The 109,509-nt window shown below is 69.2% G+C and carries 123 protein-coding genes, 4 tRNA genes and 2 pseudogenes (1 of these 129 only partly in view); 27 read left to right on the top strand and 102 right to left on the bottom strand.

The genetic code is table 11. From position 1 onward, the window contains the following. Together ACZ6MZ_RS20680 and ACZ6MZ_RS20675 are read left to right on the top strand one after the other, a co-directional pair. A protein-coding gene (locus ACZ6MZ_RS20680; protein WP_469353443.1) for a multicopper oxidase family protein crosses the window boundary here: on the top strand, positions 1–408 show its final stretch. 1,107 nt of this gene lie to the left of the window's left edge; 408 of the gene's 1,515 nt are visible here — the last part of the coding sequence; its start codon lies off the left edge, out of view; its stop codon occupies positions 406–408. 22 nt (positions 409–430) lie between these two features. Continuing rightward, the gene (locus ACZ6MZ_RS20675; RefSeq protein WP_469353441.1) at positions 431–1,204 is read left to right on the top strand and encodes an SDR family NAD(P)-dependent oxidoreductase; all 774 of its coding nucleotides are present in this window, start codon (positions 431–433) and stop codon (positions 1,202–1,204) included. Between the two features lie 100 nt (positions 1,205–1,304). Here ACZ6MZ_RS20675 and groL read toward each other — a convergent pair whose 3' ends face one another. The 4 genes and pseudogenes from groL to ACZ6MZ_RS20655 form a co-directional block, all read right to left on the bottom strand. Further along, complete coding sequence (gene groL, locus ACZ6MZ_RS20670) at positions 1,305–2,927, bottom strand: chaperonin GroEL (RefSeq protein ID WP_469353439.1); 1,623 nt, start codon at positions 2,925–2,927, stop codon at positions 1,305–1,307. Between the two features lie 99 nt (positions 2,928–3,026). Next, the gene (gene groES, locus ACZ6MZ_RS20665) at positions 3,027–3,335 is read right to left on the bottom strand and encodes a co-chaperone GroES (RefSeq protein ID WP_384188802.1); all 309 of its coding nucleotides are present in this window, start codon (positions 3,333–3,335) and stop codon (positions 3,027–3,029) included. 375 nt (positions 3,336–3,710) lie between these two features. Further along, positions 3,711–3,845, bottom strand: a pseudogene (locus tag ACZ6MZ_RS20660) (polysaccharide deacetylase family protein); the annotation flags it as partial. Further along, positions 3,842–4,756, bottom strand: coding sequence for a polysaccharide deacetylase family protein (locus ACZ6MZ_RS20655; protein ID WP_389791230.1), 915 nt, complete (start codon positions 4,754–4,756; stop codon positions 3,842–3,844). The gene ACZ6MZ_RS20655 and the pseudogene ACZ6MZ_RS20660, both read right to left, overlap by 4 nt. Positions 4,757–4,884: 128 nt before the next feature. On the opposite strand from ACZ6MZ_RS20655, the gene ACZ6MZ_RS20650 reads away from it, so the two are divergent. Then, complete coding sequence (locus tag ACZ6MZ_RS20650; RefSeq protein ID WP_469353438.1) at positions 4,885–6,147, top strand: THUMP-like domain-containing protein; 1,263 nt, start codon at positions 4,885–4,887, stop codon at positions 6,145–6,147. A gap of 23 nt (positions 6,148–6,170) precedes the next feature. Here the strand turns inward: ACZ6MZ_RS20650 and ACZ6MZ_RS20645 are convergent, their stop codons facing one another. Both ACZ6MZ_RS20645 and ACZ6MZ_RS20640 read right to left on the bottom strand, forming a co-directional pair. Further along, entirely contained in the window at positions 6,171–6,536 is a 366-nt protein-coding gene (locus ACZ6MZ_RS20645) for a hypothetical protein (RefSeq protein WP_384188805.1), read from the bottom strand. Positions 6,537–6,606: 70 nt separating this feature from the next. Then, entirely contained in the window at positions 6,607–7,257 is a 651-nt protein-coding gene (locus tag ACZ6MZ_RS20640; RefSeq protein WP_469353436.1) for a hypothetical protein, read from the bottom strand. Positions 7,258–7,409: 152 nt separating this feature from the next. On the opposite strand from ACZ6MZ_RS20640, the gene ACZ6MZ_RS20635 reads away from it, so the two are divergent. Next, a complete protein-coding gene (locus ACZ6MZ_RS20635) occupies positions 7,410–7,916 on the top strand; it encodes a DinB family protein (RefSeq protein WP_384336289.1) in 507 nt (168 codons plus the stop codon). Between the two features lie 14 nt (positions 7,917–7,930). Here the strand turns inward: ACZ6MZ_RS20635 and ACZ6MZ_RS20630 are convergent, their stop codons facing one another. Together ACZ6MZ_RS20630 and ACZ6MZ_RS20625 are read right to left on the bottom strand one after the other, a co-directional pair. Further along, the gene (locus tag ACZ6MZ_RS20630; RefSeq protein WP_469353433.1) at positions 7,931–8,692 is read right to left on the bottom strand and encodes an SDR family NAD(P)-dependent oxidoreductase; all 762 of its coding nucleotides are present in this window, start codon (positions 8,690–8,692) and stop codon (positions 7,931–7,933) included. Positions 8,693–8,750: 58 nt separating this feature from the next. Then, on the bottom strand, positions 8,751–9,773 hold the full coding sequence (locus ACZ6MZ_RS20625) for an aldo/keto reductase (RefSeq protein WP_469353431.1): 1,023 nt from the start codon (positions 9,771–9,773) through the stop codon (positions 8,751–8,753). Between the two features lie 246 nt (positions 9,774–10,019). Here ACZ6MZ_RS20625 and ACZ6MZ_RS20620 point away from each other — a divergent pair, with 246 nt between their 5' ends. Together ACZ6MZ_RS20620 and ACZ6MZ_RS20615 are read left to right on the top strand one after the other, a co-directional pair. Beyond that, the gene (locus ACZ6MZ_RS20620) at positions 10,020–10,877 is read left to right on the top strand and encodes a helix-turn-helix transcriptional regulator (protein ID WP_469353429.1); all 858 of its coding nucleotides are present in this window, start codon (positions 10,020–10,022) and stop codon (positions 10,875–10,877) included. A gap of 45 nt (positions 10,878–10,922) precedes the next feature. Next, a complete protein-coding gene (locus tag ACZ6MZ_RS20615; protein ID WP_469353427.1) occupies positions 10,923–11,459 on the top strand; it encodes a potassium channel family protein in 537 nt (178 codons plus the stop codon). A 3-nt stretch (positions 11,460–11,462) separates the two neighbouring features. Here the strand turns inward: ACZ6MZ_RS20615 and ACZ6MZ_RS20610 are convergent, their stop codons facing one another. The 7 genes from ACZ6MZ_RS20610 to tsaB all read right to left on the bottom strand — a co-directional run bounded on the left by ACZ6MZ_RS20610 (position 11,463) and on the right by tsaB (position 18,098). Next, positions 11,463–13,802: a right-handed parallel beta-helix repeat-containing protein gene (locus tag ACZ6MZ_RS20610; protein ID WP_469353425.1), complete on the bottom strand. Its 2,340-nt coding sequence runs from the start codon at positions 13,800–13,802 to the stop codon at positions 11,463–11,465. Positions 13,803–13,874: 72 nt separating this feature from the next. Beyond that, positions 13,875–14,810: a hydroxymethylbilane synthase gene (hemC, locus tag ACZ6MZ_RS20605; RefSeq protein WP_469353424.1), complete on the bottom strand. Its 936-nt coding sequence runs from the start codon at positions 14,808–14,810 to the stop codon at positions 13,875–13,877. 163 nt (positions 14,811–14,973) lie between these two features. Continuing rightward, positions 14,974–15,330, bottom strand: a complete 357-nt coding sequence (locus tag ACZ6MZ_RS20600) for a YciI family protein (protein WP_389791200.1) — start codon at positions 15,328–15,330, stop codon at positions 14,974–14,976. 142 nt (positions 15,331–15,472) lie between these two features. Beyond that, positions 15,473–15,748, bottom strand: a complete 276-nt coding sequence (locus tag ACZ6MZ_RS20595; RefSeq protein ID WP_386879133.1) for a hypothetical protein — start codon at positions 15,746–15,748, stop codon at positions 15,473–15,475. Between the two features lie 7 nt (positions 15,749–15,755). After that, positions 15,756–16,910 carry a tRNA (adenosine(37)-N6)-threonylcarbamoyltransferase complex transferase subunit TsaD gene (gene tsaD / locus ACZ6MZ_RS20590; RefSeq protein ID WP_469353422.1) on the bottom strand — a complete coding sequence of 385 codons (1,155 nt, stop codon included), beginning with the start codon at positions 16,908–16,910 and terminating at the stop codon, positions 15,756–15,758. Beyond that, entirely contained in the window at positions 16,903–17,379 is a 477-nt protein-coding gene (rimI, locus tag ACZ6MZ_RS20585; RefSeq protein ID WP_384188907.1) for a ribosomal protein S18-alanine N-acetyltransferase, read from the bottom strand. The genes tsaD and rimI overlap by 8 nt, the downstream gene beginning before the upstream one ends. Positions 17,380–17,432: 53 nt before the next feature. Beyond that, positions 17,433–18,098, bottom strand: coding sequence for a tRNA (adenosine(37)-N6)-threonylcarbamoyltransferase complex dimerization subunit type 1 TsaB (gene tsaB / locus ACZ6MZ_RS20580; RefSeq protein ID WP_469353420.1), 666 nt, complete (start codon positions 18,096–18,098; stop codon positions 17,433–17,435). 127 nt (positions 18,099–18,225) lie between these two features. On the opposite strand from tsaB, the gene ACZ6MZ_RS20575 reads away from it, so the two are divergent. Beyond that, positions 18,226–18,759, top strand: a complete 534-nt coding sequence (locus tag ACZ6MZ_RS20575) for a hypothetical protein (protein ID WP_389791226.1) — start codon at positions 18,226–18,228, stop codon at positions 18,757–18,759. 29 nt (positions 18,760–18,788) lie between these two features. Here the strand turns inward: ACZ6MZ_RS20575 and ACZ6MZ_RS20570 are convergent, their stop codons facing one another. The 4 genes from ACZ6MZ_RS20570 to alr form a co-directional block, all read right to left on the bottom strand. Beyond that, positions 18,789–18,977, bottom strand: a complete 189-nt coding sequence (locus ACZ6MZ_RS20570; protein ID WP_384188827.1) for a hypothetical protein — start codon at positions 18,975–18,977, stop codon at positions 18,789–18,791. Positions 18,978–19,114: 137 nt separating this feature from the next. Then, on the bottom strand, positions 19,115–19,642 hold the full coding sequence (tsaE, locus tag ACZ6MZ_RS20565; protein ID WP_384336274.1) for a tRNA (adenosine(37)-N6)-threonylcarbamoyltransferase complex ATPase subunit type 1 TsaE: 528 nt from the start codon (positions 19,640–19,642) through the stop codon (positions 19,115–19,117). Then, entirely contained in the window at positions 19,614–20,924 is a 1,311-nt protein-coding gene (locus ACZ6MZ_RS20560) for an alpha/beta fold hydrolase (protein WP_469353418.1), read from the bottom strand. The genes tsaE and ACZ6MZ_RS20560 overlap by 29 nt, the downstream gene beginning before the upstream one ends. A 76-nt stretch (positions 20,925–21,000) precedes the next feature. Then, positions 21,001–22,227: an alanine racemase gene (gene alr / locus ACZ6MZ_RS20555; RefSeq protein ID WP_469353734.1), complete on the bottom strand. Its 1,227-nt coding sequence runs from the start codon at positions 22,225–22,227 to the stop codon at positions 21,001–21,003. 157 nt (positions 22,228–22,384) lie between these two features. On the opposite strand from alr, the gene ACZ6MZ_RS20550 reads away from it, so the two are divergent. Continuing rightward, entirely contained in the window at positions 22,385–22,588 is a 204-nt protein-coding gene (locus ACZ6MZ_RS20550) for a cold-shock protein (protein ID WP_384188833.1), read from the top strand. A gap of 109 nt (positions 22,589–22,697) precedes the next feature. Here ACZ6MZ_RS20550 and ACZ6MZ_RS20545 read toward each other — a convergent pair whose 3' ends face one another. From ACZ6MZ_RS20545 to glmS, 3 genes are read right to left on the bottom strand one after another with little or no spacing between them, the layout of a single operon-like run. Then, complete coding sequence (locus tag ACZ6MZ_RS20545; RefSeq protein WP_469353416.1) at positions 22,698–24,140, bottom strand: NAD(P)H-hydrate dehydratase; 1,443 nt, start codon at positions 24,138–24,140, stop codon at positions 22,698–22,700. Between the two features lie 19 nt (positions 24,141–24,159). Beyond that, the gene (locus ACZ6MZ_RS20540; protein ID WP_384188837.1) at positions 24,160–24,528 is read right to left on the bottom strand and encodes a holo-ACP synthase; all 369 of its coding nucleotides are present in this window, start codon (positions 24,526–24,528) and stop codon (positions 24,160–24,162) included. Between the two features lie 59 nt (positions 24,529–24,587). Further along, complete coding sequence (gene glmS / locus ACZ6MZ_RS20535) at positions 24,588–26,435, bottom strand: glutamine--fructose-6-phosphate transaminase (isomerizing) (RefSeq protein WP_384336268.1); 1,848 nt, start codon at positions 26,433–26,435, stop codon at positions 24,588–24,590. 149 nt (positions 26,436–26,584) lie between these two features. Here glmS and ACZ6MZ_RS20530 point away from each other — a divergent pair, with 149 nt between their 5' ends. From ACZ6MZ_RS20530 to ACZ6MZ_RS20520, 3 genes are read left to right on the top strand one after another with little or no spacing between them, the layout of a single operon-like run. Beyond that, on the top strand, positions 26,585–28,531 hold the full coding sequence (locus tag ACZ6MZ_RS20530) for a hypothetical protein (RefSeq protein WP_469353413.1): 1,947 nt from the start codon (positions 26,585–26,587) through the stop codon (positions 28,529–28,531). Further along, positions 28,528–29,523, top strand: a complete 996-nt coding sequence (coaA, locus tag ACZ6MZ_RS20525) for a type I pantothenate kinase (protein WP_469353411.1) — start codon at positions 28,528–28,530, stop codon at positions 29,521–29,523. Before ACZ6MZ_RS20530 ends, coaA begins: the two co-directional genes overlap by 4 nt. Before the next feature lie 51 nt (positions 29,524–29,574). Then, complete coding sequence (locus ACZ6MZ_RS20520; RefSeq protein ID WP_469353409.1) at positions 29,575–30,537, top strand: DUF389 domain-containing protein; 963 nt, start codon at positions 29,575–29,577, stop codon at positions 30,535–30,537. Positions 30,538–30,593: 56 nt separating this feature from the next. On the opposite strand, the gene glmM is transcribed toward ACZ6MZ_RS20520, so the two are convergent. The 4 genes from glmM to ACZ6MZ_RS20500 all read right to left on the bottom strand — a co-directional run bounded on the left by glmM (position 30,594) and on the right by ACZ6MZ_RS20500 (position 35,038). Then, a complete protein-coding gene (gene glmM / locus ACZ6MZ_RS20515) occupies positions 30,594–31,961 on the bottom strand; it encodes a phosphoglucosamine mutase (RefSeq protein ID WP_389676118.1) in 1,368 nt (455 codons plus the stop codon). 191 nt (positions 31,962–32,152) lie between these two features. After that, entirely contained in the window at positions 32,153–32,680 is a 528-nt protein-coding gene (gene rpsI, locus ACZ6MZ_RS20510; RefSeq protein WP_389791180.1) for a 30S ribosomal protein S9, read from the bottom strand. A 42-nt stretch (positions 32,681–32,722) separates the two neighbouring features. After that, entirely contained in the window at positions 32,723–33,166 is a 444-nt protein-coding gene (rplM, locus tag ACZ6MZ_RS20505; RefSeq protein WP_384188850.1) for a 50S ribosomal protein L13, read from the bottom strand. A gap of 252 nt (positions 33,167–33,418) precedes the next feature. Further along, positions 33,419–35,038, bottom strand: a complete 1,620-nt coding sequence (locus ACZ6MZ_RS20500) for an ABC-F family ATP-binding cassette domain-containing protein (RefSeq protein ID WP_389788538.1) — start codon at positions 35,036–35,038, stop codon at positions 33,419–33,421. Between the two features lie 94 nt (positions 35,039–35,132). Here ACZ6MZ_RS20500 and ACZ6MZ_RS20495 point away from each other — a divergent pair, with 94 nt between their 5' ends. After that, positions 35,133–36,089, top strand: coding sequence for a hypothetical protein (locus ACZ6MZ_RS20495; RefSeq protein ID WP_469353407.1), 957 nt, complete (start codon positions 35,133–35,135; stop codon positions 36,087–36,089). Between the two features lie 60 nt (positions 36,090–36,149). Here ACZ6MZ_RS20495 and truA read toward each other — a convergent pair whose 3' ends face one another. The 36 genes from truA to ACZ6MZ_RS20315 all read right to left on the bottom strand — a co-directional run bounded on the left by truA (position 36,150) and on the right by ACZ6MZ_RS20315 (position 55,483). Next, complete coding sequence (gene truA / locus ACZ6MZ_RS20490; protein WP_469353406.1) at positions 36,150–37,013, bottom strand: tRNA pseudouridine(38-40) synthase TruA; 864 nt, start codon at positions 37,011–37,013, stop codon at positions 36,150–36,152. Between the two features lie 73 nt (positions 37,014–37,086). Continuing rightward, positions 37,087–37,587, bottom strand: coding sequence for a 50S ribosomal protein L17 (rplQ, locus tag ACZ6MZ_RS20485; RefSeq protein ID WP_384188858.1), 501 nt, complete (start codon positions 37,585–37,587; stop codon positions 37,087–37,089). A 115-nt stretch (positions 37,588–37,702) separates the two neighbouring features. Next, a complete protein-coding gene (locus ACZ6MZ_RS20480; RefSeq protein WP_146481858.1) occupies positions 37,703–38,725 on the bottom strand; it encodes a DNA-directed RNA polymerase subunit alpha in 1,023 nt (340 codons plus the stop codon). 127 nt (positions 38,726–38,852) lie between these two features. Beyond that, positions 38,853–39,257, bottom strand: coding sequence for a 30S ribosomal protein S11 (rpsK, locus tag ACZ6MZ_RS20475; protein ID WP_003956432.1), 405 nt, complete (start codon positions 39,255–39,257; stop codon positions 38,853–38,855). Positions 39,258–39,323: 66 nt separating this feature from the next. Then, complete coding sequence (gene rpsM / locus ACZ6MZ_RS20470; RefSeq protein ID WP_366393636.1) at positions 39,324–39,704, bottom strand: 30S ribosomal protein S13; 381 nt, start codon at positions 39,702–39,704, stop codon at positions 39,324–39,326. Between the two features lie 193 nt (positions 39,705–39,897). Beyond that, positions 39,898–40,011, bottom strand: coding sequence for a 50S ribosomal protein L36 (gene rpmJ / locus ACZ6MZ_RS20465; RefSeq protein ID WP_003956441.1), 114 nt, complete (start codon positions 40,009–40,011; stop codon positions 39,898–39,900). A gap of 57 nt (positions 40,012–40,068) precedes the next feature. Further along, a complete protein-coding gene (gene infA, locus ACZ6MZ_RS20460) occupies positions 40,069–40,290 on the bottom strand; it encodes a translation initiation factor IF-1 (RefSeq protein ID WP_003956442.1) in 222 nt (73 codons plus the stop codon). A gap of 140 nt (positions 40,291–40,430) precedes the next feature. Beyond that, positions 40,431–41,267 (bottom strand): type I methionyl aminopeptidase, encoded by an 837-nt coding sequence (gene map / locus ACZ6MZ_RS20455; protein ID WP_469353402.1) that lies wholly within the window; start codon positions 41,265–41,267, stop codon positions 40,431–40,433. A 123-nt stretch (positions 41,268–41,390) separates the two neighbouring features. Then, complete coding sequence (locus ACZ6MZ_RS20450; RefSeq protein WP_384188862.1) at positions 41,391–42,056, bottom strand: adenylate kinase; 666 nt, start codon at positions 42,054–42,056, stop codon at positions 41,391–41,393. Beyond that, the gene (gene secY, locus ACZ6MZ_RS20445) at positions 42,056–43,375 is read right to left on the bottom strand and encodes a preprotein translocase subunit SecY (protein WP_384188864.1); all 1,320 of its coding nucleotides are present in this window, start codon (positions 43,373–43,375) and stop codon (positions 42,056–42,058) included. Before secY ends, ACZ6MZ_RS20450 begins: the two co-directional genes overlap by 1 nt. A gap of 254 nt (positions 43,376–43,629) precedes the next feature. Next, complete coding sequence (rplO, locus tag ACZ6MZ_RS20440; RefSeq protein WP_384188866.1) at positions 43,630–44,085, bottom strand: 50S ribosomal protein L15; 456 nt, start codon at positions 44,083–44,085, stop codon at positions 43,630–43,632. Between the two features lies 1 nt (position 44,086). Beyond that, positions 44,087–44,269 (bottom strand): 50S ribosomal protein L30, encoded by a 183-nt coding sequence (gene rpmD, locus ACZ6MZ_RS20435; protein ID WP_384188868.1) that lies wholly within the window; start codon positions 44,267–44,269, stop codon positions 44,087–44,089. Beyond that, positions 44,269–44,871 carry a 30S ribosomal protein S5 gene (gene rpsE, locus ACZ6MZ_RS20430; RefSeq protein WP_254372698.1) on the bottom strand — a complete coding sequence of 201 codons (603 nt, stop codon included), beginning with the start codon at positions 44,869–44,871 and terminating at the stop codon, positions 44,269–44,271. The genes rpmD and rpsE overlap by 1 nt, the downstream gene beginning before the upstream one ends. 46 nt (positions 44,872–44,917) lie before the next feature. Then, positions 44,918–45,301, bottom strand: coding sequence for a 50S ribosomal protein L18 (gene rplR / locus ACZ6MZ_RS20425; protein WP_384188870.1), 384 nt, complete (start codon positions 45,299–45,301; stop codon positions 44,918–44,920). A 3-nt stretch (positions 45,302–45,304) separates the two neighbouring features. Then, positions 45,305–45,844, bottom strand: a complete 540-nt coding sequence (gene rplF / locus ACZ6MZ_RS20420) for a 50S ribosomal protein L6 (RefSeq protein WP_384188872.1) — start codon at positions 45,842–45,844, stop codon at positions 45,305–45,307. Positions 45,845–45,865: 21 nt separating this feature from the next. Next, positions 45,866–46,264 (bottom strand): 30S ribosomal protein S8, encoded by a 399-nt coding sequence (gene rpsH / locus ACZ6MZ_RS20415; protein ID WP_384188874.1) that lies wholly within the window; start codon positions 46,262–46,264, stop codon positions 45,866–45,868. A gap of 236 nt (positions 46,265–46,500) precedes the next feature. Beyond that, positions 46,501–46,686, bottom strand: coding sequence for a type Z 30S ribosomal protein S14 (locus ACZ6MZ_RS20410; protein WP_003948630.1), 186 nt, complete (start codon positions 46,684–46,686; stop codon positions 46,501–46,503). A gap of 2 nt (positions 46,687–46,688) precedes the next feature. Further along, positions 46,689–47,249, bottom strand: a complete 561-nt coding sequence (gene rplE / locus ACZ6MZ_RS20405) for a 50S ribosomal protein L5 (protein ID WP_384188876.1) — start codon at positions 47,247–47,249, stop codon at positions 46,689–46,691. Continuing rightward, positions 47,249–47,572: a 50S ribosomal protein L24 gene (gene rplX, locus ACZ6MZ_RS20400; protein ID WP_030351442.1), complete on the bottom strand. Its 324-nt coding sequence runs from the start codon at positions 47,570–47,572 to the stop codon at positions 47,249–47,251. Before rplX ends, rplE begins: the two co-directional genes overlap by 1 nt. A gap of 2 nt (positions 47,573–47,574) precedes the next feature. Beyond that, positions 47,575–47,943 carry a 50S ribosomal protein L14 gene (rplN, locus tag ACZ6MZ_RS20395; RefSeq protein ID WP_384188878.1) on the bottom strand — a complete coding sequence of 123 codons (369 nt, stop codon included), beginning with the start codon at positions 47,941–47,943 and terminating at the stop codon, positions 47,575–47,577. 106 nt (positions 47,944–48,049) lie between these two features. Continuing rightward, a complete protein-coding gene (gene rpsQ, locus ACZ6MZ_RS20390; protein ID WP_383042246.1) occupies positions 48,050–48,334 on the bottom strand; it encodes a 30S ribosomal protein S17 in 285 nt (94 codons plus the stop codon). Continuing rightward, a complete protein-coding gene (gene rpmC / locus ACZ6MZ_RS20385) occupies positions 48,334–48,558 on the bottom strand; it encodes a 50S ribosomal protein L29 (protein ID WP_078075545.1) in 225 nt (74 codons plus the stop codon). Before rpmC ends, rpsQ begins: the two co-directional genes overlap by 1 nt. Next, on the bottom strand, positions 48,558–48,977 hold the full coding sequence (rplP, locus tag ACZ6MZ_RS20380; RefSeq protein ID WP_014047785.1) for a 50S ribosomal protein L16: 420 nt from the start codon (positions 48,975–48,977) through the stop codon (positions 48,558–48,560). Before rplP ends, rpmC begins: the two co-directional genes overlap by 1 nt. A 5-nt stretch (positions 48,978–48,982) precedes the next feature. Next, positions 48,983–49,834, bottom strand: coding sequence for a 30S ribosomal protein S3 (gene rpsC, locus ACZ6MZ_RS20375; RefSeq protein WP_319680015.1), 852 nt, complete (start codon positions 49,832–49,834; stop codon positions 48,983–48,985). Continuing rightward, a complete protein-coding gene (rplV, locus tag ACZ6MZ_RS20370) occupies positions 49,834–50,181 on the bottom strand; it encodes a 50S ribosomal protein L22 (protein ID WP_016645177.1) in 348 nt (115 codons plus the stop codon). The genes rpsC and rplV overlap by 1 nt, the downstream gene beginning before the upstream one ends. A 42-nt stretch (positions 50,182–50,223) precedes the next feature. Next, positions 50,224–50,505 (bottom strand): 30S ribosomal protein S19, encoded by a 282-nt coding sequence (gene rpsS, locus ACZ6MZ_RS20365; RefSeq protein WP_030351437.1) that lies wholly within the window; start codon positions 50,503–50,505, stop codon positions 50,224–50,226. A 12-nt stretch (positions 50,506–50,517) separates the two neighbouring features. Next, entirely contained in the window at positions 50,518–51,354 is an 837-nt protein-coding gene (gene rplB / locus ACZ6MZ_RS20360) for a 50S ribosomal protein L2 (RefSeq protein ID WP_384188880.1), read from the bottom strand. 50 nt (positions 51,355–51,404) lie between these two features. Further along, on the bottom strand, positions 51,405–51,722 hold the full coding sequence (gene rplW / locus ACZ6MZ_RS20355) for a 50S ribosomal protein L23 (RefSeq protein ID WP_384188882.1): 318 nt from the start codon (positions 51,720–51,722) through the stop codon (positions 51,405–51,407). Beyond that, positions 51,722–52,375, bottom strand: a complete 654-nt coding sequence (rplD, locus tag ACZ6MZ_RS20350) for a 50S ribosomal protein L4 (protein WP_384188883.1) — start codon at positions 52,373–52,375, stop codon at positions 51,722–51,724. The genes rplW and rplD overlap by 1 nt, the downstream gene beginning before the upstream one ends. An 8-nt stretch (positions 52,376–52,383) precedes the next feature. Continuing rightward, positions 52,384–53,028 (bottom strand): 50S ribosomal protein L3, encoded by a 645-nt coding sequence (gene rplC, locus ACZ6MZ_RS20345; protein WP_384188885.1) that lies wholly within the window; start codon positions 53,026–53,028, stop codon positions 52,384–52,386. Between the two features lie 14 nt (positions 53,029–53,042). Further along, a complete protein-coding gene (rpsJ, locus tag ACZ6MZ_RS20340) occupies positions 53,043–53,351 on the bottom strand; it encodes a 30S ribosomal protein S10 (RefSeq protein ID WP_003948644.1) in 309 nt (102 codons plus the stop codon). A 426-nt stretch (positions 53,352–53,777) separates the two neighbouring features. Further along, the gene (locus ACZ6MZ_RS20335) at positions 53,778–53,984 is read right to left on the bottom strand and encodes a DUF397 domain-containing protein (protein ID WP_469353394.1); all 207 of its coding nucleotides are present in this window, start codon (positions 53,982–53,984) and stop codon (positions 53,778–53,780) included. Continuing rightward, the gene (locus ACZ6MZ_RS20330) at positions 53,981–54,187 is read right to left on the bottom strand and encodes a DUF397 domain-containing protein (protein WP_469353393.1); all 207 of its coding nucleotides are present in this window, start codon (positions 54,185–54,187) and stop codon (positions 53,981–53,983) included. The genes ACZ6MZ_RS20335 and ACZ6MZ_RS20330 overlap by 4 nt, the downstream gene beginning before the upstream one ends. 4 nt (positions 54,188–54,191) lie before the next feature. Beyond that, positions 54,192–54,398 carry a DUF397 domain-containing protein gene (locus ACZ6MZ_RS20325; protein ID WP_469353391.1) on the bottom strand — a complete coding sequence of 69 codons (207 nt, stop codon included), beginning with the start codon at positions 54,396–54,398 and terminating at the stop codon, positions 54,192–54,194. 3 nt (positions 54,399–54,401) lie between these two features. Beyond that, positions 54,402–54,608: a DUF397 domain-containing protein gene (locus ACZ6MZ_RS20320; protein WP_469353389.1), complete on the bottom strand. Its 207-nt coding sequence runs from the start codon at positions 54,606–54,608 to the stop codon at positions 54,402–54,404. Beyond that, the gene (locus ACZ6MZ_RS20315) at positions 54,605–55,483 is read right to left on the bottom strand and encodes a helix-turn-helix domain-containing protein (protein WP_469353388.1); all 879 of its coding nucleotides are present in this window, start codon (positions 55,481–55,483) and stop codon (positions 54,605–54,607) included. Before ACZ6MZ_RS20315 ends, ACZ6MZ_RS20320 begins: the two co-directional genes overlap by 4 nt. Before the next feature lie 154 nt (positions 55,484–55,637). On the opposite strand from ACZ6MZ_RS20315, the gene ACZ6MZ_RS20310 reads away from it, so the two are divergent. Further along, a complete protein-coding gene (locus tag ACZ6MZ_RS20310; RefSeq protein ID WP_469353386.1) occupies positions 55,638–56,078 on the top strand; it encodes an ATP-binding protein in 441 nt (146 codons plus the stop codon). 108 nt (positions 56,079–56,186) lie between these two features. Here the strand turns inward: ACZ6MZ_RS20310 and ACZ6MZ_RS20305 are convergent, their stop codons facing one another. Beyond that, the gene (locus tag ACZ6MZ_RS20305; RefSeq protein ID WP_469353384.1) at positions 56,187–57,092 is read right to left on the bottom strand and encodes an AraC family transcriptional regulator; all 906 of its coding nucleotides are present in this window, start codon (positions 57,090–57,092) and stop codon (positions 56,187–56,189) included. A 144-nt stretch (positions 57,093–57,236) separates the two neighbouring features. Between ACZ6MZ_RS20305 and ACZ6MZ_RS20300 the strand changes: the two genes are divergently transcribed. The 3 genes from ACZ6MZ_RS20300 (at position 57,237) to ACZ6MZ_RS20290 (ending at position 59,438) form a co-directional block, all read left to right on the top strand. Next, positions 57,237–57,554, top strand: coding sequence for a putative quinol monooxygenase (locus ACZ6MZ_RS20300; protein ID WP_383914445.1), 318 nt, complete (start codon positions 57,237–57,239; stop codon positions 57,552–57,554). 98 nt (positions 57,555–57,652) lie between these two features. Next, on the top strand, positions 57,653–58,621 hold the full coding sequence (locus tag ACZ6MZ_RS20295; RefSeq protein WP_469353382.1) for an alpha/beta hydrolase: 969 nt from the start codon (positions 57,653–57,655) through the stop codon (positions 58,619–58,621). Positions 58,622–58,679: 58 nt separating this feature from the next. After that, positions 58,680–59,438 (top strand): SDR family NAD(P)-dependent oxidoreductase, encoded by a 759-nt coding sequence (locus tag ACZ6MZ_RS20290; protein WP_384336250.1) that lies wholly within the window; start codon positions 58,680–58,682, stop codon positions 59,436–59,438. 94 nt (positions 59,439–59,532) lie between these two features. On the opposite strand, the gene ACZ6MZ_RS20285 is transcribed toward ACZ6MZ_RS20290, so the two are convergent. The 17 genes from ACZ6MZ_RS20285 to ACZ6MZ_RS20205 all read right to left on the bottom strand — a co-directional run bounded on the left by ACZ6MZ_RS20285 (position 59,533) and on the right by ACZ6MZ_RS20205 (position 81,822). Next, positions 59,533–61,950, bottom strand: coding sequence for a GH92 family glycosyl hydrolase (locus ACZ6MZ_RS20285; RefSeq protein WP_469353381.1), 2,418 nt, complete (start codon positions 61,948–61,950; stop codon positions 59,533–59,535). A gap of 194 nt (positions 61,951–62,144) precedes the next feature. After that, positions 62,145–62,672 (bottom strand): hypothetical protein, encoded by a 528-nt coding sequence (locus tag ACZ6MZ_RS20280; protein ID WP_469353379.1) that lies wholly within the window; start codon positions 62,670–62,672, stop codon positions 62,145–62,147. A gap of 9 nt (positions 62,673–62,681) precedes the next feature. Next, complete coding sequence (locus ACZ6MZ_RS20275) at positions 62,682–63,398, bottom strand: hypothetical protein (RefSeq protein ID WP_469353377.1); 717 nt, start codon at positions 63,396–63,398, stop codon at positions 62,682–62,684. A gap of 275 nt (positions 63,399–63,673) precedes the next feature. Continuing rightward, entirely contained in the window at positions 63,674–64,867 is a 1,194-nt protein-coding gene (gene tuf / locus ACZ6MZ_RS20270; RefSeq protein WP_389788499.1) for an elongation factor Tu, read from the bottom strand. A gap of 151 nt (positions 64,868–65,018) precedes the next feature. Further along, positions 65,019–67,145: an elongation factor G gene (gene fusA / locus ACZ6MZ_RS20265; RefSeq protein WP_384190632.1), complete on the bottom strand. Its 2,127-nt coding sequence runs from the start codon at positions 67,143–67,145 to the stop codon at positions 65,019–65,021. Positions 67,146–67,183: 38 nt separating this feature from the next. Next, positions 67,184–67,654, bottom strand: coding sequence for a 30S ribosomal protein S7 (gene rpsG / locus ACZ6MZ_RS20260; RefSeq protein ID WP_030351427.1), 471 nt, complete (start codon positions 67,652–67,654; stop codon positions 67,184–67,186). 2 nt (positions 67,655–67,656) lie between these two features. After that, positions 67,657–68,028, bottom strand: coding sequence for a 30S ribosomal protein S12 (gene rpsL / locus ACZ6MZ_RS20255; RefSeq protein WP_003948652.1), 372 nt, complete (start codon positions 68,026–68,028; stop codon positions 67,657–67,659). A 348-nt stretch (positions 68,029–68,376) separates the two neighbouring features. Continuing rightward, positions 68,377–72,291 carry a DNA-directed RNA polymerase subunit beta' gene (locus ACZ6MZ_RS20250; protein ID WP_384190635.1) on the bottom strand — a complete coding sequence of 1,305 codons (3,915 nt, stop codon included), beginning with the start codon at positions 72,289–72,291 and terminating at the stop codon, positions 68,377–68,379. A 125-nt stretch (positions 72,292–72,416) separates the two neighbouring features. Continuing rightward, on the bottom strand, positions 72,417–75,899 hold the full coding sequence (rpoB, locus tag ACZ6MZ_RS20245; RefSeq protein WP_469353374.1) for a DNA-directed RNA polymerase subunit beta: 3,483 nt from the start codon (positions 75,897–75,899) through the stop codon (positions 72,417–72,419). Between the two features lie 588 nt (positions 75,900–76,487). After that, positions 76,488–76,874: a 50S ribosomal protein L7/L12 gene (rplL, locus tag ACZ6MZ_RS20240; RefSeq protein WP_384190641.1), complete on the bottom strand. Its 387-nt coding sequence runs from the start codon at positions 76,872–76,874 to the stop codon at positions 76,488–76,490. Positions 76,875–76,984: 110 nt separating this feature from the next. Next, positions 76,985–77,545, bottom strand: a complete 561-nt coding sequence (gene rplJ / locus ACZ6MZ_RS20235) for a 50S ribosomal protein L10 (RefSeq protein ID WP_384190643.1) — start codon at positions 77,543–77,545, stop codon at positions 76,985–76,987. A 304-nt stretch (positions 77,546–77,849) separates the two neighbouring features. Next, the gene (locus ACZ6MZ_RS20230; protein ID WP_469353372.1) at positions 77,850–78,794 is read right to left on the bottom strand and encodes an SCO4651 family lipoprotein; all 945 of its coding nucleotides are present in this window, start codon (positions 78,792–78,794) and stop codon (positions 77,850–77,852) included. 141 nt (positions 78,795–78,935) lie between these two features. Then, the gene (gene rplA, locus ACZ6MZ_RS20225) at positions 78,936–79,658 is read right to left on the bottom strand and encodes a 50S ribosomal protein L1 (RefSeq protein ID WP_384190649.1); all 723 of its coding nucleotides are present in this window, start codon (positions 79,656–79,658) and stop codon (positions 78,936–78,938) included. Between the two features lie 82 nt (positions 79,659–79,740). Then, a complete protein-coding gene (rplK, locus tag ACZ6MZ_RS20220) occupies positions 79,741–80,175 on the bottom strand; it encodes a 50S ribosomal protein L11 (RefSeq protein WP_329067335.1) in 435 nt (144 codons plus the stop codon). A 176-nt stretch (positions 80,176–80,351) separates the two neighbouring features. Then, complete coding sequence (gene nusG / locus ACZ6MZ_RS20215; RefSeq protein WP_469353370.1) at positions 80,352–81,284, bottom strand: transcription termination/antitermination protein NusG; 933 nt, start codon at positions 81,282–81,284, stop codon at positions 80,352–80,354. 72 nt (positions 81,285–81,356) lie between these two features. Beyond that, entirely contained in the window at positions 81,357–81,641 is a 285-nt protein-coding gene (gene secE, locus ACZ6MZ_RS20210; protein ID WP_384190655.1) for a preprotein translocase subunit SecE, read from the bottom strand. Between the two features lie 108 nt (positions 81,642–81,749). Continuing rightward, positions 81,750–81,822 (bottom strand) — tRNA-Trp (locus ACZ6MZ_RS20205). 237 nt (positions 81,823–82,059) lie between these two features. On the opposite strand from ACZ6MZ_RS20205, the gene ACZ6MZ_RS20200 reads away from it, so the two are divergent. Both ACZ6MZ_RS20200 and ACZ6MZ_RS20195 read left to right on the top strand, forming a co-directional pair. After that, complete coding sequence (locus tag ACZ6MZ_RS20200; RefSeq protein ID WP_469353368.1) at positions 82,060–83,286, top strand: pyridoxal phosphate-dependent aminotransferase; 1,227 nt, start codon at positions 82,060–82,062, stop codon at positions 83,284–83,286. Between the two features lie 105 nt (positions 83,287–83,391). After that, entirely contained in the window at positions 83,392–84,435 is a 1,044-nt protein-coding gene (locus ACZ6MZ_RS20195; RefSeq protein WP_389788487.1) for an adenosine deaminase, read from the top strand. A gap of 39 nt (positions 84,436–84,474) precedes the next feature. Here ACZ6MZ_RS20195 and ACZ6MZ_RS20190 read toward each other — a convergent pair whose 3' ends face one another. The 8 genes from ACZ6MZ_RS20190 to ACZ6MZ_RS20155 form a co-directional block, all read right to left on the bottom strand. Continuing rightward, positions 84,475–85,530 carry a UDP-N-acetylmuramate dehydrogenase gene (locus ACZ6MZ_RS20190; RefSeq protein ID WP_469353367.1) on the bottom strand — a complete coding sequence of 352 codons (1,056 nt, stop codon included), beginning with the start codon at positions 85,528–85,530 and terminating at the stop codon, positions 84,475–84,477. An 83-nt stretch (positions 85,531–85,613) separates the two neighbouring features. Further along, positions 85,614–87,056, bottom strand: coding sequence for a DHA2 family efflux MFS transporter permease subunit (locus ACZ6MZ_RS20185; protein WP_384190665.1), 1,443 nt, complete (start codon positions 87,054–87,056; stop codon positions 85,614–85,616). 145 nt (positions 87,057–87,201) lie between these two features. Beyond that, positions 87,202–87,762 carry a TetR/AcrR family transcriptional regulator gene (locus ACZ6MZ_RS20180; protein WP_384190668.1) on the bottom strand — a complete coding sequence of 187 codons (561 nt, stop codon included), beginning with the start codon at positions 87,760–87,762 and terminating at the stop codon, positions 87,202–87,204. Positions 87,763–87,908: 146 nt separating this feature from the next. Beyond that, a complete protein-coding gene (locus ACZ6MZ_RS20175) occupies positions 87,909–88,337 on the bottom strand; it encodes a MaoC family dehydratase (protein WP_384190671.1) in 429 nt (142 codons plus the stop codon). A 5-nt stretch (positions 88,338–88,342) separates the two neighbouring features. After that, entirely contained in the window at positions 88,343–88,795 is a 453-nt protein-coding gene (locus tag ACZ6MZ_RS20170; RefSeq protein ID WP_389788480.1) for an FAS1-like dehydratase domain-containing protein, read from the bottom strand. A gap of 85 nt (positions 88,796–88,880) precedes the next feature. After that, positions 88,881–89,045, bottom strand: a complete 165-nt coding sequence (gene rpmG / locus ACZ6MZ_RS20165; RefSeq protein ID WP_006604855.1) for a 50S ribosomal protein L33 — start codon at positions 89,043–89,045, stop codon at positions 88,881–88,883. 92 nt (positions 89,046–89,137) lie between these two features. Further along, positions 89,138–89,210 (bottom strand) — tRNA-Met (locus tag ACZ6MZ_RS20160). 47 nt (positions 89,211–89,257) lie between these two features. Then, a tRNA-Thr gene (locus ACZ6MZ_RS20155) sits at positions 89,258–89,330 on the bottom strand. 261 nt (positions 89,331–89,591) lie between these two features. Here ACZ6MZ_RS20155 and ACZ6MZ_RS20150 point away from each other — a divergent pair. Both ACZ6MZ_RS20150 and ACZ6MZ_RS20145 read left to right on the top strand, forming a co-directional pair. Then, positions 89,592–90,848, top strand: a complete 1,257-nt coding sequence (locus ACZ6MZ_RS20150) for an amidohydrolase family protein (RefSeq protein WP_469353732.1) — start codon at positions 89,592–89,594, stop codon at positions 90,846–90,848. A gap of 58 nt (positions 90,849–90,906) precedes the next feature. Next, positions 90,907–91,563 (top strand): SDR family oxidoreductase, encoded by a 657-nt coding sequence (locus ACZ6MZ_RS20145; RefSeq protein ID WP_469353365.1) that lies wholly within the window; start codon positions 90,907–90,909, stop codon positions 91,561–91,563. A gap of 156 nt (positions 91,564–91,719) precedes the next feature. Here ACZ6MZ_RS20145 and ACZ6MZ_RS20140 read toward each other — a convergent pair. Then, positions 91,720–91,801 (bottom strand) — tRNA-Tyr (locus tag ACZ6MZ_RS20140). Positions 91,802–92,020: 219 nt separating this feature from the next. On the opposite strand from ACZ6MZ_RS20140, the gene ACZ6MZ_RS20135 reads away from it, so the two are divergent. From ACZ6MZ_RS20135 to ACZ6MZ_RS20125, 3 genes are all read left to right on the top strand, one after another. Next, positions 92,021–92,509, top strand: a complete 489-nt coding sequence (locus ACZ6MZ_RS20135) for a YajQ family cyclic di-GMP-binding protein (protein WP_384190679.1) — start codon at positions 92,021–92,023, stop codon at positions 92,507–92,509. A gap of 154 nt (positions 92,510–92,663) precedes the next feature. Beyond that, positions 92,664–93,167, top strand: coding sequence for a methylated-DNA--[protein]-cysteine S-methyltransferase (locus ACZ6MZ_RS20130; protein ID WP_469353363.1), 504 nt, complete (start codon positions 92,664–92,666; stop codon positions 93,165–93,167). Further along, positions 93,164–93,841 carry an alpha-ketoglutarate-dependent dioxygenase AlkB family protein gene (locus tag ACZ6MZ_RS20125; protein ID WP_384337349.1) on the top strand — a complete coding sequence of 226 codons (678 nt, stop codon included), beginning with the start codon at positions 93,164–93,166 and terminating at the stop codon, positions 93,839–93,841. Before ACZ6MZ_RS20130 ends, ACZ6MZ_RS20125 begins: the two co-directional genes overlap by 4 nt. 32 nt (positions 93,842–93,873) lie before the next feature. Here ACZ6MZ_RS20125 and ACZ6MZ_RS20120 read toward each other — a convergent pair whose 3' ends face one another. The 13 genes from ACZ6MZ_RS20120 to ACZ6MZ_RS20060 all read right to left on the bottom strand — a co-directional run bounded on the left by ACZ6MZ_RS20120 (position 93,874) and on the right by ACZ6MZ_RS20060 (position 105,401). Further along, positions 93,874–94,143 carry a GlsB/YeaQ/YmgE family stress response membrane protein gene (locus tag ACZ6MZ_RS20120; protein WP_469353361.1) on the bottom strand — a complete coding sequence of 90 codons (270 nt, stop codon included), beginning with the start codon at positions 94,141–94,143 and terminating at the stop codon, positions 93,874–93,876. A gap of 209 nt (positions 94,144–94,352) precedes the next feature. After that, positions 94,353–94,745, bottom strand: a complete 393-nt coding sequence (locus ACZ6MZ_RS20115) for a YccF domain-containing protein (protein ID WP_384190691.1) — start codon at positions 94,743–94,745, stop codon at positions 94,353–94,355. Next, positions 94,742–95,605 carry a zinc metalloprotease HtpX gene (gene htpX, locus ACZ6MZ_RS20110; protein WP_384190693.1) on the bottom strand — a complete coding sequence of 288 codons (864 nt, stop codon included), beginning with the start codon at positions 95,603–95,605 and terminating at the stop codon, positions 94,742–94,744. The genes ACZ6MZ_RS20115 and htpX overlap by 4 nt, the downstream gene beginning before the upstream one ends. A 189-nt stretch (positions 95,606–95,794) precedes the next feature. Beyond that, positions 95,795–97,357 (bottom strand): NADH-quinone oxidoreductase subunit N, encoded by a 1,563-nt coding sequence (locus ACZ6MZ_RS20105; protein WP_469353360.1) that lies wholly within the window; start codon positions 97,355–97,357, stop codon positions 95,795–95,797. Then, a complete protein-coding gene (locus ACZ6MZ_RS20100) occupies positions 97,354–98,919 on the bottom strand; it encodes a complex I subunit 4 family protein (RefSeq protein WP_469353730.1) in 1,566 nt (521 codons plus the stop codon). The genes ACZ6MZ_RS20105 and ACZ6MZ_RS20100 overlap by 4 nt, the downstream gene beginning before the upstream one ends. A 27-nt stretch (positions 98,920–98,946) precedes the next feature. Beyond that, entirely contained in the window at positions 98,947–100,953 is a 2,007-nt protein-coding gene (locus tag ACZ6MZ_RS20095) for an NADH-quinone oxidoreductase subunit 5 family protein (RefSeq protein ID WP_386879115.1), read from the bottom strand. Continuing rightward, positions 100,950–101,330, bottom strand: a complete 381-nt coding sequence (nuoK, locus tag ACZ6MZ_RS20090) for an NADH-quinone oxidoreductase subunit NuoK (protein WP_384190701.1) — start codon at positions 101,328–101,330, stop codon at positions 100,950–100,952. Before nuoK ends, ACZ6MZ_RS20095 begins: the two co-directional genes overlap by 4 nt. Continuing rightward, a complete protein-coding gene (locus tag ACZ6MZ_RS20085; RefSeq protein WP_384190704.1) occupies positions 101,330–101,917 on the bottom strand; it encodes an NADH-quinone oxidoreductase subunit J family protein in 588 nt (195 codons plus the stop codon). Before ACZ6MZ_RS20085 ends, nuoK begins: the two co-directional genes overlap by 1 nt. Further along, positions 101,914–102,516, bottom strand: a complete 603-nt coding sequence (locus ACZ6MZ_RS20080) for a NuoI/complex I 23 kDa subunit family protein (protein ID WP_469353357.1) — start codon at positions 102,514–102,516, stop codon at positions 101,914–101,916. The genes ACZ6MZ_RS20085 and ACZ6MZ_RS20080 overlap by 4 nt, the downstream gene beginning before the upstream one ends. Then, a complete protein-coding gene (locus ACZ6MZ_RS20075; RefSeq protein ID WP_384337361.1) occupies positions 102,516–103,484 on the bottom strand; it encodes a complex I subunit 1/NuoH family protein in 969 nt (322 codons plus the stop codon). Before ACZ6MZ_RS20075 ends, ACZ6MZ_RS20080 begins: the two co-directional genes overlap by 1 nt. Further along, complete coding sequence (locus ACZ6MZ_RS20070; RefSeq protein ID WP_469353354.1) at positions 103,481–104,431, bottom strand: NADH-quinone oxidoreductase subunit C; 951 nt, start codon at positions 104,429–104,431, stop codon at positions 103,481–103,483. The genes ACZ6MZ_RS20075 and ACZ6MZ_RS20070 overlap by 4 nt, the downstream gene beginning before the upstream one ends. Beyond that, positions 104,428–105,018, bottom strand: a complete 591-nt coding sequence (locus tag ACZ6MZ_RS20065; RefSeq protein WP_469353353.1) for an NADH-quinone oxidoreductase subunit B — start codon at positions 105,016–105,018, stop codon at positions 104,428–104,430. The genes ACZ6MZ_RS20070 and ACZ6MZ_RS20065 overlap by 4 nt, the downstream gene beginning before the upstream one ends. After that, positions 105,009–105,401 carry an NADH-quinone oxidoreductase subunit A gene (locus tag ACZ6MZ_RS20060; RefSeq protein WP_384190717.1) on the bottom strand — a complete coding sequence of 131 codons (393 nt, stop codon included), beginning with the start codon at positions 105,399–105,401 and terminating at the stop codon, positions 105,009–105,011. The genes ACZ6MZ_RS20065 and ACZ6MZ_RS20060 overlap by 10 nt, the downstream gene beginning before the upstream one ends. 178 nt (positions 105,402–105,579) lie before the next feature. On the opposite strand from ACZ6MZ_RS20060, the gene ACZ6MZ_RS20055 reads away from it, so the two are divergent. The 4 genes and pseudogenes from ACZ6MZ_RS20055 to ACZ6MZ_RS20040 form a co-directional block, all read left to right on the top strand. Further along, positions 105,580–106,758: a sensor histidine kinase gene (locus tag ACZ6MZ_RS20055; RefSeq protein ID WP_389788460.1), complete on the top strand. Its 1,179-nt coding sequence runs from the start codon at positions 105,580–105,582 to the stop codon at positions 106,756–106,758. A 161-nt stretch (positions 106,759–106,919) separates the two neighbouring features. After that, positions 106,920–108,233, top strand: a complete 1,314-nt coding sequence (locus ACZ6MZ_RS20050; protein WP_469353727.1) for a sensor histidine kinase — start codon at positions 106,920–106,922, stop codon at positions 108,231–108,233. A gap of 141 nt (positions 108,234–108,374) precedes the next feature. Further along, positions 108,375–109,034, top strand: a complete 660-nt coding sequence (locus tag ACZ6MZ_RS20045) for a LuxR C-terminal-related transcriptional regulator (protein WP_384190724.1) — start codon at positions 108,375–108,377, stop codon at positions 109,032–109,034. Between the two features lie 263 nt (positions 109,035–109,297). Continuing rightward, positions 109,298–109,509 (top strand): annotated as a pseudogene (locus ACZ6MZ_RS20040) (2-oxoacid:acceptor oxidoreductase subunit alpha); the annotation flags it as partial.

Raw genomic sequence — 109,509 nt, 5'->3', positions numbered from 1 at the left:
CGGTTCTTCGACCTCAAGCTGTCCGGGATCAACGGCAGGAGGATGAGCATGGGACGGATCGACGAGACCATCACGCGCGGTACGACGGAGACCTGGACCGTACGGAACACCAACGGGATGCCGCACAACTTCCATGTCCACGGCGTGCAGTTCAGGGTGGTGTCGGTGAACGGACGGGAGCCGGAACCGGCGCTGCGCGGGGCCAAGGACACCGTCTTCATCCCGGACGGTACGACGGTGAAGCTGGCGATGCGTTTCGACGGACCGGCCGATCCGAACGCGCCGTTCATGTACCACTGCCATCTGCTCTATCACGAGGACCAGGGGATGATGGGTCAGTTCGTCGTGGTGGAGAAGGGGCAGAAGGCGGGCCGTCCGGCCGCGAGCCACGCACATCAGGGGCACTGACACAGGCGCTAACGTGCCGCGTATGACGACTGCTTTGATTACGGGCGCGACGGCGGGGATCGGCGCCGCCTTCGCGCGGCGGCTGGCGGCGGACGGGCACAATCTCGTGCTGGTGGCCCGCGACACCGAGCGTTTGCAGGACCAGGCCACCGAACTGCACGACCGGCATGGCATCGAGGCCGAGGTGCTGACCGCCGACCTCTCCACCGACAGCGGGATCGCGTCGGTGGAGAGGCGGCTCTCGGACCGCAAGCAGCCGGTCGATCTGCTGGTCAACAACGCGGGGTTCGGCAACAAGGGCCGTTTTCTCGAAGTCTCGATGGCCGATGAGCTGACCATGCTGAAGGTCCACTGCGAGGCGGTGCTGCGGCTGACCTCGGCGGCGGTCGTGGGCATGAAGGCGCGCGGGCGGGGCGCGGTCGTCAATGTGGCGTCGGTGGCCGCGTTCCTGCCGCGCGGGACGTACGGCGCCTCGAAGGCCTGGGCCGTGCAGTTCTCCCACGGCGTGGCCCGGGACCTGTCGGGGACCGGGGTACGGCTGATGGCGCTGTGCCCCGGTTTCGTACGGACCGAGTTCCACGACCGGGCAGGGATGGACACCGGCTCCATCCCCGGCTGGATGTGGCTGGACGCGGACAAGCTGGTGACGGCCGCGCTGGCGGATCTGGCGCGCGGGAAGACCGTGTCCGTACCGGATCCGCGCTACAAGGCGCTGATGGGTGCGGTGAAGCTGGCTCCGCGCGGGCTGCTCGGCGGCATCTCGTCGAAGGCCGGGCGCAAGTACGGCCCGCGGTAGCCGCGCCGGATCGCCGGCGCGCGACACGCCGAGGCCCGGTGCCCCCGCGGAGGGGGCACCGGGCCTCGGTGCGTTCAGCTGTGCGCGTCAGGCGTCGGCGTCAGTGGCTGTGCCCGTGGCCGTGACCCGCCTCGGGCTCATCGTCGACCGGCTTCTCGACGACCAGGGTCTCGGTCGTGAGCAGCAGCGACGCGATGGACGCGGCGTTCTCCAGCGCGGAGCGCGTGACCTTGACCGGGTCGATGACGCCGGCCTTCACCAGGTCGACGTACTCGCCGGTCGCGGCGTTGAAGCCGTGGCCCTTGTCCAGCTCCGCCACCTTGGAGGTGATGACGTAGCCCTCAAGACCGGCGTTCTCGGCGATCCAGCGCAGCGGCTCGACGACGGCGCGGCGGACGACCGCGACACCGGTGGCCTCGTCGCCCTCCTTGCCGAGGTTGCCCTCCAGCACCTTGGCGGCGTGCACCAGAGCGGAGCCACCACCGGAAACGATGCCCTCCTCGACCGCGGCGCGGGTCGCGGAGATGGCGTCCTCCAGACGGTGCTTCTTCTCCTTCAGCTCCACCTCGGTGGCGGCGCCGACCTTGATCACGCACACGCCACCGGCCAGCTTCGCGAGGCGCTCCTGGAGCTTCTCGCGGTCCCAGTCGGAGTCCGTGGACTCGATCTCGGCCTTGATCTGGTTGATGCGGCCGTGGACGTCGGCGGTGTTGCCCCCACCGTCGACGATGGTCGTGTCGTCCTTGGAGATGGTGACGCGGCGGGCGGAGCCCAGCACGTCGAGACCGGCCTGGTCGAGCTTGAGGCCGACCTCCTCGGCGATGACGGTGGCACCCGTGAGGGTGGCGATGTCGCCGAGCATGGCCTTGCGGCGGTCACCGAAGCCGGGGGCCTTCACCGCGACCGCGTTGAAGGTGCCGCGGATCTTGTTGACGACGAGGGTGGAGAGCGCCTCGCCCTCGACATCCTCGGCGATGATCAGCAGCGGCTTGGAGCCACCCGCCTGGATGACCTTCTCCAGCAGCGGCAGCAGGTCCTGGATGGAGGCGATCTTGCCCTGGTGGATCAGGATGTACGGGTCGTCGAGGACGGCCTCCATACGCTCCTGGTCGGTCACCATGTACGGGGACAGGTAGCCCTTGTCGAAGGCCATGCCCTCGGTGAAGTCCAGCTCCAGACCGAAGGTGTTGGACTCCTCGACGGTGATGACACCGTCCTTGCCGACCTTGTCCATCGCCTCGGCGATCAGCTCGCCGACCTGCTGGTCCTGCGCGGAGAGCGCGGCCACGGCGGCGATGTCGGACTTGTCCTCGATCGGGCGGGCGGTCTCGAGGAGCTCCTCGGAGACAGCCTTGACCGCGGCGTCGATGCCCTTCTTCAGGGCGGCCGGGGACGCGCCCGCGGCGACATTGCGCAGGCCCTCGCGGACCAGCGCCTGGGCCAGCACGGTGGCGGTGGTGGTGCCGTCACCCGCGATGTCGTTGGTCTTGGTCGCCACCTCCTTCACCAGCTGGGCGCCCAGGTTCTCGTACGGGTCCTCGATCTCGACCTCACGGGCGATCGTGACACCGTCGTTGGTGATGGTGGGGGCGCCGAACTTCTTGTCGATGACGACATTGCGGCCCTTGGGGCCGATCGTCACCTTCACCGTGTCGGCAAGCTTGTTGACGCCGCGCTCGAGGGCGCGACGGGCGTCCTCGTCGAACTTCAGGATCTTCGCCATGGGAGCTTCTCTAGTCCTCTCGAACGAACGGCGCCCCCGTCCGCCCGGCGATTGCAGGGTGGCCGAGGGCGCAGCTCAAAAGCACATACTGACGGTGAATTACTTCTCGATGATCGCGAGTACGTCGCGAGCCGAGAGGACGAGGAACTCCTCGCCGCTGTACTTCACCTCGGTGCCGCCGTACTTGCTGTACAGAACGACATCGCCGACGGAAACGTCGAGCGGAAGCCGCTCGCCGTTCTCGAAACGGCCCGGGCCCACAGCCAGGACGACGCCCTCCTGGGGCTTTTCCTTGGCGGTGTCCGGGATAACCAGGCCAGAGGCCGTGGTCTGCTCGGCGTCGAGCGGCTGGACCACAATGCGGTCCTCGAGCGGCTTGATGGCAACCTTGGTGCTGGCGGTCGTCACGATCCGACCTCCCCCTTCGGAGATCTCACGGGGTTAACTGTCTGAGTGGCGACCAGGTGGATCCGTCGTCGCGGGTGCCGGATCCGCCAGTCGCGCGTTTGGCACTCTCCAGTGGGGAGTGCCAGACCTGAGACTATGACCGCGATTAGCACTCGGTCAAGCGGAGTGCCAACGCGCGTCGGCGTGGCGTCCATCGGATCCCGGTCCCGCCGCCCTTCCCGGCAGGGGCGATTACGGCGCGTCGTCCATACGCGCCACCGTGGAATCGCGTTCCTGACGGTGACTCAGCAGCAGTTCCTGCCGGTCGCAGATCTCCCGAGGCTGTCCCCCGTTCGGCAGCCTGGCCCTGACCGTCCGGCCCAGCACCGAGGCGCGGGCCGGCTCGTGCGGGCCGACCTTCTGCGCCGCCTTGCGGCCCAGCCGTTCGATCGGGTCCACCGACTGCGCGCAGCCGGTGAGAAGCGCACCGGCTGCCAGCGCTCCGGCCAGCAGCCGGTGCGCGGTGCTCATACGTAGTCCTCCAGCTTGGCCACGGCGTAACCCCTGTCCGTGATCGTCTTCATCACGTTCCTGATCATGTCGGGCATGGTGCCCTTCCAGTCATTGGGCCCGCGGAAGTGCGTGAGGATGATGTCGCCGGGGTGCAGGTCCTCGTCCCACTCCCGCCACTCCATGTGGTCGGGGTACGCCTCGGACGCCCAGATCGGCGCGGCCTTCACGCCGCACTCCTTGGCGGCGCGCAGCGTGTCGCCGTTGTAGTTGCCGTACGGCGGACGGAAGAGCGTGGGCCGCTTCCCGTACCGCTGCTCGATCTTGTCCTGCTGGTCGCAGATCTCCCGCCTCTGCTCGTCGTACGACAGGCCGGGCATGTAGCGGTGGTTGATGGTGTGGTTGTTGAGGGTGACGCCGCGGTCCTGCATCTGCTTGAAGTAGTCGTAGTTGTCGGTGATGACGTAGTCGCTGAGGAAGGCGCTGTACGGGATCTTCAGCTCGGACATCATCCGCAGCAGCTCGGGGTCCTTCTCCGCGCCGTCGTCCATCGTCAGGAAGACGACCCGGTCCTTGACCGGGACGGTGGTGAAGATCGGCGGCAGATCCTCGCCACCCTCCACCTCGAAGCCCTGGCGGGTGACGATCGTCGGCTTGACGGCGGGCGGCGGAGGCGCGGCCAGGGGGGTGGTGGCGAGCCCCCACTTCTTGGCCGCGACGGCGCGCGCGGCCTGCGCGCGGCGGACGCTCTCGGCGTACGCGGGCGTGCCGGGCTTCAGCGCCTCGGCCTGCGCGCCCGGCTGACCGTGCTTCGCGGCGTCGCCCTTGGCGGGCGCGGGTCTGGCCGGCCCGGACTCCAGGCCACATCCGGAAGCGATTGCGGCGAACAGGAGCGCCGCCAGCACTGCCCGGCTCCGCCGGCCTCCCTTCATCATCCCCTCTGCCATCTTTTCTTCCTTTTGTCGTACTAGTCGTATTTAGTGGCATCCTGTCAGCGCAGCGCGCCCCCGCCCGGCCGACACCGCCGCCCCGGCGCGCACCGTCCCCCGGCTGGCCCACAATGGGCCGGGTGACCGACCGCGTTCCCTTCCCCCTCCTCGCACCGCTGCTCTCCGCCGAGGGCCAGGCCCTCCTCGCCGAGCTGCGCGACCACGACCCGGCGCGGGAGCTCACCCTCGCCACCCGGCTGCGCCGCGAGCACCCGGCCGAGCTGGTCTCGGCGGCCATGGCGCAGGCGCGACTGCGGCAGCGGGGGGTGGCGAAGTTCGGCGCGGACGACGCGTACCGCATGTACTTCACGCCGAACGGCGTCGAGCAGGCCACCCGTGGCAGCGTCGCCGCCCACCGGGCCGCCCGGTTCCGCGATCTGGCCGGCGACCTCGCCCCGGGCTCCGGCGCGGAGTCCGTCCGCGTCACCGACCTCTGCTGCGGCATCGGCGGCGACGCGATCGAGCTGGCCCGCGCGGGCTTCGCCGTGTCGGCCGTCGACCTCGACCCGCTGACCTGCGAGATCGCCCTGACGAATGTGCGGACGCTGGCCCCCGGCGGACCGCCTGTGACGGTGACCCGCGCGGACGTCCTGGAGTACGACCTCACCGGTGCCCAGGCCCTCTTCATCGACCCCGCGCGACGCGGCGGCCGGGGCAGAATCTTCGATCCGGAGGCGTACTCACCCCCGCTCTCCTGGGCCCTCGACGCGGTACGCCGGGCCGGCGCCGGCGCGGTCAAGATCGCGCCCGGCATTCCGCACGAACTGATCCCGGCCGACTTCGAGGCCGAGTGGATCTCGGACGGCGGCGACGTCAAGGAGGCGGTGCTCTGGCACCACGGCGCCGGGCCGCACAACGCCACCGGGCCGGGAGCCGTGGTCCCCGGCGCCCGCCGCGCCACCCTTCTCCCGTCCGCCACCACCCTCACCGGCCGTGGCCTGCCGAACCCGCACGTCCGTAAGACCGGCCGGTTCCTGTACGAGCCCGACGGCGCCGTCATCCGCGCGCATCTGGTCGCGGAGGTGGCCGAAGAGCTGGACGGCGGCCTGATCGACGAGACGATCGCGTACATCACGGCCGATGAGCTCCGTTTCACCCCGTACGCCACCGCCTACGAGATCACCGACGAACTCCCCTTCAACCTCAAGAAACTGAAGGCCCTGCTGCGCGCACGCGAAGTCGGCGTCCTGACAGTGAAGAAGCGTGGCTCCGCGGTGGAACCGGAGGAGCTGCGCCGGCGAATGAAACTCAAGGGACCGCACGCCTCAACGGTCTTCCTCACCCGCGTCGCGGGCGCCCCGACGATGCTGATCGGCCACCCGGCCACGGCGTAGCCGCACGGACCGCCGGACAGGGCCTACCCCAGGTCCGTCAGTTCGTCCGGGTAGATCTGCGACAGCGGCTGCGGGCCGACGTACTGCTGGCAGTTGCACTGGCGCAGTTCGTACCGCAGCGGCTTCTTGTCCTCGCCCCACTCCGTCGGGACCTCCACGTCCTCGTGGCACTTGCCCCGCCGGTCGTGCTTCGCCAGATGGTGCGTGCAGCCGCAGACCGGCACCGGCGGCTTGTGGGCCTCTTCCAGGGCCCGCCGCTCCCGCTCCACCAGCTTGAAGCGTTCAATTCTCCGCTCGTGCCGGGTCCGGAGCGCGGTACGGCCCGTATCGGCCATCCACCCGAAGCCGCCCACGAGGAAAAAGATGAAAATCCACCAGAGCCAGGTCATCCGCCGCCCCTTACCCTGAATGAGGCATGTGTTCCTTATTCAGCATAGGACGGACCCGGCGGAAACCGCCTCAGCGGTGCGCTCCCCCGCCCCTGCGGACCGGCACCGGGCTCAGCAGCCGGGCCGACCAGCGCTGATGCGCGACCGACCGGGCGATGCCCAGCAGGCCGGTCAGCAGGACCGTGGCCTCCAGGCCCAGCGCGTACACCGCGTCGCCCACGGTGACCGGCTCCGGCCCGTTCCCCGCCGCCGTCCAGCCGTGACCGACCGCCCACGCCCCCAGCAGACACAGCAGCACCGACGGCAGCAGCCAGGCGACACACCGCGCGGGCGCCCGCAGCCGCACATCCGTCGCGGGGTCCTGGCCGAGTGCCGCCCAGGCGTCCAGCCGCTGCCGTACGTCATGGCCTCCGCGCAGCCAGAAGCCGAGCCCGACCCCCGCCGGCACCAGGAACACCGCCGCGAGGACCAGCGCCGCCAGCCCGGTCGCCTGGGCCAGACCGCCCTCCTCGAAGCTCTGGATCGCCAGCCCCACGGCCGCCCAGCCGATCACGGCGACCGCCGCCAGCAGCCAGAGCAGCAGCAGCCTCCCGATCGCGAGACCACGCCCGGTCAGTACGGTCATGGCCGCGGCCCGGTCGGCCAGCAGCGCCTCGCGGTCGGGCCAGGAACGGATCTCCTCGGGTGGAGGGGGCGGCGGCAGCGGCGTGCGGCTGATCATTCGGCTGAGGGTAACGGTGCGGGCGGGCCCTGATATTCGGCAGGGTGGTACCGCCGTTCGGCGGTAACGTCACGCACCGATCCGTGCCATCGATCCGTGCCGATCGTCCCCGGCCGGCTCCGAACCACCCCGTCGAGCAGAAGGAATCCGCAGTGACCACCGAACGTATCGGCCCGCCGGCCGTCGCAGGCGAGCGCGAGATGCTGCGTGCCTTCCTCGACTACCACCGCGCGACCCTCGCCCTGAAGACCGACGGCCTCTCCGACGAGGACCTCCGCCGCCGGTCGATGCCCCCCTCGACGCTGTCCCTGCTGGGCCTGGTCCGGCACATGGCCGAGGTGGAGCGCGCCTGGTTCCGCCGGGTGATCAACGGCGAGGACATCCCGCTCGTCTGGTCCGACCAGGGCGACTTCCAGGTGGCGTACGACGCGCGTACGGCCACCCGCGCGGAGGCGTTCGCCGCCTGGCGGACCGAGGTGGAGCACGCGCGCCGGATCGAGCGGGAGGCGGCGTCGCTCGACGTGACCGCCTACGCGGCCAAGTGGGAGGAGGACGTGTCGCTGCGGATGGTGATGCTGCACCTGATCCACGAGTACGCCCGCCACAACGGCCACGCCGATTTCCTCCGGGAGGCGATCGACGGCACGGTCGGAGCCTGAATCACCGGACGGGCTCAGACCTGTTCCGTCGGGCGGATCAGCATCTCGTTGACCGCCATCCGGCGCGGCCGGGTCACGATGTAGTGGATCGCGTCCGCGATGTCCTCGGCCCGCAGGCTCTCCATCGAGTCGTACCAGGCCTCGATGTTCTCGCGGACGCCCTCCCGGATGTGCTGCGTCAGCTCGGTTGCCACCGCGCCGGGCTCCACCGCGCTCACCCGTACATGCTGACCGGCGAGCTCCTGGCGCAGCGCCTCGCTCACCGCCGTGACCCCGAACTTCGTCAGGTTGTAGACGGCGGAGCCGGCGTGGGCCACCCGTCCGGCCACCGAGCTGATGTTCACCAGGTCGGCGACCCCGCGCTGCCCGTCGGCGGCCGCAGCCACCAGGTGCGGCAGCGCGGCATGCGTCACCCGCAGCAGGGCCGACAGGTTGAGATCGACCATCCGCTGCCACTCCTCGACGGGGGTCTCCAGTGCCGGGCCGATCAGCATCACCCCCGCGTTGTTCACGAGGATGTCCAGCCGGCCCGACACCTCCACCACCCGGGCGACCAGCGCCTCCGCCTCTCCCTGCGCGGTGATGTCGACGGCGAAGGCGTGCGCGCTGCCGCCCGCGTCCTGGATACGGGCCACGAGACCGTCGAGCCGGTCCTCGCGACGGGCCACGACCGCGACCGACGCGCCCTCCGCGGCCAGCGACAGCGCCGCCGCCTCACCGATACCACTGCTCGCGCCGGTCACCAGCGCGACCGTTCCGTCCAACCGTCCGATCATGTTCTTCTCCACCTTCGCTCTGTGATCAACGCGGGTCGCCGTGGGGCAGGAGCCTCGGCTACACCCGGTCCTCGCGGGTCTCCGACACCCAGTCCGGGTCGTCATGGTCCGAGCGGCTCCCGACCACGCCCTCGGCCAGCTCGCTCAGCAGCCCGAGCTGCTCGGCGTCGGGAGTGATCTCCAGGGAGCGGATGTTCTCGTCGACGCGAGCCGCCCGCCGTGTCCCCGGGATCGGCACCACCGGCAGCCCCAGCCGCTCCCCCTGGACCCGCAGCCACGCCAGCGCCACCTGGGCCGGCGTGGCGTCCAGCTCGGCCGCGATGCCCTGGATGGCCCGTACGACGGCCTGATTGCGGTCGAAGGCGTCGCCGGAGAACCGCGGCAGCCCCGAACGCCAGTCGCCGCTGACAGCGGACCGGTCCGCGAGCGTGCCCGTGAGGAAGCCGCGGCCCAGCGGTGAGTACGGCACAAAGCCCACGCCCAGCTCGGCGGCCGCCGGCACCACCGCGCGCTCCACATCACGGCTCCACAGCGACCACTCGCTCTGCACGGCCGCGATCGGGTGCACGGCATACGCGCGCCGCAGCTCGTCGGCGGTCACCTCGGACAGCCCCAGATGCCTGACCTTGCCCTGCCGGACCAGCTCCGCCATGGCTCCGACCGTCTCCTCGACGGGAACGGACACATCGCGGCGGTGCAGGTAGTACAGGTCGATGGTGTCGATGCCGAGCCGCTTCAGGCTCGCGTCGGCCGCGGACCGTACGTAGCCGGCGTCACCGCGCGTCGTCATGGCGTCGGTGCCGGAATCGGACCCGCCGAGCACGATGCCGAACTTGCTCGCCACGGTCACCTCGTCCCTGCGCTCGGCCAGCAGCCGCCCGACGAGCCGCTCGTTCTCTCCGGCGCCGTACACGTCGGCCGTGTCGATGAGCGTCACCCCCTGGTCGACGGCGTGATGCAGGGTGGCCAGGGACTCCCGTTCCTCGGCGGGTCCGTAGACGTCGGACAGGCCCATCGCGCCATAACCGAGCGCGCTGACCACGAGTCCGTCGCCGAGGAGGGTGGTGGGGACGTGCGTCATGGGCGGTGTTCCTTAGAAGTCGAAGAAGGCCGGAGAGGATCCGGGGAGGGTCCGGGGAACCGGGAGCGCCGGACAGGCTCGTCCCCCGGCCGCCCTTCCACACAACCACCGCGCGGCCCCGCCCGCACCACCTCAGCCACTCCCTGCCCGGACCTGGATCCGGTGGTCCGGGGTCCGGCCTGCCCAGGTCCGGCAGACCTACCCTGAGCAGGCCGGACCCGCCGCCGCCCGGCTACAGTCGACGGCGTGGAGCACAACACCGAACTGCGGGAGTTCCTCCGCACCCGGCGTGCCAGGATCAGCCCCGAGCAGGCCGGCGTCCAGCCTCATCCGGGCCCGCGCAGGGTGCCCGGTCTGCGGCGTGAGGAAGTGGCGTATCTCGCCGGGGTCAGCGCGGACTACTACGCGCGCCTGGAGCAGGGACGTAACCTCAACATCTCGGACAGCGTCCTCGACGCCGTCGCGCGCGCCCTGCGCCTGAACGCGACCGAACGCGATCACCTCTTCGCCCTGGCCCGCCCGCCCCACGGCCGCTCGCGCCGCCGGTCACCGGCCGCGCAGCGGATCCGGCCAGGAGTGCTCCATCTGCTGGCGGGCCTCGACCATCTGCCGATGTTCATGATCGGCCACCGGATGGACATCCTCGCGTCCAACCGGCTGGCGCACGCCCTGCTCACCGACTTCGACGCGCTGCCCGCCCGCGAACGCAACTTCGCCCGCTACCTCTTCCTCGACCCCACCGCGCGCGAACGCTTCGTGGAGTGGGACGAGATGGCCGCGGACAGCGTCGCCAACCTGCGCCGCTACAGCAGCCGTTTCCCACACGATCCCCGACTGGCCGACCTGATCGGCGAGTTGTCCGTCCAGGACGCGGACTTCCGCCGCTGGTGGGCCGATTACGACGTGCGGTACGCAACTCATCGCGTCAAGCATGTCCGCCACCCCGCCGTCGGTGAGCTGGTCCTCGACTGCGAGACGCTGGTCTTCCCCGACGACCCCGACCAGATGATCAACCTCCTCACCGTGGAGCCGAACTCCCCCTCGGACCGGTCCCTGCGCCTGCTCGGCTCACTGACCTCGGCTCCGCTGGAGTTCGGGGCGTGAGGGTGTGTGTCGGACACGGCTGCCCGGCCGTCCGCGAGTAGTTTCGTGGCAGAACGACCGCTGCCGACCGAGGGTCCGCCCATGCCGCCGCTGTCCCTCGTGTACCTGCTGAGAAGGCTGCTGGGCAATGACCGCTGGCAGCGGCTGCACGTACGGGCCGCCGTGTGGGCCACCCTGGCCGTCGTGGTGGTCCTGCTGGCCGGCTCCTGGGCCATCGTGCCGTTCGAGGTGTCCGCGCCCCACGCGACCATCACCTCGTTCCCGCTGGCCCTGTGGTGGTCCGTCGAGACCGCCACCACCGTCGGATACGGGGACCTGTATCCCGTCACCGCACCGGGGCGTGTCATCGCCACGGTGGTGATGCTGGCCGGGATTTCCGTGTTCAGCATCGTCACCGCGTCCGTCGCCACCTGGTTCGTCGGCGGCGCGGCCCGCGACGCGCGCCGGCTCGCCCTGGCCTTCGAGCACGTCGAGCGGGAGGGGAAGGCCGGCGCCTCCGACGAGATGCGCGCCGTCCACGACCGGTTCGATCGGCTCGAACACCTGATCAAGAACCCCGGCGGGCCCCCGGCCCCGAAGTAGCGGCTACGTCGGCAGCGGCAGATCGGCGGCCATCAGCAGCATCAACTGCTCAAGGCCCGGCCGGTCCACCGTCGACAGGCGCTCCGCGTGCTGCTCCACCATCCGCTCGAAGAGCTTCCTGGCCTCGCGCGCGTTGCTCGACTCGCCGCCCTCGGCGGCCAGCCGGCCGAAATGCCCCCGGAGCAGCGGCGGGACGGCCTCATCGAGAACGTACTGGTTCGTGTCGGCGATGAGTTCGGTGATCTCCACCAGTTCTTCCACGCTGTACGGCGGGAACTCGATGGTCCGTGAGAAGCGCGACCGCAGTCCCGGGTTCGCGTCCAGGAAGTCGTTCATCTCCGCCGTATAGCCCGCGACGATCACCACCACGTCCTCGCGCCGGTTCTCCATCAGGGTGACGAGTTCGTCGATCGACTCCTGCCCGAAGTCGGCGTTGACGCCGAACTTCCTCGACAGCGCGTACGCCTCGTCGATGAACAGCACTCCGCCGGTGGCCTTGGTGAACGCGTCCCGGGTCTTCTGAGCCGTTGAGCCGAGGTACTGGCCGACCAGCTCGCTCCGGCTCACCTCGTGGACCGCTCCGTTCGTGAGGACGCCCAGCGCCGCGAGGATCTGCCCGTACAGCCGCGCCACCGTCGTCTTTCCGGTGCCGGGCGGCCCGGAGAAGACCAGATGCCGGCTGAGCGCCGGTGTCGGCAGCCCGGCGGCCTCGCGGTGCTGCGCGAGCTTGATCATGTTGATCTGGGTACGGACCTGCCGCTTCACCGGAGCCAGCCCGACGAGCCGGGTGAGTTCGGTCAGGGACTCGTGGTCCGCGGGCGGTGCGGTGGTACGGCCGCTCCGCCCGTCCCGCCCTCCTTCGCCGCCGGACGAGGCAGCGGCGGAGACGGCGGCGGCGCCCCGCGGTCCTCCTGGCCGACGCGTGGAGGAAGGCCCCGAGCCGATCGCCGAGTCGGTGACGTCCTCCTCACAGCTGTCCTCGATCCGCAGGTCACCCCGGGCGTTGCCGGACACCGTGGAACCGTTGAGGATGACGCGGGCCGAGCCCTTGCCCCAGACCCCGGTTCCGCCGCAGCCGCGCACGGTCAGCCGCGTCGCGTCGATACGGGCCTGGCCGTCGACCGTCACCCCGTGCGCGTCCCCGCCGGTCACCGAGCAGTCCGACAGCGTCGCCCGCGCCTTGCCGGCGAGAACGATGCCGCCGCGCCGGGCTCCGCTGATCGTCGCGCCGGTCAGCTCGACCGACATGTCCTTCTCCCTGGCCTCCACCCCGACTCCGCAGCGCTCGATCGTCAGGTCCTCGAAGTGCGCGTACGAGCGTTCCTCCAGCCGCACCGCGACATCGTTCCCCTTCAGGGTCACCCCGGTGAAGCGGCCGCGTCCCCCCGACATCCAGACGCCTTCCTCGCCGCCCTCCACCGTGAGTCCGTGCACGGTGGTCGCGCTGTCTCCGGCGACGTGGATCCCGTACCGCGCCGCGGAGTTGATCACGCAGTCCGTGATCTCGCTCGTGCCACGGGTGGTCATCAGCACGCCCGCGCTCCGGCACTCGCTGATGCGCACATCCTTCAGGGTGGCTTCGCCGTCGTCGAACACGCTGATGCCGTGCTCGGCGCGGTCGACGCTGGTCCGGTGGACGGCGCCGGTCGCGTGCCCCAGGAAGGCGATGCCCGACGTGGACACGTCGTGCACCGCGCAGTCGGCGACGGTCATCTCGGCGTCGTAGGCGACGGACAGGGCCGTATTGCCCGTGCCGCTGACGTCGCACCTCTCGATCAGCGCGGTGGATCCGTTGACCCGGACGCCGTGGACCGCCGGTTTGGTGATCGTGCAGTCCTTGACCGTCACCGCCCCGCCCTCCACCACCGCGATGGCGTTCCCGACGGAGTCATGGAAGCGGCAGTCCTCGATGGTGGCCTTCGCACCGGCGAGCAGGACCTCTCCGCCCCGGGCGACCGTGCCCCGCATGGCCAGCTCGGTCCCGCGGTCGCCGCGGACACAGACCCCGTCGGCTCCCTGCCCCAGCACCTCGCAGTCCCGCAGGGTCAACGTCCCCTTGGTGCACCACAGCGCCGTGGCCCCGTAGCTGACCAGGCGGATGCCCTCCAAGGTCACGGCGCCCGAACACTCCAGGGTGGTGCTCCCGGACGCGGTGATCGTCACCTCGGCGCCGGGGTCGACGGGAGCAAGCTCCACCGTGCCGCGGATCGAGAGCTTCTCGGTGTAGGTCCCGGCGTCGAGGAGGATGCGTACGCGTTCCCCGAGCGCCGTGCCCTCAAGGGCGGCGACAATCGTGGGAAAGGCCCCCGCCGCCGTGGGGGATACGCGGACGGTCTGTGCCACGGTGCACTCCGATCAGTCGATCCACCCGGACCCCGGCCTAGGTCGGACCCGCCCTACTAGGTCGGACACGGCCTAGTGAGCGATGCCGTCGATCAGTTCTCGCGCACCCTGGCGCAGCAGGGTGACGGCGACGGACGTGCCGAGGGTGGCCGGGTCGAGCGGACCCGCCCACTCGTGCGCGTTGAGGACCGTCTTGCCGTCGGGGGTGAACACGCAGGCCCGCAGCGACAGATCGCCGTTGCGCCCCGCCTTCGCGTGGCCGGCGATCGGGGAGTTGCAGTGTCCCTGGAGGACATGGAGGAACATGCGCTCCGCGGTGGCCTCGCGGAAGGTACCGGGGTCGCCCAGGGGGCTGACGGCGTCGATGGTGGCCGAGTCGTCCTCGCGGCACTGAAGGGCCAGGATGCCCGCGCCGATGGGCGGCATCATCACCTCGGGCGACAGGATCTCGGTGATCACGTCCGGGCGGCCGATGCGCTCCAGCCCGGCCACCGCCAGCAGCAGCGCGTCCGCTTCGCCCGCCGCCAGCTTCTCCAGCCGGCGGTTGGCGTTGCCCCGGAACGGGACGCACTCCAGATGCGGGTGGGAGGCGGCGAGCTGGGCGATACGGCGGACGGAGGAGGTGCCGATCCGGGCCCCGTCCGGAAGCTCGTCGAGGGTGAGCCCGCCCGGATGGATCAGGGCGTCGCGGATGTCGTCCCGCTCGAGGAACGCGGCGAACAGGGTGCCGGCCGGGAGCGGCCGGTCGGCGGGCACGTCCTTGACGCAGTGCACGGCGAGGTCCGCTTCCCCGGCGAGCAGGGCGGCATCGACTTCCTTGGTGAACGCCCCCTTGCCCTCCACCAGGGACAGGTCACCCATCCACTTGTCGCCCGTCGTCCTGACCGGCAGCACCTCGGTCGTCATGCCGGGGTGGAGCGCGGCCAGTTCGGTACGGACACGCTCGACCTGGGCCAGGGCCATGGGCGAGTCACGGGACACGATGCGGATCAGCTCAGGAGCGGACATGGCGCCCACGATAGACCGCGGGCCTCCGCCGCCGGCCGCCAGCCCCGGCGGCCATCTCAGGTGTGTGGCACGCGAGTTGGGGACGTCGGGCAGGTGTACGAATGGCGACAGCGGAAGGGGACGGCTCGCGCGCTCTCCTCGGTCCCCTCGGCGCACGCGCGGTCTACTGTTCGGCGATCTCCCGGAGCTCGACGGTCATGTTGAACTCCTCCTCGTGGAGCTCCACGAAGCGCCGGGTCCACTCGACGGCCTGCTCCTTGTCCGTGGTCCGGATCATCGCGTACCCGCCGACGACCTCCTTGGTCTCGGTGAAAGGACCGTCGGTGACGGTGAGCTTCCCGCCGCTCAGCTTGAACCGCACGCCACTGGAGGTCGGCGTCAGCCCGGAGGTGTCGAGCAGCACCCCGGCCTCGGTCATCTCCTCGATCAGCTTGCCCATGCGCTCCATCAGCTCGGGGCTGGGTCCGTCGTCGGGCGTGTTCTGCTCGTCGATCATGATCAGCGAAAGAAAGCGTGGCACGGTGGCTCCTCGGTGTGCCGACCCTGACGGATCGGGCTGGTGGGCCGGGCTGTCCGCCCGCCTCACCCTTACGTCGAACGGGAGCCACCCGAAGCGACACACGCCGGGATTTTTCTTTTCCCCGCACCGCCGTGCGAGCGGATCAGCCCTGCGTGGGCCGGGTTTCCGCGCCGAGGGACTCGAAGCGCCAGCGGTGGACCGGGCGCGTGATCGCGTCGGGGTCGGGGTCCGGGAGTTCGGGTACGTCGGCTTCGTACGGGCCGTCCCACCAGGTGATGACCAGGACGCGGTCCTGCGGGGCGCGCAGGAGTTCGCGGCGCAGGGGGGCGGGCGCCAGGGTCTGCGCGCGCGCCCATTCCAGCAGCTCCGCGCCCCGGCCGGGCACCGCCTTGGCCTCCCACATCAGCGCGACCGTCATGACTGCCTCATGAGTACAGGTTGTCCTTGCTCAGCTCGTGCAGATGGTCGTGATCGTGGCCGTGGCTGTGGTCGTGACCGTGACCGTGGCTGTGGTCGTCGCCGTCGTGGCCGTGGTCGCGGCCCGGCACATGCGGTTCCGTGACCGGCAGCGACGAGTCCGCCGACAGCTCCCAGTCCGAGGCCGGACGGTTGCGCGCCACCATTTCCGCGCCCAGCGCCGCGACCATCGCGCCGTTGTCCGTGCACAGTCCCGGGCGCGGCACGCGCAGCCGGATACCCGCCCGCTCACAGCGCTCCGCCGCGAGCGCGCGCAGCCGCGAGTTCGCCGCGACACCGCCGCCGATCATCAGATGATCGACGCCCTCGTCCTTGCAGGCGCGGACCGCCTTGCGCGTCAGGACGTCGACCACCGCCTCCTGGAAGGAGGCCGCCACATCCCGGACCGGCACCTCCTCGCCCGCGCTCCGCTTCGCCTCGATCCAGCGGGCCACGGACGTCTTCAGGCCGGAGAAGGAGAAGTCGTACGGCGCGTCGCGCGGGCCCGTCAGCCCCCGGGGGAACGTGATCGCGGACGCGTCGCCCTCCCGCGCCAGCCGGTCGATCACCGGGCCGCCGGGGAAGCCCAGCTGCAGGACCCGGGCGATCTTGTCGAACGCCTCGCCCGCCGCGTCGTCGATCGTCGCCCCCATGGGCCGTACGTCGGCCGTGATGTCGGGCGCCAGCAGGAGCGACGAGTGGCCGCCGCTCACCAGCAGCGCCATCGTCGGCTCGGGCAGCGGCCCGTGTTCCAGCTGGTCGACGCAGATGTGGGAGGCCAGGTGGTTCACGCCGTACAGCGGCTTGCCGAGCGCGTACGCGTACGCCTTCGCCGCCGAGACTCCCACCAGCAGCGCGCCGGCGAGTCCGGGCCCCGCCGTCACCGCGATCCCGTCGAGGTCGCGGGCGGAGACCCCCGCCTCCTTCAGCGCCCGCTCGATCGTCGGCACCATCGCCTCCAGGTGCGCGCGGGACGCGACCTCCGGCACCACACCGCCGAAGCGCGCGTGCTCGTCGACGCTCGACGCGATGGCATCGGCGAGCAGGGTCGTCCCGCGGACGACGCCCACGCCCGTCTCGTCGCAGGAGGTCTCGATACCGAGGACGAGGGGTTCGTCAGCCATGGGTTCCCGTTCCTTGTACGTGAAGTCCTTGCACGTGGAGGCGCATGACGAGCGCGTCGACGTTGCCCGGCTGGTAGTAGCCGCGGCGGAAGCCGATGGGCTCGAAGCCGAACCGCTCGTACAGCTTCTGCGCCCGGGTGTTGTCGACCCGCACCTCGAGCAGCACCTCCTCGCATTCGAAGGCGGTGGCGTGGTGGAGCAGATCGCCGAGGAGCCGGGAACCCAGGCCCGTCCCCCACTGGTCGCGGGCGGCGGCGATGGTCTGTACGTCACCGAGCCCGCCGGCGGCCGCGAGTCCGGCGTAGCCGACGATCCCGCCTCCCGCCGTCTCGGCGACCACATAGCGGCGGGTCGCCCGCGGACCGCGCGCATGGGCCAGCTCGGACCAGAACATCCCCGGTGACCAGGCGTCCTCGGGGAAGAGCTCGTGTTCGAGGGCGAGGACGGGCTCGATGTCCCACCAGCGCATCTCACGCAGCACCGTGGCGGCGGACGCCACATCGGTCGCTTCGGTCGTGTCGGTCACTTCGGGGTGACCACCTTGTAGTTCTTGGGCACCTGCGCGTCGGGGCGGCGCAGATAGAGGGGCAGCGGCGGCAGGAACTCCCCGCCGGTCCCGAGCCGCTCGACGGCCAGCGAGGCGAGCGCGGCGGCCGACTGGTACTGCGGGCCACGGGCGTCCGGGAAGGTGTCCGGGTAGAGCAGCGCGCCAGCGCCGACGGCGGGCAGGCCCGCGACCTGGTCGGCGATATCGGCCGGCCGGTCGACGGCCGGCTCGGTCAGGCGCGTACGGGCGTCCGCGTACCGCGCCCAGTAGACCTCCTTGCGGCGCGCGTCCGTGGCGACCACGAACGGCCCGTCGACCGGTCCCTCGGCCTCGGACGCGTACGCGAGCCCGTCCAGCGTACACAGGCCGCGCACCGGCACCCCGAGCGCGGAGCCGAAGGTCAGGGCCGTCACCAGCCCGACCCGCAGACCGGTGTACGGGCCTGGCCCCACCCCGACGACCACCTCCGTCACGGCGTCCAGTTTCACCCCGGCCCCGGCGAGAACGCGGTCGACGGCGGGAAGCAACAGCTCCCCGTGGCGGCGCGCGTCGACCTGACTCTCGGTGGCCAGGACGGAGGAACCGTCGTGGAGAGCGACGGTGACGGCGGGCGTGGCGGTATCAACGGCGAGCAGAAGCACGCAAACAGCGTACGGCTCCGACGCCCGGGGCACGGCGCCCCGTCCCGTCAGCCCGCTGCTGCTAACGTCACCACGGAGTCATACGTACGAGAGGTGGATCAAGGTGTCCAGGAGCAGCTCGGGAATCGTGGCCGGGCTCACCGCGGCGGCCATCGCCGCGGTCGGCTTCCTCGCTTACCAGGCGTCGGCGAACGTCCCCGCCAACCTCTCGAAGCCGAAGACACCGAGCGCCTCTCCCGCCGGCTCGGCCGGCGCCCCGGCGCAGAAGCGGCGGAACCCGCTGACCCTCCCGGCGGAGTCGGGCAAGGGGCTGCGGGTCGTCTACGGGCTGGGCGACCGGCGGGTGTGGCTGGTGAACGAGAAGGACCAGGCGACCCGGACCTTCCCGGTCATGCCGAGCAAGATCAGCCCGCCGCCCGGTTCGTACGTGGTGACCTCGCGGTCCGGTGCGGTCACGGGCTCGGACGGGGTACGGATCGAGCACGTCGTGCGGTTCACGTCCGTCAACGACGTGGTGATCGGATTCAGCTCGGCGGTGGACGGCTCGCTGTCCAGCCCCGACCCGACCCTGAAGACGGGCGGGGTCAGGATGAAGCGGGCGGACGGCAACGCGATGTGGTCGTTCGCCACGGTCAGCACGAAGATCGTCGTCGTTCCGTAGCCGGGTCTTCTCCCCTACGGCCCTTCGCCTCAGGCGGCGTGCTGCCGCTCCGCGGCGGCGGCCGCCGCTGCCGCTTGTGCGACCGCTACCGCCGAGGGCTCCCGGGGCGGTGTGGAGACCGCCGCGGCCGCCACACAGGACGCCAGCAGATCCCTCATGGACATGGACGACGGGGACGGTGACTGCTGCGGACGCGCTTCGCGCTCTGGCGTCGACATGGATGCCTCCTGGGGCTCCGGGGGCAGGCGTGGTTAGGTAGACCTAACCGCGTCTCGATACCATGTGACCACGCCCGGCACGGCAGGCGCAACATTTTGCCGACGTCTTGTCGGAAAGCACGGAACGACCCGCCCGGTCAGCGCGTCAGCGGCCCCAGATCCGCGTCCGCCCAGCGGCTGCCGAGCCCGGTCAGGGTGACGGTGCGCCGGTCGTCCTCGCCCGCGTCGATGTCCACGGCGCCCACGACCCGGTGGATCACCACATGCAGCCGGTCGTCCGACAGCTCCTCGACCTTGCCGTCGCCCCACTCCACGACCACGACGGAGTCCGGCAGCGAGACATCGAGGTCGAGGTCCTCCATCTCGTCCAGTCCCCCGCCGAGCCGGTACGCGTCGACATGGACCAGCGCGGGACCGCTGACCAGGGAGGGATGTACGCGGGCGATCACGAAGGTGGGGGACGTGACGGCGCCACGGACCCCGAGTCCTTCGCCGAGGCCCCGGGTCAGGGTGGTCTTGCCCGCGCCGAGTTCACCGGCGAGCATCACCAGGTCGCCGGGGCGGAGCAGCTCCGCGAGCCTGCGGCCCAGCTCCCGCATCCGCTCGGGAGAGTCGATCGTGATCGTGACACCGGCGTCAGCCGCCGGGCTGTGCGCTGCTTCCATACCGGCCAACGTTAGCGTCGGCCGGCACCGCGCCGACCCGTGCCAGCAGGTCGGCGAGCCGGTCCGTGACGGCCTCCGGGTGCTCCAGCATCACCAGATGCCCGGCGTCGGGTACGAGCACCAGCTCCGCGTCCGGCAGCAGATCCGCGATGGCCTCGCTGTGCGAGCTGGGTGTCACCAGATCGCTCTCCCCGGCCAGCACGAGCGCCGGGATCTCCAGGAAGACCGAGAGCGCCTGCGCCTTGTCGTGGTCGGTGAAGGCCGGGTAGAACTCCGCGACGACATCGATCGGGGTGCCCTCGATGAGCCGCTCGGCGAACCGTACGACCGCGGGGTCCACGTCCTTCGAGCTGAACGAGTACCGCTTGATCAGTCCCGCGAAGAGATCGGCGGTGGCCCGCCGGCCGCGCTCGACCAGGTCGGCCTGCGAGCCGAGCGCCTTGAGGACGCCGGGGAGCACACGGCGTACGGCGTTCACGCCCGCGACCGGCAGCCCGTAGTTGACCTCGCCGAGCTTTCCGCACGACGTGCCGACGAAGACGACACCGGCGACCCGTTCCCGTATCAGCTCGGGGAACTGGTCGGCGAGGGCCATCATCGTCATCCCGCCCATGGAGTGGCCGACGAGCACGAGCGCTCCCTCGGGCGCCGCCGCGTCGATGACGGCCTTGAGGTCGCGGCCGAGCTGGTCGATGGTGACCGGGACGGCGCCCTCGCCGTGCTGCGCGACGCCACGGGCGGAGCGGCCGTGGCTGCGCTGGTCCCAGTGGACGGTACGGACGAGTCCGCGCAGGGCGGCGCGCTGGAAGTGCCAGGAGTCCTGGTTGAGGCAGTAGCCGTGGCTGAAGACGACGGTGACGGGCGCGGGGGTCTTGCGGCCGAAGAGGCGCCGGCGGCGGGGCGCGGACGCCGCCTTGGGCCCGCTCCCGCTCCCGTTTCCGGCCCCGGTCCCGGCCGTGGTCCCGGTCTCCGGGTCGAGGTCGTCGATCTCGTAGTACAGCTCGGTGCCGTCGTCGGCGAGGGCCTTGCCCGGGGTGCCGCGCAGTCCGCCGTACGGCCCTGACGAGTCGAGCGCGAGCCGTGCCTTCCTGCGCATGCCGCGGCCGACGGTCATCCTCTCGATCGCGACGCCGGCGGCCGCACCGGCGGCGATCACGCCTATCGCGGCGCCGGCGACCCCGGCCCGGCGCCAGGTGCCGTTGGCGGCCGCCGTGGCGGTGGCCGTGGCCACCCTGACGGCCGCTGTGGACGCCACGTCCCCCGCCGCGCTTTTCTCGCTCACCCTGCGCTCCTCGTCGTCCTGGCTTGCCTCTTCCCCGTGGTGCTGGGCTTCACCCGGGAGAGGGCACTCGGGCTCTTCATTCGGGCCGCTCGATCGGCTCGATCGGCCCGGTCGGCCCGGTCTGCCCGGTCTGCCCGGTCTGCCCGGTCTGCTGGTGGAGTTCGTTCAGATGGACGCGCGGGACGCGGGAGCCGATGCGGGTGACGATCTCGTACGCGATGGTGTCCGCGGCCTCGGCCCAGTCCTCGACGCTCGGCTCGCCCTGGTCGCCGGGGCCGAAGAGGAGGGCGGGGCTGCCCGGTTCCGGGGTGTCGCCGCCGAGGTCGACGACGAACTGGTCCATGGCCACCCGCCCGGCCACCCGCCGCCTGACCCCGCCGACCAGGACGGGCCCACGGCCCGAGGCATGGCGGGGGATGCCGTCGGCGTACCCGAGGGGGATGAGGCCGAGGGTGGTCTCCCTGGGCGTGAGGTAGTGATGCCCGTAGCTGACGCCATGGCCTTCCGGTACCCGCTTGACGAGGGCGACGGAGGCGGAGAGCGTCATCACGGGCCGCAGGCCGAAGTCCTGAGGGGTGCCCAGCTCCGGGCTGGGCGAGATGCCGTACATGGCGATCCCGGTCCGTACGAGATCGAAGTGCGACTCGGGGACGGTGAGGGTCGCCGGCGAGTTGGCGATGTGCCGGACCTCGGGCTCGATGCCCTCCTTCTCGGCGTACGCGATCATCTCGTGGAACACGTCGAGCTGGGCGGCGACGGAGGGATGACCGGGTTCGTCGGCGCACGCGAAGTGCGACCAGAGGCCGGTGACCTGGACCTCGCCGGCGGCCTGCGCGGCGAGGGCGGCGGCGACGAGTCCTGGCCAGTCCGCGGGCTGACAGCCGTTGCGGCCGAGGCCGGTGTCGGCCTTGAGCTGGATCCGGGCCGGGCGGCCCGCCTCGCGCGCGGCGGCGGTCACCTCGCGCAGCGCCCACATCGCGCTGACGGACATGTCGAGGCCGGCCTCGATGCCCTCCCGCCAGGGGTCGCCGGGCGTCCAGAGCCAGCACAGCACCCGGCTGTGGATGCCCGCGGCCCGCAGGGCGAGCGCCTCGTGCGGGGTGGCGGTTCCCAGCCAGGTGGCCCCGGCGTCGAGGGCGGCGCGGGCGACGGGCACCATGCCGTGGCCGTACGCGTCGGACTTCACGACAGCCATCAGCGCGGTGCCGGGCCCCACGCGCGCACGCAGCGCACGCACATTGCCCCGCAGGGCGGCGAGATCGACTTCGGCGCGCGCCCGGAGGCCGGCCGAGGTCTGCGTCATTTCGGTCATCGCGCCCAGTCTCTCAGAGCCGCCCCCGGGGGCCGACGACGCGGCAGGGGTCTATCTGGACGTTCGCCCGGGTTAGTGGGGTTTGGGGTGATACCTGTATCGGGTATCTCTGGCGGCGTTGACAGATGCTGCTCGGAGGAGACCGACGATGGCACAAGGCACAGTGAAGTGGTTCAACGGTGAGAAGGGCTTCGGGTTCATCCAGCAGGATGGCGGCGCCCCGGACGTGTTCGTCCATTTCTCCGAGATCATCGGCAATGGATACCGGAGCCTGGACGAGAATCAGCGGGTCGAGTTCGAGGTCGCGCAAGGCCCCAAGGGTCCGACGGCCGCGCAGGTACGAGCCCTCTGACCGATCGCACCACCAGCGACACCCGGAGAGTCAGGACCCTCCGGGTGTCCGCGTGCGCGCTCATCCGACGACCGGGGGGAGCGTTCCCGCCCCCTCCGTGGCCGCCGGCTCACCCCGCCACGTTCGCCCACGCCTCCGGCAGCTTCTCCGCCACGTCGTGCGCCGCCACCGGCGCTCCCCCTGACGCCAGACGTGCCGCCAGGCCGTGGAGATAGGCCGCCACCGAGGCGGCGTCGCGGGCCGCCAGGCCCGAGGCCAGCAGCGAGCCCGACAGGCCCGAGAGGATGTCGCCGCTGCCCGCCGTCGCCAGCCAGGGCGTGCCGGTGGGGTTCACCCGGACCGGGACACCCGGGTCCGGGTCGGCGACCAGCGTCGTCGAGCCCTTCAGCAGCACCGTCGCGCCGTACCGCGCCGCCAGTTCCCGTACGGCCGTCAGCCGGCCCGACTCGACCTCCTCGCGAGGGACGCCCAGCAGCGCCGCCGCCTCTCCCGCGTGCGGGGTGAGCAGGGTCGGGGCCGTACGGCTGCGTACCGTCGCCGCGTCCAGCAGCCGCAGGCCGTCGGCGTCCACCAGCACCGGGACGTCCGAGGCCAGCACGTCCGCCACGGCGGACTCCGCCTCCGACCCGTCGCCGAGGCCCGGCCCCGCCGCCCAGGCCTGGACGCGGCCCGCCTTCGACGGCGGGCCTTCGTGTACCAGCGTCTCCGGGAAGCGCGCGATCACCGCCTCGCTGCCCGGCCCGGTGTACCGGACCGCCCCGGCGCCGCCCCGCAGCGCGCCCGCCACCGCGAGCACCGCCGCGCCCGGATAGCGCGCGGATCCGGCGACGATGCCGACCACGCCCCGCCGGTACTTGTCGCTCTCGCCCGTGGGCACCGGCAGCAGCCGCGCCACATCCGCGTGCTGGAGCGCCTCCAGCTCGGGCACGGACGGCAGATGCGGTGCGAGTCCGATGTCCACGAGCCGTACCGCCCCCGCGTACTCCCGCGCCGGATCGATCAGCAGGCCCGGCTTGTACGTACCGAACGTCACCGTCACGTCCGCGCGTACCGCCTCTCCCGCCACCTCGCCGCTGCCCGCCTCCACCCCGCTCGGCAGGTCGACGGCGACGATCACCGCCCCGGAGCCGTGCGCGGCCCGTGCCACCGGCACGGCGTCCGGGCGCAGTCCGCCGTGTCCGCCGATGCCGGTGATGCCGTCCAGCACCAGATCGGCGGCGGCCAGCGCCGCGAACGGATCATCGGCGACCCGCCCGCCCGCGCCGAGCAGCGCCGCCAGCCCGGCCGGATGGGCGCGGCCGGGGGCGAGCAGCACCGCCGTCACCCCGGCGCCCCTGCGGGCCAGCCGGGCCCCGGCGTACAGGGCGTCGCCTCCGTTGTCCCCGCTGCCGGCGAGCAGGACGACCCGCGCCCCGTACACCCGGCGCAGCAGGCCGGCGCAGACCGTGGCGAGACCGGCGGCGGCGCGCTGCATGAGCGCGCCCTCCGGCAGCCGTGCCATCAGTTCCCGCTCGGCGTTCCTTGCCGTCTCCACGCTGTACGCAGTACGCATGCGGTCAGCCCTCCTCCGTTCAACCCTCGGCGATCACTACGGCGGACGCCACCCCCGCGTCGTGGCTGAGCGAGACATGCCAGCTCCGTACGCCCAGCTCGGCCGCGCGCGCCGCCACCGTCCCGCGTACCCGCAGCCGCGGCTGCCCGCTCTCCTCCACGTACACCTCGGCATCGGTCCAGTGCAGCCCGCCGGGTGCGCCCAGCGCCTTGGCCACGGCCTCCTTGGCGGCGAACCGCGCCGCCAGCGAGGCGACCCCGCGCCGCTCCCCGCTCGGCAGCAGCAATTCCTTCTCCGCGAAGAGCCGTTGGGCCAGCTGCGGCGTACGTCGCAACGACTCCGCGAACCGGGCGATCTCCGCCACGTCGATCCCCACCCCGATAATCACCCGGCAGCCACCCTCACCCCAGCCTCACTCCCGCCCTCATGTCGGCCCCGCTCCGTATCTCACTCCACCGTCACGGACTTCGCCAAGTTCCTCGGCTGGTCCACCTCGTTGCCCCGCGCCGTCGCCAGCTCGCACGCGAACACCTGCAACGGCACCGTCGCGACCAGCGGCTGGAGCAGCGTAGGCGTCGCCGGGATACGGATCAGATGGTCCGCGTACGGCACCACCGCCTCGTCCCCCTCCTCCGCGATCACGATCGTCCGCGCGCCCCTGGCCCTGATCTCCTGGATGTTCGACACGATCTTGTCGTGCAGCACCGAGCGGCCACGCGGCGACGGTACGACCACCACCACCGGCAGATCCTCCTCGATCAGCGCGATGGGACCGTGCTTCAGCTCGCCCGCCGCGAACCCCTCGGCGTGCATGTACGCCAGCTCCTTGAGCTTGAGCGCACCCTCCAGGGCCACCGGATAGCCCACATGGCGGCCCAGGAACAGCACCGTCTTCTTGTCCGCGAGCGAGCGCGCCAGCTCCCGTACCGGCTTCATCGTCTCCAGGACGCGGTCCACCGCGCCGGAGATCCGCGACAGGTCCCGGATGACGGCCCGGATCTCGTCACCCCACTTGGTGCCGCGCAGCTGCCCCAGATACAGCGCGACCAGATAGCACGCCACCAACTGGGTCAGGAACGCCTTGGTGGACGCTACGGCGACCTCGGGACCGGCGTGCGTGTACAGGACCGCGTCCGACTCGCGCGGGATCGTCGAACCGTTCGTATTGCAGATGGCCAGCACCTTCGCGCCCTGCTCACGGGCGTGCCGCAGCGCCATCAGCGTGTCCATGGTCTCGCCGGACTGCGAGATCGCGATCACCAGCGTGCGCGGGTCCAGGATCGGGTCGCGGTAGCGGAACTCACTCGCGAGCTCCACCTCGCACGGCATCCGGGTCCAGTGCTCGATGGCGTACTTCGCGATGAGCCCGGCGTGGAAGGCCGTCCCGCACGCCACGATCACGACCTTGTCCGCCTCCCGCAGCACCGACGCCGGGATGCGCACCTCGTCGAGCCTCAGCGATCCCTCGGCGTCGATCCGCCCGAGCAGCGTGTCCGCGACCGCCTTCGGCTGCTCGGCGATCTCCTTGAGCATGAAGTAGTCGTAGCCGCCCTTCTCGGCGGCCGAGGCGTCCCAGTCCACGTGGTACGAGTGGACCTCGGCCGGCGCGCCGTCGAAGTCGGTGACGGTCACCCCGTCCCTGCGCAGCTCGACCACCTGGTCCTGGCCCAGTTCGATCGCGGAGCGCGTATGCGCGATGAACGCGGCGACGTCCGAGGCGAGGAAGGACTCGCCCTGGCCGACGCCGACCACGAGCGGGGAGTTGCGGCGCGCGCCGACGACCACGTCCGGCTCGTCCGCGTGCACGGCGACGAGCGTGAAGGCGCCGTCGAGGCGCCGGCACACCTGCCGCATCGACTCGGCGAGATCGCCGCACGACGAGAAGGTCTCGGCGAGCAGATGCGCCACCACCTCGGTGTCGGTCTCCGACTCCAGGTCATGGCCGCGCTCTGCCAGCTCGGCCCGCAGCGCCGCGAAGTTCTCGATGATCCCGTTGTGTACGACGGCCACGCGCCCGGCGTTGTCCAGATGCGGGTGGGCGTTGACGTCGGTCGGGCCGCCGTGGGTGGCCCACCGGGTATGCCCGATCGCGGTGACGCCGCTCGGCAACGGCCGTTCCACCAGCGCCTTCTCCAGGTTGACGAGCTTGCCCGCCTTCTTCGCCGAGGCCAGTCCGCCGTCCGCGAGCACCGCGACTCCGGCGGAGTCGTAACCCCGGTACTCGAGCCGCTTGAGGCCCGCGATGACCACATCAAGCGCCGACTGTCCGCCGACGTAACCCACGATTCCGCACATGTCGGCAGCCTACGGTGCACTGCCCCGCGCCCCCCGTAACTCATCCTGTGGCAGGGTTTCGCCGTCGGAATCCCCGTCGGGATCACCGTCGAAATCGTCATCGAAATCCTCTGGTGGCGGCCACCACCGACCGCATTCAATGGGGCTTCGTGACACTCCGCACGCTGCTCACCCTGCCCCGCATGCTCCGCCACGGCGCGGCCGTCGGCGCGGACCTGCCGCCCGACGCGGCCGTGGTCCTCGATCCGGCCGCCCCCGAGCTGCGCGCCGCCCTCACCGCGGCCTCCGCCGGCGATCACGGACCGGCCAGGGAGCTGCTCGCCGCCACCCGTCTGGGCGCCGAGTGGGAGCGCCGCGGCAGCTGGGTGCCCCGCCTCGCCGAGAGCGCGCTGCACAACCCCGGCTGGCTGGACGGCTGGCTGGCCCAGGACCCCGACAACCCCGACGCCGTACTGGTCAAGGCCGATCTCCGCGTCAAGCAGGCGTGGGAGATACGGACCGGCGCCCGGGCCAAGGATGTGCCGAAGGATCAGTTCCAGGCGTTCTTCGCGCTGCTGGACGACGCGGCGCCGGTGATCGGGGCCGCGGCCGAGCTGAATCCGGCCGATCCGGTGCCGTGGCAGGTGGCGCTGACGCACGCGCGGGGCAGCCAGGCGCCGCGCGAGGTCTTCGACGCGTACTGGACGGAGGCCACGCTCCGCGCCCCGCACCACTACGGCTGCCATCTGGCGGCGATGCAGTACCTGTGCGACAAGTGGTACGGCTCGCACGAGGAGATGTTCGACTTCGCGGAACGCGCCGCGCAGGGGGCGCTGCCGGGGTCGAAGCTGCACGCCCTGCCGCTGCTCGCGGCCGTCGAGTACGACGTGGTGGCCGACCGCGCCGGGCGGGGCACGACGGACGGGCCGATCGGACGGGCCCGTATCGACACGGCGATCGAACGGGCGCTGACCCTGTCCGCCGGCTCTCCGCCGGGCGATCCGGAGGCGGCGGGCGTACGCAACCACCTCGCCCTGATGCTGATCCTCGCGGGCCGGCACGACGAGGCGCTGGAGCAGTTCCGGGCGGTGGGCGTGCAGGCGACCGAGCTTCCGTGGGCGTATTTCGGTGACGCGCGGCAGGAGTTCCTGGACTTCCGTACCGGCGTACGGATGCATGTGGCGTCGCGGATCCCGTTCTTCTCGACACCGAAGACCCCGGACGTACCGGCCCAGGTCCCGTACCGCCACCACGCCCCGCGCTCCCTGGCCCTGGTCGGCGCACCGCCCCACAAGGTCGCGGAGGCGGCGCTGCTGTGCGGCGTGCGGCTGCGGATCGCCCCGGCGCCCGGCAGCACGTCGTACGTCGAGCTGGCCGCCGACGCCTCCCCCGGCAAACGCGCGACGCTCCTCGGCGAGGAACGCCTCACCGCCGCGGCCGACAGCTTCACCACCGGCGAGCGCTGGCCCGCGCTCGTCCTGCGCAGAACCGCGGACCGGCACGGCTTCACCCTGCTGCACAAGGGCAGGACGGTCGCCGACCACGAGTGGGATCCGGCGGCGCCGGTCCCCGACCTCGCGACGGCCGCCGCCACGGCCCGTACGCTCGCCACGGTCTACTCCATCGCCGACCCGCGCCCGCTCACCCGGCTGCTCCGCGGCTCGGACGACCCCGCCCGCCGGCAGAGCGCGCTGGTGGCGGCCCTCGGCCTGCCCCCGCTCCCACCGGACTTCGGCGAACAGGACGAGGTCCTCACCGCGCTGCCGGGCGCCCAGGTCCTCGTCCGGCGCGGGGTGCTGGCCGGCATCAGGGACACCCTCTCCACAGAACCGGGCCATCCCCCTCCCCCGCCACAGCCGGTCTTCCCCCGCCCCCGCCGCTGGTGGCTCCCGCGCGTCCTGGGCCTGCTGGTCTTCCTCCCCGCCACGGCCTACGCCTGGTGGTCCCCCGACATCGGGCTGCTCCGCTCCGCCCTGACCACGATCGCCACGCTCTGGCTGGCGTCCCAACTCACCAGGGCCTGGCGGCAGCGGGACCGGCCGGCCGCCGCAGGGCTCGGCCACGTGACCCAGCACACCATCCACAACCGCCCCGTAGCCCCGACAATGGCTGCGTGATCAGTTTGCCCATACGAAACCCCCAGCGCCGGGGCGAGCACGGGCCGACCCCGTACGTCGACCTCACCCGCGCCGAGTGGAGCGCGCTGCGGGACAAGACTCCGCTGCCGCTGACCGCCGAGGAGGTCGAACAGCTGCGCGGGCTCGGCGATGTCATCGACCTCGACGAGGTACGGGACGTCTATCTGCCGCTCTCCCGGCTGCTCAATCTCTATGTCCAGGCCACGGCCGGGCTGCGGGGCGCGCTGAACACCTTCCTCGGCGACGCGGGCAACGGGCACGGCGCCCAGCGCGGCACGCCCTTCGTCATAGGGGTCGCGGGCAGTGTGGCCGTCGGGAAGTCCACCGTCGCGCGGCTGTTGCAGGCGCTGCTGGCGCGCTGGCCCGAGCATCCCCGGGTCGAACTCGTCACCACCGACGGCTTCCTGCTCCCGATGAAGGAGCTGGAGTCGCGCGGCCTGATGTCGCGCAAGGGCTTCCCGGAGTCGTACGACCGGCGGGCCCTGACCCGGTTCGTCGCCGACATCAAGGCCGGCAAGGACGAGGTCACCGCGCCCGTCTACTCACATCTGATCTACGACATCGTGCCCGGCGAACTGCTCACCGTACGGCGGCCGGACATCCTCATCGTCGAAGGGCTCAACGTCCTCCAGCCCGCGCTGCCGGGCAAGGACGGCAGGACGCGGGTCGGGCTCGCCGACTACTTCGACTTCAGTGTGTACGTGGACGCCCGCGCCGAGGACATCGAGACCTGGTATCTCAACCGGTTCCGCAGGCTGCGCGAGACGGCCTTCCAGAACCCCTTCTCGTACTTCAGGAAGTACACCCAGGTCTCCGAGGAAGAGGCCCTGGACTACGCCCGTACGATGTGGCGGACCATCAACAAGCCCAATCTGCTGGAAAATGTGGCCCCGACGCGGGGCCGCGCCACCCTGGTCCTGCGCAAGGGCCCGGACCACAAGGTCCAGCGGCTGTCTCTGCGCAAACTCTGAATCCCCGCATCTCCGAATCCCGCACACTTCGCACTTCGAGGAGCCGTCGGCGTGCTGCATCTGCGTCTGCTCGTACCCGCCGACCGCACCGACGAGGTCCTGCGGGCGGTGGAGCGGACCGTCGGCACCGCGCATCTCGCCGTCGTGCCCGGCGCCTCGCGCGATCCGCGGGGCGATCTGGTCATGTGCGACGTGGCGCGCGAGGCGGGCGACGAGCTGATCGCCGAGCTGCGCGCCCTCGGGATCGACGAGTCCGGGTCGATCGCCGTGGAGAACATCGATCTGTCGCTGTCCCAGCGGGCCGACAAGGCGGAGGAAGAGGCTCCGGGCGAGGGCGCCGACGCCGTGCTGTGGGAGCAGCTGGCGGAGGCGACCCACGAGGAGTCCACGCTCTCCTTCACCTATCTGGCGTTCCTCACCCTCGCGACGATGATCGCGGCCTGCGGTGTGGTGATGGACAACGCGATCCTGATCGTGGGCGCGATGGCCGTGGGACCGGAGTTCGGCCCGCTGGCCGGGGTCTGTACGGCGGTGGTGCGGCGCGCCCCGCTGCTGGTGTGGCGCTCGCTGGTCGCGCTGATCGCCGGGTTCGCCCTGGCGATAGCGCTGACGACCGGCTTCAGCCTGCTGATGGACGCCTTCGGGCTCTTCACGGAGTCGATGCTGGAGGCCGACCGGCCGAACACCGCGTTCATCTGGAACCCGGACATGTTCTCGGTCGTGGTCGCGGGGCTCGCGGGCGTGGCCGGGATGCTCTCGCTGACCTCGGCGAAGTCGGGCCTGCTGGTGGGGGTCGCCATCTCGGTGACGACGGTCCCGGCGGCCGCCAACGCGGCGGTCGCGCTCGGCTACGGCGAGTTCGCCCAGGTCTGGGGCTCCACCAGCCAGCTGCTGCTGAACCTCGCGGGCATCGTGGTCGCCGGGACGCTCACCCTGCTCGTACAGAAGGCGCTCTGGGCGACCCAGCAGGGCCGTATACGCCGCGACGGCACCCCGGCGTCCAAGAGGTTTTAGGTCCTGTCCGGCCGGGGCGCTCCCGCTCGCGGTTCAGCTCAGCGCTCCCGCGCGGGTCAGCCCAGCGCCGACTTGACGGCGTCCGCCAGCCGGCTCGCCACCGACCTCGCCTGGTCGATGTCCGCCGCCTCGACCATGACCCGTACCAGCGGCTCCGTACCCGACGGGCGCAGCAGGACCCGGCCCGTGGAGCCCAGTTCGCGTTCGGACTCGGCGACCGCCGCGGCCAGTTCCGCAGACGTCTTCACCCGCGACTTGTCGACGTCGGGCACATTGATCAGCACCTGGGGCAGCCGCTCCATGACGGCCGCGAGGTCGGCCAGCGTACGGCCGGTCGCGGCGACCCGGGCCGCCAGCATCAGGCCGGTCAGCGTGCCGTCGCCGGTCGTCGCGTGGTCGAGGACGATGACATGGCCCGACTGCTCACCGCCGAGGGCGTAGCCGTGCTCCTTCATCGACTCCAGTACGTACCGGTCGCCGACCGCGGTCTCGACGAGGTGAATGCCCTCGCGCTCCATCGCGATCTTGAAGCCGAGGTTGGACATGACCGTCCCGACCACCGCGTCGCCGCGCAGCGTGCCCGCCTCGCGCATCGCCAGGGCCAGCACGGCGAGGATCTGGTCGCCGTCGACCTCCTCGCCCGCCGCGTCCACGGCCAGACAGCGGTCCGCGTCGCCGTCGTGGGCGATGCCGAAGTGCGCGCCGTGCTCGACGACCGCGGCCTTCAGCTGGCCCAGATGCGTGGAGCCGCATCCGTCGTTGATATTCAACCCGTCCGGCTCAGCGCCGATCGTGATGACCTCGGCGCCGGCCCGGGCGAAGGCCTCGGGCGAGACCCGGGCGGCAGCGCCGTGCGCCTCGTCCAGGACGACCGTGAGCCCGTCGAGCCGGTTCGGCAGCACACCGATCAGATGTGCCACATATTGATCGAAACCTTCGTCGTACGAGCGGACCCGGCCGACGCCCGCCCCGGTCGGCCTGGTCCAGGGGGCCCCGGTGCGGTGCACCGTGTTCTCCAGGTACGCGGCCTCGATCCGGTCCTCCAGCTCGTCGGCGAGCTTGTGCCCGCCCCGGGCGAAGAACTTGATGCCGTTGTCGGGCATGGCGTTGTGGCTCGCGGACAGCATCACGCCGAGGTCGGCGCCCAGCACCCCGGTGAGATACGCCACCGCGGGGGTGGGCAGCACACCGACGCGCAGGACGTCCACGCCCGCGCTCGCGAGACCCGCCACCACGGCGGCCTCCAGGAATTCGCCGGAGGCCCGGGGATCACGCCCGACCACCGCCGTGGGCCGATGCCCCTCGAACGTCCCCACCTCGGCGAGCACATGCGCCGCCGCGACCGACAGACCGAGCGCCAGCTCTGCCGTCAGATCAGCGTTGGCGACACCGCGCACACCGTCCGTGCCGAAGAGTCGTCCCACAGCTCTCCCTCCGAAAACGCCCAGAGCTGAACCGCTCCGAACGAAAATGCTCCGAAAATGCAAACTCTTGAGCGCCTGATGCTGTTATACGCCCGAGTCGACCGATAAACGAACGCCCCGGCAGCACGGAGTGCCGCCGGGGCGTTCGGGTGCCGTAGAGGCGTTGAGAGCCTGTACCGGCCAGCGAGCGACTAGCGCTTGCTGTACTGCGGGGCCTTACGGGCCTTCTTGAGACCGGCCTTCTTGCGCTCGACCGCGCGGTCGTCGCGGCTCAGGAAGCCGGCCTTCTTCAGCGGGGCGCGGTTGTTGTCCACGTCCGCCTCGTTCAGCGAGCGGGCCACGCCGAGGCGCAGCGCGCCGGCCTGGCCGGAGACGCCGCCACCCGAGATACGGGCGACGACGTCGTAGCGGTTGTCGAGCTCGAGCACCTTGAAGGGCTCGTTGACAGCCTGCTGGTGCACCTTGTTGGGGAAGTACTCCTCAAGGGTGCGACCGTTGATCTTCCACTTGCCGGTGCCCGGGACGATCCGGACGCGGGCGATGGCGTTCTTGCGGCGGCCCAGGCCGGCGGCCGGCTGGGGGTCGCCGAAGCGGGACGCCAGGGACTCGGAGGTGTACTCACCCTCGACGGGGGTCTCCGACTCGAAGGTCGTCACCTCGGCGAAGGTCTCTTCGACCTCGGCGCCTTCGACGGGGTTCTCAACAGTGGACTCGGCCACGATGCTCCTCAGATTTCTTTTCGTCTTAGGGGGTGGCCGGAACTACTGCGCGACCTGGGTGATCTCGAACGGGACCGGCTGCTGAGCAGCGTGCGGGTGCTGGTCGCCCGCGTAGATCTTCAGCTTCGAGAGCATCTGACGACCCAGGGTGTTCTTCGGGATCATTCCCTTGATGGCCTTTTCCACAGCCTTCTCGGGGTTCTTGGCCAGCAGCTCGTCGTAGCGGACGGAACGCAGACCACCCGGGTAACCCGAGTGGCGGTACGCCATCTTCTGGGTCCGCTTGTTGCCGGACAGGTGCACCTTCTCCGCGTTGATGATGATGACGAAGTCACCAGTGTCGACGTGGGGTGCATAGATCGGCTTGTGCTTACCCCGGAGAAGGGATGCGGCAGTGGTCGCCAGACGGCCCAGGACGATGTCCTGCGCGTCGATGATGTGCCACTGGCGCGTCACATCGCCGGGCTTGGGGCTGTACGTACGCACGGTCGTATGCCTTCGCTTCTTCAGTGAATGGGTCCTGACAAGGCCACCTGGACGATCACGACAGCCCTGGCTGGCATACGGGGACGCAACCCGCTGCCTGCCGCTGGTCATCGGCCCGGCGGACCGGCGTAAGGGCCCATCACGTGAGAATGAACAAGCCAATACGCATAACGAACCAGCAGAATACCCGGGCTCCCCCACCTGGGTCAAAATGACAGGGACCAGGTCCTGTCCGGGACGGGGACCAGGTCCCTAGCGGGCGCGCACCACGCGTCGCTCGTCCCAGACCGGCTCCGGCGTCTCCCGTACGACTCCGTCGGAGCCGAACACAAGATACCGGTCGAAGGTGCGGGCGAACCAGCGGTCGTGGGTGACCGCGAGCACCGTGCCCTCGTACACCTCCAGCCCCTCCTGAAGGGCCTCCGCGGACTCCAGGTCGAGGTTGTCCGTCGGCTCGTCCAGCAGCAGCGCCGTCGTGCCCCGCAGCTCCAGCAGCAGGATCTGGAAGCGCGCCTGCTGCCCGCCCGAGAGCTTCTCGAAGGGCTGGTCGCCCTGGCGCTCCATCTCGTACCGGCGCAGCACGCTCATCGCGCCGCCCCGGTCCTTGGCGTGCTCCGTCCACAGGATGTCGACGAGCGTCCGTCCCAGCAGCTCGGGGTGGGCGTGTGTCTGCGCGAAGTGCCCGGGGACGACCCGCGCGCCCAGCTTCCACTCCCCGCCGTGCCGGACGTCCTCCCCGGCCAGCAGCCGCAGGAAGTGGGACTTCCCGGAGCCGTTCGACCCGAGGACGGCCACGCGCTCGCCGTAGTAGATCTCCAGCGAGAACGGCTTCATCAGGCCGGTCAGCTCCAGGTCCTTGCAGGTCACGGCCCGCACCCCGGTGCGCCCGCCACGCAGCCGCATGGTGATCTCCTGCTCGCGCGGCGGCTCCGGCGGCGGCCCCGCCTCCTCGAACTTCTTGAAGCGCGTCTGCATCGCCCGGTAGCGCGAGGCCATGTCGGGGCTGATCGCCGCCTGCTGCCGCAGCCGCAGCACCAGCGCCTTCAGCCGGGCGTGCTCCTCGTCCCAGCGCCGCTTCAGCTCCTCGAAGCGCGCGAAGCGCTCCTTGCGCGCCGCGTGGTACGTATCGAACCCGGCGCCGTGCACCCATACGTCCGAGCCGGCCGGACCGGGCTCGACGCTCACGATCTTCTCCGCCGCCGTGGCCAGCAGCTCCCGGTCGTGGGAGACGAAGAGGACCGTCTTACGGGTCTCCTTCAGCCGCTCCTCCAGCCAGCGCTTGCCGGGCACGTCCAGATAGTTGTCCGGCTCGTCGAGCAGCAGCACCTCGTCGGGCCCGCGCAGCAGCGCCTCCAGCACCAGCCGCTTCTGCTCGCCGCCGCTGAGCGTGCGCAGCTCGCGCCACTGCGCCTTCTCGTACGGGACACCCAGCGCCGCCGTCGTGCACATGTCCCAGACCGTCTCGGCCTCGTACCCGCGCGCCTCCGCCCAGTCGCTCAGCGCCTGCGCGTACCGCATCTGCGCGGCCTCGTCGTCGACGGTCATGATCCCCTGCTCGGCCTCGTCGACGGCGGCCGCCGCCTGCCGGATCCGTGGCTGTGCGACGGAGACCAGCAGGTCACGGACCGTACGCTCGTCGCGCACCGATCCCACGAACTGCGACATCACGCCGAGCCCGCCGCTGACCCTCACCGTGCCGCCGTGCGGCTGCAGCTCCCCCGCGATCAGCCGCAGCAGTGTCGTCTTGCCCGCGCCGTTGCCCCCGACCAGGGCGACGACGGCGCCTTCTCCCACCCGGAACGAGGCGTCGCCGAGCAGCACCCGTCCGTCGGGGAGGTAGTACTCCAGGTGCGCTGCCTCTAGATGTCCCATGTCCGGCATTGTCGGTGCAGGCGTCGCCAACGCCCAAACGTTTTCTCCCGCACCCCGGTACAGGCCCGTCCACCCCCGCCGTAAACTGCGCGGCATGAGCTTTGGGCAAGGGGGACCACCCTGGGGCGGCTCCGGTTCACCGGGGCAGGATCCGTACGGATCGCAGCACGGACCGCAGGACCCGTACGGATCCCAGAACCCGCACGGATCACCGGACCCGTACGGATCGCAGACACCCGACTGGGCGGCACTGGCGGACGCTTCCGCCTCACGCACCCGCCGCAAGCGCTGGACGCTGATCGGCGGCGGTGTGCTCGCGACCGTCACGGTCGCCGCGATCGTGGCGACCGCCGTCGTCTTCATGGACGGCGGCGGCGACGACCGCGCCTCGGACAAGAACGCGACGGAACCGGCCGCCCCCACCGAGCTGCCGAGCGAGTCCGCCGAGCCCGAGCCGTCCTTCTCCTCGGTCGCGCCGCTGCCGCCGCCGAACCCCAAGGACTTCGTCTCCAGCGCCGACAAGGACAAGGCGCCGCTGAGCGCCGACACCCTCTTCCCCGGCCGGAAGCTCACGATGGGCAGCCGCGTCTACCAGAAGGGCGCCACGAGCAACACCACCAACTGCGCCGCGGCGACGCAGGGCACGCTCGGCTCCGTCCTCGCCTCCAACAGCTGCGACCGGGTCATCCGCGCCACGTACAGCAAGGACGGCGTCGCCGTCACCATCGGTGTCGCGGTCTTCGAGAAGGAGGCGCAGGCGCTGAAGGCCAAGAACGAGGTGGACCAGCGCACGGGCGGGCTGGCCTCGCTCTCCGGGGCCGGCGTCGGGACGTTCTGCCGGGCCCCCTCGGTCTGCCGCAAGACCACCAACTCGTACGGCAGGTACGTCTACTTCACGGTCGGCGGCTTCACCGACGGCACGAACGTCACGAAGGCGAGCAAGGACGTCTTCACCACCGGTGACGACATAGCGGAGTTCACCTTCCGTCAGATCCACCAGCGCGGCAAGACCCAGGCCTCGGCCGCGGCGACGGCCCCGGTCGAGCAGTAGGGCCGGCCGCGGCCGGCCCCACCGACACCGCCGTCCTTCGAACCGACGGCGCCCCCGGCCTCAGCAGCAGCCGGCCCCGCCGCCCAGCGTCCGCTTGTTGCGGGCCTCACGATTGCGCGCGCCCAGCAACGCGTCGGCCGGGTAGCCGACTTCCTCCAGCGTCAGCCCGTGCGGCCGTACGACATGCACCGCCGAGTCACGCACCCCCGCGGCCAGCACCTTCGCCGGCCACTCCACGGGCCGGTGCCCGTCCCCCACGAACAGCAGCGCGCCCACCAGCGAGCGCACCATGTTGTGGCAGAAGGCGTCCGCCCGCACGGTCGCGGTGATCACTCCGTGCGCGTCCCGCTGCCACTCCAGCTTCTGGAGCGTACGGATCGTCGTCGCGCCCTCGCGCCGCTTGCAGTACGCCGCGAAGTCGTGCTCGCCCAGCAGCCCGGCCGACGCCGCGTTCATCGCCGCCACGTCCAACGGCCAGTCGTGCCACAGCACATGACCACGCAGCAACGGATCCACGCCGCCGGGGTGGTCCACCACCCGGTACGCGTAACGCCGCCAGCTCGCCGAGAACCGCGCGTTGAAGCCCGTGGGGGCCTCCGCCACCCGCCAGACCCGTACGTCGTGCCCCAGCCGCCCCGCGAGCCGCCGCAGCAGCCGCTCCTGGTGCTCGGCCCACACCTCGTCGGGCAGGTCCACATGCGCGACCTGCCCCCGCGCGTGCACCCCGGCGTCCGTGCGCCCGGCGACCGTCAGGTCGTACGTCCGCGAGGACCGTGTCACCGTACGCAGCGCGTCCTCGATCTCCCCCTGGACGGTGCGCCGGGTCTTCTGCTTCGCCCAGCCGGAGAAGTCCCTGCCGTCGTACGAGAGATCCAGCCGCACCCGTACGTGTCCGGGCGCGGGGCCCTCGATGTCCTCGCTCACCTGTCGATCCTCTCAAAGCGGAACGGGCCCGCCCCCGTGAGGGAGCGGGCCCGTCCATCAGCCGTCAGAACGCTCAGGCGTCCTTGGACTCGGCCTCGGCGGCCGGCTTGGCGTCCTCGACGGTCTCGGCCGGAGCCTCGTCCTTCTTGAGGGCGTCTTCCTTGACCGCGCGCTTCGTCGCCGCCTCGGCCTCACCGGTGGCTTCCTGCGCCACGGTCAGGGCCTCGACCAGCTCGATGACCGCCATCGGGGCGTTGTCGCCACGACGGTTGCCGATCTTGGTGATGCGCGTGTAACCACCGGGGCGGTTCTCGTACCGCGGGGCGATCTCGGTGAAGAGCGTGTGGATGACGCTCTTGTCCGTGATCGACTGCAGCACCTGGCGACGGTTGTGGATGTCGCCCTTCTTCGCCTTGGTGATGAAGCGCTCCGCGATCGGGCGCAGGCGGCGGGCCTTGGCCTCGGTCGTGGTGATGCGGCCGTGCTCGAAGAGCGACTTCGCGAGGTTCGCGAGAAGCAGCTTCTCGTGCGCAGCGCTGCCGCCCAGACGGGCGCCCTTGGCGGGCTTCGGCATGGTGTTACTCCTTCATATCTGCACCGGCCGTGTCAGGTACCGATGTCAGTTCCCGCGAGGCGGCCGCCCCGCGGAAGAGAAATCAAGCCGGTCCGGACGGTGCCGGACGCGGAGCTCAGTACTGCTCGGTCTCCACGAAACCGGCGTCCGCGTCGTCGTCCGCGCCGAAGGCGTCCGCCGCGGCGGTCGGGTCGAATCCGGGCGGGCTGTCCTTGAGCGCCAGGCCCATGCCGGCCAGCTTCGCCTTGACCTCGTCGATCGACTTCGCACCGAAGTTACGGATGTCGAGCAGGTCGGCCTCGGAACGCGCCACGAGCTCACCCACGGAGTGGATGCCCTCGCGCTTGAGGCAGTTGTACGACCTAACGGTGAGCTCCAGCTCCTCGATCGGCAGGGCGAGATCGGCGGCGAGCGCGGCGTCCGTCGGGGACGGACCCATGTCGATGCCCTCGGCGTCGATGTTGAGCTCGCGCGCCAGACCGAACAGCTCGACCAGCGTCTTACCGGCGGACGCCATGGCGTCGCGCGGCCGCATGGCCTGCTTGGTCTCGACATCGACGATCAGCTTGTCGAAGTCGGTGCGCTGCTCGACACGGGTCGCCTCGACCTTGTACGTGACCTTGAGCACCGGGGAGTAGATGGAGTCGACCGGAATACGGCCGATCTCCTGGCCCACCTGCTTGTTCTGCACGGCGGAGACATAGCCGCGACCGCGCTCGACGGTCAGCTCCATCTCCAGCTTGCCCTTGCCGTTCAGCGTCGCCAGCACGAGGTCCGGGTTGTGGACCTCGACACCGGCCGGCGGGGCGATGTCAGCAGCGGTGACCAGGCCGGGGCCCTGCTTGCGCAGGTACATCACGACCGGCTCGTCGTGCTCCGAGGAGACGACCAGCTGCTTGATGTTGAGGATGAGGTCGGTGACGTCCTCCTTGACGCCCGGCACGGTGGTGAACTCGTGCAGGACACCGTCGACCCGGATGCTGGTGACAGCCGCACCGGGGATCGAGGAGAGGAGCGTACGACGCAGAGAGTTACCGAGCGTGTAGCCGAAGCCCGGCTCCAGCGGCTCGATGACGAACCGCGAGCGGTATTCGTCGACGACCTCTTCGGTCAGCGAAGGACGCTGAGCGATAAGCATGAGAAATGCCTCCAGTCTTGGCACCCACTATTTGATGCCAACGAAACAAGGGTACGGGCGGTACGGCACCGAAGCGCCGTACCGCCCGTGTCAATCCAGCCCTGCTGCCCCGGCGACGGGGACAGGGTCAGACGCGGCGGCGCTTCGGAGGGCGGCAGCCGTTGTGCGGGGTGGGGGTGACGTCCTGGATCGAACCCACCTCGAGGCCGGTGGCCTGGAGGGAGCGGATCGCGGTCTCACGGCCGGAGCCGGGGCCCTTGACGAAGACGTCGACCTTGCGCATGCCGTGCTCCTGCGCGCGACGGGCAGCCGACTCGGCGGCCATCTGCGCGGCGAAGGGAGTGGACTTACGCGAGCCCTTGAAGCCGACATGGCCGGCGGAGGCCCAGGAGATCACGTTGCCCGAGGGGTCCGTGATCGAGACGATCGTGTTGTTGAACGTGCTCTTGATGTGGGCGTGCCCATGAGCGACGTTCTTCTTTTCCTTGCGGCGCACCTTCTTGGCTGCGCCCTGACGGCCCTTAGGAGGCATGTCTTTACTCCTGCGTGGAGGTGGTCGGTCCTACAGCGAAGACCGCTGGTGAGCGTCCGCTGAGGACTACTTCTTGCCCGGCTTCTTCTTGCCGGCGATGGCGCGACGCGGACCCTTGCGGGTACGAGCGTTCGTGCTGGTGCGCTGACCGTGCACCGGCAGGCCGCGGCGGTGACGCAGACCCTGGTAGCAGCCGATCTCGACCTTGCGGCGGATGTCGGCGGCGATCTCGCGACGAAGGTCACCCTCGGTCTTGAGGTTGGCGTCGACGTACTCGCGGATCTTGACGAGGTCTTCCTCGGCCAGATCGCGGACGCGGACGTTCGCGTCGACGCCGACGGCGGCGAGCGTCTCCTTGGACCGGGTGCGCCCGATGCCGAAGACATAGGTGAGGGCGACCTCGACGCGCTTTTCGCGCGGGAGGTCAACGCCTGCGAGGCGTGCCATTCATGGCTCCTGTTGATGTCGGAGGTCTTCCACAGTGTCTGTCCCGGACATGACCGTCCCCGCACCTGGGCAGGGACGAGTCCGGGTCTCCGGCCTCCGCCGGAGGTGTCGACACCCGCAGGGGGGTCGGACACTGCGTATTAACGAGTTGCTCGCGTCGCGCGAAGTACTGCGAGAGGCAGGCGGTCGTGCGTCAGCCCTGGCGCTGCTTGTGGCGCAGGTTGTCGCAGATGACCATGACCCGACCGTGACGGCGGATCACCTTGCACTTGTCGCAGATCTTCTTGACGCTCGGCTTGACCTTCATGGGATTGAGGTTCTCCGGGTCAGTGCCGGCACCCCGACTAAGGGGTGTCAGCAAGATCTACTTGTATCGGTAGACGATCCGGCCACGCGTCAGGTCGTACGGAGACAGCTCCACCACGACCCGGTCATCGGGAAGGATTCGGATGTAGTGCATCCGCATCTTGCCGCTGATGTGCGCGAGGACCTTGTGACCGTTCTGGAGTTCCACCTTGAACATGGCGTTCGGGAGGGACTCGATCACGGTGCCCTCAATTTCGATGGCACCTTGCTTCTTGGCCACGCTTCGCCCTTCGAATCGGCTACCTTGATCGACTCCAACAGCCGCATGCGGACACACGGGTACACCAGAGCCGACGCGTCAGTCTACGGCAGCACATCTGAAAAGACGAATCCGTGGAGTTTGCCCACCGGCGGAGATTTTTAAGCCAGCGGGTCGGGCGCCGCCGTCACGCCGAGCTCCGCCAGCTTGGCCTTGCCGCCGTCCGGGGCCGTCAGAACCAGCGGGCCTTCCTCCGTGAGAGCCACCGAGTGCTCCCAGTGCGAGGACCAGGTGCCATCGGTCGTGATGACCGTCCACTGGTCCTCCAGCACCTCCGTGCGGGGGGTACCGAGCGACACCATGGGCTCGATCGCCAGGCAGAAGCCGGGGATCAGCTTCGGGCCCTTGCCGCGCTTGCGGGAGACGTAGTTCAGCAGGTGCGGGTCCATGTGCATCTCCGTACCGATGCCGTGACCGCCGTACTCCTCGATGATCCCGTACTTGCCGCCGCCCGGACGGGGCTGGCGGCGGATGTACGTCTCGATCGCCCGGGACACGTCGACCAGCCGGCCGCCGTTGCGCATCGCCGCGATACCGGCCCACATCGACTCCTCGGTCACCCGGGAGAGCTCGACCAGCTCCGGGGCGTGACCGGTGCCGACGAACGCCGTGAAGGCCGCGTCGCCGTGCCAGCCGTCGATGATCGCGCCGGCGTCGATGGAGATGATGTCGCCGTCCTTGAGGACGGTCTTCTCGTCGGGGATGCCATGCACCACGACATCGTTCACCGAGGTGCAGATCGTGGCGGGGAACCCGCCGTACCCGAGGAAGTTCGGCTTCGCGCCGTGGTCGGCGAGCACCTTGCGGGCCACCTGGTCCAGATCCTTCGTGGTGGCGCCGGGCACCGCGGCCTCGCTCGTGGCCGCGTGCACGGCGGCGACGACCAGTCCCGCCTCGCGCATCTTCGCGATCTGCTCGGGAGTCTTGATCTCCACCATGACTGCGCCTTCCGCCTGACTCTCAATGACTCTTGGTGACGTTGTTACGACTGGTTGTGCCCCGTTCAACAGTACGGCCGTGGTGTCCGAGGGACGCCACGGCCGTACTGGTCACACCTTGCTTCAGGACTGCGCGGCCCGGTCCCGCTGAAGCGCCTCCATCGCACGCTTGGTCACATCGGTGACCGTACCGAGCGCCGAGATCGTGACCACGAGGCCCTGGGCCCGGTAGTGGTCGATGATCGGCTCGGTCTGCGTGTGGTAGACCTCCAGCCGGGTCCGCACCGTCTCCTCGGAGTCGTCGTCCCGCTGGTACAGCTCGCCGCCGCACTCGTCGCAGACACCCTCGCGCTCCGGCGGGCTGTACGTCTCGTGGAAGACGTGCGCGCTGTCGTTGCGGCAGATACGCCGGCCGGCGATCCGCTTCACGACCTCTTCGTCCGGGACCTCCAGGTCCAGGACCGCGTCCAGCGTCACACCATCCGCCGCCAGCGCCTCGTCCAGCGCCACCGCCTGCGACACATTGCGCGGGAAGCCGTCCAGCAGGAAACCCTTCTGGGCGTCCGGCTGGGCCATGCGGTCCAGCGCCATCGCGATGGTTACCTCGTCGGGCACAAGGTTCCCGGCGTCCATGTATGCCTTCGCCTGTTTGCCGAGGGCGGTGCCCTGGCTGATGTTGGCGCGGAACAGGTCACCCGTGGAGATGTGCGGGATCGACAGGTTTTTGGCGAGGTACGCAGCCTGCGTTCCCTTGCCGGCACCGGGCGGTCCGACGAGGACGATTCGCATCAGCGGAGGAACCCTTCGTAATTACGCTGCTGAAGCTGGCTCTCGATCTGCTTCACGGTTTCCAGACCCACACCCACGATGATCAGGATGCTTGTCCCGCCGAACGGGAAGTTCTGGTTCGCACCGCCGAAGCCTGCCAACGCCATCGTCGGGACAAGAGCGATCAGCCCCAGGTACAGCGAGCCCGGCCAAGTGATCCTGTTGAGCACGTAGCTCAGATACTCGGCAGTAGGTCGACCTGCCCGGATACCCGGGATGAAGCCACCATACTTCTTCATGTTGTCGGCGACTTCTTCGGGGTTGAACGAGATCGCCACGTAGAAGAAGGCGAAGAACACGATCAGCAGGAAGTACGTCGCGATGTAGTACGGGTGGTCACCCTTGACGAAGTGTGCCTCGATCCATGTCTTCCAGCCCGAGCTCGAGTTGGAGAACTGCGCCACCAGCGCCGGGATGTAGAGGAGCGACGACGCGAAGATGACGGGGATCACACCCGCCTGGTTCACCTTCAACGGGATGTACGTCGACGTACCCCCGTAGGACCTGCGGCCGATCATGCGCTTCGCGTACTGCACGGGGATCCGGCGCTGCGCCTGTTCGACGAAGACGACCAGGCCCACCATCACGAAGCCGATCAGAATGACCGTGCCGAACTCGATCCAGCCCTTGGCGAGCGTGCCGCTCTGCTTGATGGCCCACAGCGCACCGGGGAACCCGGCGGCGATCGAGATGAACATCAGAATGGACATGCCGTTGCCGATGCCGCGGTCGGTGATGAGCTCACCGAGCCACATGACCGCCGCGGTACCCGCGGTCATGGTGATCACCATCGTGACGGTGACGAAGATCGACCGGTCGGGAACGATCTCTGTGGCTACTGGGCAGCCACTGAACAGCGCGCCGCTGCGCGCGGTCGCGACCAGGCCGGTGCCCTGCAGCACGGCGAGGGCGACCGTCAGATAACGGGTGTACTGAGTGATCTTCGACTGGCCGGACTGACCCTCCTTCTTGAGGGCCTCCAGCCTGGGAATGACCACGGTCAGCAGCTGCAGAATGATGCTCGCGGTGATGTACGGCATGATGCCGAGCGCGAAGATCGTGATCTGCAGCAGCGCCCCGCCGCTGAACATGTTCACCAGACCGAACAGGCTGTTGTTGCCCTTCTGGGCCGCGTCAACACAAGTCTGGACATTCTCGTAACTGACACCCGGTACGGGGATATGTGCCCCGAGCCGGTACAGCACGATAATGGCGAGTGTGAAGAGCAGCTTCTTGCGCAGGTCGGGCGTCTTGAACGCCCGGGCGAACGCGGTGAGCACGGTGCCTCCTGCGACCCCCGCGCTACTGCGTCAGAGGTGACGGTATTGAGGATCGACGGATAAGGGACAAGCGAAACCGCGCGGGGAACCCCTGCGGACACACCGCGCGGCGGGGGTCCGGGGGCGAGCCCCCGGCTTCAATACACCAACAATGCACGCCACCTTACCGGCGACAGTGCCCACCGTGGAACGACCAACCGGGGATGCCCCTTTTGAGAGGCATCCCCGGTCGGTGTTCAGGCCATCGAGTTGTCTCAGACGAGCTCGGTGACGGTGCCGCCGGCGGCGGCAATCTTCTCCTTGGCGGAGCCGGAGACGGCGTCAACCGAAACCTGCAGCGCCACGGAGATCTCGCCCTGGCCCAGGACCTTGACGAGGCTGTTCTTGCGGACCGCACCCTTGGCGACCAGATCGGCCACCGTGACCTCGCCGCCCTCGGGGTAGAGAGCGTCGAGCTTGTCCAGGTTCACGACCTGGTACTCGGTGCGGAACGGGTTCTTGAAGCCCTTGAGCTTCGGGAGACGCATGTGGAGGGGCATCTGCCCACCCTCGAAGCGCTCCGGAACCTGGTAACGGGCCTTGGTGCCCTTGGTACCACGACCTGCGGTCTTACCCTTGGACGCCTCACCACGACCCACACGGGTCTTGGCGGTCTTGGCGCCCGGGGCAGGACGGAGGTTGTGGACCTTCAGCGGCTTCTGCTCCGCCATGTCAGTCGACCTCCTCAACCGTCACGAGGTGGCGGACGGTCTGCACCATGCCGCGGAACTCGGGACGGTCATCCTTGACCACCACGTCGTGCAGGCGCTTCAGCCCGAGCGAACGCAGGGTCTCGCGGTGGTTCTGCTTGCTGCCGATGTACGACTTCGTCTGCGTGATCTTGAGGCGAGCCATTACGCACCCGCTCCCGCACGCGCACGCAGCAGAGCCGCGGGGGCGACGTCCTCGAGGGGCAGACCGCGGCGGGCCGCGATCTCCTCGGGACGCTGCAGGCCCTTGAGGGCCGCCACGGTCGCGTGCACGATGTTGATCGCGTTGTCCGAGCCGAGCGACTTCGACAGGATGTCGTGGACGCCCGCGCACTCGAGCACGGCACGCACCGGGCCACCGGCGATAACGCCGGTACCGGGGGAAGCCGGCTTGAGCAGGACGACGCCCGCGGCCTTCTCGCCCTGGATCGGGTGCGGGATGGTGCCCTGGATGCGGGGAACCTTGAAGAAGTTCTTCTTCGCTTCCTCAACACCCTTGGCGATGGCGGCCGGCACCTCCTTGGCCTTGCCGTAACCGACACCTACGGTGCCGTCACCGTCGCCCACCACGACCAGCGCGGTGAAGCTGAAGCGACGACCACCCTTCACAACCTTGGCAACGCGGTTGATCGCGACAACGCGCTCAACGTAAGCGGTCTTCTCGGCGGCAGGGCCACCGTCGCGACCCTTCCGGTCCCGCCGCTCGCCGCCACCGGCACCGCTTCCGCGGCGCTGGGGTCCAGCCATTGGATTTACCTCTCTCTGTTACGTCCGTTAGTCCCGGAACCGGGGCTTAGAACTTCAGCCCGGCTTCGCGGGCGGCGTCAGCCAGAGCGGCAATGCGCCCGGCGTACCTGTTGCCACCACGGTCGAACACGACGGCCTCGACACCGGCGGCCTTGGCACGCTCGGCGACCAGGGCGCCGACCTGCGTGGCCTGGGCGCTCTTGTCGCCCTCGCCACCGCGGATCGAGGTGTCCAGGGTCGACGCCGACGCGAGCGTGTGGCCCGCGATGTCGTCGATGACCTGCGCGACGATGTTGCGGTTGGAGCGCGTCACGACCAGACGAGGACGCTCCGGCGTACCGGAGACGTGCTTACGGACGCGGATGTGGCGACGCTTGATGGCGGCGCGCTTGTACGCGTCACCCTTGGCGATCTTTACACCGTATGCCATGGCTTACTTACCCGCCTTTCCGACCTTGCGGCGGATAACCTCGCCGGCGTACTTGACGCCCTTGGCCTTGTACGGGTCGGGCTTCCGCAGCTTGCGGATCTTCGCGGCGACCTCGCCGACCTTCTGCTTGTCGATGCCCTCGACGGAGAACTTCGTGGGCGTCTCGACCTTGAAGGTGATGCCTTCGGGGGCCTCGATCAGGATGGGGTGGCTGTAGCCCAGGGCGAACTCCAGATTGGAGCCCTTCGCCTGGACGCGGTAACCGACACCGCTGATCTCGAGCGCCTTGATGTATCCCTGGGTCACGCCGGTGATCATGTTCGCCACCAGCGTGCGGGACAGGCCGTGCAGGGCCTTGTTCTGACGCTCGTCGTTGGGGCGCAGCACCTGAAGGATGCCGTCCTCGCCCTTGGTGACCTCGATCGGCGCGGCAACGGTGTGCGAGAGGGTGCCCTTGGGGCCCTTCACCGCGACCGTACGGCCATCGATGGTGACGTCCACACCGGCGGGAACCTGGATGGGGAGCTTGCCGATTCGCGACATGAGCTTTTCCTCCGTTCCCGACTACCAGACGTAGGCGAGGACTTCCCCACCTACGCCCTTCTTGCCTGCCTGCTGGCCGGTCAGGAGACCGTAGGACGTGGAGATGATCGCCACGCCCAGGCCGCCGAGGACCTTCGGCAGGTTGGTGGACTTCGCGTACACGCGCAGACCCGGCTTGGAGATGCGCTTGATGCCGGCGATCGAACGCTCGCGGTTCGGGCCGAACTTCAGCTCCAGGACGAGGTTCTTGCCGACTTCGGCGTCCTCGACCTTCCAGCCGGTGATGAAGCCCTCCTGCTGGAGGATCTCCGCGATGTGCGACTTGATCTTGCTGTGCGGCATCACGACGTCGTCGTGGTATGCCGAGTTCGCGTTACGCAGACGCGTGAGCATGTCTGCGATGGGATCAGTCATGGTCATGAATTGGCCTTCGGCCTCTCTCGCCGGGGTTTCCTGTATGCGCCATCCCTCTCCCCGATCAGAGCCGGGACGGGTGCGGTGCGGGGACCTACGGCGTAGTAAGCGTCGTTGAGCGGGCTTTGCCCGCGGACGTAATGGACGGCAGGCGCCCAACCCCACAAGCCTACGGCATGTGGGGGAGGGCTCCCGCCAACCAGTTGCTTACCGAGAGCTTCGGGTAATTCCCAGAAAGGGAATTACCAGGAGCTCTTGGTCACGCCCGGCAGCTCGCCACGGTGGGCCATCTCACGAAGGCACACGCGGCACAGGCCGAACTTGCGGTAGACGGAGTGGGGACGGCCGCAGCGCTGGCAGCGGGTGTAACCGCGCACACCGAACTTCGGCTTGCGGGCGGCCTTAGCGATCAGAGCCTTCTTCGCCACGGTCAGTTCTCCTTGAACGGGAAGCCGAGGTGACGAAGGAGGGCACGACCCTCGTCGTCGTTGGTCGCCGTGGTGACCACGGTGATGTCCATGCCCCGGACCCGGTCGATCTTGTCCTGGTCGATCTCGTGGAACATGACCTGCTCCGTGAGACCGAAGGTGTAGTTGCCACGGCCGTCGAACTGCTTCGGGGACAGGCCGCGGAAGTCACGGATACGCGGCAGCGCGAGCGACAGCGTACGGTCCAGGAACTCCCACATGCGGTCACCGCGGAGGGTGACGTGGCAGCCGATCGGCTGACCCTCGCGCAGCTTGAACTGCGCGATGGACTTCCGGGCCTTGGTGACGGACGGCTTCTGCCCGGTGATCGTGGTGAGGTCGCGGATGGCGCCCTCGATCAGCTTGGAGTCGCGGGCGGCGTCGCCCACACCCATGTTGACCACGATCTTGACGAGGCCGGGGATCTGCATGACGTTCTCGAAGGAGAACTCCTCACGCAGCTTGCCGGCGATCTCCTCGCGGTAGCGCAGCTTCAGACGCGGCGCGTTGGTGGTGGCAGTCATCAGATGTCCTCACCGGTCCGCTTGGCAACGCGGATCTTGTTGCCCTCGTCGTCAAAGCGGTAGCCAACGCGGGTGACGACCTTCTTGCCGTCCTTCTCCACCACCAGCTGAACGTTGCTGATGTGGATCGGGGCCTCGGTGGTCACGATGCCACCGGTCTGCGAACCACGAGCCGTCTGACCGGCCTTGGTGTGCTTCTTGACCCGGTTGACACCCTCGACGAGAACACGGTCCTGCGTGGGGTAGGCCACAATGACCTTGCCCTGCTTGCCCTTGTCCTTACCGGTGATGACCTGAACCAGGTCGCCCTTCTTGATCTTCATGCTTACAGCACCTCCGGCGCGAGCGAGATGATCTTCATGAACTTCTTCTCGCGCAGCTCACGGCCCACCGGGCCGAAGATACGGGTGCCGCGAGGGTCGCCGTCGTTCTTCAGAATGACGGCGGCGTTCTCGTCGAAGCGGATGTACGAGCCGTCCTGGCGGCGGCGCTCCTTGACGGTGCGAACGATGACCGCCTTGATGACGTCACCCTTCTTCACGTTGCCACCGGGGATCGCGTCCTTGACGGTGGCGACGATGACGTCACCGATACCCGCGTAGCGGCGACCCGAACCACCGAGAACACGGATGCAAAGGATCTCCTTTGCACCAGTGTTGTCGGCGATACGAAGTCGCGACTCCTGCTGGATCACGTCTATCTCCTGATCGTCTGCCGGTTCCCGGTGGGGCTCCGCGAGTCACTCACGGAGCCCCACCGAGCCTGGCGGAACTATTCCGAGGGAATCCCCTCGGAGGGATTTACTTGGCCTTCTCGAGGATCTCGACGATGCGCCACCGCTTCGTGGCGGACAGCGGCCGGGTCTCCATCAGGAGGACGCGGTCGCCGATGCCGGCGGCGTTCTGCTCGTCGTGCGCCTTGAGCTTGTTCGTACGGCGGATGACCTTGCCGTACAGCGCGTGCTTCACACGGTCCTCGACAGCGACGACGACGGTCTTGTCCATCTTGTCGCTGACGACCAGGCCCTCACGGGTCTTGCGGAATCCGCGGTCGGTGTTCGTCTCGGTCACGTTGCTCTCAGTCATCAGGCGCTCTCCACCGTCTCGATGCCCAGCTCGCGCTCACGCATCAGGGTGTAGATCCGCGCGATGTCCTTGCGGACGAGCTTCAGCCGCCCGTGGTTCTCGAGCTGACCGGTCGCCGCCTGGAAGCGGAGATTGAACAGCTCTTCCTTGGCCTCGCGAAGCTTGGCGACAAGCTCCTCGCCGCCCAGCTCGCGCAGTTCGGACGCCTTGGTAACGGCCGCCATCACGACTCACCTGCCTCGCGCCGAACGATCCGGCACTTCATCGGAAGCTTGTGAGCAGCGCGGGTAAGCGCCTCACGCGCAATCTTCTCGTTCGGGTAGGACAGCTCGAACATCACCCGACCGGGCTTGACGTTCGCGATCCACCACTCGGGGGAACCCTTACCGGAACCCATGCGGGTCTCGGCAGGCTTCTTGGTGAGCGGACGGTCCGGGTAAATGTTGATCCAGACCTTGCCGCCACGCTTGATGTGACGGGTCATCGCGATACGAGCGGCCTCGATCTGGCGGTTCGTCACGTACGCGGGCGTCAGCGCCTGGATACCGTATTCGCCGAACGCAACCTGCGTGCCACCCTTGGACATTCCGCTGCGCTTCGGGTGGTGCTGCTTGCGGTGCTTGACCCTACGGGGGATCAGCATTTCGGTCAGGCCTCCGTTCCGCCGGTAGAAGAGGACGTCGCCTCAGCGGCCGGAGCAGCGGCGGCGGCGTCGGCCTTGGGGGCCTCGGCAGCCGGGCTCTGCTGCGGCTTGCGGCCACGGCCGCCACGCTCGCCACCGCGGCCACCACGGCCGGCGGGACGGTCGTTGCCACCACCACGGGCCGGACGGTTGCCGGCACGGGCCGCGGCGTTCTCGGCACGCACCTCGGCGATGTTCTTGACGTCGCCCTTGTAGATCCAGACCTTCACGCCGATACGGCCGAAGGTCGTCTTGGCCTCGAAGAAGCCGTAGTCGACGTTCGCACGGAGCGTGTGCAGGGGCACGCGGCCCTCGCGGTAGAACTCCGAGCGGGACATCTCGGCGCCGCCGAGACGGCCACCGCACTGGATCTTGATGCCCTTGGCGCCGGCCTTCATCGTCGACTGCATGCTCTTACGCATGGCGCGACGGAAGGAGACGCGGGAGGACAGCTGCTCGGCGACGGCCTGGGCCACCAGCTGAGCGTCCACCTCGGGGTTCTTGACCTCGAGGATGTTCAGCTGGACCTGCTTGCCGGTCAGCTTCTCCAGCTCGCCGCGGATACGGTCCGCCTCGGCGCCGCGGCGGCCGATGACGATGCCCGGACGTGCGGTGTGGATGTCCACGCGGACGCGGTCACGGGTGCGCTCGATCTCAACCTTCGAGATGCCGGCCCGCTCCATGCCCTTCGTCATCATGCGACGAATGGCAACGTCTTCCTTGACGTAGTCCTTGTACAGCTTGTCGGCGTACCAACGGGACTTGAAGTCCGTGGTGATACCGAGCCGGAACCCATGCGGGTTAACCTTCTGGCCCATTACCGGGTTCCTTCCTTGCTGCTGACGACCACGGTGATGTGGCTGGTCCGCTTACGGATCCGGTAGGCACGTCCCTGGGCACGCGGCCGGAACCGCTTCAGGGTCGGACCCTCGTCCACATACGCCTCGCTGATGACCAGCGAAGAGGCGTCGGAGTGGTCGTAGTTGTGCGCGGCGTTGGCAATGGCGCTGTCAAGCACCTTGCCTACCGGCACGCTCGCGGCCTGCGGGGCGAAGCGCAGGACCGCCTGAGCCTCCGTGGCATCCATGCCACGGATGAGGTCCACCACTCGGCGGGCCTTCATGGGCGTGACGCGGATGTACCGCGCCTGGGCCCTGGCTTCCATGGTTGTCCCTTCGGTGTGAGTCATAGTCAGTTCCACCCCGCGTTAGCGGCGCTTCGACTTCCGGTCGTCCTTGACGTGGCCGCGGAAGGTGCGAGTCGGCGAGAACTCGCCGAGCTTGTGGCCGACCATGGACTCGGTGACGAACACCGGGACATGGATCTTGCCGTTGTGCACCGCGATCGTGTGGCCCAGCATGGCCGGGACGATCATCGAGCGACGGGACCAGGTCTTGATGACGTTCTTGGTGCCTGCTTCGTTCTGGACGTCCACCTTCTTGATCAGGTGGTCGTCGACGAAGGGCCCCTTCTTGAGACTGCGCGGCATCTAAACCCGCTCCTAGCGCTTCTTGTTCGTCTTGCGGCGGCGGACGATGTACTTGCTGCTTGCCTTCTTCGGCGAGCGAGTACGACCCTCCTTCTGACCCCACGGGCTGACCGGGTGGCGACCACCGGAGGTCTTGCCCTCACCACCACCGTGCGGGTGGTCGACCGGGTTCATCGCGACACCGCGGACGGTCGGGCGAACGCCCTTCCAGCGCATACGGCCGGCCTTGCCCCAGTTGATGTTCGACTGCTCGGCGTTGCCGACCTCGCCGATGGTGGCGCGGCAGCGGACGTCGACCAGACGGATCTCACCGGACGGCATACGAAGGTGGGCCATGGAGCCCTCCTTCGCCAGCAGCTGCACGGAGGCACCCGCGGAGCGGGCGAACTTCGCGCCGCCGCCGGGCCGCAGCTCGATGGCGTGGATGGTCGTACCGACCGGGATGTTGCGCAGCGCCAGGTTGTTGCCGGGCTTGATGTCGGCGGCCGGACCGTTCTCGACATGAGCGCCCTGCGACAGGCCACGCGGCGCGATGATGTAGCGCTTCTCACCGTCTGCGTAGTGCAGAAGCGCGATGCGGGCGGTGCGGTTGGGGTCGTACTCGATGTGCGCGACCTTGGCCGGCACGCCGTCCTTGTCGTGACGACGGAAGTCGATCACGCGGTAGGCGCGCTTGTGGCCACCACCCTGGTGGCGAACGGTCACACGACCGGCGTTGTTACGGCCGCCCTTGCTGTGCAGCGGGCGGACCAGCGACTTCTCCGGCGTGGACCGCGTGATCTCGACAAAGTCGGCGACGCTGGAGCCACGACGGCCCGGGGTCGTCGGCTTGTACTTGCGGATACCCATTGTCTCTCAGTCCTCGGAAGAATTCCGGATCCTGGACGACTCGACCTCCGTCAGGAGGCCGGGCCGCCGAAGATGTCGATACGGTCGCCCTCAGCGAGGGTCACGATGGCGCGCTTGGTGTTCGCGCGCTTACCGAAACCGGTGCGGGTGCGCTTGCGCTTGCCCTGACGGTTGATCGTGTTCACCCCGGCGACCTTGACCGAGAAGACCGCTTCCACGGCCTGCTTGATCTGGGTCTTGTTGGCCGTGGGCGCCACGATGAACGTGTACTTGTTCTCGTCGAGCAGCGCGTAGCTCTTCTCGGAGACCACGGGCTTGACAAGAATGTCGCGCGGGTCCGTGAAGGTCTTGCTGGTGATCTCGGCCATCAGGCTTCGCTCCCCTCGTCGTCAGCGGCCTTGGAAGGGCCAGACACGAAGGACTCGAAGGCGGCCTTGGTGAAGACCACGTCGTCGGAGACGAGCACGTCATACGTGTTCAGCTGGCCCGGCGCCAGGATGTGCACCTGGGGCAGGTTGCGGGCGGACAGCCACGCGGCCTCGTCGGCCCTCTCGACGACCAGGAGCACGTTCTTGCGCTCGCTGATCTTGCCGATCAGGGTCTTCGCGGCCTTGGTGGACACCGCGTCCTCGACCAGGCCGGAAACGACGTGGATACGAGAGTGACGGGCCCGGTCGGTGAGGGCACCGCGCAGGGCGGCGGCCTTCATCTTCTTGGGGGTCCGCTGCGAGTAGTCACGCGGCTGCGGGCCGTGGACGACGCCACCGCCGGCGAACTGCGGCGCACGGGTCGAACCCTGACGGGCGCGGCCGGTGCCCTTCTGGCGGTACGGCTTCTTGCCACCACCACGGACTTCGCCGCGGGTCTTGGTCTTGTGCGTGCCCTGTCGGGCAGCGGCCAGCTGGGCGACAACGACCTGGTGGATCAGCGGGATGCTGACCTTGGCGTCGAAGATCTCCGCGGGGAGTTCGACGGTCCCGGCCTTGTCGCCTGCCGGCGAAAGGATGTCAACGGTGCTCATCAGTTACCTCAGGCCCCCTTGGCCGCGGTACGGACCAGGACGAGGCCGCCGTTCGGACCAGGAACCGCGCCCTTGATCAGGAGCAGGCCCTTCTCCGCGTCAACGGCATAAACGGTCAGGTTCTGGGTGGTGACCCGCTCGTTGCCCATGCGACCGGCCATCCGCATGCCCTTGAACACACGACCCGGGGTGGCGCAGCCACCGATGGAGCCAGGCGAGCGGTGCTTGCGCTGGGTGCCGTGACCGGCGCCGAGGCCCTTGAAGTTGTGACGCTTCATGACACCGGCGAAGCCCTTGCCCTTGCTCTTGCCCGTGACGTCAACCTTGACGCCGGACTCGAACACCTCGGCAGTGACCTCCTGGCCGAGCGTGTACTCGCTCGCGTCGGAGGTGCGGAGCTCCACCAGGTGGCGGCGCGGGGTCACGTCGGCCTTGGCGAAGTGGCCCTTGAGGGGCTTGTTCACCTTGCGAGGGTCGATCTCGCCGAAGGCGATCTGGACCGACTCGTAGCCGTCGGAGTCATTCGTACGGACCTGGGTCACAACACAGGGCCCGGCCTTGACGACGGTCACCGGGACGACACGGTTGTTCTCGTCCCAGACCTGGGTCATGCCGAGCTTCTCGCCCAGGACACCCTTGATCTGCTTTGCCATCTCTTCCGCGCCTCTCAGAGCTTGATCTCGATGTCAACGCCGGCCGGAAGGTCCAGGCGCATCAACGAGTCAACGGTCTTGGGCGTCGGGTCGAGGATGTCGATCAGGCGCTTGTGCGTGCGCATCTCGAAGTGCTCGCGCGAGTCCTTGTACTTGTGCGGCGACTTGATGACGCAGTACACGTTCTTCTCAGTGGGCAGCGGCACCGGGCCCGCGACCGACGCACCAGTACGCGTCACCGTCTCGACGATCTTCTTCGCCGAGGAGTCGATGACTTCGTGGTCGTAGGCCTTGAGCCGGATGCGGATCTTCTGTCCCGCCATGGCTGCTTCGTAGTCCTGTCTCTCGTAACGCTCTGGAACCCGGTAGGTTCGCGTCCTGCTCCGACCCACGCGGTCGGGCGTGTCGCATCCCTTTCACGAAAATCTCCCGAAGGATTTTCCCTGCCAAGGGGTACGGCCCAAGTCCGCGAGCCGGGGGCAGAACACCACCCGGGTGCCTGGTAGGGGCCCCGCTGACACTTCCCGGAAGATTCCCGTACGTCCGTCCCAGCGCTGCCCCGAAAGGCAGTTGGGACGACGAGTACTGTGGGACTCGCTTCCGGTCCTCCCGGCGGGAGGCGCGCAGCATCGGCACTCAACCGAGCAACCTGAACAGTGTGCCATAGGCCCCACGGCCCTGGCCAATCGGGCCGGAAAGAGTACCCCACGGCACGCTGCCCAAATCCTGCGGCGGTTCGGCCCCGAAATTCAGCGCTCCGACGCGTACGCCACGAACCCGGCCCACGCGCTTGGCGCGAAGCCGAGGTGGGAACGGCGGACGTCCTGGGAGTCCCGGACGAGAACGATTCCCGGGGTGGCAGCGACCTCGACGCAGTCGTTGTTGTCGCTGCCGCTGTAGCTGCTCTTGAACCACGCCGGTTCGGAACCGTTCCCGGTAGAAGCCTGGCGGGTCATATCTCCCCCAGCACTCTCACGAAGCCCGCCCACGCGCCAGGCGTGAAGCCGAGATGCGGACGGTGCACGTTCTTGGAATCGCGTACGAGGACCGCGCCAGGAGCGAACGCGACCTCGACACAGTTCGCGCCTTCATTGCTGCTGTGGCTGCTCTTGCTCCACTCCAGCGCTGCGGCGTCCCCGGCAGAGAGCTTGCGAGTCATCTGTTCAGCCCCTCGACGCGTACGCAACGAATCCGGCCCAGACGCCCGGCGCGAAGCCGAGGTGGGGACGGCGGATGTCCTTCGAGTCCCGGACGAGAACGACTCCAGGGCCGGCCGCGACCTCGACACAGTCGTTGTTGTTGCTGCCGCTGTAGCTGCTCTTGAACCACTTCAGTGCGGCAGCTTCTCTGGAAGAGAGCTTGCGAGCCATCTGTCAGCCCCTCGACGCGTGCAGCACAAACTCGGCCCACGCGCCCGGCGCGAAGCCGAGGTGCGGGCGGCGGGTGTCCTTGGAGTCCCGGACGAGAACGGCTCCGGTGGTGGTCGCGACCTCGACGCAGGCCGCGCCTTCGTTACTGCTGTAGCTGCTCTTGGTCCACTCCAGCGCGGCAGCGTCCCCGGCAGAGGGCTGGCGGGTCATGTCTCTCCCAGTACTTTCTCGATGAAGGCCAACGACTTACTTGGGGTAAGGGCTTGCGCCCGGATGATCCCATACTGCATCTCCAACGACTGCACCTCCGTCAACTCAGAGACCAGCCGCCTGTAGCTCTGGGCTTCGAGGTATCCGATCGTCCCTCCGCTCCGAAGCTTGAGCAGCTGGATCTCGCCCCCCATGCCCGCGTGATCATCAAGATCCGTCGGCATGACCTGGATCTCGACATTCCTCAACTGGCCAATTTCGAGAAGCCGTTCGAGCTGTCGTCGCTGAACCATTCTGCCGCCCAACGGCCGCCGCAGCGTCACTTCTTCCTGGACAAAACTGAAGACCGGGACGGTCGTGGACGGGTCCAAGATCGCCTGACGCGCCATGCGTGCGGCAACGTTGCGCTCCACGACCTCATCGGCGAAGAGCGGACGCCGCATGCGGAAGAGGGCGCGGGCGTACTCCTCCGTCTGGAGCAGACCGAAGATGTTGTGGTTGGCGTAGGTTCCCAGCTCAACGGCGTCGCCCTCCAGCTTGGCCAGGTGCCGCACCTTCCGCGGGTACCGCGCTTCCGCCACGTCGCGCTTCATCGCGGCGATCTTGCCGCCCGCTCCCAGGACCTCGTCCGCCCGGTCAAGGAACTCCGGCCTCGGGATGCGCTTGCCGGCCTCGACCTTGTAGACCTGGTTCTCGCCGTAGCCGATCTTCATCCCGAATTCGGCCTGGCCGAGACCCGCCGACTCCCGCCAGAGCTTGATCTGACGGCCGACCGCCGCGATCACCGCTCCGGAGTCGTCTTCCAGATCGGGTTCCCAGTCGGGTTCGTCCGCCCCGTCCACCGGGTAGTCCGTACCGCCGCCGTCCGCGCTCACCGCGTACACCTCCGACATGTTCGTCGCTCACCGCGCCCGCTCACGGAAGGTGATGGTGGACAGCCCGGACAGAACCGGGCCGCAGCAGGACAGTCACTGTCCGTACGGGCGTCGTCCCTATTCAGCCTACGCACGTCCGGCCACGCTGTGTGACGTGAACCCCAAAATCACCGACCAGCGCCCGCCGGCCCGAGCGGCGCTCCCCGCCCGTCGGTTCCGCGTCCAGTTGTCCTCCACCCGCAGAGGCGCCCGGCTCGCCCGGCTCCTCGCCGTGGAGCAGCTGCGCTCGTGGGAGATGCCGTTCGAGACGGCCGCGCACGTGATCGCGGAGCTGGCGTCGAACGCCGCGCTGCACGGACGCACGCCGGGCCGGGACTTCCGCCTCGTACTGACCTTCCCGGCGCCCGGCACGCTCCGTATCGAGGTGACGGACACCCAGGCAGACCGCCTTCCCGCCACCCGCCGAGCGGCGCCCGCCGACGGGGAGTCGGGCCGTGGCCTGATCCTCGTGGCAGCGCTGGCCGACCGCTGGGGCGTCACGACCGGACCGGCCCCCTGCAAGACGGTCTGGGCCGAGCTGGACCTCACGCCCTGACCCCAGCCCACCGGGGCCGGGAAACCCTGGCCCCGGTGGGCTGCGTGCCGGGGCTGCGAGTTCCCAGGCGGGCCGGATGCCTGCCCCGCCGCGTCTGTTGTCCACGGCTCAGGCAAGGGCGCCTGCGGGGGTGCGCGCGGTGTGGCGGAGGCGGGCGGCGTCCTGGCTGGGGGGTGCGCCGAACTGGCGGCGGTATTCCCGGCTGAACTGTGACGGGTTGTCATAGCCGACGCGGCGGCCGACTCCGGTGACATCGCCCGGGTGGGTGGCGAGCAGCAGCCGGGCCTCCTGCAGCCGGATCTGCTTCTGGAACTGGATCGGGCTCATCGCGGTCACCGCCTGGAAGTTGCGGTAGAAGGCGGAGACGCTCATGCCGGACAGCCGCGCCACGTCCTCGACCCGGAACGGCTGCGCGTAGTGCTCGCGAATCCAGCCCGCGGCCCGGGAGACGTGGCTGAGGCTGCTGTCGGCCAGGCCGAGCTGGCGAACCGTCGCGCCCTGCTCCCCGGCGATCAGGCGCCACAGGATCTCGCGCTTGACCAGCGGGGCCAGTACGGCCCGGTCGCGGGGCTCGTCAAGCAGGCGCAGCAGCCGGACCACCGCGTCCAGCAGCGCGGTCGAAGCGTCGCTGACGGCGATCCCCGACGGCGCGCCTCCGCCGACGCGGGGAGTGTCTCCAGGCCCGGCTTGTAGCAGCAGCTCGGCGACCGCGGACGGTTCCAGCAGGAGACCGAACCCCAGCGCCGGCTGATCGGGTTCGGCCTGGGTGAACTGTCCGGTGACGGGCAGGTCGACCGACGCGACCAAGTACTGCCCGGCGCGGTATTCGTACACCCGGTCGCCCAGGGCAAGGCGTTTGGCGCCCTGGGCGATGACCGCGAGCACGGTGCCGGACATCGAGGGCGCCGGCGGATCCGACCGGTCGACCTTCGAGATGAGGACGCCGTCGATCGCGGTGGTCCAGTCGGGCCGGGCATGCCGGGCCAGCAGGGTGCGGAGCTCTTCGAGGTGCATGCGTCCATTGCAGCACCATTCGACGCCTCAGCTCCTGTGACCGCGAGGATCGTGCAAGTGCGAGCGAGCATTGTTCTAACGTTTCCGCAGGTCACGGCGGTTGAATGGAATCACTCCACTCCATCACCACCGAAGAAGGCATCCATGATCGCCAACTATGGCTTCAACGCCACCCTGACCGCGAAGCCCGGAATGGGCGACCAGCTGGTCGACCTGCTGCTGACCGGGCTGAACGAGGGCAGCCCGGGCGCGAGCGCACACTGCGTCGTCTATCTCGTCTCCCGTTCCGCGTCCGACCCCGACGTCGTCCACGTCACCGAGGGCTGGACCAGCGAGGAGGACCACCACCGGATCTTCGCCGGCGAGCCCGCCCAGGCCATCGTGGCGCAGATCGGCGGACTCCTGGCCAAGGAGTCCGCGTACACCGACTACGTGCCGGTCCGCGGCAAGGCCACCTTCTGACCCGCCGATCGGCCCACGCCCCTGCCGCTGCCCCGGCCCCTGCCGAGCGGCCCCCTCCTTGCCCAACCGTCCGGCATCACCCCACGAAAGGCAGCACCATGACCACGCCACGACCCGACCTGGACCCCGAGCTGCGCGAACTGCTCGCAGACATGCCCCTCATGTCCCAGCTCAGCCCGGAAGTACTCGCGCAACTGCGCCAGCTCCCGTCGACACCCGTCGAGTCACTCCTCGCACACCGGCAGGTCGACCGGCGGGAGGTCACCGTGCCCGCCAAGGACGGTGCGCCGATCCCGCTGTCGGTCTTCAGCCCCGCGAACACCGATCGCACCACCGCCGCACCCTGCGTCTACTGGATGCACGGCGGCGGGATGGTCATGGGCGACCGCTTCTCGCAGATCGACATCCCGCTGGAGTGGCTCGACGAGTTCGGTGCGGTCGTGGTCTCCGTGGACTACCGGCTCGCTCCGGAGGCCACCGGCACCCTCCTGGTCGACGACTGTTACCAAGGACTGCTCTGGGTCGCCGACCACGCCGCCGAACTGGGCATCGATCCCGCCAGGATCGTCGTGGCGGGCGCCAGCGCGGGCGGCGGCCTCGCCGCCGGCGTCACCCTGCTGGCCCGCGACCTCGGCACGCCGGCGATTGCCGCGCAGATGCTGATCTGCCCCATGCTCGACCACCGCAACACCAGCACCTCCAGCCGCCAGTACTCCGGCGGACCCGGCGTCTGGACCCGCGAGATGAACGAGTTCGGATGGCGCTGTGTCCTCGGTGACCTCGCCGACAACGAGGTACCCGCGTACGTCTCACCCGCGCTGGCCGACGACCTCTCGGGCCTGCCGACCACCTACATCGACACCAGCTCCGCCGAAGTCTTCCGCGACGAGGACGCCGACTACGCCACCCGCGTCTGGGCGGCCGGCGGCCAGGCCGAACTACATGTCTGGGCGGGCGGCTTCCACGGGTTCGACGCGCTGTACCCGCAGGCGGCCATATCGGCCACGGCCCGCCGGACCCGCGCCGACTGGCTCGCCCGGGTCATGCCCCCGAACTCCGCCACATAGCGCCGCCGGCGCACTCACTCACCCACTGGCACGCACGACCGCACCCAGGAGGAACACCATGAAGGTCGCCATCGTCACGGGCGCCAGCTCCGGCATCGGACAGAGCGCCGCCATCGAGATCGCCAAGCGCGGAACCGGCGTCATCCTGACCTACGGCAAGAACACACAAGGAGGGCTGGCGACGGCCGCCGCCATCGAGAAGGAGGGCGGCACCGCCGTCGCACTGCCCCTGGACGTCGGCGAGACCGGCACCTTCGCGGCCTTCCGCGACACGGTGGCAGACGTCCTGCGCGACACCTGGCAGCGCGACACCTTCGACCACCTGGTCAACAACGCCGGCTTCGCGCGGACATCGCTGATCGAGGACACGACCGAGGAGACGTTCGACAGCCTGATGCGGGTCCTGCTCAAGGGACCGTACTTCCTGACGCAGAGGCTGCTGCCCCTGATGGCGGACGGCGGGGCCATCGTCAACACGAGCAGCAACTCGGCCGCGATGGCCGGCCTGGAGCCCGGCTACTCGGCCTATGCGTCGATGAAGGGCGGCCTGGATGTGCTGACCCGGTACATGGCCAAGGAATTCAGCACGCGGGGCATCCGGGTCAACGCGGTCTCACCGGGTTCGACCCGCACCCGGATCGCCGACGACGCCTTCACCCGGTTCCCCGAGGTCGTCCCGGCCCTCGCCGCGAGGACGGCGCTCGGCCGGGTCGGCGAACCCGACGACATCGGCGCGATGATCGCCACACTGGTCTCCGACGAAAGCCGCTGGGTCACCGCTCAGAACATCGAGGTATCGGGCGGATACAACCTCTAGGCGTCCTGCCCCCCGTACCTGGCCGCTTCGGTAGCACGATGGCCCCGCCGAGGAACTCGACGGGGCCTCAGCGGCACGATGAACGTCGGTCGTGCTAGTGCGGCAAGCCGGCAGGGGCCGTCGCCCAGCCGGAGTCCGGGCGGTCGCCCAGCTTGAAGGAGAGGGAGCCGCCCGTGTGCAGGAATGAGCTGTCGAGCCATGAGGCGTCGCGCCGTGCGCCGTTGACCTGGACCGCGTTCACGTACAGGTTCGCGTCGGAGGCGGCCGGCGCCGTGATCGTGATCGCGCGCCGCGTCCCCGCCGGGGCGATCACCGCGCGCGGGAACAGCGGACCGGTCAGCAGCAGGTCGGCGCGGCCGGGAGCCTGCGGATAGATGCCCAGCGCGGCGAAGACGTACCACGCCGACATGGTGCCGAGGTCGTCGTTGCCAGGAAGCCCCGCCGGCCCGGTCCCGTACACCGTGTCGACCAGCTCACGGACGGTCTCCTGCGTCTTCCAGGGCTGGCCGAGCGCGTTGTACAGCCACGGGGCGTGGATGCCCGGCTCGTTGGTGGGGTCGTAGCGCAGCGGATCGCCGCCGCGGATCGACCATGAGCCGTCGGGCTTGTGGAAGAAGGCGTCCAGCCGCGCCGCCGCCGTCGCGCGGCCGCCCATCGCCGTGGCCAGCCCCTGCACATCCTGCGGCACCATCCAGGTGTACGTCGCCGCGCTGCCCTGGGCGAAGCCGCGGTCGGAGGCGGGGTCGAAGGGGGTGACCCAGGAGCCGTCCAGGTTCCTGGCCTGGATGTAGCCCGCCCCGGCGGTGGCCTGCGGATTGAACACATTCCGCCAGTAGCCGCCCCGCGCGCTCAGCTCCTCGTACTCCCGGTCACGGCCGAGCAGCTTGGCCCACCGCGCGAGGGCGGCGTCGGCGACGGAGTCCTCCAGGGTCTCGGCGGCGCCGCCCCAGCAGTGGCAGGCGTCCTGCGCGGCGTACCGCGAGTCGAGGTACTGGGCCAGGTTGGGGCGCTGGCCCTCGCACTGGCCCGGGCAGCCCGCGTCGGAGAGCCCGGCCGGGTGCGGGACGGTGGCCTGGCGGTAGAGGGAGTCGAACGCGCCCTTGACGTCGAAGTTCCGTACCCCCATGGCGTAGAAGGTCGCCAGCGTGGCGGCCGTGGGATCGCCCGTCATCACATGGGTCGCGCCGCTGATGTGCACCCATCGGTCCCAGACCCCGCCGTTCTGCTGGGCGAAGTTGAACAGCGACTGGGCGAAGTCACCCGCGACGCGTGGTTCCAGCAGGGCGAGCAGTTGCACCTGGGCCCGGTACTGGTCCCAGCCGGAGAAGTTGCTGTACTGCGCCCCCTGCCCGCGCCCGACGCGCTGGAGCCGCCCGTCCATACCGAGGTAGCGGCCGTCGGTATCGCTGATCAGGTTGGGCTGCTGGAGCGAGTGGTAGAGGGCGGTGTAGAACGTGGTGCGCTGTGCCTCGCTGCCGCCGCTGATCCCGACGTCGCGCAGCTGCTCGTCCCAGGCCGCCCGGCCGGCCGACGCGACCTCCGCCACGCTCGCCCGGGGCGCTATCTCCTCACGGAGGTTGGCCTCGGCCCCCGCGAGGGAGACGTACGAGATGCCGACCCGCATCCGGACATCGTTGTCACGCTTCGTATCGAAGGTCACATATCCGCCGGAGCCGCGGCCGGCCCGGTCCGCTCCGGTGGCGTACCCCTCGCCTCCGTCGGCCGTGGTGGAGCCGGCGGAGAGGCGGTCGTTCTGCCAGGTGCCGACGCCGGAGAAGGCGCGGTCGAACGCGGCGGTGAAGTAGAGGCGGTAGTAGCTCTTACGGTTGTTCTCGCCGCCGTTGGCGCGGCGCCCGCAGAACGCGCCGGTCTCCACCCAGCCGGTCACCTCGCGCTTCGCCTCGTCGATCTCGACGTGCGCGTTCTCGCTGCCGTTGAGGGAGTTGGAGACCCGGAAGAGGAGGCTGGCCGGCTTGTCCTCGGGGAAGGTGAAGTCGGCGACGCCGGCGCGCTCGGTGACCGCGAGGTCGGTGGCCGCGCCCGAGTCGAGGCCCAGGCGGTAACGGCCGGGCTCGGCCTTCTCGTTGTCGTGCGAGAAGTTCGCGGCGTACTTCTCGTCCTTGGTGTCGGCGGAGGGGGACGAGTCGACCTCCCCCACGAACGGCATGATCGGCACATCACCCGCGGCCCCGGGGTGGCAGCCCGCGCCGTTGACGTGCGTGAGGCTGAACCCGCGGAGGCGGGTCGTGTCGTACGAGTAGCCGTTGGCCGCCGCGGTGTTGGTCTGGTCTCCGGCGGTGCTGGTCGGCGACCAGGCGATCATGCCGAACGGCAGATTGGCGCCGGGGTAGGTGTTGCCGCCGTTGGTGGAGCCGATGAGCGGATCCACGTACTGAACGGGATGGCGCACCTCGGCGGCGGCCGGCGCCGCGCCTGCCGCCGCGCCTGCTGCCGGGGCGCCGACGAGCGAGGCGACCAGCCCGGCCATGGCGACCGCGACTCCCCCGCCCATCAGCGCCGATCGGCTCCCGAGTCTCGCCCTCTTCCGGACCGCTTCCATCGCGAACCACGCCCTCTCCTGTGCCGATGCGCTCGTTGAGATCGCTGCGACCCTAGGAGTGTTCGCCCCTTCCCTGCCACGCACCGAGGAGCACAGTCGGTGAAGGTTGCGTGAACCGGCCCGCGTCAGCGCCCCGTTCCGCACCGTCAGAGCACGCCGCGCAGGTCCACCACCGGTGTTTCCTGGTCCGGCCCGGGTGTCAGGTACTGGTGCTGGCGGCCTTCGGCGAAGAGGTCGCGCAGATACATGCCGGGGAAGTCCAGGAGCTCGTCCCGGTCGGCCAGTGCGATGCGTACCCGGTAGGCGGTGTCGTCGGCGCGGACCAGTACGTCGCACCAGTGCGGGACCGGTGCCTCGACGCCGGTCAGGGTGACGTGTTCGCCGGCCAGCGGGTCGATCCAGGTGGCCAGGTCCTCCAGCAGCCAGGCCATGAGCATCCAGGAGGGTGCCTCGGTGGCGGGCTGCCAGTCGTACACGCGCCGGCCCTCGCGTCCCGGTACGAGCGGCTCGCCCTGCGCGTAGAGAGGCGGGCCGGGGGTGGTGTCGGTACCGGTGTCGATGAAGGCGATCTGGCGGGAGAGGACCGTGATCACGGACACGCGGTAGCCGTCCGCGCCGAGCTCGAAGGCGGCTTCGGACGCGCGGGTGAGGAACTCACTGTCGGGACTGGCCACGAGCCTCCTTCAGGAGAGCTTGCTGTACGCGCCGACGTAGCGGGAGGTCCCGGCGACCGCGGCGGGCTTCGCGCTGACGGCTGCCTTCACATCCGCGGCACGGACGGAATGCGCGAAGGGCCGGTAGGCGCCTACGTACCTCTCGGGGCCCGCGGCCGCGACGGAACGGCTGTTGGCCTTGGACAGAGCCGTGGTGACCCAGTTCGGGCACCGGGTGATACCCACGCAGTACTGGGTGATCACACCCTTGTCGTGGTTGTCGCGGAGCTTCTTCTCGTTGACCGTCAGGAGGACCTTGTACTGCTTGACGAGCTTGCAAACGCCCCTGCTGCACGTGTACTTACCCGCGTAACCCGTCTCGCGGTACGACTGGCCACCGATGTGCTCGCGCGTGGGCGACTTCGCGATGAACTCGACAGCCGAGTACTTCGTGATGTTGTGCTTGTTCTTGACCTTGGTCCAGCCGAAGCCCTTGTCGGTGGACGCGTGGTAGTAACCGAGCCGCAGCGAAGCCTGTCCGGGGCCCCGGTAGTCCAGATGCTTGAGGATCTTGTACGCCGGATCTGCCACCGGCCGGGCCTCGCCACTGGACGAGACGGTGGTGGTCGAGGCGGTGGTGGACGAGGCGGTGGACCAGGCAGTAGTCGAGGCGGTGGCCGGGCCCCCGAGGGCTCCCAGCGTGGCCGTGGCCGCGAACGCGGCTCCGGCGATCAGCATGCGGTTCATTCGAGCTGTCCCCTTCGTGAACCATGCGCACCGGTCGAGCGCGCCGGAACACTACGTTACGCATCGAGCACTCTCCGTATCAATCGACTTTCGCTCGCGGTGTGTTGGGACTTCAGTTCGGCCATGAACCCACACGAACCCCCGCGAACCCCTGAGAACGCACGACAGGGGCCCCGCACCACCGTCCTTGCGGACGTGGTGCGGGGCCCCTGCTGGATGCTCCGAGGAGCTACCAGGTCAGATCAGAATCTGATCAGATCAGATCAGATCAGCAATTACTTGTTGATCTTGGTGACCTGGCCGGCGCCGACGGTCCGGCCACCCTCACGGATGGCGAACTTGAGGCCCTCCTCCATGGCGATGGGCTGGATCAGCTCGACCGTCATGACGGTGTTGTCGCCCGGCATGACCATCTCGGTGCCCTCGGGGAGGGTCACCACGCCGGTCACGTCCGTGGTACGGAAGTAGAACTGCGGGCGGTAGTTGTTGAAGAACGGGGTGTGACGGCCACCCTCGTCCTTCGACAGGATGTACGACTGGGCCTCGAAGCTGGTGTGCGGCGTGACCGAACCCGGCTTGATGATGACCTGGCCGCGCTCGACGTCCTCGCGCTTGATGCCACGGAGGAGCAGACCGACGTTCTCGCCCGCCTGGCCCTCGTCGAGCAGCTTGCGGAACATCTCGATGCCGGTGACCGTGGTGGTGGTCTTCTCGGTCTTGATACCGACGATGTCGACGGTCTCGTTGACCTTGAGGATGCCACGCTCGATACGACCGGTGACGACGGTGCCACGACCGGTGATCGTGAAGACGTCCTCGATCGGCATCAGGAACGGCTTGTCGACATCACGCTCGGGCTGCGGGATCGACTCGTCGACGGCCTTCATCAGGTCGAGAACGGTCTTGCCCCACTCGGCGTCGCCCTCGAGCGCCTTGAGCGCCGAGACCTTGACGACCGGCAGGTCGTCGCCCGGGAACTCGTACTCGGAGAGCAGCTCACGAACCTCGAGCTCGACGAGCTCAAGGATCTCCTCGTCGTCCACCATGTCGGCCTTGTTCAGGGCGACAACGATGTACGGCACGCCGACCTGGCGGGCCAGGAGCACGTGCTCCTTGGTCTGCGGCATCGGGCCGTCGGTGGCCGCGACCACGAGGATGGCGCCGTCCATCTGCGCCGCACCCGTGATCATGTTCTTGATGTAGTCCGCGTGACCGGGGCAGTCGACGTGCGCGTAGTGACGCGACGCCGTCTGGTACTCGACGTGCGCGATGGAGATGGTGATACCGCGCTGGCGCTCCTCAGGAGCCTTGTCGATCTGGTCGAAGGCCGAGGCCTCGTTCAGGTCCGGGTACGCGTCATGCAGCACCTTGGTAATGGCGGCCGTGAGGGTCGTCTTACCGTGGTCGATGTGACCGATGGTGCCGATGTTGACGTGCGGCTTAGTCCGCTCGAACTTCGCCTTCGCCACTGGGGTCCTCCTGGAGTGGTTCTGTACGCCTTACTCATCGGCGCCAGGTGATCTTTGCTGGGATGCCGGGGCCCGGGGCATTCCCGCCGCGATACGGCGGGAATGCCCCAGGGCTTGCCGGTGACAAGCCTAAAGCGTGGACTCGGAAGAGTTACTCGCCCTTGGCCTTCGCGATGATCTCCTCGGCGACGTTCCGGGGAACCTCGGCGTAGGAGTCGAACTGCATCGAGTAGCTTGCGCGACCCGAGGTCTTGCTTCGGAGGTCCCCGACGTAGCCGAACATCTCCGAAAGCGGCACCAGGCCCTTGACGACCCGGGCGCCGGCCCGCTCCTCCATGGCCTGAATCTGGCCACGGCGGGAGTTGATGTCACCGATGACGTCGCCCATGTAGTCCTCGGGCGTGGTGACCTCAACGGCCATCATCGGCTCGAGGAGCACGGGAGACGCCCTGCGGGCGCCTTCCTTGAACGCCTGCGAACCGGCGATCTTGAACGCGAGCTCGGAGGAGTCGACCTCGTGGTACCCGCCGTCGAGAAGCGTGATGCGCACGCCGGTCATCTCGTAACCGGCCAGGATGCCGAACTGCATGGCTTCCTGCGCACCGGCGTCGACCGAAGGGATGTACTCCTTCGGGATACGGCCACCGGTGACCTTGTTCACGAACTCGTACGAGGCGTCGCCGCCCTCGATGGGCTCGATCATGATCTGCACCTTGGCGAACTGCCCGGTGCCACCGGTCTGCTTCTTGTGGACGTAGTCCACCCGCTCGACGGTCTTACGAATCGTCTCACGGTAAGCGACCTGCGGCTTGCCGACGTTCGCCTCGACGCGGAACTCACGCCTCATGCGGTCGACCAGCACCTCGAGGTGAAGCTCGCCCATACCGCCGATGACGGTCTGGCCGGTCTCCTCGTTGGTGTGCACCTGGAAGGAGGGGTCCTCCTCCGCGAGACGCTGGATGGCAACACCCAGCTTCTCCTGGTCACCCTTGGACTTGGGCTCGATCGCGACCTCGATGACCGGCGCCGGGAAGTCCATGGACTCCAGGATCACCGGGTTCTTCTCGTCGCACAGCGTCTCACCGGTGGTGGTCTGCTTCAGGCCCATCACGGCGACGATGTCGCCGGCGCCCACCGCCTCGATCTCCTCACGCTTGTTCGCGTGCATACGGTAGATCTTGCCGATGCGCTCCTTGCGGCCCTTCACGGAGTTCAGCACCGCGGTGCCGGACTCCAGACGGCCGGAGTACACCCGGACGAAGGTGAGCTTGCCGAGGTGCGGGTCGCTCATGATCTTGAACGCCAGCGCCGACAGCGGCTCGTCGAAGGACGGCTTGCGCGTGATGACCTTCTCCGGGTCCTTCACGTCGTGGCCGTTGATGCCCTCGACGTCCAGGGGAGACGGCAGGTAACGCACGACCGCGTCGAGCAGGGGCTGTACGCCCTTGTTCTTGAACGCGGTACCGCAGAACACCGGGGTGACGGTGACGCCGTCGGACTTGCCCGACGCGATGGTGATACGGCGGATCGCCGCGTACAGCTGCTCCACGGTGGGCTCGACGCCCTCCAGGTACAGCTCCATCAGCTCGTCATCGTTCTCGGAGACGACCTCGAGCAGCTTGCCGCGCCACTCCTCGGCCGCCTCGACGTGCGTGGCCGGGATGTCGACAACGTCGTACATCTCGCCCTTGGCCGCCTCGGCGGACCAGACAAAGGCCTTCATCGTCACGAGGTCGACGACGCCCTTGAAGTCCATCTCGGCACCGATCGGAAGCTGCATGACGATCGGAACCGCACCGAGGCGGTCCGAGATCATGTCGACGCAGCGGTGGAACTCCGCGCCGGTCCGGTCGAGCTTGTTGACGAAGCAGATGCGGGGCACGCCGTAACGGTCGGCCTGCCGCCATACGGTCTCGGACTGCGGCTCCACACCGGCGACACCGTCGAACACGGTGACGGCACCGTCGAGGACGCGGAGCGAACGCTCCACCTCGACCGTGAAGTCCACGTGACCCGGGGTGTCGATGATGTTGATGGTGTGGTCGACGTCCTCGAGCGGCCAGTGACAGGTCGTCGCGGCGGACGTGATCGTGATGCCGCGCTCCTGCTCCTGCTCCATCCAGTCCATCGTGGCTGCGCCGTCGTGGACCTCACCGATCTTGTAGCTCACACCGGTGTAGAACAGGATGCGCTCGGTGGTCGTCGTCTTGCCCGCGTCGATGTGGGCCATGATCCCGATGTTGCGGACCTTGGCCAGGTCAAGCGAAGTGGTGGCCATAAGGCTCAATCTTCTCTCGGTCTCGATGTGGGTAGCGACTACCAGCGGTAGTGCGCGAAGGCCTTGTTGGACTCGGCCATCTTGTGCGTGTCCTCACGCTTCTTGACCGAGGCGCCGAGACCGTTGGAGGCGTCGAGCAGCTCGTTCATGAGGCGTTCGGTCATCGTCTTCTCGCGACGGGCGCGGGAGTAACCCACGACCCAGCGCAGGGCGAGGGTGGCGGCGCGACCGGGCTTGACCTCGATCGGCACCTGGTAGGTGGCGCCACCGACACGGCGGGACTTGACCTCAAGCGTGGGCTTGACGTTCTCAAGCGCGCGCTTCAGCGTGATGACCGGGTCGTTGCCGGTCTTCTCGCGGAGGCCTTCCATGGCGCCGTACACGATCCGCTCGGCGGTGGAACGCTTGCCGTTGAGCAGAAGCTTGTTGATCAGCGAGGTGACAAGAGGAGAACCGTAGACCGGGTCGATGATGACCGGGCGCTTCGGGGCGGGGCCCTTACGAGGCATTCTTACTTCTCCTTCTTGGCGCCGTAGCGGCTGCGGGCCTGCTTGCGGTTCTTGACACCCTGGGTGTCAAGGGAGCCGCGGATGATCTTGTAACGAACACCCGGCAGGTCCTTCACACGGCCACCACGCACGAGCACGATCGAGTGCTCCTGCAGGTTGTGTCCCTCACCCGGAATGTAGGCCGTGACCTCGATGCCGGAGGTCAGACGCACACGCGCGACCTTACGGAGCGCCGAGTTCGGCTTCTTCGGGGTGGTCGTGAAGACGCGCGTGCAGACGCCGCGGCGCTGAGGAGAACCCTCGAGCGCGGGCGTCTTGTTCTTCTCGACCTTGTCCTGCCGGCCCTTCCGGACCAGCTGCTGGATCGTAGGCACTACTTCTCCGGTTTCTGTGTGCCGTTAGTGAAACTAACCTGGAACACCTCCGACCCACGCGGTCGGGTGTGTCGAATGCTGCATGACCCCGCCGGAAGCGAAGAAGGCGCAGATCACGGTGGCCCGTACTCAAGCTCGCGTGCGGTTGCAGACACGCACAGGAGCCCAGGCACACCCCAGGCACAAGGTCTGAGCGTACCTACCTCATCGACTCCGGTCAAAACAAATGCCTCGGCCCCAACACGCCGGGCGTCCGCGATCATGTCCGCGAAGCGCCCAGGCGCCGTCTGGAAGCCCCGAAGGGCGGCCACCGCACTGGATGGCCGCCCTTCGGTCCGCTCACGCCTCTTACTGGTTGTACGGACCGTAGTCGTAGTCCTCCAGCGGGACGGCCTGGCCGGAGCCGGTGCCGAACGGCGAGTAGTCGATGTCGTCGTAGCCGACGGCCGAGTACATCGCGGCCTTGGCTTCCTCGGTCGGCTCGACCCGGATGTTGCGGTAGCGGGACAGGCCCGTACCGGCCGGGATGAGCTTACCGATGATGACGTTCTCCTTGAGGCCGATCAGGGAGTCCGACTTGGCGTTGATCGCCGCGTCGGTGAGGACCCTGGTCGTCTCCTGGAAGGACGCCGCCGACAGCCACGACTCGGTGGCCAGCGAGGCCTTGGTGATACCCATCAGCTGCGGACGGCCGGAGGCCGGGTGGCCGCCTTCCGTGACCACACGACGGTTCTCGGTCTCGAACTTCGAGCGCTCCACGAGCTCGCCCGGCAGCAGCTCCGCGTCGCCGGACTCGATGATCGTCACACGGCGCAGCATCTGCCGGATGATGATCTCGATGTGCTTGTCGTGGATCGACACACCCTGCGAGTTGTAGACCTTCTGGACTTCGCCGACCAGGTGGACCTGGACCGCGCGCTGACCGAGGATCCGCAGCACGTCGTGCGGGTTGGTGGCACCCACGGTGAGCTTCTGGCCCACCTCGACGCGGTCGCCCTCGCCCACGAGCAGACGGGCACGCTTGGAGATCGGGAACGGCGTCTCCTCGCTGCCGTCGTCCGGGGTGACGACGAGCTTCTTGGTCTTCTCCGTCTCCTCGATACGGACGCGGCCGGCCGCCTCCGAGATCGGGGCGACACCCTTGGGCGTACGAGCCTCGAAGAGCTCGACGACACGGGGCAGACCCTGGGTGATGTCGTCACCGGCCACACCACCGGTGTGGAAGGTACGCATCGTCAGCTGGGTACCGGGCTCACCGATGGACTGGGCGGCGATGATGCCGACCGCCTCACCGATGTCGACCAGCTTGCCGGTGGCCAGCGAGCGGCCGTAGCAGAAGGCACAGGTGCCGACCGCGGACTCGCAGGTCAGGACCGAGCGGGTCTTGACCTCCTCGACCCCGGCAGCCACGACGGCGTCGATCAGGACATCGCCCAGGTCGACATTTGCCGGCGCGATGACCTTGCCGTCGACGACGACGTCCTCGGCGAGCATCCGCGCGTACACGGACGTCTCGACGTCCTCCGCCTTGCGCAGCACACCGTCGGCGCCGCGCTCGGCGATCCGCAGCTTCAGACCGCGGTCGGTGCCACAGTCCTCCTCGCGGATGATCACGTCCTGCGAGACGTCCACCAGACGACGGGTCAGGTAACCCGAGTCGGCGGTACGCAGGGCGGTGTCGGCCAGACCCTTACGGGCACCGTGCGTGGAGATGAAGTACTCCAGCACGGACAGGCCTTCACGGAAGGACGCCTTGATGGGACGCGGAATCGTCTCGTTCTTGGCGTTGGACACCAGACCACGCATACCGGCGATCTGACGCATCTGCATCATGTTTCCGCGGGCACCCGAGTTGACCATCATGGAGACGGGGTTGGTCTTCGGGAAGTTCGCGTTCATCGCCTCGGCGACCTCGTTGGTCGCCTTGGTCCAGATCGCGATGAGCTCCTGCGTGCGCTCTTCCTTGGTGATCAGACCGCGCTCGTACTGCTTCTGGACCTTCTCGTCCTGCGCCTCGTAACCCTGGACGATCGCCTTCTTCGCGTCGGGCACGACGATGTCGGAGATGGCCACGGTGACACCGGAGCGGGTCGCCCAGAAGAAGCCGGCCGCCTTCAGGTTGTCGAGCGTCGCCGCCACGATGACCTTGGGGTAGCGCTCGGCCAGATCGTTGACGATCTCGGAGAGCTGCTTCTTGCCCACCGAGTAGTCGACGAACGGGTAGTCCTCGGGCAGCAGCTCGTTGAAGAGCGCGCGGCCCAGCGTCGTACGCAGCCGGAACGGGTCGCCCTGCTGCCACTCGACGGCGGTGCCGTCCGTGTCGGACTCGTCGCGGGCCGGCGGGGTCCAGCCGCGCGGCGGGATGGTGCCCACCGGGAAGCGGATGTCGACCTTCGCCTGCAGCGAGAGCTCGCGGTTGTCGAACGCCATGGTCGCCTCGGCGGTGGAGCCGAAGAACCGGCCCTCGCCGATGACCTTGCGCTCTTCCTCGTCCGTGGTGAGGAAGAAGAGACCGAGCACCATGTCCTGGGTCGGCATGGTGACCGGACGGCCGTCGGCCGGCTTGAGGATGTTGTTCGAGGACAGCATCAGGATGCGTGCCTCGGCCTGCGCCTCCGCGGAGAGCGGCAGGTGGACGGCCATCTGGTCACCGTCGAAGTCCGCGTTGAACGCGGTGCAGACGAGCGGGTGGATCTGGATGGCCTTGCCCTCGACCAGCTGCGGCTCGAAGGCCTGGATGCCGAGGCGGTGCAGGGTCGGCGCACGGTTCAGCAGCACCGGGTGCTCGGCGATGACCTCTTCGAGCACGTCGTACACGACCGTGCGGCCGCGCTCGACCATGCGCTTCGCCGACTTGATGTTCTGCGCGTGGTTCAGGTCCACCAGGCGCTTCATCACGAACGGCTTGAAGAGCTCCAGCGCCATGGCCTTCGGCAGACCGCACTGGTGCAGCTTGAGCTGCGGGCCGACGACGATCACGGAACGGGCCGAGTAGTCGACTCGCTTGCCGAGCAGGTTCTGACGGAAACGGCCCTGCTTGCCCTTGAGCATGTCGCTCAGGGACTTCAGCGGGCGGTTACCGGGACCGGTCACCGGGCGACCGCGGCGGCCGTTGTCGAACAGCGCGTCGACGGCCTCCTGCAGCATCCGCTTCTCGTTGTTCACGATGATCTCGGGGGCACCGAGGTCAAGGAGACGCTTGAGGCGGTTGTTGCGGTTGATCACACGGCGGTACAGGTCGTTCAGGTCGGAGGTCGCGAAGCGGCCACCGTCCAGCTGCACCATCGGACGCAGGTCCGGCGGGATCACCGGTACGCAGTCCAGCACCATGCCCTTGGGGCTGTTGCTGGTCTGCAGGAACGCGGAGACGACCTTGAGGCGCTTGAGCGCACGGGTCTTCTTCTGGCCCTTGCCGGTACGGATGATCTCGCGGAGGCGCTCGGCCTCCTCGTTCAGGTCGAAGGACTCCAGGCGCTTCTGCAGCGCCGCGGCACCCATCGAACCGTCGAAGTACGTGCCGAAGCGGTCACGCAGCTCGCGGTAGAGCAGCTCGTCGCCCTCCAGGTCCTGGACCTTGAGGTTCTTGAAGCGGTTCCACACCTCGTCGAGACGGTCGATCTCGCGCTGCGCACGGTCGCGCAGCTGCTTCATCTCGCGCTCGGCGCCTTCGCGCACCTTGCGGCGCACGTCGGCCTTGGCGCCCTCGGCCTCCAGCTCGGCCAGGTCGGTCTCGAGCTTCTTGGCGCGGGCTTCGAGGTCGGAGTCGCGACGGTTCTCGACCTGCTGACGCTCGACGGAGACATGCGCCTCCAGCGAGGGCAGGTCGCGCGTACGGCGCTCCTCGTCCACGAACGTGATCATGTACGCGGCGAAGTAGATGACCTTCTCAAGGTCCTTCGGCGCGAGGTCGAGCAGGTATCCGAGGCGCGAAGGGACGCCCTTGAAGTACCAGATGTGAGTGACGGGAGCGGCGAGCTCGATGTGGCCCATCCGCTCACGGCGCACCTTGGCGCGCGTGACTTCCACGCCACAGCGCTCACAGATGATGCCCTTGAAGCGGACACGCTTGTACTTGCCGCAGTAGCACTCCCAGTCCCGGGTCGGACCGAAGATCTTCTCGCAGAAGAGTCCGTCCTTTTCGGGCTTGAGCGTGCGGTAGTTGATGGTCTCCGGCTTCTTCACTTCGCCGTGCGACCAGGTCCGGATGTCGTCCGCGGTGGCAAGGCCGATCCGCAGCTCGTCGAAGAAGTTGACGTCGAGCACTTGTCGTCAATCCCTCTTTCGGGGGTTCGAGCCCCTCGCGTCAGCGAGAAAATGGGGCACTTCAGCAATGGTCTGAACGGGTCCGGGGAGAGCCGGCCGGATACGGGATCCGGCCGGCGAACCCGTCAGACCTCTTCGACGCTGCTCGGCTCTCGCCGGGACAGGTCGATTCCGAGCTCCTCCGCCGCGCGGAAGACATCCTCGTCCGTGTCGCGCATCTCGATGGACATGCCGTCCGAGGACAGCACCTCCACGTTGAGGCAGAGCGACTGCATTTCCTTGATGAGCACCTTGAAGGACTCGGGAATGCCGGGCTCGGGGATGTTCTCGCCCTTGACGATGGCCTCGTAGACCTTCACGCGGCCGGTCACGTCGTCGGACTTGATCGTCAGCAGCTCCTGGAGGGCGTACGCGGCGCCATAAGCCTCCAGCGCCCACACCTCCATCTCACCGAAGCGCTGACCGCCGAACTGGGCCTTACCACCCAGCGGCTGCTGGGTGATCATCGAGTACGGGCCGGTCGAGCGGGCGTGCAGCTTGTCGTCGACCAGGTGGTGGAGCTTGAGGATGTACATGTACCCGACCGAGATCGGGTCCGGGAACGGCTCACCGGAGCGGCCGTCGAACATGTGGGCCTTGCCGGACGGGAGGACCATCCGGTTGCCGTCGCGGTTCGGGATCGTCGACTCGAAGAGACCGGAGATCTCGTCCTCGCGGGCGCCGTCGAAGACCGGGGTGGCGACGTTGGTGCCGGGGGCGACCTCATCGGCGCCGATGGACTTCAGCCGCTCCATCCACTCCTCGCTGCCCTCGACCTTCCAGCCCTGGCTGGCGAGCCAGCCGAGGTGGATCTCGAGGACCTGTCCCGGGTTCATTCGGGACGGGACACCCAGCGGGTTGAGGATGATGTCGACCGGGGTGCCGTCCTCCAGGAACGGCATGTCCTCGATCGGCAGGATCTTCGAGATGACGCCCTTGTTGCCGTGCCGGCCGGCGAGCTTGTCACCGTCGGTGATCTTGCGCTTCTGCGCGACGTACACGCGAACCAGCTGGTTCACGCCCGGCGGCAGCTCGTCGCCCTCCTCGCGGTCGAAGACACGCACACCGATGACCTTGCCGGTCTCGCCGTGCGGCACCTTCAGCGAGGTGTCACGGACCTCACGGGCCTTCTCACCGAAGATCGCGCGGAGCAGCCGCTCCTCCGGGGTCAGCTCGGTCTCACCCTTGGGCGTGACCTTGCCGACCAGGATGTCTCCGGCGACGACCTCGGCACCGATACGGATGATGCCGCGCTCGTCGAGGTCCGCGAGGACCTCCTCGGAGACGTTCGGGATGTCCCGGGTGATCTCCTCGGGGCCGAGCTTGGTGTCACGGGCGTCGACCTCGTGCTCCTCGATGTGGATCGAGGAGAGGACGTCGTCCTGCACCAGCCGCTGGCTGAGGATGATCGCGTCTTCGTAGTTGTGGCCCTCCCACGGCATGAACGCCACGAGGAGGTTCTTGCCGAGCGCCATCTCGCCCTGCTGGGTGGCCGGACCGTCGGCGAGAACCTGGTTCTCGACGACCCGGTCGCCCTCGTCCACGACAACCTTCTGGTTGACCGAGGTGCCCTGGTTCGAGCGGGAGAACTTGGCGATGCGGTACGTGGTGTACGTGCCGTCGTCGTTGGCGACGGTGATGTAGTCCGCGGATACCTCCTGGACCACACCTTCCTTCTCCGCCTTGATGACGTCACCGGCGTCGACCGCGCAGCGGTACTCCATGCCGGTGCCGACCAGCGGCGCCTCGGACGTGATCAGAGGCACGGCCTGACGCATCATGTTCGCGCCCATGAGGGCACGGTTGGCGTCGTCGTGCTCCAGGAACGGGATCATGGCGGTCGCGACCGACACCATCTGGCGCGGCGAGACATCCATGTAGTCGACGTCCGTGCCGGGCACGTAGTCGACCTCTCCGCCACGGCGGCGGACCAGGACGCGGGGCTCGGTGAAGCGCAGCTCGTCGGAGAGCGTCGCGTTCGCCTGAGCGATGACGAACCTGTCCTCCTCGTCGGCGGTCAGGTAGTCGACCTCGTCGGTGACCTGGCCGTCGGTGACCTTGCGGTACGGAGTCTCGACGAACCCGAACGCGTTGACCCGGCCGTACGAGGCGAGCGAGCCGATCAGACCGATGTTCGGGCCTTCGGGGGTCTCGATCGGGCACATGCGGCCGTAGTGCGACGGGTGCACGTCACGGACTTCGAAGCCGGCCCGCTCACGGGACAGACCACCCGGACCAAGCGCCGACAGACGGCGCTTGTGGGTCAGACCCGACAGCGGGTTGTTCTGGTCCATGAACTGGGACAGCTGGCTGGTGCCGAAGAACTCCTTGATGGAGGCGACGACCGGCCGGATGTTGATCAGGGTCTGCGGCGTGATCGCCTCGACGTCCTGGGTCGTCATGCGCTCACGCACGACGCGCTCCATCCTCGCCAGACCCGTACGGACCTGGTTCTGGATGAGCTCGCCGACGTTACGCAGACGACGGTTGCCGAAGTGGTCGATGTCGTCGGTCTCGACGACGATCTGGGTGCCGCTCTCGCCGACCGTCTCGGTCTCACCGGCGTGCAGCTTGACCAGGTACTTGATGGTCGCGATGACATCGTCGGTGGTGAGCACGCCGGCGTCCAGCGGCTCGTCCGCGCCGAGCTTCTTGTTCACCTTGTAGCGGCCGACCTTGGCGAGGTCGTAGCGCTTCGGGTTGAAGTAGAGGTTCTCGAGCAGCGTCTGAGCGGCCTCGCGCGTCGGGGGCTCGCCCGGACGCAGCTTGCGGTAGATGTCGAGCAGCGCGTCGTCCTGGCCCTGGGTGTGGTCCTTCTCCAGGGTGGCGCGCATGGACTCGTACTCGCCGAACTCCTCCAGGATCTGCTCGGTCGTCCAGCCGAGAGCCTTGAGAAGGACGGTCACGGACTGCTTGCGCTTGCGGTCGATGCGGACACCGACCATGTCGCGCTTGTCGATCTCCATCTCCAGCCAGGCACCCCGGGAGGGGATGATCTTGGCGGAGAAGATGTCCTTGTCGGACGTCTTGTCGATGGAGGAGTCGAAGTAGACACCCGGCGAGCGGACCAGCTGGGACACCACGACACGCTCGGTGCCGTTGATGACGAAGGTGCCCTTGTTGGTCATGAGCGGGAAATCGCCCATGAAGACCGTCTGGGACTTGATCTCGCCGGTCTCGTTGTTGGTGAACTCGGCGGTGACGAAGAGCGGGGCGGCGAACGTGAAGTCGCGCTCCTTGCACTCGTCGATCGAGTTCTTGGAGGGCTCGAAGCGGTGGTCGCGGAAGGTCAGCGACATCGACCCGGAGAAGTCCTCGATCGGCGAGATCTCCTCGAAGATCTCTTCCAGACCGGACTTCCTGGGGACGTCCTGCCCGTTCTCGAGAGCCGCCTCGACACGAGCCTTCCAAGCGGCGTTGCCGAGCAGCCAGTCAAAGCTCTCGGTCTGCAGCGCCAGGAGGTTCGGAACCTCGAGGGGCTCCTTGATCTTTGCAAAGGAGATGCGCAGCGGGGCGGTGCTGGCGCCGTTGTTCGTATTCGCGGTCGAGGCGTTGCGCGAGGCGGCCAAGAGGGGGTCCTTCCGAGGGCTCGGACTCACTACGCGCGTACCGGTCCCAAGCGGGGCACGGAGAGGGAAAGCCCACTTCAGGGCCGTTCAATCACCGATGCTCATGCGAGGGGGTGCCCCTGGTGACGGGCAGGGAGCAGCTAACAGGCAGCGCAAAGGGTCAGTGTAGCCACTTGGCACACTGATGTCCAGAGCCGGTTTTCCGACACCCTCGTTGTTCTCAACACCTTTGTCTCAACTGCGGCAAGCCTCGCGCCAGTAGGCGCACATCGATACTGCCCTCTTCGCCGTCGATCCATGCCTCGGATACGGATCGATTGTGACGACGCGTCCTGAGAATTGCGCGCTCCGTGCGGTTCGTCAAGGCCCCCAGCCCTCGGGGGCGTCTTACGGATCGTCACTGGGCGTACGGAAGGCACGGCGATGATCACGATACTCGCCGGGAGCCGAAGATCAAGGCACCCCCCACGGGAGCGCGGAAGGGCGACCACCCGACTGGGTGATCGCCCTTCGTGTCAACGCTGCGCCTCGCGGCGCCGAGACTGCCTCCGTACGCCTAGCGGCGCGCGGTGGCGGACTCGCGCAAGGTCACTTGACCTCGACGGAGGCGCCGGCGCCCTTGAGGGACTCGGCGGCCTTCTCGGCCTGCTCCTTGGCGACCTTCTCGAGAACGGGCTTCGGGGCGCCGTCCACGAGGTCCTTGGCCTCCTTGAGGCCCAGGGAGGTCAGCTCACGCACGACCTTGATGACCTGGATCTTCTTCTCGCCGGCACCCGTGAGGATGACGTCGAACTCGTCCTGCTCCTCGACGGCCTCGGCGACGGCACCGGCGCCACCACCGGCGACAGCGGCGGCAACGGGGGCCGCGGCGGTGACGTCGAACTTCTCCTCGAAGGCCTTCACGAACTCGGAGAGCTCGATGAGGGTCATCTCTTCGAACTGCGCGAGCAGGTCGTCCTGGCTGAGCTTCGCCATGATGGCGGTCCTTCCACTAATTCGGCTGGTGCCGTATGTACAGAGTTCCGCGGGCGTGCGCCTAACGGCATTACTGCGTAGACCGGCCCGCTTCGACCGAGCGAGCGTGATTACTCGGAGTCGGCCTCGACGGGAGCCGGCGTACCGGCACCGTCCTGCTCTTCCTTCTTGGCACGAAGCGCTTCCGCGGTGCGGACGAACTTCGACGGAAGCGCCTGGAAGAGCGCGGCAGCCTGAGACTGCTTGCCCTTCATGGCACCGGCCAGCTTGGAGAGCAGAACCTCGCGGGACTCGAGGTCCGCAAGCTTCTTGATCTCATCGGCGCTCAGCGCCTTACCGTCAAGGACACCGCCCTTGATGATGAGATTGGGGTTGTCCTTGGCGAAGTCACGAAGACCCTTCGCCGACACCACCGGGTCACCGGTGACGAAGGCAACCGCTGTCGGACCCGCGAACAGGTCGTCCAGCGTGTTGATCCCGGCCTCGTTGGCCGCAATCTTGGTCAGCGTGTTCTTCACCACGGCGTACTGGGCGTTCTCACCGAGAGAACGGCGCAGCTCCTTGAGCTGCGCCACGGTGAGACCCCGGTACTCGGTCAGCACGGCGGCGTTCGAGCTGCGGAACTTGTCCGTCAGCTCGGCTACCGCGGCAGCCTTGTCGGGCCTTGCCATGAGCGTCGGCCTCCTTCCGGGTGATGAGGACCGCTCAGAAGGGGCTGGGCAAAACGAAACGCCCCGGCGCAGGCGCACGGGGCGTAGCTCGACCGAATGGAATCCGGGAGCTGTCCACAGTCACCTGCGCAGGTCGTCCGCAGCTAGCGGATCCTTCGGCCACCGCACCCTCTTACGAGCACACGGCAACGACCAGCGGTCTTTGGCTTCTGGGGAAGACTACGTCAACCGGTCTCCGGCAGGCAAATCCGGCGCCGGAGACCGGCGGGGCCGGAGCGGTGGGGCGAGAGCGGCGGGGCGGAGATCAGCTCCCGCTGCCGGAGCTTCCGGAACCCGCACCCAGCTCGCTCAGCATCTTGAAGAGATCGATCGTTTCATCGGCCGGCGGGGCCTTGACCTGGGACTTCGCTCCGTAGTCGGAGTAGTTCGCGGTGATCTTGATCGCGCCCTCGGCGGTGTCCATGGCGACGTCCATCTTCACCGGGTAGTCGTCCTCGTTGACCCAGACCTCGGTCTCGTAGGCCTTCATGCCCGACTTCTTCATCGTGTCGAGGAGGTCCTTGCGCTCCTTGTCGCTGAGGACGTCGAGCGAGGCGTTGGACTTCATCATCTCGTCGACCGTGAGCGTGCCCTTGTAGTGCTCGGCCTGGACGCCGTCGACCTTCTCGGTGCCGAGGTGCTTCAGGTTCGGCGAGTCGAGCAGCAGGGCGAGCTGCTGGGCCGGGTCCTGGTTCATGTTCTCCAGGCCGCCGGTCAGCGCTTTGCTCGCCGCCTTCTCTCCGGAGGCCTCGGCCGCGGCGGCGAGGTCGAGCTTCATCCAGCGCTTGCCGTCCATTTCCTTGACGGCGGTCGGGCTGCCGCCCATGTCCATGTACATGGCGTTGTCGAGCCACACCATGCGGATCTTGTCCGGTGCGCCCGGCTCGTCGCCCATCGCCGATCCGGTCACGGTCATGTCCATCACCGTGGGATCCCAGCCCATGACGCCGGACATCTCCATGTCGCCGCCGGCGCCCGCCGAGACCGGCATCGACATCGTCATCCGGACCTTGGCGGACTTCGCCGCCGCCGTCTTCTTGTAGGCCGCGGTGATGACCTCCGTGGCCCCGGGCCGGGACGCCGTCTTCGCCGGAGCCCCGCCCTCGGCCCCGTCCTTCGTGCCACCGTCGCTCTGACAGCCCGCGACACCGGCTATGACGGCCACAGCGGTCAGCGCGACGCCCCCGCGCCTCCAAACGGACATGCTCATTCCCACCCCTTGATCGTGAATCAACTCCCCCGCACCGTAACGCACGGCTCTGACAGTCCCCACGGAAAAAGCCAGTCCCCGCACCTCCGGAGAGGTGCGGGGACCGGCTTTCGTACGCGTGACCCGCGACTGCCGTCAGTGTCAGACGGCGGCCGGGTCCTCCTCGACGAGGAGGTTGCGGGTGCGGTTGGCGTCCAGCGGGATGCCGGGGCCCATCGTCGTGGCCAGGGTCGCCTTCTTGATGTAGCGGCCCTTGGCGGCGGACGGCTTCAGACGGAGGATCTCCTCCAGCGCCGCGGCGTAGTTCTCGACCAGCTTCGTCTCATCGAAGGAGATCTTGCCGATGATGAAGTGCAGGTTCGAGTGCTTGTCGACGCGGAACTCGATCTTGCCGCCCTTGATGTCGTTGACAGCCTTGGTGACATCAGGGGTGACCGTGCCGGTCTTCGGGTTCGGCATCAGACCACGCGGGCCGAGGACGCGGCCGAGGCGGCCGACCTTGCCCATGAGGTCCGGGGTGGCGACGACGGCGTCGAAGTCCAGACGGCCCTTCGAAACCTCGTCGATGAGCTCGTCGGCGCCGACGATGTCGGCGCCCGCGGCACGCGCGGCCTCGGCGCGGTCACCGGTCGCGAAGACCAGGACCCGGGCGGTCTTGCCGGTGCCGTGCGGAAGGTTCACGGTGCCACGGACCATCTGATCGGCCTTGCGCGGGTCGACGCCCAGACGCATGGCCACCTCGACGGTGCCGTCGAACTTGGTGCTGGTGGTGTCCTTGGCGAGACGGACGGCCTCGAGCGGGGCGTAGCTGCGCTCCCGGCTGATCTTGGCGTCCGCGTTGCGGAGAGCCTTACTGCGCTTCACTTCTTCTCCTGGTGTTTCTCAGGTGTGGAGTTCGTGGTCCGGGCCGCGCATGGCCCTGCCACTGGGACTGCTCGAGCTGGGATCAGCCCTCGACCGTGACGCCCATGGAACGGGCGGTACCGGCGATGATCTTCTCGGCGGCGTCGAGGTCGTTGGCGTTCAGGTCGGGCATCTTGGTCGTGGCGATCTCACGCACCTGGTCGCGCGTCAGCTTCGCGACCTTCTTGACGTGCGGCTCGCCGGAGCCCTTGTCCACACCAGCGGCCTTGAGGATCAGCTTGGCGGCGGGCGGAGTCTTGGTGATGAAGGTGAAGGAGCGGTCCTCGTAGACCGTGATCTCCACCGGCACGACCATGCCACGCTGCGACTCGGTCGCGGCGTTGTAGGCCTTGCAGAACTCCATGATGTTGACGCCGTGCTGACCGAGCGCGGGGCCGACCGGCGGAGCCGGGTTGGCCGCGCCGGCCTTGATCTGGAGCTTGATAAGCCCCGTGATCTTCTTCTTCTTGGGAGGCATGTGCTCTCTCCGGGTCCTAGTGAGAGTTTTCAGCCCGCCGTCCGGTCATCCGGATGGAGGCATACCGCACAACGATAACGGGTATAGCCGTACGGCCAAAAACCGACAGGTCAGACAGCTGTGGGAGCCTGTCTGACCTGGTCGGAAGCTGCTGTTCCAGAAGGGCGCTGACGCGCTCAGTTCTTCTGGATCTGGTCGAAGCTCAGCTCGACCGGGGTCTCGCGGCCGAAGATCTCGACCAGGCCCTTGACCTTCTTCGAGTCGGCGTTGATCTCGTTGATGGTCGCCTGGAGCGTGGCGAACGGGCCGTCCGTGACGGTGACCGAGTCGCCGACCTCGAAGTCCAGCACCTGGACCTCGACCTTGCGGGACGGCATCGGCTTGCCCTCGGCCTCCGCGGCCTCGCGGGCGGCCTTCTCCTCGGCCTCCGGAGCGAGCATCTTGACGATCTCGTCCAGGGTCAGCGGGTACGGGTCGTAGGCGTTGCCCACGAAGCCGGTGACGCCAGGAGTGTTGCGGACGACGCCCCAGGACTCGTTCGTCAGATCCATGCGCACCAGGACGTAACCCGGGAGCTTGTTCTGGCGGACGTTCTTACGCTCGCCGTTCTTGATCTGGACGATCTCTTCCTCGGGGACTTCGGCCTGATAGATGAAGTCCTCGACGTTCAGCGAGACGGCGCGCTGCTCCAGGTTCGCCTTCACGCGCTTCTCGTAGCCCGCGTAGGTGTGGATCACGTACCACTCGCCGGGCAGACCGCGCAGCTCGTCACGGAGGGCGGCGACCGGGTCGGCCGGAACATCGGCCACCACGGCGGCCTCGTCCTCGGAGTCCTCGGCTTCGTCCGCGGAGTCCTCTGCGGACTCTGCCGAGTCGTCGTCGGAGTCCTCGGAACCCTCAGCGTCGTCGTCCGTGTCCTCGTCAGCCTCGTCCGTCTCGGACTCTTCGTCCTCGACGTGGACGGCGGCCTCTTCGGCCGGCTCGCCCGCGGCGACATCAGCGGCTTCGGCCTGGTCTGGCTCGACAGCGTCCGCCGCCTCGACGATGTCGGTTTCGTCCGCTACGGACTCCACCGACTCGCTGGCGTCGTTCAGTTTCGGGTCAGACACGGTGGCTGCTTCTTCCTGGCTCAATGGGTGGAACACGCGAAAGGGGCGCCGCGCCGGGCGCCCTTCGCGGGATCAGCCGAAGACGTACTTGATTGCTTGCTGGAAGCCATAGTCAATCACGGTCACCAGACCGATCATGATGACGACGAAGACAATCACCACTGTGGTGTACGTGGTCAGCTGATTGCGAGTCGGCCAGACGACCTTGCGCAGCTCGGCGACGATCTGACGGTAGAAGAGCGCGAGACGGCCCAGGGGGCCCTTCTTGCCACGCTTGCCGCCCTTGCGGGGCCTCTTCGACTCGGCGGACTCGTCGTCGGCATCAGGCTTGTCGATGGAGCCCACGGCGTCCGTCACGCTCTCTCACCTGATTCCCGGTCGTGGCCGTGCCGCGCCCGGGGGAGCCGCACGGCGATGCATTGAATGTACGTACATGCGCACACACCCTGGCGAAGGTGTGTGTAGCAGGGCCGGAGGGACTTGAACCCCCAACCGCTGGTTTTGGAGACCAGTGCTCTACCAATTGAGCTACGACCCTTTGCGTTTTCCCCAACCTACCGCATCCGACCGGGTGCACGGAGTGCGCGGTACGGACCTGGCTGCTGAGGGCCAACGACGAGTGAGTGTACGTGGTCGCGGCCCCTGCGTCGAACAGCTTGCTCCCCTCCGCCCTCCTCTTCTCGTGTTCGTCTCGTGTCCGCGGAGCGAATCCTCGTGTGTCCGCAGAGCGAAACCTGTGTGCCGGGGAGGTTTCGGGTCTGGGACCATGGGCCTCATGAGCGCTGCAATCCCTCCCACCGAGCGCCGGGTCTCCGCCCGCATCGGCGCGATCTCCGAGTCCGCGACCCTCGCTGTGGATGCCAAGGCCAAGGCCCTGAAGGCCGCCGGGCGTCCGGTGATCGGCTTCGGCGCCGGCGAGCCCGACTTCCCGACGCCCGACTACATCGTCGAAGCCGCTGTCGAGGCCTGCCGCAACCCGAAGTACCACCGCTACACGCCGGCCGGCGGACTCCCCGAGCTGAAGGCCGCCATCGTCACGAAGACGCTGCGTGACTCCGGTTACGAGATCGAGCCCTCGCAGGTCCTGGTGACCAACGGTGGCAAGCAGGCGATCTACGAGTCGTTCGCGGCCATCCTCGACCCGGGCGACGAGGTCATCGTCCCGGCTCCCTACTGGACCACGTACCCCGAGTCGATCCGGCTGGCCGGCGGTGTCCCGGTGGAGGTGGTGGCCGACGAGACCACCGGCTACCGGGTCTCCGTCGAGCAGTTGGAGGCGGCCCGCACCGACCGTACGAAGGTCGTGCTCTTCGTCTCGCCGTCCAACCCGACGGGCGCCGTCTACAGCGCGGCCGACACCGAGGCCATCGGCCGCTGGGCCGTCGAGCACGGGCTGTGGGTGATGACGGACGAGATCTACGAGCACCTCGTCTACGGCGACGCCACGTTCACCTCGCTGCCGGCCGTCGTACCGGACCTGCGCGACAAGTGCATCGTCGTCAACGGTGTGGCCAAGACCTATGCGATGACCGGCTGGCGGGTGGGCTGGGTCATCGGCCCCAAGGATGTCGTGAAGGCCGCGACCAACCTCCAGTCGCACGCCACGTCCAATGTCTCCAATGTCGCCCAGGCCGCCGCCATCGCCGCGGTCTCCGGTGACCTGACGGCCGTCGCCGAGATGCGGTCCGCGTTCGACCGCCGCCGCCAGACCATCGTGCGGATGCTGAACGAGATCGAGGGCGTCGTGTGCCCGGAGCCGGAGGGTGCCTTCTACGTGTACCCCTCGGTGAAGAGCCTGCTGGGCAAGGAGATCCGCGGCAAGCGCCCGCAGTCCTCCGTGGAACTGGCCGCGCTGATCCTGGAAGAGTCCGAGGTCGCGGTCGTCCCCGGCGAGGCCTTCGGCACGCCCGGCTATCTGCGGCTGTCGTACGCGCTCGGCGACGAGGACCTGGCCGAGGGCATCGCCCGGATCCAGAAGCTGCTCGCGGAGGCCCGGGACTGACGTTCGGCTCTCAGCGTGAAAACGGGCTCCCGGCCACCGCCGGGGGCCCGTTTCTTCGTTCGGGCAAGATCTCGATCGGGGAAGGGGCTGCCGGGCGGGCGCCTCATGCGGCAGGATCTTCAGATGGAGAGCACCACCCGCCCCCGCGACCTCAGCCTGCTGCCCAAGGCTCATCTGCATCTGCATTTCACCGGCTCGATGCGGCCCACCACCCTGCTCGAACTCGCCGACAAGTACGGCGTTCATCTGCCCGACGCGCTGACCAGCGGCGAACCGCCCAAGCTGCGCGCCACCGATGAGCGCGGCTGGTTCCGCTTCCAGCGGCTGTACGACATCGCCCGGTCCTGTCTGCGCTCGCCGGACGACATCCAGCGGCTGGTGCGCGAGGCCGCCGAGGAGGATGTACGGGACGGCTCGGGCTGGCTGGAGATCCAGGTCGACCCCACGTCGTACGCCCCCACGCTCGGCGGGCTGATCCCCGCCCTGGAGATCATCCTGGACGCCGTGGACGCGGCCTCCAGGGAGACCGGTCTCGGGATGCGCGTGGTGGTCGCGGCGAACCGTATGAAACATCCGCTGGAGGCCAGGACGCTGGCGAGGCTCGCCGTGCGGTACGCGGACCGGGGCGTCGTCGGCTTCGGGCTCTCCAACGACGAGCGCCGCGGCATGGCCAGGGACTTCGACCGGGCGTTCGCGATTGCCAGGGACGGCGGGCTGCTGGCGGCTCCGCACGGCGGGGAGCTGACCGGGCCCGCGTCCGTACGGGACTGTCTGGACGATCTGCGCGCCGCCAGGATCGGGCACGGCGTCCGGGCGGCGGAGGACCCACGGCTGCTGCGCAAGCTCGCGGAGCGCGGGGTGACCTGCGAGGTCTGCCCGGCCTCGAATGTCGCGCTGGGCGTCTACGAGAAGCCGGAGGACGTACCGCTGCGGACGCTGTTCGACGCGGGGGTTCCGATGGCACTGGGCGCGGACGACCCGCTGCTGTTCGGCTCACGGCTGGCCGCGCAGTACGAACTGGCCCGCGAGCAGGGCTTCGACGACTCCGAACTGGCCGAGCTGGCCCGCCAGTCGGTACGGGCCTCGGCGGCGGACGCGCCCGTGCGGGACAAGCTGCTGGCGGGGATCGACGCCTGGCTCGCGGACTGAACGCCTCGCGCGGTCCGGCGGATATTCGCCGGACAGGACCTAAAGGCTGACGCCGACCGTCACGGGCTCGTTGACGAGGGTGATCCCGAAGGCATCGCGTACCCCCGCGACCACGTCGCGCGCCAGTGCGAGCAGATCCTCGGTGGTCGCCGCGCCCCGGTTGGTGAGCGCGAGGGTGTGCTTGGTGGAGATACGGGCCGGGCCCGTGCCGTATCCCTTGGTGAAGCCCGCCCTGTCGATCAGCCAGGCCGCGGAGGTCTTCGTGTGCCCCTCCCCCGCCGGGAAGGCGGGCGGTGCCACGTCGTCGCCGAGGCGGGCCCGCGCGCGCGTGAGGAAATCCGCGTACTGCTGTTCGGTCAGGATCGGGTTGGTGAAGAAGGAGCCGGCGGACCAGGTGTCGTGGTCCTCGGGGTCCAGCACCATGCCCTTGCCCGCCCGCAGCTTGAGAACGGTGTCCCGGGCGGTTTCCGCCGGGACACGGTCACCCGGCTCGACGCCGAGGACCCGTGCCGTCTCGGCGTACTTGAGGGGGGCGGAGAGCCCGCCCGCGTCCTCCAGCTCGAAGCGGACGCGCAGCACGACCCAGCGCTCGGGGTGCTGCTTGAAGCGGCTGTGCCGGTACGAGAAGGCGCAGTCGGCGTTGGCGAGGGTCACGGTCTCATGGGTGGAGCGGTCGTAGGCGACGACCTCCGTGATGGTGCTGGACACCTCCTGGCCGTACGCGCCGACGTTCTGGATCGGGGTGGCGCCGGCCGAGCCGGGGATACCGGCGAGGCATTCGACGCCCGCGAGTCCCGCCTCGACGGTGCGGGCGACGGCGTCGGTCCAGATCTCGCCCGCGGCCAGTTCCAGCGCGGTGCCGTCGAGCGCGAAGCCCTGGGTCGCGATGCGCAGCGCGGTGCCGGCGAAGCCGCGGTCACCGATGACCAGATTGCTGCCGCCGCCGATGATCAGGAGCGGAGTGCCGGCGGCGTCCGCCTCGCGTACGGCGGCGATCACCTCCTCGTCGGTGGTGGCCGTGACGAGGCGGGTCGCCGGGCCGCCGAGGCGGAAGGTGGTCAGGGGGGCGAGGGGGGCGTCGTGGAGTTCCTGCACGGGGACAAGAGTACGGTCCGCGGCGCCGCCGCTCGGACGGGGCCACGGACCGTACGGGACCGCGTGCGTGGACGGGACGACGGTCAGACCGCGACGCTCTCGCGCGTGTCCGCCTTCTCCGCCGCGCCCGTGACCACGGAGGTCCCACCGGCGCGGCGGCCGGGGATGAGCAGGCCCGTCAGCGCGGCGAGGGCCACCCCGCCCGCACCGATCCAGAGGGCGGGGACGGTGCCGTCCACGAAGGCGTCGGGGCTCGCGTAACCGCCCTGCGCGGAGAAGACGGCGCTGAGGATCGCGACGCCGAGCGCTCCGCCCACCTCGCGCAGGGCGTTGTTGGCCCCGGAGGCGATGCCCTGTTCCTCGGGGCGGACGCTGGACATGACCAGGCTGGCGGCGGGGGCGAAGTACAGCCCCATGCCGATGCCGCTGACGATCAGGCCGGGCAGCTGGGCCGCGTACGACACCCCCGGCTCGACGACCAGCGCGAACAGCCCGAGACCCACGGCCTGGAGGGCCAGTCCCGTCACCACGACGGGGCGGCCGCCGATGCGGTCGGCGAGGAGACCGGCGATCGGTGAGACGAGCAGTGGCATCGCGGTCCACGGGAGCATCCGCAGGCCGGCCTCGGTGGGCGAGTAGCCGACGACGCCCTGGAGGAACTGGCTGAGCAGGAAGATCGAGCCGAACATGCCGAGGAACATCAGCAGGCTCGCGGCATTGATCCCGGCGAAGGCGCGGTTCTTGAAGAGCCGCATGGGCAGCATCGCGTCAGGGCGGCGCAGTCCGTGGCGTACGAAGGCGATGAGCAGCGCGCTTCCCGCGAACAGGCCGAGCAGGATCGGGGCGCTGGTCCAGCCGTCGGCGTTGGCGTTGACCAGGGCGTAGACGATGCCGAAGAGGCCGCCGCTGATGAGGACGGTGCCGGGGATGTCGAGGCGGGCGTCGGGCGCGTGGGACTCCCGCAGCCGGAGCCGGGCGAGCGGCAGGAGGGCGATGCCTATGGGGACGTTCAGCCAGAAGATCCACTGCCAGGAGAGGTGTTCGGTGAGGCTTCCGCCGACGAGGGGGCCGCTGGCGACGGCGAGGCCGGTGATGGCGCCGAAGATCCCGAGGGCCGCGCCGCGCCGTTCGGCGGGGACCGCCGCGGTGAGCAGGGTGAGTGCGAGCGGCATCATGATCGCCGCGCCGACCCCCTGGACGGCGCGTGCGGCGATCAGGGCGTCGATGCCGGGTGAGAGGGCCGCTGCCGCCGAGGCGCCGGTGAAGACCGTGAGTCCGGCGACGAAGAGCCTGCGGCGGCCGAACCGGTCACCGAGGGTCGCGCCGAACATGAGGAGGACTGCGAAGGTGAGCGTGTACGCGTTCACCGTCCATTCCAGATCCTCCAGCGCGCCGCCCAGGTCCTCGCGGATGGACGGCAGGGCGGTGGTGACGACGAGGTTGTCCAGCGCTGCCATGAAGCTGGCGGCACCGGTGATGACGAGGGCCCAGGCGGCGCGGGAGCCGCGGGCTGCTGGCTGGTTCATCGCTCTCCTCTCTGCCGGCGGCGCGCATGGGCCACCGATCAGTTGGTTGTTGATCTAGTTAGTTATTGATAACTAACTTTCTTGGACAGAAAACGCGGCCAGAAAACCCGGCCAGAAAACGGCGCCGGTCCTCCCGACGCCCCATTCACCGGCCGGGCGGCAGCGCCGAGTCGTAGAAGCCGCCCCAGACGCGGTGGCTGGGCGGAAAGCCCAGCGAGACAAAGGTGTTGATCAGCGTCCCGTACGCCAGGAACGACGTGGTCTCCTCCACGTCCGCACCGAGCGCCAGATGGACCGTCTCCCAGAGCACCACCCAGCCGGCCCGTACCGAATCACCGAAGGCGTGGTCACCCGCGGCCTCGGCGGAGGCCACCGCGACATTCATCTGCATCTGCATCAGCAGCTTTTCCGGATCATCGGCGATGATCCGCTGATACGCGGCGGCCATGGCATGCAGCGCCTCTTCGCCCTCCAGACCTTCCGAGGCCTTCTCGAAGACCTGTGCGGTGTCCGCCAGACAGCGCTCCGCGGCGGCGAGGAAGATGGCCTCCTTGTTCGGGAAGAGCCGGAAGAGATACGGCTGCGAGACACCCACGCGGCGAGCAATCGCCTCGGTGGACGTGCCGTTGTAGCCGCTGCGGGCGAACTCGGTGACCGCAGCGCGGATGACGCTCTCGCGTCGCTCTTCCGCACTCATTCTGACCATGCGATGAGGTTATTGACCACTCACTAACTATGTCAAGCGGCTGGCGGGCCCAGTACGAAAATGTGCGGGCCCAGTACGGAAACGTAAGGGGCGCCCGCAATGGCGGACGCCCCTTACGCACAGCTCTACGGCCCTGACGTCTTTACTCAGGCCAGGCGGACGACGGCGCGGGACATGCCCAGCACCTTCTGCCCGGCGCTCATGGCCGTGAGATCCACCCGGACCCGGTCGTCGTCCAGCTTGGCGGCGACCTTGGCGCTGACCTCGACCAGCGCGCCCTGGTCGTCGTTGGGCACCACGACGGGCCTGGTGAAACGGACGCCGTACTCCACGACGGCCGCCGGGTCGCCCACCCAGTCGGTCACCACACGGATCGCCTCGGCCATGGTGAACATGCCGTGCGCGATGACGTCCGGCAGCCCGACCTCCTTGGCGAACTTCTCGTTCCAGTGGATCGGATTGAAGTCACCCGAGGCGCCCGCGTACCGCACCAGCGTCGCGCGCGTGATGGGGAAGCTCTGCGCCGGCAGCTCCGTACCGACCTCGACCTCGTCGTAACCGATCTTCGCGGTCATCGGTCTCACGCCTCCTCGGCGGCGCGGGCCACCAGCTTGGTGAACGCGGTCACGACATGCTCGCCGGCCTCGTCACGCACTTCACCGCGGACGTCGATGATGTCGTTCCCGGCCAGCGACTTGATCGCCTCGATGGTCGAGGTGACGGTCAGCCGGTCCCCCGCGCGTACCGGACGGGAGTACGTGAACTTCTGGTCGCCGTGCACCACCCGGCTGTAGTCCAGACCCAGCTGCGGATCGGCGATGACCTCACTCGCGGCCTTGAAGGTGATCGCGAACACGAAGGTCGGCGGGGCGATCAGATCGACGTGCCCGAGCGCCTTGGCGGCCTCCGGGTCGGTGTACGCCGGATTGGTGTCGCCCACCGCCTCGGCGAACTCACGGATCTTCTCCCTGCCGACCTCGTACGGATCGGTGGGCGGATAGCTCCGCCCCACGAAGGACTGATCGAGCGCCATGGACCCGCTCCCTCCAGATGGATGTGACCACTACAAACGACGTGAGGCCGCCCCCAGAGGGGACGGCCTCACATACGAGCCTGATTCAGCGCGTTTCGCGGTGCGCGGTGTGCGAGTTGCAGCGCGGGCAGTGCTTCTTCATCTCAAGACGGTCCGGGTCATTACGCCGGTTCTTCTTGGTGATGTAGTTCCGCTCCTTGCACTCCACGCAGGCCAGCGTGATCTTCGGGCGGACGTCGGTGGCAGCCACGTGAGTGCTCCTTGGACGGACAACGGATGAACATATGAACGCATAAAAGAGTAGCCGATCGAAGGACCGACCCCACAATCGGCTACCGTGTGTAGCGGTGACCGGACTTGAACCGGTGACACAGCGATTATGAGCCGCTTGCTCTACCGACTGAGCTACACCGCTTCGATGTTGGATCTCCTCGCCCGGAGGCGAGGGTCACCCAACATCTGAGCCCCAATACGGAATCGAACCGTAGACCTTCTCCTTACCATGGAGACGCTCTACCGACTGAGCTATTGGGGCGAGCGATGAAGACATTACACGGTCTCTCGCCGATCGCCCAAATCCGTTTCCTGGCAGCTCACCCCACCCGTCCCACAGACCACTCGCGGGCCACTCGCGGGCCACTCGCCGGCCGCTCGCACGCCGTGGACGGCCACGGCGGTACGACTATTGAGCTCCTCCTCGAAGCTCGGCTGATGCGCCTCTAGGCTCGACTCACGCTGCGTGATCTTGCACACCGGAGCCCCGGAGTCCGACCAGGAAGCCCTCACCAGGAGCGCGATGCCCGACAGCCAGCCGCAGCCGTCCAACGGCGCCACGGCCGACACCACCGCGCTCGTCCTCTGCGGCGCCCGTCTCACCGACGGCCGCATCGTGGACGTACGGCTCGGCGCGGGCCGGATCGAAGCCGTGGGTACGGCGGGCAGCCTCACCGCGCACGGCGCGCGCCTGGACCTCGCCGGCTATCTGCTGCTCCCCGCCCCGGCCGAACCGCACGCCCACAGCGACACCGCGCTCACCGCACCCGCCTCCGACCGGCCCGTCTCCTACGCGCCCGAGGAGGTGCAGCGCCGGGCCACCGAGGCCGCCCTGCTGCAGCTCGGGCACGGCGCGACCGCGCTGCGCTCCCACGTACGGATCGGCGACGCGCAGGAACTCGGCCGGATGGAGGCGGTGCTCCAGGCCCGCCGCTCGCTGCGCGGCCTCGCCGAGCTGACCGCCGTCGCCGTACCGCGGCTGCTGACGGGCGTCGCGGGCGCCGACGGAATGGCGGCGCTGCGCGACGCGGTGCGGATGGGCGCGGGGGTGGCGGGCGGCTGCCCCGACCTCGATCCGGACCCCGCCGGATACGTGGAAGCGGTGCTGGAGGTCGCCGCCGAGCACGACTGCCCGGTCGATCTGCACACGGACGGCGACGACCCGGCGCGGCTCGCCCGACTCGCGGCGATGGTGGGCGGCATGCGGCCAGGCGTGACACTCGGGCCGTGCTCGGGGCTGGCCCGGCTGCCGGCCGGTGTGGCGGCACGGGTCGCGGACCAGCTGGCGGCGGCCGGTGTGACCGTCGTCTGCCTGCCACAGGGCGGCTGCGGGGGCGTGGAGCGCGGCGGCGCGGAGCGGAGCGTCGCCCCCGTACGGCTGCTGCGGGCGGCCGGCGTGCGGGTCGCGGCGGGCGGCGGTGCGCTGCGGGACATGTCGAATCCGGTGGGGCGCGGCGATCCGCTGGAGTCCGCGTATCTGCTGGCGTCGCAGGGCGGGATGCGGGCGGCGGACGCGTACGGCACGGTGAGCACGGCGGCGCGGGCGGCGATGGGGCTGCCGGAGGTACGGGTGGAGGCGGGCTTTCCCGCCGAGCTGCTGGCGGTGCGCGGCGACGGGATCGAGAGCGTGCTGTCCCTCGCGTACAGCAGGATCGTCATCCACCGGGGGCGGGTGGTGGCGCGGACGAGCGCGGTGCGGGAGTACTGCGATTCCGCGGCGGCTGTCGCGCTGGAACTGCCGCGGCAGGGGCGGTCCGACCTCGGTCACGCCGGCCGGTGAGCGGCGCGGCGCCGTGGCGCGTGAGCGGAGAAGTCTCGCCGCACGTACGGTCGTGACCATGCGAATCGTCATTGCCGGTGGACATGGTCAGATCGCGCTGCGGCTGGAGCGGCTGCTCGCCGCGCGCGGACACGAGGGGGCGGGCATCATCCGCAACCCGGAACAGGCGGCGGATCTGCGGGCGGCGGGCGCCGAACCGGTCGTCCTCGACCTGGAGTCGGCCTCGGTCGAGGAGGTCGCCGCGGTGCTGGAGGGCGCGGACGCGGCGGTGTTCGCGGCGGGAGCCGGCGCGGGCAGCGGCGTCGCCCGCAAGGACACGGTGGACCGCGGCGCCGCGGTCCTCTTCGCGGACGCGGCCGAGCGTGCGGGGGTACGGCGCCATGTCGTGGTCTCCTCGATGAGCGCGGACCCGGATCACGAGGGCGACGACGTCTTCGACGCCTATCTGCGGGCCAAGGGCGCGGCGGACGCGTACGTACGGTCCAGGTCCGCGCTCGACTGGACGATCCTGCGGCCGGGGAGGCTGACGGACGACCCGGGCACGGGCCGGGTCCTGCTGGCGGAGTCGACGGGGCGCGGCGCGGTGCCGCGCGACGACGTGGCGGCGGTGCTGGCGGAGCTGGTGGAGACCCCGGGGACGGCGGGTCTGACCCTGGAGCTGATCAGCGGGACGGTGCCGGTGGCGGAGGCGACGAAGCACGCGGCGGCCGGCTGAGCGCGGCTGGGAGAAGCCACCGGGGAGAAGCCGTCGGGAGAGGTCTCCCGGAGAAGGTGACGGCCTCTCACCTTGGCCATCCCGGTGGGCTGTTGGAGCCCAAGCAAAGATGGCCTCTGATCTACTTTTCGTAGATCAGAGGCCATCTTTATCGCGTGGCGGCGCCAGGATTCGAACCTGGGTAGGCTAAGCCGACGGATTTACAGTCCGCTCCCATTGGCCACTCGGGCACACCGCCATGGGATGTCGCTGCCGTTCGGAGGGGCCGCGGTGGGCGGTGCTCCTGTGGCAACGACGTAAACGATACCCGATGCCCGGGGGTGCTTCGCCACCGGATTGATCAGCGCTCGGGGCGGGTGTGGGTGACTAGGCTTCGGGGCAGCGACCGGCGGTGTCCGGTCGCGCATCGAGCAGCTGTTCAGCACCCGATAAGTACCGATACAAGGAGCCACAGGACATGGCCGACTCCAGTTTCGACATCGTCTCGAAGGTCGAGCGGCAGGAGGTCGACAACGCCCTCAACCAGGCCGCGAAGGAAATCTCGCAGCGCTACGACTTCAAGAACGTCGGGGCCTCGATCGGCTGGTCCGGCGAGAAGATCCTGATGGAGGCGAACTCCGAGGAGCGGGTCACCGCGATCCTCGACGTCTTCCAGTCCAAGCTGATCAAGCGCGGGATCTCGCTGAAGGCGCTGGACGCCGGGGAGCCGCAGCTGTCCGGCAAGGAGTACAAGATCTTCGCCTCGATCGAGGAGGGCATCTCCCAGGACAACGCCAAGAAGGTCGCGAAGTTCATCCGCGACGAGGGCCCCAAGGGCATCAAGGCGCAGGTGCAGGGCGACGAGCTGCGGGTCAGCTCGAAGAGCCGGGACGACCTGCAGACCGTGATCTCGCTGTTGAAGGGGCAGGACTTCGACTTCGCACTGCAGTTCGTGAACTACCGGTGATGAAGGCGGTACGGGGGCGGAGCGGGCGAACCGTTTCCGTCCCCGCTTCTTGCTTCCGGATGTGATGTCGGAATTCCGCCAGCCGCGTCGGCCGGGCGGGACCAGACTCGGGACTCATGGCCGGCTGAACACGCCGCGCGGAGAGGAACGAGTGATGACCGTGTACACGACGATCGACAGCCCGCTGGGCGAACTGCTGCTGGTCGGCGAGGAGTCCGCCGGCGCGAAGGGCGGCACCGCGCTCGCCTCGCTCTCCCTGCCGGGCCAGAAGGGCGCGGCCGTCGTCCAGGACGGATGGGTGCGGGCGCCCGCCGCGTTCGACGGGATCGCCGGGCAGCTCAGGTCGTACTTCGCGGGCACGCTGACGCGCTTCGACATCGAGTACGTCGACGGCGGTACGGACTTCCAGCGGCGGGTCTGGCAGGCGCTGGACGCCATTCCGTACGGCGTGACGGTGTCGTACGGACAGATCGCCGGCCAGGTCGGCTCGTCCGGGGCCGGGGTACGGGCCGTGGGGACCGCGATCGGGCGCAATCCGCTGCTTGTCGTGCGGCCCTGCCACCGGGTGATCGGCGCGGATGGGGCGCTGCGGGGGTACGTCGGCGGGCTGGAGCACAAGCGGCGGCTTCTCGGGCTGGAGAGCACCCTGTTGTCATGAGCGGTGAACTGTTCCCGAGGCCACGGGCGGTCGTCGCGCCCGGGGCCGTGCATGTGCCCGGCTGGCTGTCCCTGGAGCGTCGGCGCGAGCTGGTGGAGGCGTGCCGGGGCTGGGCGCGCGGGCCGGTGCCGATCCGGCACACGACACTGCCGGGCGGCGGCGTCATGTCGGTGCAGACGGTCTGCGTCGGCTGGCACTGGCAGCCGTACAAGTACACGCGTACCGCGGGGGATGTGAACGGCGCGCGGGTCGCGGAGTTCCCGGACTGGCTGCTGCGGCTGGGGCGGGCGGCGCTGGCCGAGGCGTACGGCGATCCGGCGGCCGCCGCGGCCTACACACCGGACACCGCCCTGATCAACTTCTATGAGGGCGGCGCGAAGATGGGGATGCACCAGGACAAGGACGAGCGGTCCGACGCCCCGGTGGTGTCCCTGAGCATCGGGGACAGCTGTGTCTTCCGCTTCGGCAATACGCGGGACCGGGGGCGGCCGTACACGGACGTCCCGCTCGCCTCGGGTGACCTCTTCGTCTTCGGAGGGCCGGCCCGCTTCGCGTACCACGGGGTGCCCACGGTGTATCCGGGAACGGCCGACCCGGCGACGGGCATGAACAGCGGGCGGCTGAACATCACTTTGCGCGAGACCGGCCTCGGCCGGCCCGGGCGGGCGGTCTGAGACCGCCCGCGGCCGACGGGCCCGGCGGACCGTCAGCGGGAGCGTGAATGGCCGAAGATGATCCGGTAGAGGATCAGCAGGACGAGCGCTCCGCCGATGGCCGCGGCCCAGGTGGCCCCATCGTAGAAGTCCTTGCTGATGGGGTGGTCGAGCCAACGGGCCGATATCCAGCCACCGATGAAGGCTCCCGCGACGCCGATGAGCGTCGTGCCGATCAGACCGCCGGGGTCGCGGCCGGGGAGCAGAATCTTGGCGACGACTCCGGCGAGCAGTCCGAGAACGATCCAGCTGATGATGCCCATGCCGTGAACCTGCCTTTCGTGCTGTGTTGCCCCGGAAGACGCCGCAGAGGCGGGCGGCGGTTGCGCGGAGACCGGCACAGGCCCCGGCAGGCGGTTCACTACCCCGCATCCGGTGGGACATACATCTAAGGCCCCTACGCGCCCGCCCCATGGGCGAGGGCGGTTCAGGGCTTGGGCGGTTCAGGGCTTGGGCGCCGTGGACGGCGGCGTCAGCGCGTGGCGAAGGGCTGGTCGGTGGGGACGATTTCCTTGCCGAGCGGCATCAGCGAGACCGGGATCAGCTTGAAGTTCGCGAGGCCGAGCGGAATTCCGATGATCGTCACGCACAGCGCGATGCCGGTGAAGATATGGCCGAGTGCGAGCCACCAGCCGGCGAGGACCAGCCAGAGGACATTGACCACGAAGGAGGGCGCGCCCGCGTCGCGGCGGTCGACCGCCATGTACCCGAAGGGCCACAGGGCGTAGAAGCCGATGCGGAAGGCGGCCACGCCGAAGGGGATTCCGATGATCGTGACGCACAGGAGCGCGCCCGCGAGGAGGTATCCGAGGCACATCCAGAAGCCGCACAGGACGAGCCATATGACGTTCAGGATTGTCTTCATGGTCGGCGACCTGCCATCTTTTCGAGTCGGGCGATGCGCTCCGCCATCGGCGGATGCGTGGAGAAGAGGCGCGAGAACCCCTGCCCGGGCCGAAAGGGGTTCGCAATCATCATGTGGCTCGCGGTCTCGATGCGCGGCTCGGGCGGCAGCGGGAGCTGCTTCGTCCCGGCGTCGAGCTTGCGCAGCGCGCTCGCCAGGGCGAGCGGGTCGCCCGTGATCTGCGCGCCCGAGGCGTCCGCCGCGTATTCGCGTGAACGGCTCACCGCGAGCTGGATGACCGAGGCCGCGAGGGGGCCCAGAATCATGATCAGCAGCAGCCCGACGATGCCGGGTCCTTCGTCGTCGTCGGAGCGGCCGAACGGGATCAGCCAGGCGAAGTTCACCAGGAACATCACGACGGAGGCCAGGGTGCCCGCGACCGAGGCGATCAGGATGTCGCGGTTGTAGACATGGCTGAGTTCATGACCGAGGACACCGCGCAGCTCTCGCTCGTCGAGGATCCGCAGGATCCCTTCCGTGCAGCAGACGGCGGCGTTGCGCGGGTTGCGGCCGGTGGCGAACGCGTTGGGGGCCTGGGTCGGCGAGATGTACAGCCGTGGCATGGGCCGGCGGGACGCGGTCGAGAGCTCGCGGACGATGCGGTAGAGCTCCGGCGCCTCGAATTCACTGACGGGACGGGCACGCATGGCGCGCAGCGCGAGCTTGTCGCTGTTCCAGTAGGCGTACGCGTTCGTGCCGATCGCCACGAGGAGCGCGACGATCAGACCCGTACGGCCGAAGAAACTGCCGATCGCGATGATGAGGGCGGACAGTCCCCCGAGGAGAACGGCGGTCCTCAGCCCGTTGTGCCGGCGGTGCACGGTACGCCCTCCAAGTGGTGCCGCAGGGGAACCCTTTTCCTGATGCTGCTCCACTCTCCAGTGGACCCTTACGTACTGGTCAACGCCAGGCGGGCAGCGCGGGTTCCCTGGTGCGCCCGGACGGGGGCGTACGCCGTCCGGGTGGCGGGTGCGCGGGCGCGGTGGCCGGGGAGGGCCGGGCCCGGTGGTTCAGAAGAGGCTGATGGCGGCGAAGCGCAGCACCAGCTGCGGCGCTCCGGACAGGATGACGCCGAGGACGGCGGTCATGACGATGGCGACGGTCAGCGCCGCGGGGGCTTCATGGGTGACCAGCTCGCCGTGCCCGGTCACCTCGACCGCGCCGGCGCCCTCCTCGTGGTCCTCCTGGCCCTCGGGGGCGCGGAAGAGGACCGCCGTCCACTGGAGGTAGTAGTACAGCGCGATCACCACATTGACGGCCATGACGACGGCCAGCCAGCCGAGGCCCGCGTCGACGGCCACGGAGAAGATCGTGACCTTGGCGAAGAGGCCGATGACGCCCGGGGGCAGGCCGGCCAGGCAGAGCAGGAAGAAGCCCATGGCGAGGGCGACGAGCGGCCGCTGCGCGGAGAGGCCGCGGTAGTCGGAGATGCGGTTCAGCGGCTTCGTACGGGCCACCAGAGCGACGACGGCGAAGGCGCCGAGGTTCACGACGGCGTACATCAGGGCGTACGCGACGGTGGAGCCGATCCGGTCGCCTCCCGCGTACGCGGCGGCCGCGATCGGTACCAGGAGATAGCCCGCCTGGGCCACGGACGACCAGGCCAGCAGCCGTACCGCGCTCCGCGCGCGCGTGGCCGACTGCCGCAGCGCCGCCACGTTGCCGACGGTCATGGTGAGCGCGGCGAGAACCGCGAGGACCGGACCCCACACATGCGCGTAGCCGGGGAACGCGATGACGGTCACCAGAATGAGGCCCGCGAAGCCGACCGCCTTGCTGACGACGGAGAGGTACGCGGCGACCGGCAGGGGCGCGCCCACATACGTGTCGGGAACCCAGAAGTGGAACGGGGCCGCGGCCGCCTTGAAGGCGAAGCCGACGAGGGTGAGGGCGACGCCCGCCGCGGCGAGGGTGTCCAGCCGGCCCGGGACATGGTCCAGCGCGGCGGCGATCCGGGTGAGGTGCAGGGTGCCGGTCGTGGCGTACACGAAGCTGACGCCCAGCAGCATGACGGCGGTCGCGGTGACCGAGGAGAGGAAGAACTTCAGCGCGGCCTCGGAGGAGAGCCGGTCGCCGCGCTTCAGCCCGACCAGGGCGAAGGCGGGCAGGGAGGCGACTTCGAGGGCCACGACGAGCGTGGCGAGATCGCGCGAGGCGGGCAGCAGGGCGGCGCCGGCCGCCGAGGAAAGCAGCAGGAACCAGAACTCCCCCACCGGGAGTTGCCTGGTGTCGGCGAGCGCGAGCAGCGCGGTGAGCAGCGCCCCGCCGAGCACGAGCAGTTGGACGATCACGGCGAAGTGGTCGGCGGTGTAGCTGCAGACGCCGGGGTCGGTGGTGAGGCAGAACGTCGAGCGGTCGCCGTCGCGCAGCGGTACGAGCATGACGATCGCGGCGACGAGTCCGGTGATCGCGACACCGCCGAGGAGCCGCTTGCGGTGCTCCGGTACGAAGAGGTCGGCCACCAGGACGATCAGACCGACCGCCGCCGTGATGGTGGGGGGCGCGATGGCGAGCCAGTCAACGGACTGGACGAGGCTGGCGGCGCTTGCGGCACTCTCGGCGGCCACGGTCACGACTTGCCTCCTGCGAGGAGCTTCTGCACGGCCGGGTCGCTGAGGCCGAGGAGGACCGCGGGCCACAGTCCGGCGAGGACGGTCAGGGCGACGAGCGGCGTCCAGGCGACGAATTCGTACGTCTGGACATCGGCGAGGTGCGGCGCCTCCTGCGGCTTCACGCCCATGCAGACGCGGCGCACGACGATCAGGAGGTACGCGGCGGTGAGCAGCGTGCCGAAGCCGGCGATCACCATGAACGTGAGGAAGGCGGGCCGGCTCAGACCGTCCGCCGGGCGGAAGGCGCCGAACATCGCCAGCATCTCGCCCCAGAACCCGGCGAGACCGGGCAGACCCAGGGAGGCGACGGCCGCGAAGGCGAGCAGTCCGCCGAGGCGGGGGGCGCGGCCGTAGAGCGCGGCGCCCGTGGCCCCGGCGAGGGTGTCGAGATCGGCGGTGCCGTAGCGGTCCTTGAGGGCTCCGACCAGGAAGAACAGCAGGCCGGTGATGAGGCCGTGGGCGATGTTGGCGAAGAGCGCGCCGTTGACGCCGGTGGGCGTCATGGTCGCGATGCCGAGCAGCACGAAGCCCATGTGGCCGACGCTGGAGTACGCGATCAGCCGTTTGAGGTCGCCGCCCGCGCCCTGTTTGGCGAGGGCGAGACAGGCGAGGGATCCGTAGACGATGCCGACGACGGCGAGGGCCGCGAGATAGGGCGCGAAGGTCCGCATCCCGTCGGGGGCGATGGGCAGGACGATGCGGACGAATCCGTACGTACCCATCTTGAGCAGGACGCCGGCGAGGAGTACGGAACCGACGGTCGGTGCGGCGGTGTGGGCGTCCGGCAGCCAGCTGTGCAGCGGCCACATCGGGGTCTTCACCGCGAGCCCGAGACCGATCGCGAGAACGGCGGTGACCTGCACGGCTGTGCTGAGGCCACGGCCGTTGTCAGTGGCGAGTGCCACCATGTCGAATGTGCCCGCGGTGAGCCCGACGAGCAGCAGGCCGAGCAGCATGACCACGGAACCGAGCAGCGTGTAGAGGATGAACTTCGAGGCGGCGGCCTGCCTGCCGCCCGTCACTCCTTCCGAGCCGCCCCAGCGGGCGATCAGGAAGTACATCGGGATCAGCACCATCTCGAAGGCCAGGAAGAAGAGCACGAGATCGAGGACGGCGAAGGTCGCGAGGGTGCCGGACTCAAGGAGGAGCAGCAGGGCCACGAATGCCTTGGGCGAGGGGCCCTTGGGCATCTTGAAGTAGCTGTAGAGCGCGCAGAGGAAGGTCAGCAGCGCGGTCAGGACCAGAAGGGGGAGCGAGATGCCGTCGATGCCGAGATGGATCCGGACGTCCAGTGCCGCGATCCAGCTGATGTCCGTCGTGGCCTGCATCGTTGACGGATGGTCATGGTCGAAGCCGAGGGCCAGGACGATCGCGGCGAGGAGGATCGCGCCGGTCACCGTCACCCCGTGGCGGAGCACGGCCTGGTCGGGGCTCGTGCCCCGTAGCCCGGGCGGGGCCGGCAGGAGCGCCGCCACGGCGCCGGCCAGCGGCCCGACGACGATCAACGCGAGAAGGAACTGCATCACGGATTCACTGATATCGATCACGGCTCACGCTCCGGCGGCGACGAGTACGGCGGCGACGGCCAGGACGACGGAGCCGGCGAGCAGGGCGCTGAGGTAGGTCTGCACATTGCCGGTCTGCGCGCGGCGTACGGCGGCGCCGAGCCAGCGGCTGCCGGTGCCCGCGGCGCGTACGTAGGTGTCGATGACCTCGCGGTCCAGGAAACGGACCAGCTGGGCGGCCGCCAGGACGGGGCGTACGAAGAGGCTGTGGTAGACGGCGTCGAGATGGAAGCCGGATGCCGCGTGGCGGTGGAGCGGTCCCAGGAGCAGACGGCCGGGGTCGGCCGGGTCGGGGGCTGCCGCGATATTGCCGTACGCGGGGACATGGGTCTCGATGGCTTCCGCCTCGGAGATGGCGGGCTCGGCGTCGGGGTGGGCGGCGACGGCGCCGATCGGGGTACGGGCGGCGAGCGCCGTGGTGTGCCGCCAGCTGCCGTAGGTGATCAGACCGCCGACCAGCGCGACTCCGGTGCCCAGGACGGAGGTGGTGAGGTTCGGGGCGAGGCTGTGTCCGTCGAACCATTCGGCGAGATAGCCGACCGTCAGGCCGAGGGCGAGGGAGGGCAGGGCCAGCACCCACAGGACGGCGTTCATGGCGAGGGGCTGTTTGCCGTGGTCGGGGGCCTCGATGCCATGGCCGCGGAAGGCCAGCAGCCAGAGGCGGGTGGCGTAGGCGGCGGTGAGGAGGGCGGTGAGCAGACCCGCGAGCAGCACGGTCCAGCCCGCGGCCCCGGGGGCGGTACCGGTGTCGCCGAGCGCCGCGTGCTCGGCGGCTACGAGGACGGACTCCTTGGAGAAGAAGCCGGCGAAGGGGGGCATCGCGGCGAGGGCGAGCAGCGCGATCGTCATCGTCCAGTAGGCGTCGGGGATGCGCTTGGACAGGCCGCTCATGCGGGACATGGTGGCCAGCGAGTTGGTGCCGGCGGCATGGATGATCACGCCGGCGCCGAGGAAGAGGAGGGCCTTGAACGCACCGTGCGACAGGAGATGGAAGACGGCCGCGCCGCGGTCGCCCACCGCCAGGGCGCCCAGCATGTAGCCGAGCTGACCGATGGTCGAGTAGGCGAGGACGCGCTTGATGTCGTCCTGGGCTAGGGCGGCGAGTCCGGAGCCGACCATCGTGATCGCGGCCATCACGGCCAGGACCACCAGGGCGGCGGTCGAGGCGGCGAAGACGGGGAGGAGCCGGGCCACGAAGTAGATACCGGCGGCGACCATCGTCGCGGCGTGGATCAGCGCGGAGACGGGCGTGGGGCCCGCCATCGCGTCGGGCAGCCAGGTGTGCAGCGGGAATTGGGCCGACTTGCCCGCCACACCCGCGATCAGCAGCAGCGCGATCAGGGTGGGGTGGTCGAGGCCGCCGTTCCCGACGGTCTCCAGAACGCTGGTGATGCGGAACGTACCGGCGTCGGTGGCGAGCGCGAACAGCCCGATCAGAAAGGGGACATCGCCGAGCTTGGTGACCAGGAACGCCTTGAGGGAGGCGGCGCGCGCCTCGGGGGTCTCCCAGTAGTGGCCGACGAGGAAGTACGAGCAGATGCCCATGATCTCCCAGCCGATCAGCAGCACCATCAGATCGCCGGAGTAGACGACGAGCAGCATCGCGGAGGTGAAGAGGGAGACCAGCGCCGCGTAGGAGGGGTAGCGCGCGTCGTCGCGCAGATAGCCCGTGGAGTAGATCTGCACGCACGACGCGACGACGGCGACGAGCACGGCGACCAGCGCCGCGAAGCCGTCGATGTACAGGGCGAGGTCGATGGGGACCGAGCCGGTGGGGGTGAGCTCGGTCGCGGCCTCCAGCGGCGCCTTGCCGGCGCCCGCGCCACCGCCCTGGCGTACGGCCACGGCGACGGCGAGCGCGGCGGCCAGCAGGGTCGGCAGCACGGCCAGGGGACGGACGAACCCGGGCGAGGTGCGGCCGAGCAGCAGCCCGGCGACGGCGCCCAGGAACGGAAGGAGGGGGACGAGGACGGCGAGGGTCGTGGTGGTCACGCGGTGGCCTCAGCCTTCTGTGCCGGGGAGGCGGTTTCCGGCTCGGCGCCCTCGGTGCCGGCGCCGTCCGGGCCCTCGGCGGTGTCGCGGAGCTTGTCGATGTCCGAGGTGCCGCGGTTGCGGTAGACCATCAGGACGATCGCCAGGCCGATGCCGATCTCCGCGGCGGCGATGGCGATGACGAAGAGGGTGAGGGCCTGGCCGGTGTGCAGGGTGTCGCGGAGCCAGACGTCGAAGGCGACCAGATTGAGGTTCACGGCGTTGAGCATCAGCTCGACGGACATCAGGACGAGGATCGCGTTGCGGCGCGCGAGTACTCCGTACAGCCCGGTGCTGAACAGCAGGGCCGCCAGCACGGCGGGATAGGCGAGATGCATCAGCGCTGCTCCTTACCGCTGCCGCCGGGGGCACCGCTGTTCTTGCGGGACTGGCTGTTCTTGCGGGACAGGACGATCGCGCCGACGAGCGCGGCCAGCAGAAGAACGGACAGCGCTTCGAAGGGCAGCACCCAGTACCGGAAGAGCATCTGTCCCGACACTTCGGTGGAGCCCTGGGCCGGCCCTTCCAAGTTGATCCAGGTCGCACGGAACGCGTCGACGACCACCCAGACCAGGGCGGCGGCCGCGGCGACGGCCACGGCCAGCGCGGCCGGGCGGTTGCCCGAGTCGGCGTCCGGGGAGCGGCCGATGGGCGCCTTGGTGAGCATCAGTCCGAAGAGAAGGAGGACCACCACGGAACCGAGATAGATCAGGACCTGCACCCAGGCGATGAATTCCGCCGTCAGCAGGAGGTATTCGACGGCCAGGCCGCCGAGCGTGACGACCAGCCAGAGTGCGGCGTGCACCAGCTGCTTGGTCGTGACGGTGACGAGGGCCGCGCCGAAGGTGACGAGGCCGACGAGAAGGAAGGCGATCTCGACGCCGCTCGGTGACAGGAAGCCGTGTCCGGTTGCCGCGGAGGTCACTCGCCGGCCTCCCGTCCCTGGTCCTGGTCCCGTCCCTGGTCCTGGCCCCGTCCCTGCTCCTGCTCCTGCTGCCGCGCCGCCGCGAGCTTCTCGGCCGTCTTGCGGGCCGCGCCGATCTCCTTCGGCTCCTCGGCGCCCTGGTCGAGCGCGGGCGGCGCCGGCACCGTCCACATCCAGTCGCGGAGTTTGTCCCGCTCATGGGTGAGTTCGAGGATGTCCGTCTCCGCGTACTCGAACTCCGGTGACCAGAACAGCGCGTCGAAAGGACAGACCTCGATGCAGATACCGCAGTACATGCAGAGCGCGAAGTCGATCGCGAACCGGTCGAGGACGTTACGGCTGCGCTCGCGGCCTCCGGGGGCCGCGGCCGGGACCGTCTCCTTGTGGGAGTCGATATAGATGCACCAGTCGGGGCACTCACGGGCGCAGAGCATGCAGACCGTGCAGTTCTCCTCGAACAGCGCGATCACCCCGCGGCTGCGGGGCGGGAGTTCGGGCTGCGTTTCCGGGTACTGCGCGGTGACGGTCTTCTTCGTCATCGTCCGCAGGGTGACGGCCAGGCCCTTGGCCAGGCCGGAGCCGGGGAACGAGTGGGCCATCAGTTGATCGCCACCTTCACGATGCCGGTGAGCGCGATCTGCGCGAGAGCGAGCGGGATGAGCACGGTCCAGGCGAGTTTCTGGAGCTGGTCCTCCCGCAGCCGCGGATAGCTCACCCGCAGCCAGATGACGATGAAGGCGAGCACGGCCGCCTTGAGGAGCGTCCAGACCCAGCCGAGACCCTCGGCGCCCAGCGGGCCGTGCCAGCCGCCGAGGAACAGGACGGTGGTCAGCAGGCAGAGGACGACGATGCCCGCGTACTCGGCGAGCAGGAACAGCGCGAAGCGCAGACCGGTGTACTCGGTGTAGGCGCCGAAGATGATCTCGGAGTCGGCGACCGGCATGTCGAAGGGCGGGCGCTGGAGTTCGGCGAGTCCCGCGACGAAGAAGACCAGGGCGCCGACGATCTGCCACGGCAGCCACCACCACTCGAAGGCGTCGAGGATGCCGGGCAGCGAGACGGTGCCGGCCGCCATCGCGACGGAGGCGGCGGCGAGCAGCATCGGCAGCTCGTACGCGAGCAGCTGAGCGGCGGTCCGCAGACCGCCGAGGAGGGAGAACTTGTTGGCCGAGGCCCAGCCCGCCATGAGCGAACCGAGCACGCCGACGCCCAGCACGGCGAGCACGAAGAAGATGCCCGCGTCGACGACCTGCCCGACCGCGCCCTCGCCCGGGCCGACCGGGATCGCGATCAGTACGAGGAGGTACGGAAGCAGGGCGACGGCCGGGGCGAGCTGGAAGATGCGGCGGTCGGCGTTGGCCGGGACCACATCCTCCTTCTGCGCGAACTTCACCCCGTCGGCGACGAGCTGGGCCCAGCCGTGGAAGCCGCCCGCGTGCATGGGGCCGAGGCGGCCCTGCATATGGGCCATCACCTTGTGTTCGGCCTGTCCGACGATCAGCGGGACGACCATGAACACGGCGAAGACGACAACAAGCCGGAGGGCGACGTCGAGTACGTCGTTCACGCGTCTCCTTCGGGGCGTTCGCTCGCGGAGCCGTTCCCGGACTCGTCGGCCGGGGCGGGCTGGTCCTCGCCGCCTTCGAACGCGGGGCGGGGGTGGTGCCACGGCGCGTCGGGGGCCGGGGGCGGGGCCGGGGCCTCGCCGGCGGTGCGCTCTTCGCGCGCCGGTGGCGGCTGCACCGGTGGCGGCGCCGTGTCGTCCGGCTTCGCTTCGTCCGGCTTCGCTTCGTCCGGCTTCGTCTCGTTCCCGTCGCTTCCGGCCGGCGCCTGCTGGCTCGCCGAACCTCCGGCGACGCTGCGGGCGCGGCGGACCGGGCGGTCACCCGTGGCGCCGGCGGCGCGGGCCCCACGGGCGGGGCGGGCCGGGGCCGGCGGCAGCTGGCCCTTCAGGGGGCCCCATTCGTTCGGGTCGGGGACCCCGGGCGGGAGCATCTGGCGGCGCTTGGGGCCGCCGTGTTCGGACTCCCCCGGCTCCTTCGCGCCCGGCCAGGCCTTGGCGACCCGGGCCGCCAGGACGAAGTCCTTGCGCAGCGGATGGCCCTCGAAGGTCTCGGGGAGAAGGAGGGGGGCGAGGTTCGGGTGGTCCGTGAAGGAGATGCCGAACATCTCGTGCGTCTCGCGCTCGTGCCAGCCCGCGCCCGCGTAGACCGCGATGGCCGTCGGCAGGACGGCCGCCTCGTGCGGGACGGTCGTACGGACCAGAAGCCGGCGGACCTTACGGTCTTCCAGGGCGACCACATGGGCGCAGACGCGGAAACCCGTGCCTGGTTCGTCGACGGCGCTGAGCCAGTCGAAGTAGCCGCAGCCCAGCTGGTCGCGGGCGGTTTCGAGGGCGGCGATCCAGGACGCGGCGGGGACGTCGACCGTCAGGAGGTCGTACGCGCGCCCGGCCGTGGCGTCCTCGCCGAAGATCTCGGTGACGGCGTCGGGGAGCCGGTCGTAGGCGCTCACGAAGTGCTCTCCCCCGGCGTCGGCGGGGCGGCGACCAGCCCGCTGCGCAGTGCGGCGGGCGAGGGCCGGCCGCCCGAGGCGTAGCGCTCGCTGAGCGATTCGCGGGAGATCTTCTCCTGGAGCTTCAGGATGCCCTGGAGCAGCGCTTCGGGACGCGGCGGGCAGCCCGGTACGTAGACGTCGACCGGGATGATCTGGTCGACGCCCTTCGTCACGGAGTACGAGTCCCAGTAGGGGCCGCCGCAGTTGGAGCAGGCGCCGAAGGAGATCACGTACTTGGGCTCGGGCATCTGCTCGTACAGCCGCTTCACCGCGGGCGCCATCTTGTCCGTGACCGTGCCGGACACGACCATCAGGTCCGCCTGGCGCGGTCCGGGGGCGAAGGGGATCACGCCGAGCCGGATGAAGTCGTGCCGGGCCATGGACGCGGCGATGAACTCGATGGCGCAGCAGGCGAGACCGAAGTTGAAGACCCAGAGGCTGTAGCGGCGGCCCCAGTTGAGGACCACCTTCATCGGCTGGGGGGCCAGGCGGGAGAGCACGCCGAGCCGCCGGGGCTCCGGCAGCGGTTCGATGGTCACGTCCATTCCAGGACGCCCTTCTTCCATGCGTAGAGCAGTCCGACGGCCAGGAAGCCGAGGAAGAGGAACATCTCGACGAGCGTCGCGGCGCCGTAACCGGGGGCGGCGAAGACGGTCGCCCAGGGGAACAGGAAGATCGAGTCGACCGCGAAGATCACATAGAGGAACGCGTACACGTAGTAGCGGACCTGGGTGTGCGCCCAGCCCTCGCCCACGGGGTCCACACCGCATTCGTACGTGAGCAGCTTCTCCGGCGTCGGCACCACCGGCCGCAGCAGCCGGCCCGCTCCGAAGGCCACGGCGACGAACAGCACACCGACGACCGCGAGCAGTCCGACCACCGAATAGCTCTGGAAGTATTCCGACGCGAGAACGGTCGGTTGCGACACGTCCGCCCCTCGCTCCCTGACCTCGTAACAGCTTCTTCGACGATCTGTACGGACGGGAGTCTAGGCCCTGTTAAAGAGACGGTAAGCAGCCGCGTCTCGCATAGTGGGGTTATCCCTACTTCCTGCCACCCAGCAACCCCATGGCGTGCGGCACCCGGGCCGTGCACGCTTGGGCCTTATGACCGTGAGCAGCAGCCTCCCCGACCATGACCGGCCGCCCGCCGTGCGCTTCGCGTACGACCGGCACACGTGGAAGGAGATCGCCCATCTCCTCGCGAACCTGCCGGAGGCGCTGATCGGGTTCGTCTATGTGGTGTTCATGGTCTCCACGGGCGCGGGCCTGTCGGTGACGGTGATCGGTCTGCCGTGGCTCGTCGCCGGTCTCACCGGCGCACGGCTGCTCGGCCGGGCGGAGCGTGCGCGGGCGCGCGCGCTCCTGGGCGTACGGATCGACGAGCCGAGCCCGCTGCACGGACGGGGGCACCGTCCCGAAGGCGTCTTCGGCTGGGTGTGGGCGGGGCTGAAGGACCCGGTGGCCTGGCGGACCATGCTGTACGCGTTCATCCGGCTGCCGTGGGGGGTGGTGACGTTCACCATCACGCTCGTGGGCCTCTTCGTCCTCTGGCCGGTCCTTCCCTACGTGGCGCGCGGTCTGACCAACGCCGACCGGGCGATGGTGCGGGGGCTGCTCTCGCCGTCCGACGAGCTGGAGCGGCGGATCGCCGAGCTGGAGTCGGACCGGGGCGTGGTCGTGGACACGGCCGCGGCCGATCTGCGCCGGATCGAGCGCGATCTGCACGACGGGGCGCAGGCCCGCCTGGTGGCCCTGGCCATGGGGCTCGGGCTCGCCAAGGAGAAGCTGACGGAGGATCCGGAAGCGGCCGCGACCATGGTCGACGAGGCGCACGGCGAGGTGAAGCTGGCCCTGCAGGAGCTGCGCGATCTGGCCCGGGGCATCCATCCGGCCGTCCTGACCGACCGCGGCCTGGACGCGGCGCTGTCCGCCATCGCCTCCCGCTGCACGGTCCCGGTGACGGTGACCGTCGGCCTGGACGAGCGGCCCGCGGAGGCGATCGAGGGCATCGCGTACTTCACCGTCTCGGAGCTGCTCCAGAACGTCAGCAAGCACAGCGCTGCGCGTACCGCCGCGGTCGATGTGCGGCGGACGGACGACCGGCTGCTGATCCAGGTCCGGGACGACGGGCGCGGCGGCGCGCGGCTGGACGGCGGTACGGGCATGTCGGGACTGGCCGAGCGGCTGGGCGCGGTCGACGGTCTGTTCGTCCTCGATTCACCGGCCGGGGGGCCGACGGTCGTCAGGGCGGAGCTGCCCTGGCGGCGGCGCGGCACGGCCTGATGCCCGGGCCCCGGGCGAGCCGCATCCCCGGGGTGGGGAAAACCCCCGGGCGGAGACGGAGACCTCCCTCATGGTGTGCGCTGCCCGGCGCCAGCAGCATGGAGTGCATGGACGTACACAGCCCGCTCCCCTCCAGCCCGCTCGCAGAACGGACACCACCGATGGCCACGGATCACGGATCGCAGTCGCGGCCCCGCCTCCTTCCTCCGGTCCTGCGCGCGCCGGTCGAGGGCCGCACCTGGCGCGAGTTCGGCTATCTGCTGCTCAGCCTGCCGATCAGCGCGGTGCTCTTCACGTACGCGATCACGACGATCTCGCTCGGGGCGGGGCTGCTCATCACCTTCCTCGGTGTCCCCGTGCTGGCGGCGGGCCTGGCCGGCTGCCGCGGCTTCGGCATGATGGAGCGGGCGCGGGCCCGGGGGCTGCTGGGGCTGGCTGTGGCGGACCCGGCACCGGCCCGCGCCAAGGAGCGCGGACTGATGTCCTGGGTCGGCGCGGTCCTGAAGAGCGGGGTGTCCTGGCGGCATCTGCTGTACGCGGTGGCGCACTTCCCGTGGGCCGTGTTCGCGTTCGTCGTCTCCGTGACGTTCTGGGTCACGGGCTGGGCGCTGTTCCTCTATCCGCTGTGGCAGTGGGTGTTCCCCAGCCATCTCGACCAGTCGGGCATCGCGCTCTACAGCGAGGCCCATGGCGACGGCTTCTATCTCGACACCCCGTTCGAGATCGGTGTCACCAGTGCGGTCGGGCTGGTGCTGGTGCTCGCCTCCCCCTGGGTGATACGCGGCCTGACGAGCGTGGACCGGCTGATGGTCACCGGGCTGCTCGGGCCGTCCCGGCTGGCCACGCGCGTCTCGGAGCTGGAGTCGGACCGGGGCGTGGTCGTGGACACCGCGGCGGCCGATCTGCGCCGGATCGAGCGCGATCTGCACGACGGGGCGCAGGCCCGCCTGGTGGCCCTGGCCATGGACCTCGGGCTGGCCAAGGAGAAGCTGACGGAGGACCCGGAGGCCGCGGCGCGGATGGTCGACGAGGCGCACGGGGAAGTGAAGACGGCCCTGCAGGAGCTGCGCGACCTGGCGCGCGGCATCCATCCGGCCGTCCTCACGGACCGCGGCCTGGACGCGGCGCTGTCCGCCATCGCCTCCCGCTGCACGGTCCCGGTGACGGTGGAGGTCGATCTGCCCTCCCGGCCGGCCGCCGCGATCGAGGGGATCGCCTACTTCACGGTCTCGGAGCTGCTGCAGAACGTCAGCAAGCACGCGCGGGCGAGGCGGGCGTCGGTCGATGTGTGGCACACCTACGACCGGCTGATGCTGCAGGTCACGGACGACGGCAGGGGCGGGGCCGACACCGCCGCGGGCAGCGGGCTGGCCGGCCTGGCCGAGCGGCTGGACGCGGTGGACGGGATCCTGGTGGTCGACTCCCCGGCGGGCGGCCCGACGACGGTGACGGCGGAGCTGCCCTGGCGGGGCTGACCGTACGAGGAGACACCCCCGGGCTGCCGGGGGCTGTCCCGTTTCGCCGTGTGGGCACGGAGTCATCCGAATACTGGGATGCTGGAGGTGCGGGGGCGGACAAATGTCGACAGTAGGGGCTGCAGGGTCGTGGAGGACAGGGTGCGAGTGGTCATCGCCGAGGACTCAGTGCTGCTCCGGGAGGGCCTGACCCGGCTGCTGACCGACCGCGGGCACGACGTGGTCGCCGGTGTCGGTGACGGGGAAGCGCTGATCAAGACCGTGGGCGAGCTGGCCGGCCAGGGCGAGCTGCCGGATGTGGTGGTCGCGGACGTACGGATGCCGCCGACCCACACCGACGAGGGGGTACGGGCGGCCGTGCGGCTGCGCCGCGACCATCCCGGCATCGGGGTGCTCGTGCTGTCGCAGTACGTCGAGGAGCAGTACGCCACCGAGTTGCTGGCCGGCAGCAGCCGGGGCGTGGGCTATCTGCTCAAGGACCGGGTGGCCGACGTCAGGGAGTTCGTGGACGCCGTGGTGCGGGTGGCCAGGGGCGGGACCGCGCTGGACCCCGAGGTGGTGGCCCAGCTGCTGGGCCGGAGCCGGAAGCAGGACGTGCTGGCCGGGCTGACCCCCCGCGAGCGGGAGGTCCTCGGTCTGATGGCCGAGGGGCGGACGAATTCGGCGGTCGCCAAGCAGCTGGTCGTGAGCGACGGCGCGGTGGAGAAGCACGTGAGCAATATCTTCCAGAAGCTCGGCCTCTCGCCGAGTGACGGGGATCACCGCCGCGTCCTGGCCGTTCTGACCTATCTGAAGAGCTGACGAACGGCCGCCGCGTCCGCCACCCCGTCAGATGTGCGCCGGAGCGGAAAAGCCCTAGTACTAAAGGATGAGAGTAGAGCGGCTTTTACCGAAGGACCTGGGGGCGGGCAAAGTATGACAAATCGGCACGTCGAGACGTCTCACCATGACGTCCACCATACGATCGGTCCAGGGAAGGCGACCCTTACCGACGTAGGGTGGCCTCCGGGACTGCCGGGCGGCCGGTCAGTCCCGCAGAGCCGCCTCGAGGGAGGTCCAGTTCAGTGACCAGCCAGGTCAGTAGCCCAGCCGAGCAGGCCGACGACGCCGGAGACGGCGCCGCCGGGGAACAGCGTGCCCCGCTGCCCGGACCCGAGGGCGCGGGCGAGAAGGAAGTACGCCGTCTGGACCGGGTGATCATCCGTTTCGCGGGTGACTCGGGTGACGGGATGCAGCTGACGGGTGACCGGTTCACCTCGGAGACGGCGTCGTTCGG

The organism is Streptomyces sp. NPDC042201, from assembly GCF_055582185.1.
The sequence above is the reverse complement of the archived record's forward strand: the minus strand, read 5'-3'. Positions and strand labels throughout refer to the sequence as shown.

Coding starts and splice junctions, on each gene's coding strand:
- ACZ6MZ_RS20675 (WP_469353441.1), top strand. CDS start 431: ATGACGACTGCTTTGATTACGGGCGCGACGGCGGGGATCGGCGCCGCC.
- groL (WP_469353439.1), bottom strand. CDS start 2,927: ATGGCGAAGATCCTGAAGTTCGACGAGGACGCCCGTCGCGCCCTCGAG.
- ACZ6MZ_RS20655 (WP_389791230.1), bottom strand. CDS start 4,756: ATGAAGGGAGGCCGGCGGAGCCGGGCAGTGCTGGCGGCGCTCCTGTTC.
- ACZ6MZ_RS20650 (WP_469353438.1), top strand. CDS start 4,885: ATGGGCCGGGTGACCGACCGCGTTCCCTTCCCCCTCCTCGCACCGCTG.
- ACZ6MZ_RS20645 (WP_384188805.1), bottom strand. CDS start 6,536: ATGACCTGGCTCTGGTGGATTTTCATCTTTTTCCTCGTGGGCGGCTTC.
- ACZ6MZ_RS20640 (WP_469353436.1), bottom strand. CDS start 7,257: ATGATCAGCCGCACGCCGCTGCCGCCGCCCCCTCCACCCGAGGAGATC.
- ACZ6MZ_RS20630 (WP_469353433.1), bottom strand. CDS start 8,692: ATGATCGGACGGTTGGACGGAACGGTCGCGCTGGTGACCGGCGCGAGC.
- ACZ6MZ_RS20625 (WP_469353431.1), bottom strand. CDS start 9,773: ATGACGCACGTCCCCACCACCCTCCTCGGCGACGGACTCGTGGTCAGC.
- hemC (WP_469353424.1), bottom strand. CDS start 14,810: ATGTCCGCTCCTGAGCTGATCCGCATCGTGTCCCGTGACTCGCCCATG.
- ACZ6MZ_RS20595 (WP_386879133.1), bottom strand. CDS start 15,748: ATGACGGTCGCGCTGATGTGGGAGGCCAAGGCGGTGCCCGGCCGGGGC.
- tsaD (WP_469353422.1), bottom strand. CDS start 16,910: ATGGCTGACGAACCCCTCGTCCTCGGTATCGAGACCTCCTGCGACGAG.
- rimI (WP_384188907.1), bottom strand. CDS start 17,379: ATGCGCTGGTGGGACATCGAGCCCGTCCTCGCCCTCGAACACGAGCTC.
- ACZ6MZ_RS20570 (WP_384188827.1), bottom strand. CDS start 18,977: ATGTCGACGCCAGAGCGCGAAGCGCGTCCGCAGCAGTCACCGTCCCCG.
- tsaE (WP_384336274.1), bottom strand. CDS start 19,642: ATGGAAGCAGCGCACAGCCCGGCGGCTGACGCCGGTGTCACGATCACG.
- alr (WP_469353734.1), bottom strand. CDS start 22,227: ATGACGCAGACCTCGGCCGGCCTCCGGGCGCGCGCCGAAGTCGATCTC.
- ACZ6MZ_RS20550 (WP_384188833.1), top strand. CDS start 22,385: ATGGCACAAGGCACAGTGAAGTGGTTCAACGGTGAGAAGGGCTTCGGG.
- ACZ6MZ_RS20545 (WP_469353416.1), bottom strand. CDS start 24,140: ATGCGTACTGCGTACAGCGTGGAGACGGCAAGGAACGCCGAGCGGGAA.
- glmS (WP_384336268.1), bottom strand. CDS start 26,435: ATGTGCGGAATCGTGGGTTACGTCGGCGGACAGTCGGCGCTTGATGTG.
- ACZ6MZ_RS20500 (WP_389788538.1), bottom strand. CDS start 35,038: ATGGGACATCTAGAGGCAGCGCACCTGGAGTACTACCTCCCCGACGGA.
- ACZ6MZ_RS20495 (WP_469353407.1), top strand. CDS start 35,133: ATGAGCTTTGGGCAAGGGGGACCACCCTGGGGCGGCTCCGGTTCACCG.
- rplQ (WP_384188858.1), bottom strand. CDS start 37,587: ATGCCGAAGCCCGCCAAGGGCGCCCGTCTGGGCGGCAGCGCTGCGCAC.
- ACZ6MZ_RS20480 (WP_146481858.1), bottom strand. CDS start 38,725: ATGCTTATCGCTCAGCGTCCTTCGCTGACCGAAGAGGTCGTCGACGAA.
- rpsK (WP_003956432.1), bottom strand. CDS start 39,257: ATGCCTCCTAAGGGCCGTCAGGGCGCAGCCAAGAAGGTGCGCCGCAAG.
- rpsM (WP_366393636.1), bottom strand. CDS start 39,704: ATGGCACGCCTCGCAGGCGTTGACCTCCCGCGCGAAAAGCGCGTCGAG.
- rpmJ (WP_003956441.1), bottom strand. CDS start 40,011: ATGAAGGTCAAGCCGAGCGTCAAGAAGATCTGCGACAAGTGCAAGGTG.
- map (WP_469353402.1), bottom strand. CDS start 41,267: ATGGTGGAGATCAAGACTCCCGAGCAGATCGCGAAGATGCGCGAGGCG.
- ACZ6MZ_RS20450 (WP_384188862.1), bottom strand. CDS start 42,056: ATGCGAATCGTCCTCGTCGGACCGCCCGGTGCCGGCAAGGGAACGCAG.
- rplO (WP_384188866.1), bottom strand. CDS start 44,085: ATGGCGGAGCAGAAGCCGCTGAAGGTCCACAACCTCCGTCCTGCCCCG.
- rpmD (WP_384188868.1), bottom strand. CDS start 44,269: ATGGCTCGCCTCAAGATCACGCAGACGAAGTCGTACATCGGCAGCAAG.
- rpsE (WP_254372698.1), bottom strand. CDS start 44,871: ATGGCTGGACCCCAGCGCCGCGGAAGCGGTGCCGGTGGCGGCGAGCGG.
- rplR (WP_384188870.1), bottom strand. CDS start 45,301: ATGGCATACGGTGTAAAGATCGCCAAGGGTGACGCGTACAAGCGCGCC.
- rplF (WP_384188872.1), bottom strand. CDS start 45,844: ATGTCGCGAATCGGCAAGCTCCCCATCCAGGTTCCCGCCGGTGTGGAC.
- rpsH (WP_384188874.1), bottom strand. CDS start 46,264: ATGACCATGACTGATCCCATCGCAGACATGCTCACGCGTCTGCGTAAC.
- rplE (WP_384188876.1), bottom strand. CDS start 47,249: ATGACTGCCACCACCAACGCGCCGCGTCTGAAGCTGCGCTACCGCGAG.
- rplX (WP_030351442.1), bottom strand. CDS start 47,572: ATGAAGATCAAGAAGGGCGACCTGGTTCAGGTCATCACCGGTAAGGAC.
- rpsQ (WP_383042246.1), bottom strand. CDS start 48,334: ATGACTGAGAGCAACGTGACCGAGACGAACACCGACCGCGGATTCCGC.
- rpmC (WP_078075545.1), bottom strand. CDS start 48,558: ATGGCGGCCGTTACCAAGGCGTCCGAACTGCGCGAGCTGGGCGGCGAG.
- rplP (WP_014047785.1), bottom strand. CDS start 48,977: ATGCTGATCCCCCGTAGGGTCAAGCACCGCAAGCAGCACCACCCGAAG.
- rpsC (WP_319680015.1), bottom strand. CDS start 49,834: ATGGGCCAGAAGGTTAACCCGCATGGGTTCCGGCTCGGTATCACCACG.
- rplV (WP_016645177.1), bottom strand. CDS start 50,181: ATGGAAGCCAGGGCCCAGGCGCGGTACATCCGCGTCACGCCCATGAAG.
- rpsS (WP_030351437.1), bottom strand. CDS start 50,505: ATGCCGCGCAGTCTCAAGAAGGGGCCCTTCGTCGACGACCACCTGATC.
- rplB (WP_384188880.1), bottom strand. CDS start 51,354: ATGGGTATCCGCAAGTACAAGCCGACGACCCCGGGCCGTCGTGGCTCC.
- rplW (WP_384188882.1), bottom strand. CDS start 51,722: ATGGCCGAGATCACCAGCAAGACCTTCACGGACCCGCGCGACATTCTT.
- rplD (WP_384188883.1), bottom strand. CDS start 52,375: ATGAGCACCGTTGACATCCTTTCGCCGGCAGGCGACAAGGCCGGGACC.
- rplC (WP_384188885.1), bottom strand. CDS start 53,028: ATGGCAAAGCAGATCAAGGGTGTCCTGGGCGAGAAGCTCGGCATGACC.
- rpsJ (WP_003948644.1), bottom strand. CDS start 53,351: ATGGCGGGACAGAAGATCCGCATCCGGCTCAAGGCCTACGACCACGAA.
- ACZ6MZ_RS20335 (WP_469353394.1), bottom strand. CDS start 53,984: ATGACCCGCCAGGCTTCTACCGGGAACGGTTCCGAACCGGCGTGGTTC.
- ACZ6MZ_RS20330 (WP_469353393.1), bottom strand. CDS start 54,187: ATGACTCGCAAGCTCTCTGCCGGGGACGCCGCAGCGCTGGAGTGGAGC.
- ACZ6MZ_RS20325 (WP_469353391.1), bottom strand. CDS start 54,398: ATGGCTCGCAAGCTCTCTTCCAGAGAAGCTGCCGCACTGAAGTGGTTC.
- ACZ6MZ_RS20320 (WP_469353389.1), bottom strand. CDS start 54,608: ATGACCCGCCAGCCCTCTGCCGGGGACGCTGCCGCGCTGGAGTGGACC.
- ACZ6MZ_RS20305 (WP_469353384.1), bottom strand. CDS start 57,092: ATGCACCTCGAAGAGCTCCGCACCCTGCTGGCCCGGCATGCCCGGCCC.
- ACZ6MZ_RS20300 (WP_383914445.1), top strand. CDS start 57,237: ATGATCGCCAACTATGGCTTCAACGCCACCCTGACCGCGAAGCCCGGA.
- ACZ6MZ_RS20295 (WP_469353382.1), top strand. CDS start 57,653: ATGACCACGCCACGACCCGACCTGGACCCCGAGCTGCGCGAACTGCTC.
- ACZ6MZ_RS20290 (WP_384336250.1), top strand. CDS start 58,680: ATGAAGGTCGCCATCGTCACGGGCGCCAGCTCCGGCATCGGACAGAGC.
- ACZ6MZ_RS20285 (WP_469353381.1), bottom strand. CDS start 61,950: ATGGGCGGGGGAGTCGCGGTCGCCATGGCCGGGCTGGTCGCCTCGCTC.
- ACZ6MZ_RS20275 (WP_469353377.1), bottom strand. CDS start 63,398: ATGAACCGCATGCTGATCGCCGGAGCCGCGTTCGCGGCCACGGCCACG.
- fusA (WP_384190632.1), bottom strand. CDS start 67,145: ATGGCCACCACTTCGCTTGACCTGGCCAAGGTCCGCAACATCGGGATC.
- rpsG (WP_030351427.1), bottom strand. CDS start 67,654: ATGCCTCGTAAGGGCCCCGCCCCGAAGCGCCCGGTCATCATCGACCCG.
- rplL (WP_384190641.1), bottom strand. CDS start 76,874: ATGGCGAAGCTCAGCCAGGACGACCTGCTCGCGCAGTTCGAAGAGATG.
- rplJ (WP_384190643.1), bottom strand. CDS start 77,545: ATGGCAAGGCCCGACAAGGCTGCCGCGGTAGCCGAGCTGACGGACAAG.
- ACZ6MZ_RS20230 (WP_469353372.1), bottom strand. CDS start 78,794: ATGAGCATGTCCGTTTGGAGGCGCGGGGGCGTCGCGCTGACCGCTGTG.
- rplK (WP_329067335.1), bottom strand. CDS start 80,175: ATGCCTCCCAAGAAGAAGAAGATCACGGGGCTTATCAAGCTCCAGATC.
- ACZ6MZ_RS20200 (WP_469353368.1), top strand. CDS start 82,060: ATGAGCGCTGCAATCCCTCCCACCGAGCGCCGGGTCTCCGCCCGCATC.
- ACZ6MZ_RS20195 (WP_389788487.1), top strand. CDS start 83,392: ATGCGGCAGGATCTTCAGATGGAGAGCACCACCCGCCCCCGCGACCTC.
- ACZ6MZ_RS20185 (WP_384190665.1), bottom strand. CDS start 87,056: ATGAACCAGCCAGCAGCCCGCGGCTCCCGCGCCGCCTGGGCCCTCGTC.
- ACZ6MZ_RS20180 (WP_384190668.1), bottom strand. CDS start 87,762: ATGGTCAGAATGAGTGCGGAAGAGCGACGCGAGAGCGTCATCCGCGCT.
- ACZ6MZ_RS20175 (WP_384190671.1), bottom strand. CDS start 88,337: ATGACCGCGAAGATCGGTTACGACGAGGTCGAGGTCGGTACGGAGCTG.
- ACZ6MZ_RS20170 (WP_389788480.1), bottom strand. CDS start 88,795: ATGGCGCTCGATCAGTCCTTCGTGGGGCGGAGCTATCCGCCCACCGAT.
- ACZ6MZ_RS20150 (WP_469353732.1), top strand. CDS start 89,592: ATGCCCGACAGCCAGCCGCAGCCGTCCAACGGCGCCACGGCCGACACC.
- ACZ6MZ_RS20145 (WP_469353365.1), top strand. CDS start 90,907: ATGCGAATCGTCATTGCCGGTGGACATGGTCAGATCGCGCTGCGGCTG.
- ACZ6MZ_RS20135 (WP_384190679.1), top strand. CDS start 92,021: ATGGCCGACTCCAGTTTCGACATCGTCTCGAAGGTCGAGCGGCAGGAG.
- ACZ6MZ_RS20130 (WP_469353363.1), top strand. CDS start 92,664: ATGACCGTGTACACGACGATCGACAGCCCGCTGGGCGAACTGCTGCTG.
- ACZ6MZ_RS20125 (WP_384337349.1), top strand. CDS start 93,164: ATGAGCGGTGAACTGTTCCCGAGGCCACGGGCGGTCGTCGCGCCCGGG.
- ACZ6MZ_RS20120 (WP_469353361.1), bottom strand. CDS start 94,143: ATGGGCATCATCAGCTGGATCGTTCTCGGACTGCTCGCCGGAGTCGTC.
- ACZ6MZ_RS20115 (WP_384190691.1), bottom strand. CDS start 94,745: ATGAAGACAATCCTGAACGTCATATGGCTCGTCCTGTGCGGCTTCTGG.
- ACZ6MZ_RS20100 (WP_469353730.1), bottom strand. CDS start 98,919: ATGCAGTTCCTTCTCGCGTTGATCGTCGTCGGGCCGCTGGCCGGCGCC.
- nuoK (WP_384190701.1), bottom strand. CDS start 101,330: ATGCATCTCGCCTATCCCGCCGTGCTGGCGGCCCTGCTGTTCAGCACC.
- ACZ6MZ_RS20080 (WP_469353357.1), bottom strand. CDS start 102,516: ATGGCCCACTCGTTCCCCGGCTCCGGCCTGGCCAAGGGCCTGGCCGTC.
- ACZ6MZ_RS20065 (WP_469353353.1), bottom strand. CDS start 105,018: ATGGACGTGACCATCGAACCGCTGCCGGAGCCCCGGCGGCTCGGCGTG.
- ACZ6MZ_RS20055 (WP_389788460.1), top strand. CDS start 105,580: ATGACCGTGAGCAGCAGCCTCCCCGACCATGACCGGCCGCCCGCCGTG.
- ACZ6MZ_RS20050 (WP_469353727.1), top strand. CDS start 106,920: ATGGCCACGGATCACGGATCGCAGTCGCGGCCCCGCCTCCTTCCTCCG.